The organism is Mycobacterium sp. 360MFTsu5.1 (assembly GCF_000383495.1).
GTDB classification, from domain to species: domain Bacteria; phylum Actinomycetota; class Actinomycetes; order Mycobacteriales; family Mycobacteriaceae; genus Mycobacterium; species Mycobacterium mucogenicum_B.
In genome coordinates this window covers 57,672-171,022 of sequence record NZ_KB911463.1, presented here as the reverse complement: position 1 = coordinate 171,022, position 113,351 = coordinate 57,672, and the positions used below count along the sequence as shown (strand labels likewise).

Genomic DNA, 113,351 nt, shown 5'->3' with positions numbered 1-113,351 from the left:
ATCCTCATGGGTGCCGGCACCAACCACTGGTTCCATTCGGATCAGATCTACCGTTCGTTCCTGTCTCTCGTGATGCTCACCGGCTGCCAGGGCGTCAACGGCGGTGGCTGGGCGCACTACGTAGGCCAGGAGAAGTGCCGTCCGGTAACGGGCTGGGGCACACTGGCATTCGGACTGGACTGGCAGCGCGCCCCGCGCCAGATGCAGGGCACCGTGTTCTGGTACCTGGCCACCGACCAGTGGCGCTACGACCGGTTCACCACCGAGCCGATGACCTCGCCGCTCGCCACCGGCACGCTGGCCTGCCGGACGGCGGCCGACAACATCGCTCTCGCGAGCCGGCTGGGGTGGATGCCGAGTTACCCCACGTTCAACCGCAATCCGCTGGACCTGGCCGACGAGGCCGAGCGGCAGGGCAAGGACGCGGCGCAGCACGTGCTCGACGGCCTGAAGTCCGGGCACCTGCAGTTCGCCTGCGAGGACCCGGACGCTCCGGAGAACTTCCCGCGCTGTCTGACGGTGTGGCGGTCGAACCTGTTGGGCTCGTCGGCGAAAGGCAACGAGTACTTCCTCAAGCACCTGCTGGGCGCGGACAACAACGTGGCGGCCAGCGACGAGGACGGGGTACACCCGCAGGACGTGCGTTGGCGCGACGAGGCCCCGGCCGGCAAGCTGGATCTGTTGCTGTCCTTGGACTTCCGCAACACCAGCACGACGTTGTACTCGGACATCGTGCTCCCGGCCGCGACGTGGTACGAGAAGCACGACCTGTCGAGCACCGACATGCATCCGTTCGTCCATGCGTTCTCGCCGGCCATCTCGCCGCCGTGGGAAACCAAGACCGACTTCGATGCCTTCCACCGCATCGCCCGTGGCTTTTCGTGGCTCGCCGAGAAGCATTTGGGTAAGCGCAAGGACATCGTCGCGATGCCGCTCGCACACGACAGCTCCGACGCCACCGCCCAGCCCGGCGGAAAAGTCCTGGACTGGAAAGCCGGTGAATGCGAACCGATCCCAGGCAAGACGATGCCGCGCCTGGTGACGGTGGAACGCGACTACCCGGCGCTGGCCGACAAGATGGCCGCCCTCGGCCCCCTCGTCGAGACCCTCGGCCTGACGGTCAAGGGCGTCACCACGCACCCCGACGCCGAGGTCGAGTACCTGGCCGGCGTCAACGGTGTGTCCGATCGCGGAGTCGCGGCGGGACGGCCGTCACTGGCCAAGGACACCCACGCGGCCGAAGCGATCCTGGCACTGTCCGGCACCACCAACGGCCGCCTGGCGGTCGAGGGTTTCGAGGCCCTGCAGCGCCGAACCGGGACGGAGCTCGTCGACCTGGCTGCCGAGAACGAGGGCAAACGAATCACCTTCGCGGACACGCAGTCCCGGCCGATGCCGGTGAACACCTCACCCGAGTGGTCGGGGTCCGAGACCGGTGGCCGGCGCTATTCACCGTTCACCATCAACACCGAGCGGCTCAAGCCGTGGCACACCCTCACCGGGCGCCAGCACTTCTATCTAGACCACGACTGGATGGACGAGATGGGGGAGCAGCTGCCGACGTTCCGTCCGCCGCTGGACATGACGGCGCTGTTCGACGAACCGGCGGTAGGTGACACCACTGGTGGCATCACCGTCCGTTACCTGACTCCGCACTCCAAGTGGTCCATCCACTCGGCGTACCAGGACAACCTGCACATGCTGACGCTTTCCCGTGGCGGACAGGCGATCTGGATGTCGGATGTCGATGCCGCCAAGATCGGGGTGAAGGACAACGACTGGATCGAGTGCACCAACCGCAACGGCGTGGTGAACGCCCGCGCGATCGTCAGTCACCGGATGCCCGAGGGCCTGGTCTTCATGTACCACGCCCAGGACAAGGCGGTCGACGTGCCGCGTACCGAGAAGACCGGTAAGCGCGGCGGTATCCACAACGCCCTGACCCGCATCATGATCAAGCCCACGCACTTGATCGGCGGTTATGCCCAGCAGTCCTTTGCGCTGAACTACCACGGTCCCACCGGAAATCAGCGCGACGAGGTGACGACGATCCGTCGCCGTTCGCAAGAAGTGGAGTACTGACCTATGAGAGTCATGGCGCAACTTGCGATGGTGATGAACCTCGACAAGTGCATCGGCTGTCACACCTGCAGCGTCACCTGCAAGCAGGCGTGGACCAACCGCAGTGGTGTCGAGTATGTCTGGTTCAACAACGTGGAAACCCGCCCCGGACAAGGCTATCCGCGGCAGTACCAGGACCAGGAACGCTGGAAGGGCGGCTGGACGCTCAACAAGCGCGGCAAGCTCACGCTGAAATCGGGCTCCCGGTTCAAGCGGCTGCTGAACATCTTCGCCAACCCGGACCTGCCCACGGTCAGTGACTATTACGACCCGTGGACCTACGACTATGACAACCTGCTGTCGTCGCCACTGATGGACACCACGCCCGTGGCGCGGCCCAAGTCGCTGATCACCGGGCAGGACACCAAGGTCACCTGGGGTGCCAACTGGGATGACGACCTCGGCGGCGGACCTGAACAGGTGGGCCGGGATCCGTTGCTGGCCAAGGTCGAAGAGGTCAGCCAGAAGGTCAAGCTCGAATTCGAGCAGACGTTCATGTTCTACCTGCCGCGGATCTGCGAGCACTGCCTGAACCCGGCCTGTGCTGCCGCCTGCCCGTCGGGCGCCATCTACAAACGTGCCGAGGACGGCATCGTCCTGGTCGACCAGGACAAGTGCCGCGGCTGGCGGCAATGCGTCACCGGCTGCCCGTACAAGAAGATCTACTTCAACCACAAGACCGGCAAGGCCGAAAAGTGCACCTTCTGCTACCCGCGCGTCGAGGTCGGCATCCCCACCGTCTGCTCGGAGACGTGTGTGGGCCGGCTGCGCTACATCGGCGTCATGCTGTACGACGCCGACAAGGTGCTCGAGGCGGCCTCGGTCACCGATGACCAGGACCTCTACCCGTCGCAGCTCGGGGTGTTCCTCAACCCGCACGACCCGCGGGTGGTCGCCGAAGCCGAGCGCGCCGGCATCTCGCCCGAATGGATTGAGGCTGCACAGAATTCACCGGTGTACCGGCTGATCGTCGATTACCAGGTGGCGCTGCCGCTGCACCCGGAATACCGCACCATGCCGATGGTCTGGTACGTCCCGCCGCTGTCCCCGGTGGTCGACATCCTCAAGGAGACCGGCCACGACGGTGAGAACAAGAACAACCTGTTCGGGGCCATCGACACGCTGCGCATCCCGATCGAGTACCTCGCCGAGCTCTTCACCGCGGGGGAGGTCGGGCCCGTCCGGGCGGCCTTGCAGCGCTTGGCCGCCATGCGCGCCTACATGCGGTCGGCCAACCTCGGCGAGGAGTTCGACGAGACCATCCCCGAGTCAGTGCGCCTGACCGGCGAGGAGATCGAGTCGATGTACCGGCTGCTGGCCATCGCCAAATACCAAGACCGATACGTCATTCCGAGCGGTGCGGGTTCCGACGCGCACCGACTCGACGCGATCGCGACCGGTTGTAGCCTCGACGGCGATGGTGGCCCGGGAATGACGGCCTTCGACGCCATGGCCGACAAGTTTCACCTCGTCGACACCAACAGCGCTGTGCCGAAGGATGATCCGACGCGGGTCAACCTGCTCAACTGGGACGGTCGCAGTCCCGACGGGCTGGTGCCGACCCGATGAAGCTCTTGTCCCTGGGGCGCCGGACGGCGACCGGTCCGGACCTGACCGATCATCAGCAACGGCTGGTGTGGCGCATCACGGCACTGTTGCTCGACTACCCGACCGCCGAAACATGCGCCCTCACTGACGAACTGGCTGCGGCCGCAGATGAACTACCGGAGCCGATCCGCACTTACGTGACCGACTTCATCCGGTACTTCCGCGAAACCAACGCCACCGATCGCGCCACGCGCTACGTCGAGACGTTCGACATGCGCCGGCGGGCCAGCTTGCATCTGACGTACTACGCCTACGGAGACACCCGTAAGCGCGGTATGGCGCTGTTGCGGTTCAAGCATGCCTACCGGCAGGCGGACATCACCATCGGCGACGAAGAACTGCCCGACTACCTGCCGCTGGTGCTCGAATTCGCCGCCACCGTCGACCAGGCGCGCGGCGAACGCCTGCTGGCCGAGCACGTTCCGGTTCTCGAACTGTTGCGGCTCTCGTTGCAGGACAGCAATTCTCCATACGTCGACCTGCTGGCCGCGGTCCTGGCGACCCTGCCGCCCATCAACACCGCCGATCGTCGGCGCATCACAGAACTCGCTGCCGACGGGCCGCCCGAGGAAGACGTGGGTCTAGACCCGTTCGGCATGGATCCGATGATGATGGATCCCGCCATGACTGGAGGCAGACGATGACCAACCTCTTGTGGATGACGTTGCCGTACATCGCCTTCACGTCGTTCGTTCTGGGCCACATCTGGCGCTACCGGACCGACCAATTCGGCTGGACCACAAGGTCATCGCAGATCTACGAAAGCCGCTTGCTGCGGCTGGGCAGCCCGCTGTTCCACTTCGGCATCCTCGGTGTGCTCGGCGGACACGTTGTCGGCCTGCTGATCCCGGAAGCGTGGACCTCGGCGATCGGCATCTCCGAGCACACCTACCACTTGATCGCGATCGGCATGGGCGCACCGGCCGGGTTCGCGGTGATCGCCGGTGCCGCCATCCTGCTGTACCGCCGGACCACAGTGCCCGCGGTGCGCGCTGCCACCACCAGCAGCGACAAGCTCATGTATCTGCTGCTGGTCGGTGCCCTTGTCACCGGCATGATCAACACCCTGGGCAATGCGGTGTCGGCTTACAACTACCGGGAGACGGTGTCTCCTTGGCTGCGTAGCCTTTTCACCCCGCACCCCATGCCCGAGTTGATGTCGACGGCGCCGCTGTCCTTCCAGGTGCACGTGCTCATCGTGTTGACGTTGTTCGGCATCTGGCCGTACACCCGGCTGGTGCATATGTTCAGCGCCCCGGTCGGCTACCTCGTGCGGCCATATGTCGTCTACCGGAGCCGGGATCCGCAGCGCGCCAGCAACAATCGCTACGCAAAGGCCTGGGTGACGCCGCAGGCGCCGCCGCCGCGCAGCCGTTGGGTCTAGGTCCTACTGCTGTGTCGTTCGGCGTTCGGGACGCCTCACACGATGACCAGCAGGCGGGTGAGTGAATTGTCACTGCCGGGTCATCGCTCGGAGCCTCGAGGAAACATGAAAATTCTATGGTTGCAACATGTTTCGATCACGAACCATCGCCGACTGGGACCCCGAAGACATCGTTGCCTGGGAGGCTGGTAACAAGAATATCGCCCGGCGGAACCTGATCTGGTCGGTGATCGCGGAGCACATCGGGCTGTCGGTCTGGACCATGTGGTCGGTCATGGTGCTGTTCATGCCGCAGTCCGTGTACGGCTTCACCGCCGGGGACAAGTTCCTGCTGGCCGCCACCGCGACGCTCGTCGGCGGCTGCCTGCGCATCCCGTACACCATGGCGACCGCAACCTTCGGTGGCCGTAACTGGACCGTCTTCTCTGCGCTCGTGCTCTTCATTCCGACGCTGGGCAGCATGTGGCTGCTGGCGCGTCCGGGGCTTCCGTTGTGGCCCTACCTGTTGTGTGCGGCACTCGCCGGCCTCGGTGGCGGTAACTTCGCGTCGTCGATGACCAACATCAACGCGTTCTACCCGCAGCGGCTCAAGGGTTGGGCGCTCGGAATCAACGCCGGCGGAGGTAATCTCGGCGTGCCGGCCATCCAGGTGGTGGGCCTGCTGGTGATCGCTGTCGCGGGTAATCGGGCGCCCTACTGGGTGTGCGCGATCTACCTGGTTCTGCTGGCCGTCGCGGCGGTCGGCGCCGCGCTGTTCATGAACAACCTCGCGCAGCATCGAATCGACGCCGGGGCAATGCGTTCCATCCTGACCGTGCCGGACACTTGGAGCGTCGCCTTCCTGTACATCGGGACCTTTGGCTCGTTCATCGGCTTCTCGTTCGCCTTCAGTCAGATTCTGCAGATCAACTTCGTCGCCGGTGGTCAGAGTGCCGCGCAGGCGGCACTGCACGCGGCGCAGATCGCCTTCGTGGGTCCACTGCTGGGCTCGCTGGCCCGGGTCTACGGTGGCAAGCTCGCCGACCGTATCGGCGGGGCCCGCGTGACCATGATGGCCTTCACCGGCATGATTCTCTTTGGCGCGCTGCTGATCTTGGCGTCGACCTATCACGACCACACCGGCGGTGCTGTCGATGCAGCGACCCTGACCTGCTTCATCGTCGGCTTCGTCGCGCTGTTCATCCTGTCGGGGATCGGCAACGGCTCGGTGTACAAGATGATCCCGTCGATCTTCGAGGCCCGCCGCCATTCAGTGGTGGGCAGCGAGACCGACCGGCAGAACTGGTCCCGCGGGATGTCCGGTGCCCTCATCGGCTTCGCCGGTGCCATCGGTGCGCTCGGAGGTGTGGGCATCAACCTGGCGCTGCGGCAGTCCTACCTGTCCAACGGCTCTGCCACTGCGGCGTTCTGGGTCTTTGTCACCTTCTATGTCGCCGCCCTGGCCCTGACCTGGACACGCTACATCCGGACCCCGCTGCCTGTGGTCGCACCCGCCCAGCCGGCCGAAGCGGTCGGCGTGGCCTGAGTCGGCCGTCTGGCTAGTTGCTGTGCGGGTCGGCCGAGTTCAGAACGGCCACCGCATGGTCGTACTCACCGCGCACCTCGGCATAGCGTAAGAACTTGACGTTCTCGACCTGAATCTCATCGGCAGCCGGCTGGTTCTCGAGGATCTCGACGACTTCACTCACGAACTGCTCGAGCGGCATGGCCCACTCGCTGTCGCGCTGCCCGGGGACCAGATCGGTCCGTACCGCGGGCGGCTGGAGTTCCTTGAATTCCACAGATGAACCGGCGAATTGCAGCCGTAGTGTCTCGGTCAGCAGGTGGACGGCAGCCTTGGAAGCGTTGTAGCTCGGAGTCACCTTGAGCGGGGTGAATCCCAGGCCTGATGACACGGTGATGACGGTGGCAGCGGGTTGGGTCTGCAGATGTTCGATGAATGCGGCGATGAGCCGGATCGTGCCCAGCACGTTGGTGGTGATGGTGGATTCTGCCGCGGCCAGGAAGCCCTGCGGAGCGTGCCAGTCTTCGATCTTCATCACCCCGGCCATGGTGATCACCACGTTCAGATCGGGATGCTCGGCCAGCACCTGCGCTGCGGCGGCCTGGATGCTGTCGGCGTCCGCGGTGTCGATACGGACGGCGTCGATCCCGGGATGTTCGGCGGTGATCTGTTGTAGCAACTGATCGCGACGGCCACCGATGATGACCTTATTTCCTTTGTCCTGCAGTGCGATTGCCAGTGCGAGGCCGATGCCGCTCGTAGCTCCCGGGATGAAAATGGTGTTGCCGGAGATCTTCATGGTTTCAAGCCTGCTCGCGCGCTGAGCATTTGTCACATGCATATTTAGGATGTCACATATGCTTACCACGCATATCGAGCGCGCAGATCTGAATCTGCTGACGCCGTTGGTCGCACTGCTCGAGGAACGACAGGTGTCGCGCGCAGCGTCCCGAGTCGGGCTGAGTCAACCCGCCATGAGCCGTGCCTTGCAGCGCCTGCGCAGACTGCTCGATGACCCGCTGCTGGTTCGTGATCCAGAAGGATTCCGACTATCGGCCCGCGCCGAGGACATTCATCGTCAGCTCGCCACGCTGATACCGCTGCTCGAAAACCTTCTGTCGCCTGCGGAGTTCGATCCTCGCGCATCGACGCAGCCTGTCAATGTTGCCGGGAGTGACTACGCTGTCCACACTTACGGTCCCGCCATTGCTCGGCTGATCCGGTCGCAGTCGCCTGACACGGCGGTACGTTTCCGCAGTTGGCGCCCCGATGGGATCGAGGATCAGATCCGCCGTGGCGCGGTCGATCTGGGCCTCTACGGGGGTCACACGCCGGATGACCTGAACGCCACGCAGCTCATCACCGAGCAGTTCAAGTGTGTTGTCTCAGAAGGGCATCCACTGGCCACGCGAGGCTCGGTAACCCTCGAGGATTATCTTGAATGCAGTCATGTGGTCGTGGATGTGGCGGATGGGAAGCAGCCTGATATCGACTACCGCCTCGCGGAGCTGGGCAGGGCCCGCCGGGCGGTGGTCACGGTGCCGTATCACACCGCGACGCTTCCGATGCTTCATGGAACCGATTTGGTGGCAACACTTCCCGGTCGATTCATCGACGCTTGGATCGCCGGCTCAGAACTACGCTTGTTGCCCGCGCCGGCCGAGATCGCGACGATGCCCTACCGGATGATCTGGCATCCTGCGTTCGAACTCGATCGTCGCCACCAATGGCTGCGGGAGTGCGTGCGCAGGGCCGTCATCGACCACGAGTGACGTCAGTGTTTCCCGGCGGTGTGGCGCAATTGCTATTCGCCGCTCGCAGCAGCCAGTTCGGCCCGCCGGGCCTCCCGGCGCTTCGATGTACTCAGGTTCCCGGCCGCGCGCGGATCTGAAATGCCCAGTGCGGAAAGACGTTCGGATTCAGATACCCCACCCCAGATGCCGTACGGCTCGCCGGACAGCAGCGCAAAGGCGGCGCACGGGGCCTTCACCGGGCATTGGCGACAGATCTCTTTGGCGCGTTGTTCACGCTGTCTACGCGCCCGGCCCCGTTCGTTGTCGGGGTGAAAGAAGATGCTGGAATCCATTGAACGGCAACGGGCAGACTCCTGCCATTCCCATTCGTCGGCCACCGGCCGGATCGCCGGTGCGGGCAGTGGCAACGCGGTTCGCTTCCCGATCATGTTCTACCTCGTGCTTCCTACTCGGTTGTTGGTCACTCGGTGACCCGTTGGCCTTTACCGACGACCGTCACCCCGCCGTCCGAGATGACGAAGCCGCGTGCCCGGTCGTGCTCTTTGTCGACGCCGACCTGGGCGCCGGGCGGAATCACGACGTTCTTGTCGACAATGGCGTTGCGTACCAGGGCATGTGCGCCGATCACGGTGTTGTCCAAGATCACCGAGCGGTCCACCGTGGCGTGCTCCTCGACGCGAACACCAGGTGATAGGACCGATTCGCGGACCAGCGCGCCGGAGATGATCACGCCGTTGGAGATGACGCTGTTGACGGCGCGGCCGACCCGGTCGCCGTCGTCGTGGACGAACTTCGCCGGCGGGTGGGGCGGAATGTGCGTGAGGATGGGCCACGCGCTGTTGTACAAGTCGAAAGCCGGGACCACGGCGCACAGGTCCATGTGGGAGTCGTAGTAGGAGTCCAGCGTTCCGACGTCGCGCCAGTAACCACTGTTCTCGGCATGGGAGCCTGGGACTTTGTTGCTCTGAAAGTCGTAGACCTGGGCGCGGCCCTGTTCGACCATCAGCGGCATGATGTCGCCACCCATGTCGTGCTTGCTGAACTCGTCGGCGGCGTCAGCGTGTAGCGCATCGATGAGCACCTCGGTCGAGAAGACATAGTTGCCCATCGAGACGAACGATTCGTCGGGAGCGTCGGGTAGGCCGGGCGGGTCGGCCGGCTTCTCCAGGAACGCCTCGACCTGGCGTCCGTCGGCTGCGGTCTTGATCACGCCGAAGGCGCTCGCCTCGCCACGCGGCACCCGGATCCCGGCGACGGTGGCGCCGGCGCCACCGTCGATGTGCTGCTTGATCATCTGCCGCGGGTCCATGCGGTACACGTGATCGGCGCCGAAAACCACAACCAGATCGGGCTTTTCGTCGTGAATGAGGTTCAGCGACTGGTGGATGGCGTTGGCTGAGCCGGTGTACCACTGCGGCCCCAGTCGCTGCTGGGCGGGCACCGGGGTGACGTAGTTGCCGAGCAGGCTGCTCATCCGCCACGTCGTGGTGATGTGGCGATCGAGGCTGTGGCTCTTGTACTGCGTGAGGACCGCGATCCGCAGCACTCCGGCGTTCACCAGATTCGACAAGGCGAAGTCGACCAATCGGTACAGCCCGGCGAACGGCACCGCGGGCTTGGCCCGGTCGAGTGTCAGTGGGGACAGTCGCTTGCCCTCGCCTCCGGCCAGGACCAGACCGAGGATTTTCGGATCGGCCATGTGGATTCTCCTTCTGGGCAGCGGGCGACGGCTGGTGAACTTATGGATGGGCGAAAGTTGTTGCGCTATCGGCAGATATCACGCCTGCTCCACGGTCACTCCGGCGGCGGCGAGCTCGGAGAGTTGCCGGTTGTCGACGCCGGTGTCGGTGATCAGCAGATGGATGTCATCCAGCCGGCCGTACTGGGCGCCGCTGATGGCCCCGAACTTGCTGTGGTCGGCGAGCAGGATGCGACGGTGCGCGCACGCGAGCATGCGCCGCTTCACGGCGGCTTCGGACGGGGCGGGGGTGGTGAGCCCGCGGTCGATGCTGACACCGTTGGCGCCCAGGAAGGCGACGTCGACGTTGATCTCGACGAGCGCGCGGACAGCCCAATCATCCACTTCGGCAAAGGTTTTCGACCGGACCCGGCCGCCCAGAGTGTAGACCGTCAGCAGTGGTCGGTTGAGCAGGGTCAGTGCCTGCGTCAACGAGTTCGTGTACACGGTGAGTTCGCGGTCGCCGGGAAACTGCTCGACCAGCTGCGCGGTGGTGGACCCGGCGTCGATCAGAACCGACCCACGTTCCGGAAGATGTGCCAGCGCGGCCTTGGCGATGCGGGCCTTTTCGGAGAGGAACTCGGTCCGGGTCTCGACGGCAGGCTCGTAGGAGAGGTAGTCGACGCGCACTGCGCCACCGTGCACCCGCCGCAACAAGCCTTGGCGCTCCAGGAGGATGAGGTCCTTGCGGATGGTCTCGCCCGTCACGCCGAGGTCAGCCGCCGTCCGGGCGGCGTCGATTCGACCATCGCGGCGAAGCATCTCGAGTAATTGCTGTTTGCGCTGGTCGGCATAGAGAGCGCCCGCGGCATCGCGGGACGCGGGTCCTGTGAATGCCACGACACCTCCCTTGGTATGTGATCCGCACCACTTGGATTTGATTGCTAATGATTGTGTTTTATTGGGAATCTGTCAAGGGCGCTTGCCGTCGCCTTCGTCATGGCGCCTGCCCTAGCGTGGAGACGGTGAACAGACGCGCAGGCCCCGCAGTGATCTGCGCGGCCGTGACGGTCGGCCTGGTCGGCTGCGGCATCGGGTCCATCAAGGGAACGCCGGTCACCGCTGAGTTCGTGCAACCGCCCGCACAGCTCGATGTCAGCCCAGCGTGCGCCAATGCGCCGGTGACAGTGGAGCAGTTCATCGGCAGCTGGATGACGGGCAGCAGCGGCGTCGTCGGCTTCGGTAGCGACGGCTCGGCCGTAGTGCAGGAACGGGCGGTGGGCCGGCGGGGAACCTGGAGCTACCAGCCGCGCGTGCCCGGTGGTCCGTGCTTGTTGCGGATGCGGTGGACGGTGGGCTTCGTGGCGGGCAGGTCAGACAAGCCCATCGAGCCGCCGTCGGAGTGGGTGCTGCAACCAGTGTCGGTGACGCCGACGGCGTTCACGCTCAAGTCGGTCGACAAGGCCGGTGAGCCTGACACCCACTGGTGGCGCGGGAAATGACCCTGAACGCCGAATGGCCTGGTGTCCCAGGCCATTCGGCGCAGTGAGCTAGGGCTTGATCCGCATCTTCCCCGGCGACCACAGCCCGCTGTGGACGGCGGTGCCCAGGTCCAGCTCGGCCGTCGTCGCATCCACGACGGTCGTGAATTGGCGCAGCGAGCCCCAGTCCCGGCCCCAGTCGTCGGACAGGTACGTCGACATCACGTGGGCCTTCAGCAGTACGTCGGTGATGCCCAGCAGGCCGCCGTTGATGCCGTCCTGCCAGGTGTCGGTGTCCTGCTTCTTGGCGGTGTAGTCCGGCGTGATGCGGAACTTCGGCACCTCGGTCACACCGTTGCGCACCAGCATCGGCTGCTGGCACGGGAACGCCAGGCCGACGGCCCAGTCCATCAGCACCGGCTGCGTCTTGCCGACGAATTCCTGGATGGTCTTGACCTCCGGTACGCGCGGCGGGGTGACGGCGATCCAGTCACCCTCGTTGAGCGAAAGGTTCACCGCCACAACGCGAACGTAGGTGGCGTCGGCCGGAATCTCGCGACGGTCGAAGCGCAGGTTGCGCCACGACGGCGTGGGGCCGATGTCGTAGGGCACGACGCGTCCGCCCGCGACGGGGCGACCGTCCGGGCCGGTGCGGCCGTACTCCAGCTCGACGGTCTGGCCCTCGGTGCGGCCCTTGAGCGAGCTGTAGCCGGTGATGGTCCCGGCGGCCGTGACGACGACCAGCGGATGCGCGGCATCAGCGGCGGGCAGCCCGTACCAGGCCGACGTCAGCTTGGCCTGCGAGTGCGGGCCGGTGGTGTACGTCCCGGCGACCGGCACCCGCGCGGGGTCGAGGCCGTAGGGTAACGGCACCGTCGACCCGTTGATGCCCGGCGTCTTGAGCTTCGCCGCGGCGTCCCAGTCCGCGTCGGTGCCCGACACCGGGAAGTCGAGCCGAATCGCCTCGGCGACAATGCGATCCGGGACTCCGTTGGGGGTGAAGCCGACCGGCTCGACGCCGCCCAGCGCGCCCAGCGGCCCGTAATCGCCCGCCTGCGGGGTCAGGAAGCCGGCGTTCGAATCGGGCTCGACGAGCACGTTGTCGGCCAGTCCGCAGCCGCCCTTGAGCGCGCGCAGGTTGCTCGCCAGGTTCGAGTACGTCGGGTATTCGCGCACCGCACCGATCGCCATGGATGCCACGCACACCACGACCATGAACGCGGCGGCCAGGGGAATCGGGGCCGCTGTGACCAGTCGGGTGAGGCGTCCTTCGGGGCGATCGCTGTTGAAGTGCAGCCAGAACGCCCACACCGCGGTGATGACGAACAGCGTCAAAAAGATTGTGCTGAGCTTGATTCCGCCGACGGCGACCATGTCGTTGTTGAACGGCACGCCGTAACTGGACACGTACCACCAGCCGTTGGTGGTGGCCGAAACCAACGCGAGCAGGAACAGCACCGCCGAGGTGACGGCCATGCGGTTGCGCGCCGACTTCAGTACCGACCGCGACACGAGCACGGTGGCCACCGCGGCCATCGCGGCGCCCACGGCCGCGAACAGGCCGAAGTGGTGCACCCACTTGGTCGGGGTGAACATCAGGCAGAACATGGTGGCGAAGATGATGCCCATCAGGCGCCACACCGGCCCGCGGGCGATGCCCGGAACCCGCTTGCGCCGCAGGATCATGAACATCGACGTGAACAGGCTCAGCGCCGTCAGCAGGAAGCCGAAGCGCCGGGTCATCGAGCCGTCTACCGTCGGCAGGAACAGGTAGTAGTACCGGAGGTTCTCGGTGTACCAGGCCTGGCTCGGGCCGATCGCGGTGCGAATCCTGGTGGCCTCCAACACACCTGCTGCGGTCTGGTTGACGAACACCACGGTGAGGACGACGAAACCGGCGGCCAGCAGCGGGAGGACCAACGGCCAGGTGCCCACCTCGCGGCGCCGCTTCACCAGGATGCGCAGGATCGGGCGACCACCGGCGAGCAGCGCTGCCACGGCGATCAGGCCGGTCGGCTGGATCCCGAGGGTGAACGCCGCACTGATGATGGCGAGCGCCGCCGGGGTCAGCCGGCTGGTGCCGATGGCGCGTTCGATCAGGACGTAGGTGATCAGGGCGCCGGTGGCGATCTGGCCTTCGGGGCGCAGGCCGTTGTCGAACGGCATCCAGGCGGCCATCAGGACCAGGCCCGCGGCCCACATGGCGGACTTGCTGCCGGCCACTGCGGGTCCGAGACGGGGCAGCACCTCGCGCGACAGCAGCAGCCAGCAGATCAGCGCACAGATCAAGTCCGGCAAGCGGATCCAGATGCTGGCGTCGCTGACGTGCGTCATCAGGGCCAGCACGTTGTAATACCAGCCGAACGGATCCTCGGGGCTGCCGAACCAACGGAAGTAGTTGATCATGTACTGGGCGTGCGGCGCGACGCGCGCCATGCCCAGGATGTAGCCGTCGTCAGATGAACCGGCGCCCAACACATGCCAGAGCAGGAACCCGCCGACCACGACGCCGTCGACCGTCGTGAACTTTCGCCAGCGCGACGGGATCAGCCGCTGCATGCGGCGCCCATCCATCCGGTCCAGCCGCCAAAGGGCCAGCAGCGCAACGATGGTCGCCGCGATGCCGCCGAACATGGCGGTGTACTTGATGACGGTCGGCCGGTTGATGAACCGGGTGTCGATGGTCGCGGACACCGAAAGCCCCTGCGGAGCAGCGCCCTTCAGGTCGGTGAAGATGCCGACGACGGTAGGCCGCAGGTTCGGGTCGGCGAAACCGGTGCGCAGTTCCTTGCCGTCGGTACCGGTCAGCCCGACGAACGTCGCGAACGTCCCGTTCTTGTCGGAGATGATCTCGATGCGCGAACAACCTGGATTACCAATGGCTTTCAGCCGTGGGACGCTGGCGATCACCACGTTGCGGTCGGTGATGTCGACGCGGCTGCTGGACACGTTGACCAGCAGGCCGTTCAGCGCGGCCTGCTTGCCGTCCTTGGGCACGGTGCCGAACACCAGCCCGCCCGAGGGTGGCAGCGTCCGGAGTACGTCGCACGGGATCGTCGCCTTCATCGTGACCGGCGTCTGCGAGATCAGCGGCGCCGTCACGTTGCCGAACTGGCCCTGCTGCGGCCAGTTCAGCTGCGCGGTCGTCTGCACCACCGGCAGCAGCGGCGTCAGCGCCGACAGCACGAAGCCGACCAGGCCCGCGACGATGGCCACCCACCGGGTGACCTTGACTTGCTGTGCGTTCATTCCCGTCCCGGTCATAGGAAGACCCTGATCGGGCTTCATGGCAGGGCCCTAATCGGGCCGCGGCGGCTCCAGCCGTTGACGGTCATGGTGCCTTGGTCAATCGCTGCGGGCGGCGCCACTGACGGCGGCACCACCGGGTCGTACCGTTCGATCGAGCCCCAATCTCGGTACCAGTCGTTGCGCAGGTACGTCGGGATGGTCGACGTCCGCAGCAGCGCCTGGATGAACAGGAACGGTCCACCCTTCTGCGCGGACTGCCACATGTTGGACGACACCACGACCTGCTTGGTGTTGGGCAGGATGCGGTACTGCGGCAGCTCCGCCACACCGAGATGCTCGGAGAACGGGCGCTGGCAGGGGAAGTTCGCGGCGGTGGCGATGTCCATCAGGATCGGCGTCTGCGACCCCAGGAACTGCTGCGCGGTCTGCAGCGTCGGCACCCGCGGCGGCGTGAACCCGAACCACTGGTCTTCCGAAAGGTTCGGATCATCGGCGACGATGCGGGCGACGTTGGCCTCCGGCGGTGCCCACGCGAGCGGGAATCGCAGGTTGCGCCAGGCATATTGGGCGAAGGTGTCGATCGGCTGCACCTCGGCGAGGGCCTGGTAGCTGCCGTCCGGCCGGTGCACGCCCCACTGCAGCTTGAGCGACTGGCCGTAGTGGAACTCGTGCTCTTCGTCGTAGTACCAGATGGCGCCGGCAGCGGCGACGGTGACGAGCGGCCGGTCCGCGCTGCGCGGCGGCAGCTGGTACCAGGCGGAGGTGGCCTTGGCGGCGACGCCGTTCTCCTTGAAGCTGCCCATCACCGGGGTGCGGGCCGGGTCCAGGCCGAACGGCAGGAACACGTTGGAGCCGTTGACGCCCGTCGGGCCGTAGCCGCCGCCGGTGCCGGCCGCGAAGGCGACGCCGACGTTGGGCTTGTTGGGCGACCCGTCGGAGTTGACGGTGCCGGGGTTCGCGACGACCGGGTGCGGCGGCGCGAGCGAGTCACTGATCCCGTTCGGCGTGAAGCCGACCGGGTTCTCGCCGCCCAGCGGTCCGTACTTGCCCCAGGTCTGGCCGGGCACGGGCTGCAGCGTGCCGGCATTGGTGTCGGCTTCGACCAGCACGTCGTTGGCCATGGCGCAGCTCTTGTCGGACAACCCGAGCGCGTCCAGGTTGGCCCGTGCGGTCGTGTACTGCGGGTAGCGCTGTACGAAGCCCTTGGCCATCGAGCCGACCTCGAGCACGACCATGATCACCGCGACGATCAGCAGCGGCGTCGACGCCAGCGCCCGGTTGCGGCGGGTCTCGGCGACCTCGGTGTGCCCGGCATAGTCGATGCGGAAGTGCAGCCAGCCGGCGAGCAGCGCGGAGATGATCGCCAGAACCAAAAACATCGAGGTGACGGGGTGGCCGGCCAGGACGGGTTGCCGGTCGAACCACGGCACGCCGTAGTTCCCGGTGTAGAACCAGCCGTTGATGCCGGACGTCGCCCACGCCAGCACGAACAGCAGCGCCGTCACGTACAGCGCGAGGTTCCGTCGGCTGTGCAGCCCGACGGTCGCGAACGCGAAGGCGATGATCGCGCCGAACGCGCCCGAGAGGCCCGCGAACGCACCGAACTGCACGGCCCACTTGGTCGGGGTGAAGTGCAGGAGCAGCAGGCCGAGCATGGTGCTGCCGAGCAGGCGCCACACCGGCCCGCTGGCCAGTCCGGGGACGCGGCCCTTGCGCAGCAGCAGGGCCAGCGTGGCGAACAGGCACAGCAGCAGGATCAGCACCGAGAACCGGCGGGTCATGGAGCTGTCGACGCTGTCCTCGACGGTGAGGAAGTAGTAGCGCAGGAATTCCTGATACCAGGAGATGGTCGGGCCGACGGTGTACTTGATGCGCGCCGATTCGGCCACGGTCGCGAGCGTCTGGTTCCGGAAGATCACCGTCAGGATCAGCGACGCCGACGCGGCCAGCGTCGCGATGGGCGCCAGCAGGCCCGTCCCGGCCCGGCGGCTGCGGACCGTGCGGACCAGGGCGCGGGCGCCGACGAGCAGCGGGGCCAGCGCGATGAGGCCCTGCGGCGCCGTCGTCGCGGTGAACGCCGCCACGATGATCGCCACGGCCGCGGGCGCCAGGCGCCGGGTGGCGATGGCGTATTCGATGAGCACCCAGGTCGCGATCACGCCGAAGGCGATCAGCGGCTCGGGGCGCAGGCCGTTGTTGAACGGGTACCAGGCCGCGAGGAATGTTGCAGCAGACGTCCATACCGCGATGGCGTTGGACGACGCCCCGCGGGCGCCGGGGCCGAGCCGCGGCAGCACCCAGCGGGACAGCAGCGTCCAGGTCGCGATGCCGGCCAGCAGCGCGGGCAGCCGCATCCACACGCCGGCGGTGCTGATGCCGGCCATATGCGCGAGCACCGACTGGTACCAGTCGAACGGCGCCTCGGAGGTGCCGAAGTACCTGTAGTAGTTGGCGACGTAACCGGCCTGGCTGGAGACCCGCGCGATGGTCAGGTTGTAGCCGTCGTCGGAGGAGATGGCGCCGATCAGGTGCCAGCCGGCGAGGCCGGCGAACACCGCGATGTCCGCGAGCCAGTGCCAGCGGTTGACCTTCCAGAAGCGCTGCCAGCCGTCGTGCACGCGGCGGCCGTCCAGGCGGTCCAGCAGTGCCAGCGTGGCGATCGAGACCAGCGTCAGCAGCACGCCGAGCGCCATGGCGGCCGACTTCACGAACGTCGGGACCACGATGAACCGGGTGTCGACGTCGACGCGCGCGGACAAGCCGGGCTGTGCGGGCACCTTGAGGCCGGTGAAGATGCCGGCCACCTGAGGCTTCTTCTCCACGCTGCCGGTGCCTGCGGCTCCGGGCAGGCCGATGAAGTCGGCGCCGACACCGCCGTTGGTCGCCCAGAGGTGCAGATTGCTGCACTTGCCGATGTCGGCGCGCTTGGCGACCGCGGCGACGGTGTCACGGAAAGCGACGACGACATCGGTGGCGTTGGCCCGCACGAACAGGCCGTTGCGGCTGGCGTCGATGCCGTCGGGCGGGATCGTCGAGAACACCAGACCACCGGCCGCCGGCAGGGTGGCGATGGCCGAGCACGGGATGGAGACATCCAGCGCCAGCGGCGCGCCCGACACGAGCGGGGCGGTGAGGTCAGAGACGTTTCCGCTGGCACCGGGGGCCTGGGGCCACAAGATGGTCGCGGTCGTCTGCTTGACGGGCAGCAGTGGGGTCAGCGCGCAGAGCAGCAGACCGGCAAGGCCCGCGATGATCGCGACGAGACGGGCAGTCCTGGCAGGCACGAGGCTCAAGACTAGGCGACAGTTATATGTGGCCTGGGCCACTGACAGGGAATGTCGAGGTAGTTGGCCGGAATGTGACCCTGACTCTTGCTTACGCTGCGTTTAATCCTTGTGGTCTGGACGCGCCGTCTGTCGGATGGACGCCATGCGTGCGAGCGGTGTGTCGTTTCACTGGCGGCGCCTTCCTACCCCTCCGACTCAGGCCAGTTCATGACAACCACCGTTGATCCACCCGAAACCGACAAGCCCGTCTCCGGCTCGTTGCCGCTGCCGCGATTGCCGCAGAGTTACCCGCCGCTGGTGCGAGCGCTGCTGATCCGGGCCGTCGCGCTCGGCGCCTTCCTGCTGGCGTGGTGGGCCGTCACCGCCGCCAAGCTGATCGACCCGCTGTTCCTGCCCAGCCCGGGTGCGGTGTGGGATGCCTTCGTCCGGGCGAATTCCTGGCACCAGATTGCGCCGGGCGTGCCGCGTGAGGTGCTGGGCGAACAGAACTACTTCCTGTGGGAGCACCTGATCGCCAGCTTGCAACGGATCCTGGCCGGGGTGGGTGTTGCGATTCTGGTCGGTCCGCCGCTGGGCTTTCTGATGGGCACGGTGCGGCCGATAGCGATCGCGCTGGAGCCGTACCTGAACTTTCTGCGGGCGCTGCCACCGCTGGGTTACATCGGTCTGCTGATCGTGTGGTTCGGCATCGGCGACACGTCCAAGATCTGGCTGCTGTTCCTGGCCGCATTTCCCGCGATCACGGTTTCGACGCTGGGTGGTGTGCAGTCGGTTCCGTCGGGGTGGGTCAATGCCGCCAGTTCGCTCGGGGCGACTCGCTGGCACACGGTGTGGCATGTGATCTTCCCGGCATCGCTGCCGTCGGTGGTCAATGGCATCCGGCTGGCGGTGGGCTTCGCCTGGACCACGGTGGTCGCGGCGGAGCTGAACAACGGCATCCCGGGTATCGGCGGCCTCGCGTTCTACGCGGGCCAACAGACCAACACACCGTTGACCATCGCCTGCATCATCGTCATCGGCATCACTGCCCTGGCGCTCGACGCGGCCATCAAGTATCTCGGCGAGCTTGCGACACCCTGGCAGGGGAAGGCATGAAAAGCGTTGCAGCAATAGCGGTTACCGCGCTGGTCGTCCTGGCAACCGCGGGTTGCGTGGAATCCGGCCGCGGCGAACAGGTCCGGTCGCTGGCAGAGAAGGTGGAGTGCCCGCTGCCGCCCAACCCGGACATCACCAGCACGGTGCGGATCGGCTATCAAGAGATCCCGAACGGGGACCTCATCGTCAAGGACACCTCGCTGCTTGCCACGTGCCTGCCGAAGGCGAATATCACGTGGAGCAAGTTCGCCTCCGGAGGCGACGTGCTGCAGGCGTTCCGGGCCCGCTCGCTGGACATCGCGCTGCTCGGCTCGGCGCCGGCGGCCCGCGCGCTGTCGCAGCCGCTCGACATCGATATGCGGGTGGTGTGGATCCACGACGTCATCGGCAAAGCCGAATCGCTGGTGGTGCATGACCCGGCAATCACCGATATTCAGGGCTTGAAGGGTAAGTCGATCGCGGTGCCATTCGCATCGACGTCGCACCTGTCCCTGCTGACCGCGCTGGACCGTGCCAAGATCACCGGCGACGTGCGGCTGATCAACACCCAGCCCGACGCCATGCTGGCGGCTTGGGGAAACGGCATCGATGCGGCATGGGTGTGGGATCCGGTGCTGTCCAAACTGGCCGCCAAGGGGCATGTGATTGCCGACTCGGCGCAAACCGCGGCTGACGGCTCGCCGACCTTTGACCTGGAAGGCGCGCGTAGTGAATTCGTCAACGCGAACGGCCCGTTCCTGAAGTACTGGACCGCGGCGCAGAACTGGGCCACCGAGCTCATCGCGTCGGACCCGCAGCGCGCCGCCAGGCATATCGCCGCACAGCTCGCGGTGCCGCCCGACCAGGTGGTGACGCAACTCGGCGGCTACATCTACCCGACGGCGCGCCAGCAGCTCGACGCGAAGTACTTCGGTGGCGGGCTGTCGGCAGCGTTGCTCGGCACCGCGACATTCCTGAACCGGAACAACGGCGACGTCGAGCGGGTATCGCCGGCCGAGCGGTATCGCGCAGCGCTGTATCCCAACGCGATAAAGGAAGTGGCGCAATGACATCGGAAACGACGGTGGCACCGGAAGCGACGGCAGCGCCCGAGGCCGAGGGCATCGAACTTGACGCCATCACCAAGGTCTACCCCTCCTCCGACGGTGAGGTGATCGCGCTGTCGGAGACCACGCTGAGCATCGAACCGGGGGAGTTTGTCGCGGTGGTCGGACCGTCGGGCTGCGGCAAGTCCACGCTGTTGCAGACGCTGGCCGGATTTGTCACACCGACGACGGGAACCGCCCGGGTGGGTGGACACCCCATCGACGGCCCCAACCCGGATCGCGGGGTGGTGTTCCAGTCGCCGACGCTGTATCCGTGGCTGACGGTGGCCGGGAACGTCGAGTTCGGTCTGCGCGCGCGAGGGGTACCCAGCGCGGAGCGGCGGGAGCGGTCCGCGTCGGTGCTGGAACTGGTCGGGCTGGCCGATTTCGCCGACAAACGGCCATACGAACTGTCCGGCGGCATGCAGCAGCGGGCGCAGATCGCACGAGTACTGGTCGGCGACCCCGGCATCGTGCTGATGGATGAACCGTTCAGCGCGTTGGACCCGTTCACCCGGCAGCGGCTTCAGGTGGAGTTGCTGTCGATCTGGGAGCGGGACCGCAAGACCGTGCTGTTCGTTACGCATTCAGTGGAAGAGGCGGTGTTCCTGGCGACGCGCGTGGTGGTGATGAGCGCGCGGCCCGGACGGGTGATCGCTGACCGGCCGGTGCGGCTACCGGGTGATGTTCCCGGCGCCGCCCGGACGGTGGATGTGCTGGGCACGGCCGAATTCGCCGCGCTGAAAGCCGAACTGGCCCGGCTCATCCTGGAAGCCCACGGCTGAATTTCTAGGAGTGCCGTAACGGCGCCGGGGCCCACAGCCCGCTGCGCGTGGCCTTCCCGAGGTCGATCTGGGCCGGCTGCGCATCCGGGTAGTACTGCGTGAACTGCTGCAGCGAGCCCCAGTCCCGGAACCAGTCGTCCTTCAGATACGTCGGCACCGGGGTGGCCTTGAACAGCAGCTCGGTGATGCCGAGCGGCCCGCCGCCGAGGTAGTCCATGACGGGCGAGTTGGCCTCGGCGCCGAAGCGGTCCGGCAGGATGCGCCACTTGGGCACCTCGGTGACGCCGTTGTTGTGGCCGAACGGGCGCTGGCACGGGAACGCCAGACCGACGAGCCAGTCCAGCATCACCGGATCCTTGGAGCCGACGACGTCCTGCAGCGTGCGCAGCTTCGGGATGCGCGGCGGGGTCAGGGCGATCCAGTGCTGCGGCGCGAGATCGTCGTCGGTGGCGACGATGCGGATCAGGGTGGCGTCGGGCGGGATGGCGGCCATCGGGGCGCGCAGGTTGCGCCAGGCGGGTGCGGCACCGACGTCGGCGAAGCCGACGGCCCCGGCGATCTTGCCGGCCGCGGCCTGGGCGTCGTTGGCGTACTCGACGCGGACCTCGCCCTGGTTGAAGCGGCCTGCGGCGGCGACGACGAGCAGCGGGCCGGCCTGATCGCGGGGCGGCAGTTTGTACCAGCCCGAGCGCATCCGCGCCGGGATCTGAACGCCGGGGCGCCAGCTGCCGAGCACCGGGGTGGTGGCCGGATCGAGGTTGTAGGGCAGTCGGGCCTTTGATCCGTTCACTCCCGCGGCAAAGGTGGTGCCGCCTTCGGTGCCGGGCTCCGCGCCGCTGACGGGGCCGCCGTCGTTGTCGGCGAAGTTGGTGCCGCCGGGCGGTTCCATGACGGGGTCCGCGGAAACGTCGGCGGGAATTCCGTTGGGGGTGAAGCCTTCTGCGCTGCCCGCGCCGAGGGCGTCGCCGACTGTCCCGGACTGCGGAACGAGCTTGCCGGCGTTCGTGTCCTGTTCGACCATGACGTCGTCGGCCAGGCCGCAGGTCTTACCGGTCAGCGCCTGCAGGTTCGAGCGGCCCACCGACCAGGCCGGCCACTGCTGCGTCATACCGAGGGTCAGTGACAGCACCTCGAAGAACACCACGATCCACGACGCAATTGCCAAGGGCGCCTGAGGAATCCGGCGACTGACCGGACGCTCGGGGTCGTGGTCGTAGAAGTGCAGCCACGCCGCCCACAGCAGCGTCAGGAACGACAGGCCGAACAGGAAGGTGGTGAAGCCGAAGTGCCACTCGGGGAACTGGTTCGACCACGGCACACCGAAGTTGGAGACGTACCACCAGCCGTTCACGGTGGCGAACGACAGCGCCAACACGAACAGAACCGTCGCGGCGAACATCGCCCGGTTGCGGCGGGAGCGCATCGCGACGGTGCCGACCGCGATGGCGGCCAGCGCGCCCAGCGAACCGGCCAGCCCGGCGAACACCCCGAAGTGGTGCGTCCACTTGGTCGGCGTGAACATCATGGCCAGGAACGAGATGATCGTGATGCCGACGATGCGCCGGGCCGGCCCGGCGGCGGTGCCCGGAATTCGCCCCTTGCGCAACGACATTGCGAGCGACACCGCCAGGGCAAGCAGCAGCGTGAGCACCGCGAACCGGCGGGCCACGGAGCCGTCGGGGCTGGTGGTGAACAGCCGCTCGTAGCGGATGTGCTCGTCGAACCAGCTCAGCGCGGGGCCGACGGTGGTCTTGAAGGAGCTGGCGTCGAGCTCGGCGGCCAGCGTCTGGTCGCGGAAGATCAGGATCGCCGTCACTGTGCCCGCGGCGAGGATCGGTGCCAGCAGAGCCAGATAACCGAAGCGCGAAGTATGCCGCGCCACAATCGTTTTCAGCGGGCCGACGGCGACCAGCAGAGCGCCGATCGCGGCGATGCCCGTCGGGCCGGAGAACAACGTCAGCGCACCGATGATGATGGCGATGGCCACCGGCAGCAGCCGGCTGGTGGCGACGCCGCGTTCCACCGAGCACCAGGTCAAGAGGATGCCGAGCGCGATGATGGGCTCCGGCCGGATGCCGTTGTTGAGCGGCAGCCAGAACGCCAGGAACATGCCGGCGGCCGTCCAGGCGGCGGCACGGCTGTTCTTGACGGCGTGGCCGAGCCGGGGGAGCACCTCGCGGCTGATCACCCACCAGCACGCCAGCGCCATCAGGAGCGTGGGCAGGCGCATCCAGATGCTCGACGTGGAGACGTGCGCCCACAGCGCCAGGAGGTCGTAGTACCAGCCGAACGGCGCCTCGGGGGTACCGAACCAGCGGTAGTAGTTGGCCATGTAGCCGGCGTGCTCGGAGACGCGGGCCATGGTCAGGATGTAGCCGTCGTCGGAGGTGTTGGCGCCGACGAAGTGCCACCACACCAGCGTCGTGATCACGACGCCGTCCAGCGGCTTCACCGACCACCACCGCGACGGCAGGAACCGCTTGTGCGGAACGCCGTCGGCGCGGTCCAGCACGTGCAGGGCACTGAGTGCGACGACGGTCAGCACCACGCCGAAGATCATCGCGAGCATCTTCAGCAGGGTCGGGGACGTGCTGTAGCGCGAGTCGACGGTCGCCGAGAACGTCAGCCCCGGCGGGGCCGCGCCGGACAGGTCGGTGAAGACGCCGACGATCTGCGGGCGGAAGTCATAGCCGCTGAGCTCGCCGCGCAGGGGCTTGCCGGGGTTCTTGTCCTTCGGTCCCTGCACGAGGCCGACGATCTCGCCGGTGACCTTGTCGGCGTGCGCGGTGAACTTCAGTTCCTTGCACGCGGGGCTGAGCACCTGGGTCAGCGGCGCGCTGACGACCGGGGTGTTGCGGACGATCACCAGCAGGTCGCCGCCGACACGCTCGATCAGCAGGCCACGGTCGACGGCCTTGGGCGCCTGCTTCGGCACGGTGGACAGCAGTGTGGTGGCAGGGCCGGTGAGGCCGGCCGCCGCCGAACACGGGATGGTGATGTTCAGGTCGGTGGCCACGTAGCCGATCAGCGGCGCGTCGACGCTCTTGAGGACGCCCGCCTGCGGCCAGTTCAGCTGCGCCGTGGTCTGGTTGACCGGCAGCAGCGGCGTCGCCATCGCCAAAAACGCGCCGAGCAGTCCGGCGACGATCGCGATCCACCGCGCTGTGCGGTGATTGCGCTCTACCTCAGGTTCCCCGGCCACGGGCCTAGATGTTAGTGGCCGCTACGGATGGCCAGCACAAACGGGCCGATATCGGTGACCTGCCAGTGCTTGCTGTCGAACAGCCGCTCGTCGAGTGGCACCTGGTAGCGCCGCACGTTGGGCTGGTTGGGGTAGACGTCCTCGGCCAGTCGCAGCGTGTAGGTGCCGGTGCCGCCGTGGCGCATCAGGAACACCGTCGGCGCCGGCCAGGGCAGCGTGTCGAGTGCCTTGGCGAAGGCGTCGGGGTTGGTCATGGTCGCCCAGCTCTCGATGGCGCCGGAGCGTTCCTTGAACTGCGCCAGCGGGTTGGCGTAGTGCGACGTCAGGCCCTGGAACCCGTAGTAGGGGTAGTAGGACAGGAAGCTGTAGTCCGCGGTCATCACGACGGTCTCGTTGCGGGGCTTGCCCGTCGCCGCGGTGATCTTGCGGTCGACTTCCTGATAGAAGCGTTCCGAGCCGGGGGGACGACGGTCGGCGCGCTGGCCGTAGCCGTCGGTGTCGGTGTACGCGACGGCGATGTCGGCCCGCAGGATGTCGGGGATCGCCTGGCTGAACGACACCGCGCCGATCGCACCGATGACCGCGGCCACCGCGATGATCCGGTTGGTGGTCGGCTGCGCGTACCGGTGCGCCAGGGCGCGGGCGGCCTCCAGGAAGCCGAAGGTGCCGGCCGCGACGAGCAGCACGAGCAGGGTGGGCTGCAGCCGGAACGACAGCAGCGTGGTGCGGGCGAGGGTGGCCAGCATGGACAGCAGCGACCACGCGTACACCGATACGACTGCCATCCCGAGGGCGGCGGCGCGCGTCGAGCTGCGGCCCTTGACCACCAGCCACAGCGTGCCGACGAGGCACATGACACCCAGCAGGGTGGCGTCGAGCATCGGGAAGGTCAGCTGCGCACCGGCCATCGGTAGGTAATGCTGCGCGGTGCCCTTGTCGGCGGGGTGGCCTTCGAGCACGGCGAGGTAGTACGGCGCCCAGTGGATGGCGGCAATGACGCCGGAGATGACGGCGATGACGGCCACCCGGATCAGCGGCTGGATTTGGCGCCGGGACACGGCGAGCAGCAGCGCCATCAGCGTGAGCGTGAACGCCGCGTAGCCGAACAACAAGGTGTAGAACAGCGCGGCGATGCCGAGGAAAATCCCGGTTCCGAGGATCGCGGCCCAGCCGCGGCCGGTGGCTTTGAGCCCCGACCACGCCAGCACGAACACCGGCGGCAGCAGGACGACGAGGACGGCCGAGTAGGGCTCGGTCGAGGAGTACGCCAGCGTGACGGCCGCGGTCGCGGTCGTCACCGCCAGGGCGGACTCGAAGCGAATCATGGCCGTCCACAACACGAATGCGGCGACGATCGCCGCGGTGATCGTGACAATCGCCCACGGCTTGAACATCTCCCACGCCGGCGTGCCGGTCAGCGCGGCCGCCCGGCCGCCGAGCCAGAACCAGCCCGACGGGTAGTACGGCGGCAGCCCCAGGTACGTCATGTCATGGGGGACAGCGGTATCCGTGAGGCGCGTCAGGTACTCGGTGCGGAACTGCTGGTCGACCGAGATGCCGAACAGGTACAGCTTGGTCGCGCCCAGCGGCATGCCGAGGGTGACGACCGAGAACGCCGCCAGTAGCGACGTGGCCGCGACCTTGGCGCTCTTGCGCCAGCCGCGACGCCACGCCCACCCCGCGAGCAGCAGCCCGATCAGCACGGCGCACTGGCCGGCGGTGGTCAGGGCATGCAACTGGTTCGACGAGTTGAACGCCGGCCACTGCACGCGGGCAATCGCTTGCAGCGCAACGACCGCGATGATCACCGCCAGCGCCATGGCGGCCAGCATCTGGCCGCTCACCCTGGCGCTCGCGGCCAGCGCGCTGCGCATCAGAGCGGGAGTTTGCGGAAGATCGACCGCGGGATGTGCCGGATGACGGCCATCAGGTAGCGCACCGGATTGGGCGCCCAGATGAGCTCCTTACCCTTGGCGGCGGCAGCGACGGCCTGGTTGGCGACGTCTTCCTTGTCGACCGTGAACGGCGCCTCCTTGGCGCCGGTGGCCTTCCAGTGCTCCAGCGTCGTGGTCGTGCGGACCTGGCCGGGGCGGATGACCAGAACCCGAACCCCGAACTCCCGCAGTGCCTCTCCGAGGCCCAGGTAGAAGCCGTCGAGGCCGGCCTTGGTGGAGCCGTACACGAAGTTGGAGCGGCGGACCCGCTCGCCGGCGACCGACGACATGGCGATGATCTGCCCGAAGCCCTGCGCCTTCATCTTGTCGCCGACCAGCACGCCGACGGAAACCGCTGCGGTGTAGTTGATCTGGGCGGTCAGCACGGCCTTGGACTGGTTCTGCCACAGTTCCTCGGCGTCACCCAGGATACCGAAGGCGACGATCGCGACGTCGACATCGCCCTGCTCCCAAGCGGATTCGATGACGGCCGGGTGACTTTTCGTGTCCAAGGCATCAAAATCCAGGTACACGACCTCCTTGGCGCCGGCCGCCTCGATCTGCGCGATGGCGGCGTCGCGCTTGGGGGCGTTCGGCAGGTCGGCGAGGATCACGCGGGCCTTGGCGTTCCTGAGGTAGCGCTCGACGATGGCCAGGCCGATCTCCGAGGTACCGCCGAACAGCAGAATCGTCTGCGGGTTGCCGGTTGCGTCAATCACTGAGTCTCCTAGAGAAGTTCGAGGCGGCGGGCCATGTCGGAGGCGAACACGCCGTTCGGGTCGGCTTTGCGGCGGGTGGCGATCCACTCGTCGATCCGCGGGTACATCTTGTGGAAGCTCTCGGCGCTGACGCGGGAGTCCTTGGCGGTGTACACGCGACCGCCGAATTCCATTGCGCGCTTGTCGAGTTCGTTGAGGAACTCGTTGACCCCCGGGCGGTTCGGGAAGTCGAGGGCGACGTTCCAGCCCTGCATCGGGAAGCTCAGCGGCGCCTTGTTGCCCGGGCCGAACAGCTTGAAGACGTTCAGCGCCGAGTACTGCTTCTGCGTGTGCATCCAGCGGATGATGCCCTTGAACTCTTCGAGTGCGTCGGGCGGAACCAGGAACTGGTGCTGCGCGAAACCCGCTGGGCCATAGGCATATTGCCAACCGGAGGTGATGTCGAGCATGTGGTAGAACTGCGTCAGGTTGACGATCTTGCCCTGGTAGTTGCCGCTCATGCGGTAGAACGCCTCGCCGATCATGGAGAGCGAGAGCTTGTTCATGAAGCTGACCGGGAACAGGTTCGGGATCGCCGGCAGCTGGGGCGCGGTGAACTTCAGCGGATCCTTGGCCAGCTTGGCGGGCAGCTGGTCCACCTTGGCCAGGCTGCCGCGGCTCACGGCGGCGCGGCCGAGCTTGGGCTCCGGGCTGATGAGGTCGAACCAGGCGCTGGAGTACGTGTAGTTGTCCTCGCTGCCGTCCTGGTGCACGGCCACGGTCTCTTCCAGATCGTGCGTGGCGATGCCGTCGGCGATGAAGTAGGCGCTCTCGGTGCGGGTCATCTTGATGCGCGCCCGGATCACGATGCCCGTCAGCCCGTTGCCGGCGACGGTGGCCCAGAACAGCTCGCTGTCCGGTCCGTCGGGGGTGATGGTGTGCACCTCGCCGTCGGCCATCAGCAGGTCCAGCGACAGCACGTGGTTGCCGAAGCTGCCCGCGCTGTGGTGGTTCTTGCCGTGGATGTCGGACGCGATCGCGCCGCCGACGGTGACCTGCCGGGTGCCCGGCAGCACCGGAACCCACAGCCCGAACGGCAGCGCGGCCTTCATCAGCTGATCGAGGCTGACCCCGGCGTCGACGTCGGCGATGGCGGTCTCGGAGCTGATCGAATGGATCCGGTTCAGCGCCGTCATGTCGACGACGATGCCGCCGCCGTTGCACGCCTGGTCGCCGTAGGACCGGCCGAGACCGCGGCCGAGGATGCCTCGCCGCAGGTGGGCGGGGCTGGAAGAGTTTGCGTCCGCGACCCGCTTGACCGCCTCGGCGATCACTGACACATCGGGTGTGGACAGCACGTTTGCCACGGACGGTGCCGTGCGGCCGAACCCGGTGAGGGCGCGGCGCGTCAGGGGCAGCGTGGCGTCAGGCTGGGTAGACATAACGGTCAAAGGGTACCGGCCAACGTCACTTCAGCCGGAAAATCACGGCTCGCTGCACCACGAAGTTGATGACAGTCGCCGTGCCCTGGGCGATGACGAACGCCACAGGTCGCCGCCAGGACTCGCCGGCGAATTGCAGATAGAACAGCTGATTGATGCCGACCTGCAGGCCGAAGGTGACTGCGTACAAGATCACAACCGCGATGAAGCGCGCCCGGTTCGGTTCCGCCTGGAAGGTCCAGCGCCGGTTGATCAGATAGGCCGTCGTCGTGCCGGCGATGAAGCTGAGCGTCTTCGCGATCAGCGTGGCGCGGGCGTCGGGCATGCCGTTGGCCACGAAAACGGCACTGAGCAGTGCGTACAGGCCGTAGTCGACGACCGCGGACAGACCGCCGGTCACCACGAAGCGCCACGCCTGCGTCACCAGTCCCAGAGACGCCTCGACGGCCTTCTCGGCGCTGTGTTCGGCGTCGTGTTCGGCGGGGATCTCCACTGGCTCGGCCACCCGGGCAGCTTACGTGCACCATGGACACGTGACCGATTTGCTCCAGGCATGGCGCACACTGCTGGCGCGGCATTCGTCGTCGCCGCGGGTCGACGACGTCGGGGCGGCGCTGCTGGGCCGGTGGGCCGAGCCGCACCGCAGTTACCACGACCTGAGTCACCTGCGCGGCATCCTGTCCGGAGTGGACGCCCTGGAGGAGTTCGCGGACGATCCTGATGCGGTCCGCCTGGCGGCCTGGTACCACGACGCGGTGTACGCGGGGCAGTCCGACGACGAGGAGAACAGCGCGCTGCTCGCGGAGGCGGACCTCACCGATCTGGGTGTGGCCCCGGCGTTCGTGGCGGAGGTGGGCCGCTTGGTGCGGGTGACCATCACGCACGATCCCGCTGCCGACGATCACAACGGCCAGGTGCTGTCCGATGCCGACCTGGCGGTGCTGGCGGTGCCGCCGGCCGACTATCAACACAACACCGCCCGGGTGCGGGCCGAGTACCGCCACGTCAGCGATGCGGATTTCGCCCTGTGGCGTGGCCGGATGATCGCGGCGATGCTGGCCGGGCCGTCGCTGTATCGAACGGATGAGGGACGGCGGCTGTGGGAGGACGCGGCTCGGACCAATCTGAAGGCGGAGCTGGCGGCGCTCAGCGGCTGACGGCCGTCAACACGTCGTGCAATGCGTCGAGCGCCGCGGTGAACTCGTGATCGGCGGGCGTACCGAAACTCACCACCACGCCGTCCTGGTGCGGGGTGTCCGGCGCCGCATCCGGGTGGCGTAGCAGCGCCAGCCCGGACAGCGCGAGCCCGGCGTCGGCCGCGCGGCGCATGACCTCGTGTTCGGTCCCGTCCGGCAGCCGGATCAGTGCATGCAGCCCGGCGGACAGTCCGCTGATCTCGACATCCAGCCCGGACAGCTTGGCCGCCAGCGCATCTCGCCGCCGGCGGTAGCTGTTGCGCATCCGGCGAATGTGCTTGTCGTACTGGCCGGATTCGATGAAGTCGGCCATGGTCAGCTGATCGATGGCGTTGACGTAGAACTGTTGCCCGCCCGCCGCAGCCAACACCGGGTCGATCAGGTTGTCGGGCAACACCATCCAGCCCAACCGCAGCACCGGTGACAGGCTCTTGCTGGCCGAGCCGAGATAGGCTACCCGGTCGGGATCCAGGCCCTGCATCGACCCGATCGGTTGCCGGTCGTAGCGGAACTCGCCGTCATAGTCGTCTTCCAGGACATAGCTTTTCGTGCGGACGGCCCACTCGAGGGCGCCGGTGCGCCGCGTGGGATGCAGTGGCACGCCGTGCGGGAAGTGATGCGCCGGTGTGAGCAGAACCGCTGCGGCGCTGGTCTTTTCGAGGTCGCCGACGACGGCGCCGTGATCATCGATCCGGATGGGCACGGTGGCGGCCCCGCTGGCGGCGATGGCGTCCCGGAACAGGAACAGGCCGTAGTTCTCGACCGCAATGGTATTGGGCGCGAACACTTTCGACAGCAATTCGACGGCGTGCCGGGTCCCGGCGCAGACGACGATCGATTCGGCCGTGGTGCGCACGCCGCGGGCTCGGGCCAGATAGGTGGCGAGTGCGGTGCGCAGTTCGTGGCGGCCACGGGCGTCGCCCGTTCGGAGCGCTTCGGTCGGGGCGTTGGTCAGGGCGCGTCGGGCCGACGCCAGCCAGGCCTGTCGTGGGAAGGCCGCGACGTTTCCCGAACCGGGCATGAGGTTGTTGGTAGGGGTGCCCGGTTGGGCGCGCTGGGTGGCCGGCGCCGATTCGGTGTGCGCGCCGATGACCCAGGTGCCCGCGCCCTGGCGGGAGCCCAGCCAGCCCTCGGCGACCAGTTCGGCGTAGGCCTCCGCGACGGTGTTGCGGGCCAATCCGAGGTCGGCCGCCAGTGATCGGGAGGGCGGCAATGTGGTCCCGGCGGATAACCGGCCTGACCGGACCGCGTCCCGCAGCGCTCGGATCAGCTGGTCACGGGTACCCCGCCGGCCCGGCCGGACGGTCTGACCGAGGTCCAGGTGCAGGTCCAGTCCAGCGCCGTTCGCCTCAGAATTGGCCCATGAAACCACGTAGAAATTGAACCATGTTCACGGGATTTTGGTGGCTAGCGTGGATGCCATGACCGAGACACTGAATGCACCCACCACCACCGCCCACACCAAGCGCATCGACATCTACGACGCCGCTCCCGAGCTGTACGCCGGGATGATGGCCTTCAGCAACGCCGCGTCCAAGGAGCTCGATTCGACCATCGGCGAGCTCATCAAGATTCGCGCCTCGCAGATCAACCACTGCGCCTTCTGCCTCGACATGCACGTCCACGACGCGCGTCGTTTCGGCGAGACCGAGCAGCGCCTGGCCCTGGTCGCGGCGTGGGAGGAAGCCGGCGACCTGTTCACCGAGCGAGAGCGGGCCGCGCTGGCCATCACCGAGGCCATCACCGATCTCAGCCGCGGCCCGGTTCCGGATGACGTTTACGCCCAGGCGGCCGCCGTGTTCACCGAGCGCGAGCTCGCGCACGTCGTCGGCATGGCCGCCGTCATCAACTCGTGGAACCGGCTGAACGCCGCTACGCGGAAGGCTGTCCCGCGCCGTCGCTGAATGTGCGGATCGCAGAAGCGAATTCCTCGGGGGCGTCGGACTCGACATAGGTTCCGGCGCCCTCGACGATGACGGTCGTGTGGTCGGGGAACGTCGCTTCCAGCCGCTCGCGTTCCTGGGCGCGGAAGGCGATGTCGGCGTCGCCCCAGATGATCAGGGTCGGCAGGTGGGCGAGGTCGGGCAGTCCGCGCTCGACCTCCGCGAAGAAGTCCCGGCTCGCCAGCACGCGGCCCGGAAGTACGGCCGACGCCTGGCGCCGGTCCGCGGTGTCCAGCGCCCGCCGGTAGTGGTCCATCTCGGCGTTGGTGAGCTTCCGCCTCCGGTGGCCGGTGGGGATGAACGCGTTGACCAGCAGATTGAACTGGCGGACCAGGAAGCGCGTCGGCAGCCCGCCCATGATGCGGCCGAATGCTTCGAAGTGCAGCTCTCCGTTGACCGGCCAGGCCCAGGTATTCGCAAGCACGAGCCGATGGAAGACCCCTGGCCGCCGCTGTGCCACCGCAAGGCCGATCATGCCGCCCCAATCCTGTCCGACCAGAGTGACGTCCTTCAGATCGAGGGCGTCGACGAACGCGGTGGTGACATCCGCGTGTTCCTCGGGCAGGTAGCGATAGCCGGGCCTCGGCGTCGACAGCCCGAAGCCGGGGTAGTCGAGGGCGATGCACCGAAAGTCTTTGCGCAGCAAGCTGATCACGTCGCGGAAGAGGAATGACCAGGTCGGATTGCCGTGCAGCATCAACAGTGTGGGGCCGGATCCCTCGTCCACGTAGTGCACGGTGTTGCCGTCGATCTCGATGAAGTGACTCTCGAACGGGAACAGTTCGTCGTCGACCCAGGCGGGCCGTGTGGTCTGAGCGGTGTTGGTCATGGCAACCCCTGTCGGATCGGCTTTCCCGGTATGCTTGAACATCTCACAGTCACTTGAGAAACTCAAGCAGAAGGATGGGCGATGCGGAGCTACGACCAATACTGTGGGCTCGCCCGTTCGCTCGAAATCGTCGGCGACAGATGGAATCTGCTGATCGTCCGCGAGCTCTTGATCGCACCCGCCCGCTATCGCGACCTGATCGACCATCTCCCGGGGATCGCAACCAACATGCTCGCCGACCGGCTCCGGGACCTCGAGGCCGCGGGCGTCGTCGAGCGGCGGCTGGCCGGCGAGGGGAGTGCGGTCGAGTACATCCTGACCCCGTGGGGCGCGCAGCTGCGCCAGCCGATCGAGAGCCTGCTCCGCTGGTCCACGCCGCTGATGATCAGTGGTCCCGCCGGCGGTGACTCCTTCCGGCCGGAGTGGCTGACCCTCGCCGTGCCGGCCCTGCTCAACGGCCGGGTGAAGGTCCGCTCCGCCGTGACGATCGGCCTCGTGATCGGCGACCAGACGCTCCAACTGCGGGCGACGCGCTCGGGCTTCGAGGTCGGCCCGCGCGACGGCCGCAAGCTCGATGCCTCGGTCACGGCCATCCCCGCTTGCATCCTCGGTCTCGCCGCGGGCGCACTCAGTCTCGGTGATGCGCGTGCGCTCGGGCTCGTCAACGTGGACGGGGATGAGGCCGCCGTCAGATCAGCCCTCGGTGCGTGATCGGACCCCTCGCGCCGCTGATCGGGGTTCAGTTCGCCGCTGATCCCGCAGCAACTCCCGGGCGCGGGTTTCGGCAGGGGTGACGCGATCAAAAGCGGCCGTTGTGCGGCGTGCGGGCTCCGAGCGCGGCTCGGCCGAGCGGGGCGAATCTGCGTCGCCTGTGAACGGTGCCGCGACCAGTAGCTTGAGCAATATTTCCATTTGTGTGGCAATCGTCCTCGAGCCTGCCGCCGCCCGAAATATCTGACGAAATAGTCAATTATGACTACATCTAACGCGCGTCGACTGTGGCTTTTACTGCGTCTGACCAGCTAATAATCTGGACGTAAATGGGCGCTCCGAGTGGCCATTTCGCGGAAAATGAAACACGTTCCACTCGCCGATTTCTGGCAACTGCGCGGCAATATGGATTTATGGTGCTGTGGTCAATATCACATCTACCTTCGGGGAAGCACCATGCAAATTGCAGTTCGCTCCAGCCTCACGACGGGCGTCGCACTGATGGGCGCCGGGGTCATCGCCCTGGCTCCGGTAACCCATCAGCCGGTGCCGGATCTGCACCTGCCGGCACTGCACGCAAGTGCCGTGCAACTTGCTGCGCAGGTGAACCCGATCACCCAGTGGGGGCAGATCATCACCGAGGCGCTGCAGAACACCAAGGGCATCGTCACCGACGTGATCGCAGACCCGGCCCCCGTCCTCGGCCAGGTGGTACGGAACCAGATCGCCAGTGCCGTCGCCGTCGGTGGATCCGTGCGGGATTACTTGGTTGCGGTCGGTCAGCAGTTGGGCTCTACGCCGGAATCCTTGAAGCAGGCCTTCCAGCAGCTCGCCGCCGGGCATGTCGCTGACGCGGTGCAGACGTTGTACAGCGCGGTGCTCACGCCCTTTGTCCTGCCGATCCTGACCACCAGCATCCTCACCGATGTGCAAGCGGCATTCCGCAAGCCGGTGCAGAACATGCTGAACGTGATCGACACCGCCATCACCTCACCGACCGGTATGGGTTGGGTTCTGACGGCCGGATTGCCGTTGCTCGCGGTGATGAGTGACGTCGTGACCGCCACCGGCGACGGACTGCAGAACGTGGTCAACGCGTTCAGCGCGAAGAATCTGGGTGCTGTCGTGAACGCGATCGTTGCGATGCCCGGGTCCATCACCGGTGCCTTGCTCAACGGTTACAACGGCGACGGTGCGGGGATTCTCGGGCCGAACGGCATCGTGCAAGGCCTGCGGAATGCGTTGGGCATCATCGCAACCGCGATCAAGCCGGTGACTCCGCCGCCCGCCGCCGCAGTCAGTGTTCCGTCGCCGGCGTCGGCGACGGTCTCCGTCTCGATTGACGCGAAGGTGGCGCTGACCGCCAAGCCGGCAGCGGCGGCGAGTCCGCTCGCGGTGGCTCCGACTGCGTCGCCGGACAAGACGGCCTCCGAGAAGACCGGTGCGGACAAGACCGCAGCCGACAAGACCGGGGCCGACAAGTCCGCGGTGGCCGCTGACGACAACGCTGCGGCACCCGCGACCGACGCCGGCGCCGACTCCACGTCCGCGACCAAGCCCGCCGCGTCCGACAAGGGCGAGGCTCCGGCGGCTGATGCGGGTACCGACTCCGCCGCGACCGCGCCGGTGGCGAAGCAGGATCGCCGGACGCGCGGTGCCAAGTCATCGAGCAGCGCTACCGGAGCGTCCACCGCAGACGGGACCAAGAGTGCCGATGACGGGACGACGACCCCGACTCGCAAGAGCACCCCGAAAACCAAGCGGGACCACGCGAAGGCGAAGGGCGCGGACAACGCCGCGTCGGGCTCCGGTGCCAACAGCGGTCACTCGAGCGATTCGGCCGGCAAGTCACAGGGTGCGGGCAAGAGTGATCGTCATTCGGCCAAGGCCGGCGGTGAGTAACAGCCAGGCGGTGAGTAACAGCCAGTTGGTGCCCTGAGTCTGGACGCGCTGGTGCTCGGGATCGGCCCGTACTCCGACCGATCCCGAGCGTCGCGGTCGATCAAGCAGTGGTGTCGAAAGCGTCCCGGATGCTTTCGCGAGAGGCCGAGACCTGCGCCTCGATGGCCTCGCGGGCCGACGTCGCGGTGGTGCGCAGCTCGCCCCACTCGCGGGTGGCGACCTCGCGCACATCCTCGACACCCTGGGCCGCGGTGCCGGCGACGGTGAACAGACCGTCCACGGCGGTCGCCGTCAGGGCGCCCTGGGCGCGGACCAGCGAGCCGGCCACCTGAGACGCACCGGCGATGATCGCGTTGGGTCCGACGGCATTGCGGCCGACGTATTCGCCGACGGCGCTGCGGATGTCGCGGCCCGACTCGGCCAGCACGTCCTGAACGGCCGAGCCGGTCTCGCTCACCGCATCCGGCAGGGTGGCGCCGTCGCGGATGGCGGAGATGACCTTGGCCGGCGACTCGACGACCGCTTCGGTGGCGGCGGAGGTCGCGCTGACCAGCTGGCGGGTGAGGCTGTGGCCGGCGTCGAGCTGACGCTCCAGCACGCCGCTCAGCACCTCGCGAATGGCCAGGCCGGTGTTGGTCGCCTCTTCGGCGGCGGCCTCGGCGGTCGCGACGAGCTCGGCCTCGATGACCTGCCCGTTCGCGGTGTCGTTGGTGGTGGGGGTTTCGGTGATGGTCATGGTTGCTCCTGTTGGAACGCGGAAAGCCGGTCGCCCCAATTGAACTCCGCGCCACCGAACCCGAGGTGACGCTGAGGTGACCGGCCGGAGCCCCGCAGACTACGAGCTAAGCCCGGCGCAGTGACCTACCCGACATTGCGCCGCCGAAACCCTCACGTCGCGTGCAACAGCCTTCGAGTTCTGGACTACACCCAGTACGGCACGCGGGCCCGGTACTGGCGCATCGCGATCGCCGCAACGACCCAGCCCGCAATGGTCAGCGTGATGACCACGAGCCAGTGCCTCAGCTCCTGGGGCTCGCCCAGCAGCGGCGCGCGGACGATGTCCACGTAGTGCAGAAGTGGGTTCAGCTCAATGATTTTCGACCAGGTGCCCGCGCCCTGGAGACGCAGCGTCTGGTCGTTCCAGATGATTGGCGTGATGTAGAACAGCAGCTGCACCAGACTCGCGAGCAGCGGGCTGATGTCCCGGTAGCGCGTGGCCAGGATGCCGAAACACAACGCGACCCAGACACAGTTGGCCACGATCAGCGCCAAGGCCGGGATCACCGACAGGTCGGCCCACGACCACGGCTTGGGGAAGATGATCGCGATGATCACGAAGATGATGATGTTGTGCGCGAACAGCAGCACCTGCCGCCACACCAACCGGTAGACGTGCACCGACAGGGGCGTCGGAAGTTGTTTGATGAGGCCCTCATTGGCGATGAACACGTCGGCGCCTTCGAGGATCGACGCGTTGATCAGATTCCAGATGATCAGGCCCAGCGTCACGTAGGGCAGATGCTCGGCCAGCGGCAGATGGAACAGCTGGGAGTACAGGCCGCCGAGCGCCACGGCCATGGTGCCGGTCGCGATGGTGATCCAGATGGGACCCAGCACCGAGCGGCGGTAGCGCTGCTTGATGTCCTGCCAGCCCAGGTGCAGCCAGAGCTCGCGCTTGCCGAAGCCGGTCACCAGATCGCCCCAGGCGCGGCGCAGCGTCTTGGACTGCGCGGCCGCGTCGGTGAACGTCATCGCTGTCCTCCTGTCGTGGGTCCGCCCGAACCGGGCCTGCTGAACTTCTCGTCTCGTCCCAAGCGGCGCAACCGCATCCACTCACGCAACCCGGCCGGATCGCGACGGGTGATCAGGAAATACCACCCGAACCGCACCCACTCCTGGGGGACCAGCTTCCGCAGACCCGGTTGGGACTGCAGGTATCCGCGGTTGCGGTACGTGAAATAGCGCTTGGTGGCGTCGTCGGGGTACTGCGTGTGCATGCGGCCGCCGAGGATCGGCTTGAATTCGTCGGACCCCTGCGGGTGCAGGTACACCGCGTTCAGGCAGGTGCCGAACGGCAGACCGGAGCGGACGAGCCGGCGGTGCACCTCGACTTCGTCGCCGCGGACGAACAGCCGGATGTCCGGCACACCAACGGCTTCCAGCGTCGCGGCCCGGAACAGCGCGCCGTTGAACAACGATGCGATGCCGGGTAATAAATCGTCCCCGGCGCCAGGGCCAGATCCGGCGTCGACCTGCAACTCGGACACATACCGCCGCCACACCAACCCACGGCGCAGCGGAAAGGCCAGGCGGGCAGGCTCATTCAGGTCGCACACCATGGGCGACACTTCGGCCAGGCCATGCTTGTCCGTGCAGTCCAGCAGTGTCGCGAGCACCAACGAATCGGCGGGGCGTCCGTCGTCATCGGCGAGCCACACCCACTCGGCGCCCAGAGCCAGGGCATGCAAGATGCCCAGCGCGAAACCGCCTGCGCCGCCCAGGTTCCGGGCCGAACCGAGGTACGTCGTCGCAACCGGCTGGGACTCCACGAGAGCCCGCACCGCCGGGTCGTTGTCATTGTCGACGACGACGACGTGGTCGGGCAGTCGCGTCTGGGAGCACACCACGGCAAGGGATTTCGCCAACAACTCCGGCCGCCGGTGGGTGACGATCACCGCGCACAACATGTCGGTCACGCCTGGCGCTCGCGCTCGTTCTCTTCGAGCACCTCGCGCACGTGCCGGGCCGCGTCCTCGCCCTCATAGGCGCGCACGACGTCCTCGATGCCGCCGGTCATGCGGATGGTGCCGTGGTCGACCCACATCGCGGTCTGGCACAGCCGGGCCAGGAATTCGTTGGAATGGCTTGCGAACACCAGGATTCCGGAGCGTTCCACCAGGGCTTGCAGCCGGGTGCGCGCCTTCTTCAGGAACTCCGCGTCGACGGCGCCGATGCCCTCGTCGAGCAGCAGGATCTCGGGGTCGATGCTGGTGACGACGCCCATGGCCAGGCGCACGCGCATACCCGTGGAGTACGTGCGCAGCGGCATCGACAGGTACTCGCCGAGTTCGGTGAACTCGGCGATCTCGTCGACCTTGGCCAGCATCTGCTTGCGGGTCTGCCCGAGGAACAGGCCACGGATGATGATGTTCTCGAAACCGGAGATCTCCGGATCCATGCCGACACCCAGATCGAAGACCGGGGCCACGCGGCCGCGGACGGTCGCCGAACCGCGCGTCGGTTCGTAGATGCCCGACAGCAGACGCAGCAGCGTCGACTTGCCGGCGCCGTTGTGCCCGACGAGTCCCACCCGGTCACCCATCTTGAGCGACATCGTGATGTCCCGAAGTGCTTCGATCACAACGACATTCGATTCGTTGCGGTTGATCCCGCCACCGGCCTTGCCTAGGAAGGCCTTCTTCAGCGAACGGGACTTGGCGTCGAAGATCGGGAATTCGACCCACGCGTTCTGCGTGGAGATATGCGGTTCGGACACGGTCTACAGGTACTGACCGGTGCCGGACTGGAACGGGCCGCGGCCACCGTCGGCGCCGGGCGGCAGGGCGCCCTGGCGCATCTGCTCGAGCTGTGCGCGGGCGGCCATCTGCTGCGCGAACAAGGCCGTCTGGATGCCGTGGAACAGGCCTTCGAGCCAGCCGACCAGCTGGGCCTGCGCGATGCGCAGCTCGGCCGCCGACGGCACCTTGTCCTCGGAGAACGGCAGCGACAGCCGCTCCAGCTCCTCGGTCAGCTCCGGGGCCAGGCCGTCTTCGAGCTCCTGGATGCTCGACCGGTGGATGTCGCGCAGGCGGTTCCGGCTGGCCTCGTCCAGCGGCGCGGAGCGCACTTCTTCCAGCAGCTGCTTGATCATGGTGCCGATGCGCATGACCTTGGCCGGCTGCTCGACCAGGTCGGTCAGCGACTTGCCTTCGTCGCCGTGGTCGGGGTCCTGTCCCGGTTCCCCGCCCAACGCCAGGTCCCCGCCGATGACCTCGATGTTGTCGTCGTCGTCTTCTGGTTTCAGCGTCATGCCTGCAGTGTTCCTATCTGTTCGCCGGTGCGGCGGTGTCGCCGCGCCACTCGTAGATACGGGACCGTCCGTTGTCGTAGATCTTCGCCCACGACTTCGACTTATCCAGCGACACTAGTCCGTCGGGCATGACGAACCCCTTGACGATGGTCGAGCTGGTGATCACGTACCGGATGTTCAGGGCGTGCACGGCCTCCGCGATGCGCCGATCGGTGTCGGCGTCGTCGGCGTAGGCCCAGAAGATGAAGCGGTGGTAGCCCGGGCCCTGCTGCTGCGGGTAGTCGTAGTGGGTCCACAGCGGGTGCAGCCCGGCCACCGCGTACATCCACGACGTGCCGTCGGTGTTCGCGTTGCCGATCAAGGTGTCCTTGGCGCCGGGCAGTGTCGCCAGGTAGGCGAAGGCCTCGAGGTTCTTGTCGTTGACCATGATCCGGTCGTACTTCTGGCCGATCAGGTAGCGGTGCCGCGGGAAGTAGTGCCAGGCCAGGCCGACGGTCGAGAAGGCGAGCAGGGCCACCGTCACCACGGCCCAGAACCGTTCGGTGCGGGGTGCCCGCTTCCGCAGCCAGTCGACGGCGAACTTGATGATCGCGAACAGCGCGATGCCGGCGAACGGCGTGATCAGCAGGGTGACCACGGCAGACAGCCGGCGCGGGTCGCTGTAGTAGAGGTCGGCGTACGACCCGATGAGGGCGCCGATCGGGCCGCCGAACGGCGCACCGGAATGCACGATCGCGACCATCAGCACCACCCACACGAACGCCGGCCACCAGACGCGTTTGAGCAGCAGGATCAGACCGCCGATGCCGCCGAGCGCGATCAGCATGTTCTGAATCGGGTAGTCGTTGAGGTGGCGCGTGTGCTGCACGATGGCGTTGAACAGCACCCGGAGCCGGGTCTGGTGCGTGACGAAGGCGTGTCCGACGATGATGTCGGCCTGCGCCAGCACCCCGATGAACTGGGGAAGCAACAGCAGCAGCGACGGCACGGCGACGGTGAGCAGGGTCAGGAAGTCGGCGAGCCGGCCGCGCACCGGATGCCGCAGGGTGTCGCACAGCCACCAGGCACCGACAAACGTGACGACGACGACGCCGCCCGTGATGTGGGTGGAGAACACGCCGATCAGGGCGATGACGGCCACCGGGATCCGGTCGCGGTGCCGTAGGCACGACATGATCAGCACGGTCGTCGGCCCGGCGAGACCGTAGGCCACCAGGTTGGGGACGGCGGCGACGTCGAATTCGACGTAGGGAACCGAGGTGAACGACGCCGCCAGCGCGCCCGCCGCGGCGGCGGCTCCGGCGCTCCAGCGCTGGCAGGCGTGGGGCCGGACCATGGCCCACGTCAGGCTCGCCGCGCTGACGGGGAACAGCCAGATCGAGGCCGCCAGGGAGTGCAGGGTGTAGGCCGTCGCGGGGGCGGCGCCGGTGAGTTGGCAGAAGACGGCGGCCAGGGCGTGGAAGGTCGACGGGTAGTACAGCAACGCGTGCGTCTCGACGTTACGAAGCTCACCCATATGGGTGGGCGAGGCCTGACCGACGTCGAGAATCCAGCGGATGGTGTTGCCGTGCCAGACCGAGTCCCAGGTGCTCGGAATGGATTGCCAATGTGGCATGCCGAGGATTGCTGAAATTGCGATTGCCGTCGCGCCGACGATGATGCCCGCCGCGACGAACAGGGCCGGGCCGCGGCTGATCGCGAGGGCCTCGGCCGCGGTGTCCCGATAGCGTCGCAGCGCACGACGAAGTCCGGCCACCACTGCGACCACGATGACGAATGACAGCAAAGCCGTCCAGCCGTTCCACGGAACGCCGACGGCACCGAGTGGGACGACGGCCAATGCGACGATGCCGTAGGTCACTGCGGGGCCGACTGCGATGGCAACGGGCCAGGTTAGCTGTGCTACACGTGCGGTGATTGCTCCAGGGACCACCATGATCAACAGGGCGACAAGGACGCCGGACGCCAAGCTCACTGCACTAGTATGGCTGTTCGGGTGGCCCGGCTTTCGCCGGCGTGCAGCGGGGCGCGCCCGCCGGAAAAATTTGGCTGGCAGGCCTGAATCGCTCGAAGGTTGGCATGGCATGGCATACGACGTCGCCCGGGTGCGCGGTCTGCACCCGTCACTGGGCGGCGGCTGGGTGCACTTCGACGCGCCGACCGGCATGCTGCTGCCGGACTCGGTAGCGACCACTGTTTCGACCGCCTTCCGCGGATCCATGTCGTCGGCCGCCGGGCCGCACCCGGCCGCGCAGCGCAGCGCCGCGGTCCTGACCGCCGCGCGACAGGCGGTCGCCGATCTCGTCGGTGGTGACCCGCGCGGCGTGGTGTTCGGCGCGGACCGCGCTGTCCTCCTGAACTCGCTGGCCGAGGCATCCGCGTCGCGGTCGGGCTTGGGTTACGAAGTGGTCGTCACCCGCCTGGACGACGAGGCCAACATCGCACCGTGGCTGCGGGCCGCGAATCGCTATGGCGCCAAGGTGAAGTGGGCCGAGGTCGACATCGAGACCGGCGAACTGCCCAGCTGGCAGTGGGAGACGCTCATCACCCGGCCGACCCGGTTGATCGCGATCACGTCGGCGTCGTCGAAGCTCGGCACCGTCACCGATCTGCGGCCCGTGACCAAGATGGCGCGCGAGAACGGCGGCATGGTCGTCGTCGACCACTCGGTGGCCGCGCCCTACCGCCTGCTGGACATCAATGACGTCGACGCCGATGTGGTGGCGCTCAACGCGATCGCGTGGGGCGGCCCGCCGATCGGTGCGCTGGTGTTCCGGGACCCCGCGATGATCGACACCTTGGCGACGGTGTCACTGGATCCGAACGCCACGGGCGCCGCGCGCCTGGAGGTCGGCGCGCACCAGTTCGGACTGCTCGGTGGCGTCGTCGCCAGCATCGAGTACCTGGCCAACCTCGACGACGCGGCCACCGGCACGCGCCGCGAACGGCTCGCGCGCTCCATGCAGTCGGCGGAGGCCTATCTCGGCCGGGTGTTCGGGTACCTGCGCAACTCGCTGCGGTCGTTGCCGTTGGTCATGGTGCTCGGCGCACCCGAGGCCGCCATTCCGGTGCTGAGCTTCGCGGTCCAGGGTGTGCCGGCCGACACCGTGATCAGCCGGCTCGCCGACAACGGCGTGCTGGCCGTGTCGGACGGCAACTCCCGGGTGCTGGAGGCCATCGGCGTCAATGACATCGGCGGCGCCGTGACGGTCGGTCTCGGTCACTACACGACGACCGCCGAAGTGGACCAGCTCGTCCGGGCGCTTGCGTCGCTCGGCTAGTTACGCGTAGTCCAGCGCGTCGAGCAGCAGCTGCGGAGGTTCGACCTTCCCGGAGCCGTCGGTCGCGATGCAGACGTAGACGGTCCGTGCGGTGACGATCGGGTGCGTGGAATCGCCTGCGTGGATGAGGAATTCGACGGTGAACGACGTGCGTCCCCGGGCCGGCACCGTGACGTCGACGTGAATCTGGTCGCCCCACTTCAGGGAGCCCGACCAGTCCAGTTCGGTGTGCACCACCTGGGCGTCGACGCCCACCTCGAAGATGTCGCGCCACGACGCTGTCTGCGCGATGAACGCGCCGAAGGCCTCGTCCATGTAAGCCAGGTACCACATGTTGAAGACCACGCCCTGCTGGTCGACCTCGAGATAGCGGACCGGCGCGGTGTACGTGAACGTCACAGCGCCAACTTATCTGTCTTGATTGATGCTGCGTTCAGGGCGTTGCGCTTTCGGCCTCTTGGCCGTGCCCGCTGAATCAGCGCGGGTATCGCCGCGTGCGTGACCTGGTGGCGGAAAACCGGCCTCGAAACTGCCCTGGGGTCAATTTCGGCAAGCTCAATCCCTGACTTGCAGAAGCACTTTCCCGGACACGGCGCCCGCCTGCAGAAGCTGATGGGCTGCCGCCGCCTGCTCGATGGGCAGCTCGGCGCCGATGATCGGCCGCACCCGGCCGTCGGCGATCATGGGCCAAACATGTTGCACGACTTCGGAAATCACCGCAGCCTTGCCGGACGGCCCGTCGAGCGGGCGGGAGCGCAACGCGGTGGCGATGACGCCGGCCCGTTTGCCCAGCAGCTTGGCGATGTTCAGTTCGCCCTTGACGCCGCCCTGCATGCCGATGATCACCACGCGGCCGTCGGGTGCGAGTGCGTCGATGTTCCGGTCCAGGTACGCCGCACCCATGATGTCGAAGATGACGTCGGCGCCGCCCGCCTCGGTGATCCGCTCGACGAAGTCCTCGTCGCGGTAGTTGATCAGGATGTCGGCGCCCAGTTCACGGCACAGCTCCAGCTTTTCGAGTGACGCGGTGACTGCGACGCGGGCGCCCAGTGCGTGCGTGACCTGGATCGCATGCGTGCCGATGCCGCTGGCGCCGCCGTGCAGCAGCACCAGCTGGCCGGACCGCAGATGCGCGGTCATGGACAGGTTGGACCACACTGTGGCGGCGACCTCCGGCAGACCGGCCGCATGCTGCAGGCTCACCCCCGCGGGGATCGGCATGACCTGGGCCGCGGGCACGGCCACCTTCTCGGCGTAGCCGCCGCCGGCCAGCAGGGCGCACACCTCGTCACCGACAGCCCAGTTCCCGACGCCTGCACCGACCTCGGAGACGACGCCGGAAACCTCCAGCCCGAGAATGTCGCTGGCGCCCGGCGGCGGGGGATAGAGGCCCGCGGCTTGCAGCAGGTCGGCCCGGTTCACTCCGGCGGCCGCGACGTCGATGACGACCTCGCCCGCTTTGGCCGTTACGTCCGGGACCTCGGACCATGCCAGCTGACCTGGGGATTCGACGACGATGGCGCGCATAGCCGCAACGCTACACACGGACCCTCTGAGCTTGTTCGGGCCCGGACCCCTTAGGCTGTTCGGCGGTGGCGTGGCAGAGCGGCCTAATGCACTCGCCTTGAAAGCGAGAGTTGGTTAAACCCAACCGGGGGTTCAAATCCCTCCGCCACCGCCAAATGTTCGACCTTCGAACCCAGCGTCAGTTGGGTTCGATTGTTTCTCGTTGAAACCGATCAGGACAGCATTCTGGCGTCGTTGTTGCGGTTGAGCGCTTCTCTCGCCGCGTGACAGCAACGCCCGGATCGTGATTGTGTCCACCGAAAAACAACCACGGCTTGACCAGGCCCTCTCAAACAGTTTGCGCCGCAACAACACTCAATCGGCGCCAGCCTCCCTGATGTCGAATCTATGCGGGCACGCAATCGCGCAGCTCAGGTGACATCCCGTACGGACCCCACATTTGCCGTTCGGCGTCAGCGCGTGCCGCACCCTCGTCGGGGCCCCGCCCGATAACGGTGCCCGCCCATTGCTTCATACCGAAACCCATGCCCATACCGGGCATGCCGCCCATCCCGAAGCCGTTGCTCGCCCACACCTGGCACTGCACCGCCACCAGCCCCGGTCCTTGGTCGCCGGGCGCCGCGGCCCCCACCGGCGCGGTCATCCCCGAGACGGCCACCCCCAACATCACCACACAAGCCCGCATCACGGTCCGCATATTTTCCTCCCCAGAAGTCTGCGATGAACCGAGTGTGACACAGGAGTCGAGTTAATCGATCTCCATTAGGTCGATTAACTGATTTGCTTCGTTTTGAGTACGCGTACGGGTTGACGCATCAGTCAGCTTATGCGATCGTTCGCCGTAGTACGTGAAAGGCCAAGCGAGCCGGGGGGCTTGAGGCTGGTCTTCACAGGGGGATTCGTGCATGGTCGTAGTTGGACGTTCGTCGCGGCGTGTGGCCGCGACGTCGATGGTGTTCGCTGTATCTGTTGCTGGATGTGTATCCGCGGCGGGTATGGCCGTCGCCGATCCGCAGCCGATGCCCGATCGGTGGACGCAGTTCGTTACCGATGACGGCTGGGTGGTGGATGTGAACACCACCAACGAGGTGATCAATCACATCGACAACCTGGCCGGCGCCAGCAACTCGTGGCAGGCCCGCGTCACCCTGCGTTCAGAGGCGCGCATCACCGGCACGGGGGGTGCGGTGATTCAGGACGCGCAGTTGGAGTCGGGCTATTTCGTGGGATGCCGTACCGATTCCTCGCCTGGTGTCGAGGTCGGTGTGGATGCCGGGATTGATCCGTATCAGCAGATCAACGGCCAGGTGTACGGCGGTGGCTACGGGCAGGGCCAAGGCGGTGCTGGTGGCGGAGGCGGCGGCGGTGGCGGGTTCGGCGGCGCGTCGGCCGGGGCCACCCTCGGCGTGCAGGAGCATTTGGGTGGGCATATCCGGGTCTTGCTCAAACCTGGTGGGCTGGCGCAAGTTCCGTTGGACCGTATCAGCTTGCGCAGCATGCACGCGGTGTCGAATCTGCGGGAGCAGAACATCGAAGCCGACGGCTGCGGCGGTCAGGTGAAAATCCAGTCCTACACCACGATCCGGGTGCGCACCGACAACGGCAACGACACTCAAACTCTCTACGGCGAACCGAAGGACCTGTGATCGTGGCACACCTACAACGTTCAGGACATCGGCTGCGCGGCGCCCGTCGTTGTGCGTCCATCACGGCAGCGATGACCCTGACGATGGTCAGCGCCGGTGGTGTATCTACCGGCATTGCCGGCGCGGACCCCGCGGCACCGGCACCGAGTCCCCCCGCACCAGGGTCGGTGTCGCGGCCGCCGGTTCCGCTGCCGATCCAGCGGCCGATGCCCGAAGATCCGGGCCGCGTGAATCCCATTGGCGGGGCGCGGGTTTCCTCCACCACTCCGCAAGGAGAGACTGCCGGGATGGAACGTCCGTTGGCGGCGCAGGGGGAGCGGGGCACGGTGACGGTGCCGATGTGGGCTAAGGACGGCATCTTCGCCCCGACCGCGCACCCGAACCGCCAGATCGCGATCCATCTCCCGGGCGAGGTGACCTTGGGTCCGGCGGCCTGGCTGCCCGGCGGTGGTGCCATCTACGGCTCGAACGATGTTGACTACCAAGTCATCCCATACGCCGGCGGCGGCGTCGACATCACCGTCACCCGCAAGACCGTGTTCGCCGCATCGACAATCCCATTCGGAATCAAACTCCCAGCGGCGACGCATCTGCGGCAAGGCAACAACGTCGTGCTGGTGGAAACCGATGCCGCACCGGGCAATCCGGCCCGCGTCATCGGCACTTTCAGCATTCCGGCTGCCACCGACGCCAGCCAGGCGCTGGTCGGCGTCACCCCCACACTGGGGCCGGGCTTCCCACCAGGACAGTCGAATCTGACTGTCGATCTGGGCCCGACAAGCGTTTTCGCGTTCCCGGTCACCATCAGCCTGTCCTATCGGGCATCCGACGCCGCGACCACCGGGGCGCCCGGCCAGAACTGGGCCGGCCTACCCGCCGGCACACCTACCGGATCGGTGACGCCACCGAACCCGGCGGGGTACGTGACCGACCCGCCCGGGGCGCACCGCCCCGACGGTGTCGACCCGACCGTGTATGCGCAGCGGCACTCCGGGCACTGCCAAGGCGGCCCCGACGCGTATACCTCCAGCGACGGCCGTTCAGCGAATTTCGTGGCCGCCTGCCAAACCCAACAACTCTGCCTCGCAAGCACTCCCACGAGCACGTCCGTGGATTCCTGCAACGATCGGCTGCTAGCGCATATGTCCATCTCGTGCGTGACGGTGTTCGGCCAAACCGGCGACGACTACGACGCCTGCACTCGCACCGCATCCGATGAAGTCGCTTGGGTCAAAGCGAACATGGCCGGCGGACCCGGCTGATTCCGACCTGGCAACCGCAGCAGACGTATTGAGAAGTGGTTCTCAGGGGAGGGACACCGCGATGACACCAATGAAACCGCCGGGGTTCGGCGTATACGGGTACCGAAGGGTACTGGTGATTGTGTCGATCGCGACGCTGCTATTGGCGGCGCTCGTCACGACAACCCGCGATGACCATGGTTCCACCATCGCGGCCCTGCCTGGGGCGACTGCCCAACCCAGTATTCCCGGCGGCGGATCGGGCGGCTCAGGTGGCGATGGCGGCGGACCACCGTTCCCGATGCAGCCGCCGGCGATGCCCGACGCGCCCGCGCCATACAACGGCGGCTCCTACCCGGCCCCGTACCAGGGCAACGGGATTGACATCAACAACCCGGCCGAGCAACCCGCTCAAGCGCCGCAACAACAGTCCAACTCCCAGCAGAGCAATTCCCAGCAACTGCAGCCGGCCAACGGCCAACAGCCACCCGACTACGACCAACCGCTTCAACAACCAAGCCAGCAGCCGCAGCCGAGCCAGCAATCGGAACAGCAACCGGCTGAACAAGAGCAGCAACAAGAACCGTCTTCCGACCAAGAGCAACGGAAGCAAAATGACTGCGAGCCGAACCCCATATTCGGTCCGCAGGACTACAGCAATCTCACGCCTGAGCAGCTCGAGCAGGAGCTCAAAGAGCAGCAAGACGCGTACGACAAGCTTGAGCCGGAAGCGCGGAGACTGATCGCAGGGATCCGGAAGCGGATGAAAAATGGAGAATTTGGTCCCGAAATCAGGGACGAAATCAACCGAATTGAAAGCGGGATTTATGGCAACGGCGGTACATATATCACTTGGGACGTGGACCACATTATCCCGTTGAGGGCTTTGGTAAAGCTGCCACAATTTAGGAGGCTGCCGTTGGAAGATCAGGTGGCGATCGCGGATATGCTGGCTAACTTGTATCCGAACCCGTCGGTATTCAACCGTTCCCGGAAAGACAAATTGCCCAGCCAGTGGACAACTGTCAAGGGTGAGCCGGTTCCGGATGATGTTTCCGGTGACTGGTGCAAGAAGGAGAAGGATGCGACCCAGGCAGTGCTGGACGAGGTTGCCCAGCGTCAGCGCGACACGCGAACGGCGCCGAAGCCGAGCCCCACAAACCAAGACCCGCAGAGACAACAGCACCCGACTGCACCGCCCAGTCAAGCACCCAACCAGGCGCCCAGCCAGGCGCCGGCTGAACCGGCGACGCCAGCTCCGCCAAGCAGCCCCGATCACACGGCTGTTCCGAGGATTCCAAACAGCCCTCGGACGAGTCCACCGGAGACGTCGGCTCCACGGCCTGCGCCTCCTGCGAGCGACCCATTCGAGGTGCCTATCATCGCGTCGACACCGATCGGTGATCCAGTCGGAGCGTTAGCTGGCATCGGAGCACTCGTTGTGGGCGGGGTACTGGGCCTTGCTGCACTGGTTGCCCAGGGGGCGCAGGCATGACCGGATACCGGGCTTCTGCCGCGTTGCTCGCCCCGCTGATCCTGTGCAGCACGATGTCATGCACAAACAAGTCAGAGCCGACATCGCACCCGGGTGGAGGCAAGTCTGCCTCGATCTCCGGTGTTCACCGGGTTTCGCACGAGTTCCCTTCTGGGTGGGCAGTTCGAACGAATCCACAAGCCGTCGTCACTCAGCAGGATGTAGACAAGAACCGGCACGCCGCCGCCGGGTTGACGGTCCGGCCACCGCAATGCGGCGCACGATTGCAGCGCCTTGGAGATGTAGTTGGGCAGTCGATCGAATCGATAACTGCGCGTTCGGGCGGGCAGACTATTGGCGTCTCGGCGGCAGAGTATCCGCAGTCGTACCAAGCACCGGACAACGCCGACTGCTCCTACGCCACGTTCAGTCGACCCGGTGACGTCAACGGAACCATCGTGCCGGCGCCGGCACTTACGATCGCCAACATGACGGTTGTCGGGACGCATATCGTCACCGACTTCGATGACCACAGTGGTCGTGTGGTGGATCAATACGTCTATCTTGGGCTGGTTGATGATCGACATATTGTGGCTGTGAGCGCAACCGCTGGACCGGCCGCGAGCGATCTTCCTAAGATCGATGTCGCGTTCGTCCAGCACATTTTTCAGAAAGCTGTCGAAGCCGTTCGCGCATGAAGGATGAACAAACGTGACACTCAGGGCGGATTATCAACTGTTCATCAGGGAAAGAATCGGTGGCCACCGTATCGACCTGCTCGAAAACGACGACGTCGCGTCCGGAAGTGTGCCTCAATGGTGGCTCGATGCAAATGCAGCCGACGGCCGGGACGCAGTCGAACGGGCCCTACGCGTATGGCAGCCCGTCATCGCGCGACGACTGCCACGACTGACTGAAAAAATGACGCAAGATGGCCTCGATGTATTTATTGCGCGCATGGTCTCCACAGGCGCAGCGGACGTGAGTGGACAGCGGCCACTTCTGCTGTACGTTCTACGCAATACAGATAATGGAAGTGTGTTCGATACCAGATTCGGGCCACTGCCGCTGGACCGGGACGACCGTCCGGTGTATTGGAACGGCATTCCATCAGAATTGCAGAGTTTCTATCTGGAAATCCATGACGGCTTTTACGATGACTGTGGCGGAGCTGGACTTAGCCCAAGTAGTAGCTTCTTGCTGCCAGCAGAGTTTGGCGATCCCTCAGAATTTAGATTTCGAGGAGAAGGTAGTCAGCCCGACATACGAAATTTGGTTGAAATCTGTCGTGACGGTGCCGGTGGTGGATTATGCCTCGACGTGAGCGATGGCCTCGGCAGGGCCTGGGACTGGTATCAAGGGACGCTTACACCCAAAGGCGATCTATGGGAAGCGCTCGACGAGCTGCTTGGTCAATTGTGAGCGTCTTGCTCAATTTGTGAGATGCGGCGGGACATTTATTTGGCGAACTTTCTATGCACGGGTCTATTTTGTGGGGGAGTGGCTGCCGTGGCATCGGCGTGGAACCTGGGTTTGAGGCGATGCCTTGCTTGCTCGACCGACGCGGAGTGTGATGATCAGCCGCCTAGCCATCCAGCTTTGACGCATGATTCAACGCCCTGTCACCGATCGCGACGCCCTCGAGAATTCGCACTAATGATGGCCTTCCAGACTAGTCACCCGATCACCGGATTGTCCGCTCGGCCCCGAACCGCGATGGTGGCGTGAAGCGTGGCGGGATCTGTTGTCGGACAACATGGGATTCAGCGATAGCGGCAGCTGTCACGCGAACGATCGCTGTTCGGCAGCCCCGGACCCCCGAGCCGGGGCTGCTTTCAGCGGCCTGCGTCGTTCGCGGTCGTGACGGCCAGGGCGGCGTCCTGCTCCGGTGTGCCACCGGAGACGCCCAGACCGCCGATCAGTTCGCCGGCTCCGTCGAACAGCGGTATGCCGCCGCCGACCAGAAGCAGCCCGCCGTGGTGGATGTGGTCGAAATGCAGCTGCGGTACCCCGAGTTGCAGTGGTGTGCTGAGGGTGTCGGTGGGCGCTTGGAACATCACCGCGGTGCGTGCCTTAGCGATGGCCAGCTCGTTGGATGCCAGCCAGGCGCCGTCCATGCGGGAGAAGGCCACCAGATTCGCACCCTTGTCCAGAACGGCGAAAACCGCCTGCATGCCTTTGGATTTCGCGGAGTTGGCGCCCCGGGCGATGAGGCGATGCGCGTATTCGAGGGTGAGCTCAGGCATTCTGGGTCCACTCCGATTCCTGCCACTGCTTCGCGACGTCGATCGTGGCCAGTGGGCGCATCGTGCGGTACAGGTGGTCCTCTGCGGGGATGATCTCGACCATCGCGTCGATCATCTCTTGCGGGTCGTACTGGTCGGCGAGGCTGTCGCCGAAGTCCGGCATCGGGATGACGGCCTTCTCTGCGTCGTACCACTGCACGTGGCTTTCAGCCCCGGTGTCGTTGAATCCGGTGCCGAAGACGCCTGGATTGACCGTGGCGACCTTGACGCCGTAGGGCTCCAGCTCGGCACGCATCGAGCCGGCGATGCCCTCGATGGCGTGCTTGGTGGCGCAGTAGACGCCGACGAACGGGATCACCAGGATTCCGCCCATCGATGAGGTCCATACCACTTTTCCGGACCCGCGCGCGACCATCTTCGGCACGATCTTCTGCGCCAGCGCCAGGTGCCCAAAGACGTTGATCTCAAACGACTCTCGCACTCGCTGCAGCGGAATGTCGATGACAGATCCGCTCTCCATCACCCCGGCATTGAGGACGAGTATGTCCGGGTCGAAGCTGCCCGCATGGTCGACGTCGATCTCATCGAGCAGATTGAGCTTGATCACCTCGAGCGTGACCCCGGCGGCGGCAGCGTCGGCCCGAAGGCTGCGAACCAGTGGCCAAGCCTCGGCGGTTGCGACGACTTGGTGCCCCAGGCGGGCGAGTTCGATCGCGGCTCCGCGACCGAATCCCGAACTGGCTCCGGTGATCAGAATCTTCTTCGACATCGTTTCCTATCTGTGTTGGGTGTGTGGTGGATGTGCGGGCGCGGACGCGGCGTCAGCCCACCTGTGCGGTCAGGCTTTCGGTGTTGTGCAGGTACCAGAGACCGTCGTCGTGCTGGAGGCAGTACCAGTACTTGAGGAAGGCGTCGTCAGCGCTGTTCTGGAGGTGCTGGTCGGGCCCGTCCTTGATGCACGACGCCTCGGTCGGCCAACTCCAGGGCACGCCGTTGGCGTCACGGACGATGACGTCATCGGCGTGTGCGACACCGGTCGTGGTGGCGAGTGCGGAACCGAACAGGACAACTCCGACGATGCGCGCAGCATGTTTGTTCACGAAAGTCCTCTTCCCGGTGATGAACTCAGTCCATCAGTTGCGTGACGGGTCGAACACTAGACGCGGCTGCGCGGGGCCGTCATTAGCGGAACACGTCAATCCGGTAGCGGATCACGCCATATCTGCATCGCTGAAAACTCTCGTACACTCGCCCGGATGGACGTCAGCTCACGCATGTTCGTGTTGACCCCGGCGGTGCGCTCACTGTTGACAGATCTGAACGTGTCGGTCGAGGCGGTCCTGCGGCGTGCCCACCTTCCGGACGACTTCTTCTCGCGCGGGACCGGAGAGCTCAGCAGCGCGCAGTACTTCGCCTTCTGGAGCGCCCTCGAGGTGGAGAGTGACCGCGACGCGCTACCGGTGGCGGTAGCCGGAGCGTTGAGCGCCGAGAGCTTCGACCCGCCGATCTTCGCGGCCCTGTGCAGCCCCAACCTGATCACCGCCGCGCAGCGCATCGCACAGTTCAAGCCCTTGATCGGACCCATCGCCATCACCGTCGACCGAACCGGTGACGGTACGACGGTCAGCTACACCTGGCAGACGTCGACACCTCCGCCACCGGTATTCGTCACGGTCGAGTTGCTGTTCTGGGTGGCCCTGGCACGACTGGGTACCCGTCGGGCCGTGACACCGCTACGGGTCCAGGCCACCCAGCCGCCACCGCCGAGTGCGACCATCCGCGGGTACCTCGGCGTCGACATCGAAGCCGGGACAAACGATGCGGTCGTCTTCAGCAATGCGGACGCCGATCTGCCGTTCGTCACCGAAAACGCTCAAATGTGGTCGTACTTCTCGCCACAACTGCATGCCCGGCTGTCCGAACTACCACGATCCTCGTCGATGACCGAACGGGTGCGCACAGTGCTTCTCGAAGCCCTGCCGGCCGGCCAAGGCGACATCGAGAGCGTGTCCCGCCGGCTGGCAGTGAGTCCGCGTACCCTGCAGCGCCAACTCCAAGCGGAAGACACCAGCTTCCAAGCCGCACTGAGCCGAACTCGGGAAAGCCTTGCCCGCCATTACCTCACCACCGGCGATACCAGCGTGGCCCAGATCGCACTGCTGGTCGGCTACAAGGACACCAGTTCCTTCTACCGCGCCTACCGCGGGTGGACCGGCACAACACCGGACGCCACGCGCCTGGGCGCGACGACAGGCGCTGCCCTCAGATAGTCATCCGATGGTCAGCTGTGTGTGCACCGGGGTTGTGGCGGTCGTCAGATCCAGCACCGGGCAGTGCGCATCCACCGCGTCCTGCAGTTCGCGGTACCGCTCGGCGGTCTCCGGGCCCGAGACGTTGACGGTCACCCGGATCTGCTGAAAGCCGGGGCGGACGTTGTCGTCCAGCCCGAAGAAGCCGCGCACATCGAGGTCACCTTCGGCGCTGGCGCTGAGGGCGTCGACCTGGATGCCGAGCCGCTCGGCCCAGAACCGGTAGGTCACCACCTGGCACGACAGCAGCGATGCCAGGTAGTACTCGACCGGGTTGGGTGCCGTGTTCTGCCCGCCGAGTGCCGGCGGCTCGTCGACGTGCACCTGGTACTTGCCGAGCGTGATCTCGCTGCCGACGGTGCCTTCCGGCTGCGCCGAGGCCTTGAACACCACGGCGGCCGCGGCGGGATTGTCGGAGACGGCCGCACGGGTGGCAGCGGTGATCGCGTTGAGGGAAGTCACGGAAGCAGTCACGCCGGAGACTTTATTTGCGTCGGCGTCGGGGTTCGACCGTTGGGCCCACGATGAATTCAATGTCCGGATTAGGCTTCGGTCATGACGGCTCAGTGGCTGCCGCGCTACCTGCTGATCTATTCGTCGACGGAGCAGGCACGCGCAAAGGTGCCCGAGCTGTTTCCGGCGCACCAGGCGCACGCCGATCGGTTCCGGAAAGAACAGCCGGGAGTCCTGCTCATGCTCGGGCCGGTTCAGGACGCCGCGCCGGGGGAGTTCGGGGCGCTGGGTGTGTTCACCGACAAGGACGCAGCCGAGCGGTTCGCGGCGGCTGACCCGTTCGTCGTCGGTGGCGCGGTGACCGACTGGACGGTGAAGACATGGTTGTTGTCAGAGTGATCGGACGAGAAGATGCCCAGTAGCGCGGTTTCGGCCATGAGCAAGTTGATGTTTCGAGGCATGGACAAACTGCGCCACCGGGAGGCCTTCGATATCGGGGAGCCGACGGCCACCGATTTCGCGGGCTTCGAGCGGGCGCGGCAGATCGTGCTCGTCACGTTCAAGCGGTCCGGTGAGGCCATGCCCAGTCCGATCAATCACGGTGTCGCCGACGGGAAGTTGTACGTCCGCACCGACGCGTCGACGGGCAAGGTGAAGCGGCTGCGCAACGATCCGCGCGTGGTGGTGGTGCCGTGCAATCTTCGCGGCAAGCCGACGGGGCAACCGGCGGCCGGCATCGCCCGCATCCTGCCGGAGACCGAGCATGCGCACGCCGACGCCGTGATCGCCGCCAACTGGTCGCCGGCAATGAAGCTGTTCGAGCGGACGCTCGACAAGAGCAGCTCCGCCTTCGATATTCCGATGGCCTACATCGAGATCGGCCCGGCGCCAACGATTGTCAGCTAATGTCCGTCCATGCGGGTGCTGCGGTTCATCTGGAGCGGGGTACTGGCGTTTGACCGTGTCGGCAAACGCATTCCGCAACTGATCCAAATCTGGCTCGGAGAGCTGTTTTTCGTCGTTCCGCTGATGTTCTTCATCGCCAAGATCATCGACATCCGTGGCGGATTCGGGGTACCGGGCACCGGCGGGCCGCTGCCCGCCGTGTTCTGGGGCGCGCTGGCCGTATCGCTGGTGGCGGGTTTCTTCTTTGTCAGGGGATTGGTCCGGCCCCGAATCGTGGACGGGAGTTGGACACCGGTCTCGACTGCGGACATCGGTGACTTCACCGTGGGCGTCGGGGTCAAGAGCTGGACCGTCGAGTACAAATACCTGACGAGCCATCCGTCGTATGCCCTGCTGCTGCTCCTCACCCTGCCGATTCCGTTGGTGATGGTGCTGGCGACCATCGACCACGGCGGCAGCACGTTCTACTTCCGGGTGGCCGGCATCGTCGGGTTGTGCATTCTGGCCGCGATGGCACTGGCGCGCGTATTGGCTTGGTATGTCTTCCGATTCGGCCGCAAGGACCTGGAGAAGCAGGGGCCGCGGCAGGCCTGGGAGATCGCGTGGAAGCCGGTGCTGATGCTGCTGGTGATGATCTACGCCATCATCGGTATCCCACTCGGCTGGATGTGGTTCCAGGAGCAGCGGACCATCGCCGCGCTACCGGTGGTCTCGGTGCAAGACGGTGTCGACAACGTCGGGCAGTATCGCCGTGTCGACGGCGAAGTCGCCTCCGACCCGGTCTACTGGGCGCCCCGGGGGACGGGTCGCGGGGGCGACAACTACGCGGGTTCCGGTGTGCTGGTGAAACTTTCGTCCGGTGGTGACGCGCTGCTGCTGGCCGAGTCGATGTCGGTTCCCGACTTCATCGGTGTGATGCGCGACGTCAAGGATGGCAAGCTCAAGGCGCAGGGCAAGGTCATCGACACGATCACCGACACCCAGTTGGAGTACTACGGCTTTCAGGTGGATGCGTTTCCTGAGCCATCACCGGATGGTCGGGTGATGGTCCTGCTGAGCTACCCATGACCGAGGACCTGCTGCGTCCCCTGGTTAAACAATATTGGTAAGACCACTAGACCTCTTACCTTTGGTGGGTTAGTGTCGTCGTCATGGAGTTGACGTCGATCAAGCGGCGCTCGGCCGCGGACGAGGTGCACGACCAGCTGCTCAAGCAGCTCGTCGCCGGTGCCCAGCCGCCGGGCTCACGCCTGCCGAGTGAGCGCAAACTTGCCGAGGTGCTGGGCGTATCGCGGCCGGTGGTGCGTGAGGCGATCCAGCGGCTGGTTGCGTCGGGGCATCTCGACGTCCGGCAGGGCGACGGTGCCGTCGTCAACGACATCACGCGTACGGGCGGCCTCGATCTGCTGCCCTACCTGCTGGTGGACGCGCCCGACGGGGCCATGGTGAACCCGTCGGTGGTGCGCAGCGTCCTGGAGGTGCGTGAGTACCTCGGTCCGTGGATCGCGGAACGGGCGGCAGCGCGGTCCGGAAGCAAGCTCGCCGAGCCACTGGCGCGGGCCCTCGCCGATATCGAGCGCGCGCAGAGCGGCCAGACGCAACAGCTGGCCGCGCTGGACTTCTGGGACTGCCTTGTGACCGGCGCGGATTCGATCGCGATGACGCTGATCTTCAACGGGATGCGCCGGGTGTACGAACCGATGCTCGCCGTGGTCGCCGACGCGGTGGCCGCCGCCGAACCCGTAGCCGGGTACCGCAAGCTCGCCGAAGCGGTGACTTCGGGCGCCGCGCTGAAAGCGCGCCGAGCCGCGTCGACAGTGCTTGGTGGCGCCACCACGGTGCTCACCGAATTTCTCGACCAGATGGAGGCGCAGTGACGACCACCAGCACCCGGGGCGTGACCCTCGGCCAGACGGTCCGTGAGTTCTGGCGCCATCCGACGCCGTGGATGATCCTGGCGCTCGTGGTCGGAGCGGTCGGAGCGCGGACCGTCGTCGGCGGTCTGGCGCTACGCGACCTGTGGGCGCCGCTGGTGCTGGCGCTGCTGTTCCCGTTCGTGGAGTGGGTGATTCACGTCTTCATCCTGCATTGGCGGCCGCGAAAACTGGGCCCGGTCACCGTGGACACTCTCGTCGCCCGCGACCATCGACGGCACCACGCGAATCCCCGCGACATCGACTTGGTGTTCATCCCCACCCCGACGCTGCCGTGGCTGATCGCGGCGATCGTGGCGCTGCCGCTGGGCATCGGCGCCCTGGTGGGGGCACCGGTGTCGGCCACGCTGTCGTTCATCGTGGTCGAGTCGCTGATCCTGATGGGCTATGAGTGGACGCACTACCTCGTCCACACCGACTACAAGCCGCGCCACCGCCTCTACAAGGCGGTGTGGCGCAATCACCGCCTGCACCATTTCAAGAACGAGCACTACTGGTTCTCGGTCACGACGTCGGGCACGTCCGACCGGGTGCTCGGCACCTATCCCGACCCGGCCACCGTCGAGACCAGCCCGACGGCGAAGAACCTGCACGGGTCACGGCTGTAGCTAGCCGCCTTTACACGAGATGTCCACCCACACAACGGTCATCTTCGTCCGGTCGATGATGGCGCCCGAGGAATCGACATTGTCGTTGTGCAGCCCCTCGATGCCGGTGACCTTGCATCCCGACAACGGATACACGACGGCGCCGTTGATCAGCACGGTGAACCCTTGTGCCTGAAGCGTATTGATGGTGTCCTGCGCGTTGCCGAAGCCGCCGGGCCCACCTACGGCATGGGCCGGTGCTGCCACGGCCGCTGACGAAGCGACGAGGACTCCCGCGGCAGTGACGATGACTGCATGGCTGATTTTGGGCATGCGAGTACTCCGATTGTGCTGCAGAGGATTTCAGGGCTGGACGAACTGCTTCACGAAGGCGATCAGGTCGTCCTTGGGCGGCGGTACGTTGTACTGCTTGGTCTGCGTGTCGTCGTCGAAGGACATGAACATCGGGCAGGTGTCGTCCGTACCGGACAGCTCGGTGGTGCCGAGCTCTTTACCGGTCGTGGCCACCCGGACGGTGACGGTGTAGGTGGTGGCGCGCAGGTCGACCTTGTTGGCGGTCGAGTGGCCGTTGTCCTGGTAGCCGGTGCATTCCTTGAGGGACTGCTCGTCTTTGGTTTCCACGCACACCACCGTGTCGATCGCGGCATAGGTGTTGCGGTCCGCATCGAACTGCACTGTCCAGTCCGACGGCAGAGTGCTGGTGTCCTCAACGAGTCCGTGCACCAGCGGAGTGAAGAGAATCGTCTTGTGGGACTTCGTGTCCGGCTGGTAATCGGTGGCGCGTGACTGTGTCGCGCCCTGGCACACGGCCATGAAGTCCGCACTCGTCAGCTTGGCCGGCGCGGGCGAGGTGGTCGGGTCGAGAGTGGGTGTCGGTTTCGCGGCGTCGACATGGGAACAGGCGGCGAGCAAGGCGAGGCCGGCTCCCGCAACCACGATGGTGGTGACGCGCGCGCGATTGAGTTGGGGCACTGCGGTTTTCTTTCACCTTGAGACGAATTGCCATGGGGCTGGCTGCCACTGACAGATAGGCAGCCGGGTTACAGCCCCAGGGCAAGTTCGTCTCGAGGTGGAGGTGCGGGACCTCGCTCAGTGCAGCGTCAGCCAGGCCAGACTGCCCAGACCGGCCACCACGCAGTAGATCGCGAACGGTGTCAGCGTGCGGGTCTCGAAGTACTTCACCAGGAACCGCACCGACAGGTACGCCGCGACGAACGCCGCCGCGCTGCCGGCCAGCACCTGGCCGCCGATGCCGTCGCCGGCGGGGCCGAACAGCTCCGGAATCTTCAGCGCCCCAGCGGCCAGGATCACCGGCGTCGCCAGCAGGAACGAGAACCGTGCGGCGTCCTCATGCGACAACCCGCGCAGCACGCCGGCGACCATGGTGGCGCCCGAGCGGCTGATGCCGGGAAGCAGGGCGAGAATCTGCGCCGCGCCGATGCCCATGGCCTCGGGGATCGGGAGGCGGGCCAGCCGCTCGTCGGAGTCGTTGAGGTTTTCTGAATGCGCGGCGGCAGGGACTGCCGACGCCGTCCGGTGCCGAAGTCGTTCGCCCACAAAGAGAACGACGCCGTTGATCGTCAGGAAAGCCGCGGCCGGCACCGGCTTGCCCAGTGACGTACGCAGCGCGTGGTCCAGCGCCAGCCCGGCGATACCGACCGGGATGGTTGACAGGATCAGCAGCCACGCCAGTCGCTCGGCGGAGGTGGTGATCTTCCGGTTCTTGATCGACGTGACCAGCCCGCCGATAACCGCGACCCAGTCCCGCCAGAAGAACACCAGCAGTGCCACCGCCGTCGCGACGTGCACGGCCACCAGGAACGCGAGGTACGGCGACTTCTCGGCCGTCATGCTCAGATCCTGGGCCCACTGCCCACCGACCAAGGCCGGCACCAGGATCGAGTGGCCCAGGCTCGACACCGGGAACAGCTCGGTGACACCCTGGAACGCGCCGACTACGATCGCTTCGATGTAGTTGAGGCTCAAGGTGATCGGCCTACTCGCCCTTGAATTCCGGAGCGCGCTTCTCGAACATCGCGGTGATGCCTTCGCTCAGATCCTTCGACGCGATGAACGCCGAGTTCCACGCCGCCACGTACCGCAGGCTGGCCGAAACCCGTTCCGTGCGTTGCTCATCGAGCACATCCTTGACGCCGCGCACCGTCAGCGGCGGGTTCGCGGCGATCTCACGTGCGGTTTCATGCGCGGCGGCCAGTGCGGCCTCGGCATCGGCGTAGACGTCGTTGACCAGGCCGATCTTCTCGGCGCGGGCGGCGTCGAAGTCCTTGCCCGTCAATGCCAGTTCGCGCAGATGACCGTCGTTCAGGATCAGCGGCAACCGGGCCAGCGAGCCCACGTCGGCGACGATGGCGAGCTTCACCTCACGCACCGAGAACTTGGCGTCGGCGCTGGCGTAGCGGATGTCCACCGCCGAGATCAGGTCGACACCGCCGCCGATGCACCAGCCCTGAATCGAGGCGATGGTGGGTGTGCGACAGTCGGCGACTGCGGTGATGGCGTGCTGCATGGCCCGCAGCGCGGTGTGGAAGTCGGCGCGTTCCTTGGCTAGCCCGCCCCCGAGCATGGGTGCCAGCATGCCGCCCATCGCGGGCAGATCCAGTCCGTAGCTGAAGTTGCGGCCCGACCCGGTGAGCACGATGGCCCGCACGTCGGGGTCGGCGTCCAGGGCGGCGAAGGCCACCGGCAGCTCGGCCCAGAAGGCCGGACCCATGGCATTGCCCTTTCCGGGGCCGATCAGCGTTACCTGCGCGACGTGGTCCTTGGTCTCAATGGAGAGCGATTCGAAGCTTCCCGAGGTTTCACCCATGATCGGCAGGCTAGCCGGTCAACCTGGGCGTAGCGTCTCGCCCATGACCATTCCGTCCGATGTGATCGAGGCCGGCGAGGCCAGTCTGGACGTGCTCGAGCGGGTGTTGGCCGGTATCGGGCCCGACGATGCGACGCGGCAGACGCCGTGCACCGAGTTCGATGTGGCGGCCCTCACCGATCACCTGATGAACTCGATCACCGTCATCGGCGGCATCGCCGGCGCACAGCTGCCCGAGCGGGACGCCACGGCACCGATCATCGATCAGGTGACCGCCGCGGCCCGGCCCGCTCTGACCGCGTGGCGCAGCAGGGGGTTGGAGGGCACCGTCCCGGCGGGGCCAGGGGAGATGTCCGCCGCCCAGATCGCCGGCATCCTGCCGCTCGAATTCCTCGTCCATGCCTGGGACTACGCCACCGCCGTCGGCCGTGAAGTGGACGCCCCGGACGACCTGGCCGAGTACGTCCTCGGTATGACCAGGGCTGTGATCAACCCCGCGGCGCGCGCTGCCGTCGGGTTCGACGACCCCGTCGAGGTACCGGCTGACGCGAGTGCGCTCGATCAGCTGATCGGCTTCACCGGCCGGCGCGCCACCTGACGGCGAAGTCCAGGAACAGATCGTTCTCGTACGGCACCGTGACGGTGACGCGGACGCCTTCGCCGCCGTAGGGCCGCACCAGCAGCTTGTTGTCGGCCGCGGCGTCGACGAAGTCGGCGGTGTCTTCCGGGCTCAGGGGCAGCCAGACGAAGTTGGCCTGCGAGTCGGGCAGCTCGAACCCTGCGTCACGCAGGGCGGCGCTGACCCGGGCCCGCTCGGCCACGACGGCGTCGGTGCGCGCCAGCAGTTCGTCGGCGGCATCCAGGCAGGCGATGGCCGCGGCCTGGCTGACGCTGGTCGCCGTGAACGGCACGTACACCTTGCCCAGGGCGGTGACGATGTCCTCGTGCGCGACGGCGTAGCCGATCCGCAGGCCGGCCAGCCCGTAGGCCTTCGAGAAAGTGCGCAGGACGACGACGTTCGGGTGCTTGCGCACCAGCGCCAGGCTGTCCGGCAGCAGGCCGTCGCGGATGTACTCGACGTAGGCCTCGTCCAGGACCACCAGGATGTGCGGCGGGACCTCGGCGACGAACTCGGCGAGCTTGACCGGGTCGACGACCGTCGAGGTGGGGTTGTTGGGGTTGCAGACGAAGATCAGCCGGGTGCGGTCGGTGATCGCGGCCAGCATGGCGTCCAGGTCGTGCGTGTAGTCCGTCAGCGGGACGGGCACGGGCGTCGCGCCGGCGGTGCGGACCTGCAGCGGGTAGATCTCGAAGCTGCGCCACGCGAACAGCACCTCGTCGCCGACCGAGGCGGTGATCTGGATGAGCTGCTGACACAGGCTCACCGACCCGCAGCCCACCGAAATCTGGTTGGGCGCGAACCCGACATGGGCCGCCAGTCGCTGACGCAGCGCCGCGTAGCCGTTGTCCGGGTAGCGGTTGATGTTGTCCATCGCTTTGACGATGGCGTCCCGGACGCTGGGCAGCGGTCCGTCGACGGTCTCGTTGCTGGCGATCTTGATGGCGCCGGGAACCGTACGGCCGGGGGTGTAGGCGGGTAGCGCGGCCATCTCGGGGCGCAGGCGGGCGGTCACCCGGGACAGTCTAGGTGGACGGCAGGTGGCGCTCTGGCGTCGCGCTTTGCCTTTGTGGGCGTTGACTGTGTACCGTATGCCCTCGGCGGTTCCGGGGTGCAAGAGTCCGGTACCCTCGGATCGTTCAGGAGGCGTGCCAGAGCGGCCGAATGGGACTCACTGCTAATGAGTTGTCCCCCTTACAGGGGACCGGAGGTTCAAATCCTCTCGCCTCCGCCACATAACTGAATAGTTGTACCCAATGCGCCCGTAGCTCAACGGATAGAGCATCTGACTACGGATCAGAAGGTTAGGGGTTCGAATCCCTTCGGGCGCACCACAAACAACAGGCCAGAAGCGCAAGCTTCTGGCCTGTTGTCGTTGATACGCAAACCCTCAGCGCGAGGCCTGCAGTACCGGAATCAAGTAGCGGCGCGCGAATTCGCGGGTGCTGTCGTCATCGTCGGTGGGCAGTAGTTCTGACGGCGCGATCAGGATCGTCGCGGTGACGCGCAGCGAGAAGTCGAGTGCGCGTTCGATGGCAGCAGGCGGATAGTCGCCATCGGCGAGGAACATCGCGAGCATGCCGAGCATGCTGCGGTAGTCGGGCTCGTCGAGCTTGAACAGCCGGCTGGTGAACGCCTCGTTCTCGAAGTCTCTGAGCGCCCGCACGAGCGGATGCTCACGGCATTCCCGCATGCCCATGACGAAGATCTCCACCATCTTGTCTTCGGCCGTCTTCTGACTCGCCAGGGCAGCGACACCGCGGGTGAAGAAGTCGAGCACTTCCCGCTGCGTGACGGCCGCCACGATCTGGTCCTTGTCGCCGCACTGCCGGTAGAGCGTCGGTCGGGAGACCCCGGCCCTGGCCGCGATGGTGGCGACGGAAGTGCGTGCGATGCCGTGGTTGATGAATTCGGTGCGCGCCGCATCCAGCATCCGGTCGCGGGCGCTGTTCGCCTCGCCGTGACTGCCGCTCAGCACCGCGGCCGCGAGTGACGGCAGGTCAACCATGCGTCAGAGGGTAGCCCATCAATGAGCTATTGAATCAATGAACGATCTTTGATTCACTGATTCGCACGCGCGGCGCCGAGTGCGACCGATGTGCGTCACCGATAGGAGTTCGAGTGGTTGCAGCAGCGGTAGATGGGTCAGTCGACTCGGCCACGGGAGCGCGGCCGCCCGATCCGCCGGCGTTGTCCAAATGGGACGCGGTCAAACTGGCGGCGTCGTGCGCGGGTGATCCGCTGCGCCTGCCCTACACACTGCTGCCCAAGATCGCGGCGAAATACGGCGATGTGGTGCGGTTGCACACCTCTCGCCGGCCGGAGTTCACGGTCACGCTGATCAACCACCCGGACTACGTCGATCACGTCTTCACGCGGCATCACGACCGGTACGTCAAGCACGAGGCCGCGCACGAGCTGGTATCGGGAGAGCCGGCGGCCCTGCCGCTACTCGAAGGCACGGAGTGGAAGCGGGTGCGTACCACCTTCAATCCATTCTTCGGGGAGAAAGCACTGGCTGCCGCGACCCCGCTGATGATGGCGGGAATCGCCGAACGCGTCGACGCGTGGGCCGGATATGCAGCGCAGGGGCGCGAGGTCAACCTCGAGCACGAACTGGGTGCCGTCGTGATGGACGGTCTCATGCGTTCGATGTTCAAGGTGGAACTCACTCCGGAGGAAATCGACGTCGCGGTCGACGGTGCTCGGCAGTACGGCGTGTATGTGATCAGCCGCGTCGGCTTTCACTACCTACCCAACTGGGTGCCAAACCCATTGCAGCGCAGCGGAGAAGCGGCGAAAGACGAGCTCTTCGGCATGCTCGACCGCTTCGTGGACGAACGACGGGGCTGTCCCATATCCGCTGCGCCCGACCTGGTCGACACCTTGATCGGCATGGAGTTCGAGGGGTGTCCGGAACAGCAAGACCGGCGGCGGCGATCAGAGGCCGCAGGCCTGGTGTTCGCCGGATTCGAAACCACCGCAGCGGCGTTGGCGTGGACCATTGCGTTGTTGTGCCGCAACCCAAACGCTCTGGGCCGGGCCTACGCCGAGGTGGACGCGCTGGGCGGCGAGCCTCTGACCTACGACGACCTGCCGAACCTCACATATCTACGCGCCTGTTTCGATGAGTCGCAGCGGTTCCAGGCCGCGCCGGCGAACATTCGCACGGCCGCCGTGGACGACGAGATCGGTGGGTATCACATTCCCAAAGGGTCGCAGGTCGTGATCACGCCCTATGCGCTGCACCGTGATTCGCGATTCTGGACGAGGCCGGTGGACTTCTGGCCGGACCGCTTTCTCACCGAGAAGATCAACAGGAACGCTTTCGTGCCTTTCAGCATCGGGCCGCGCAAGTGCATGGGCACCCGAATGGCCTACATCGAGGGCACCCTGGTTCTGGGAACCATCTTGCAGCGCTTCACTTTCCAGGTACGTGACGGTTGGACGCCGCGCCATCTGGTGCGGGTCTCGACCGGCCTCGCGGGCGGTCTACCCGTGCGGCTGCACACGCGCTGAATGCGCCCATCACATCAAAACCATTGAAAGGCAGCACCTTCATGACCAAGATCAGTGAGCTCGGACCGTCTCCTGAGCACGCCCAACACCAGGCGCTCATGCCCAAGTTCTGGGAGCGCGTCGCGAACCAGGAGGCATTGGCGGTCGAGCGTGGCCTGCCCGCCGAAGGAATGTTCGACTTCGCGCAGGTCTGGTTCTCCGCATGGGCCGAGCAGGACATCAAGAAGATCGACTACTGCCTCGCCGACGAGTGCAGCTACATCGACAGTTCGACATTCCAGGTGAACAAGGAAGGTCGGCAGTTCACGATCGACAACTGCCAGGCCAGCTTTGACGTGTTCCCGGACTTCGCGTTCTACCCGCAGGACGGCACCGTTCGATCGCTGCCGTACGCCGACTATTTCGAAGGGCAGTGGCGCATCACCATCCCGTGGCGCGGAATCGGCCGGATGACTGGTGAGACCACCGTGCCCGGTCTGGACGTGAAGTTGCGGGGCACGGGCCGTTGCCTCAACTTCATCGGCATCGACCGCTATACACTCACCGATGACTTCAAGATCAGTCATATCGACACCGATTGGGACATGCTTTATGGCGCAGCGCAACTCGCCGGGCTTGGTGCTCTGGTGCACAACGAGCGGCTGCAGAAGATCGGCCTTCGCGCCGCGTCGGCGGCGTCACCGATCGTACGGGCGCTCACCCGGCTGACAACCCGATGACATCAGAGCTTGATCAGCGCTCGCTGCTGTGGCGGTGGGCCGGAGACATGCGCATCGCGTTCGAAGGTGGTGCGGCCGGGCTGCTGCAGACGATGCATCCGGCGATCGGTTATGCACTGATCGAGCATTCCAACTTCTTCGACGACCCCGTGGACCGGGTATTTCGTTCCCTGCCAGGAATTCTCGGCACGGTTTACCACGCCGACGGTGCCGCCACCGGGGTGGGAGTCCGCGATTACCATCGCGACATCAAAGGCGAAATGCCCGGCGGACAGCCATATCACGCACTGAATCCGAGAACATACTGGTGGGCGCACGCGACCTTTCAGCGGATGGTCGACCGGGTGGCGACCTATTGGGACAGCTACCCGCTGACCGAGGCCGATTCGGAACAGCTCTATACCGAAGGCTGCATCTGGTACCGGCGATACGGTGTCAGCGACGCACCATTGCCCGCGGACCGCCAGGCGTTCGAGGCGGAGGTCGAGCGCTATTGCACCCAAGTGCTCGAACCGAATCCGGCGTCGGACTATCTGATCGCCTTCATCAAGCGCGACGCGATACCCGATATGAGCGCGTCGCCGTATTTCCCTGCGCTGCCCGGCTTGAATCCGATCACCGACCGGCTCCTGCCGATGCGAGCGACGCGAATGGCGTTGGCACCACCGATGCGGTTGACGATATTCGGTGGGTTGCCCGAGGTCGTGCGGGACCGATTCGAGATTCGATGGACCCGCACCGATGAGCGGGCGTACCGTGCCATCCGGGCGACCATTCGGCGCGCCTGGCCGATGGTGCCTTGGTCGTGGCGGTGGCATCAAGAAGCGCGAACCGGTTGGACGCGGGCCAGACAAACACATTAGGAGCATGGCGTGCCCACAGTTGAACACAATGTCGAGCTCTCGGTGCCCGCTGACGTGTGCTTCGAGTACATCGACGCCGCCGGCAACGTTCCGCGGTTTGTCTTCGGTGCGAAATCATTTGAGTACGTGACGCCCGAAGAACCCCGGCTGGGCGCTCGCTTTGTTCTCCATATGCAACTCGGGCCCATCAAGCTCGCGCTGAACGGTCACATCTCCGACTACGTCGCCGGCCGGGTCATCGGCCTGTCACTCGACGACGGGCTCATCACCGGGACCGTGGTGTGGGGCGTGACTGCGGTTGACTCCGAACAATGTTCGACCTCAGCGGAGATCAGATACCGCGTCGGCAGCGGTTTGACCGGCCGCGCGTTGTCGAAGGTCATCGATTCCATCCTCGAGCCCGGTATCAAGTACACCGAGTCGAAACTGCGTGAACAGGTCACCGCGCACTATCGAGCCCTGGCGGCCGACTGACTCAGCGGGTCGTTTCGCGACGGAACTGGCAGCTGACGTGCGCCGTCAGCGATACGCTGCCGGACATGTCGCCGAGGGCTGCGTCCGCCGAGAGTCTGGCGCGTCGCCGACGCGTGCTCACGGTGGCCGCCAGGATCGGCTCCGTCGTCGCGGCATTCCTCGGCCTGTTGTCGATGCTCGCCGGCGAGGCGGGCCTCTGGATCGGAGGGCTCGCCGTCGTGTGCGCGCCGGTCTATCTCGTGATTCCCCGGCTGTACCGGTACGGGGAACTCGTCGCGCCATTGACCTTCATCGGCATCGCCTATTCCTTGACGACGCTCGTAACCGCTTATGTGGGAAGAGGATCCGGCCAGCAGTTGTACTTTCTGGTCGCCGCCTCACTGGTGGTGCTGGTCCTGGGGATCGAGCACATCGTGCTGGCGTCTGCGGTGGCGGCTGTGGGTGCGGGCCTCATCATTGCGCTGCAGTACCTCGTGCCCGTGGACACCGGAGTGCAACCGCAGTGGGTCACGACCGTCGGCTTCGTCGTCGCGGTGATTTCTTCATGGGTCCTGGTGGTCGCGACCATCTGGTACGCGATGCACGAAATCAATCGTGCGGAAACCGCTTTGGCGGCCGAGTACGCTCGCTCCGAGTCGCTGCTGGCCAACATCCTGCCGGCGAAGGTTGCCCAGCGGTTGAAGGATCCGCACCGGGATGTCATCGCCGACCGGTACGACGACGCGTCGGTGCTGTTCGCCGATATCGCCGGATTCACCCAGCGCGCAAGCGATACCACGCCAACCGAGCTGGTCAGGTTCCTCGACGGCCTCTACACCGACCTGGACACCCTGGTGGATCGCCACGGCTTGGAGAAGATCAAGACGAGCGGCGACTCCTACATGATCGTCAGCGGTGTCCCCGAACCACGGCCGGACCACCTCGAGGCGTTGGCTGACCTCGCCCTCGACATGGTCGACGCGGTGGCAGAGCTTAAAGATCCCAACGGCCAACCGGTTCCGCTGCGGATCGGGCTGGCTGCCGGGCCGGTGGTCGCCGGCATCGTTGGCGCGCGGAAGTTCTTCTATGACGTGTGGGGCGACGCCGTCAACATCGCGGCGCGGATGGAGACCACCGACGTCGTAGGGCGAATTCAGGTGCCGCAGAACGTCTATGAGCGGCTCAAGGACTTGTTCGTGCTGGAGGAGCGTGGGCCCGTCGACGTCAAAGGTAAGGGCGTGATGCACACCTGGTACCTGGTCGGTCGCCGGTCTCAGGCGGCGGCTTGCTCCAATTCATCGAGCGCCTCGCGCGAATAGACCGCCAGGCGCTGCAGGTGTGGCATGGTGTCGCGGCAGCCGACGAACCCGAGGATGACCTTGTCGGTGTACCCGACCAGGGTGATGTTCAGTCCGTAGCCGTCGCAGAGGAACGAGACCGGAGCGATCAACTCCAGCTGCGCGCCACCGAGGTACAGCGGTTCCCTGGTCAGGACGACGTTGGACACCGTGAGGTTGAACAACGGCGGAATCTTGGTCAGCGCACCGGTTTTCTGGCCGATCGTCAGTGGCAGCAGCCCCATCAACGTGTAGTGATTCAGGGCGTTCGGTGACATCGCGAGCAGTTCCTTCTTGCCGCGAGTGGTCGAGGCGTTGATCACCGCCAGCCGCTGCAACGGGTCCGATTCTGTTGTCGCCAAAGGACAGACGAAGCCCGCGGCCGCATTCAGGGTGTCCTCGTCACGCTCCCAGCCCACCGGCACCGAGGCGGTCAGCGTCTGGTCGGGCAGCTCGCCCTGCTCATCGAGGTAGCGGCGCAGCGCCGCGCCGCAGACGGCGAGCGTGACGTCGTTGACGGTGGTCTCGGTGGCCTTGGCGATCGCCTTGAGGCGGCCCAGTTCGAGCACCTCGACGGCGAGCCGGCGCTGTGGCGTCAGGGTCGCGTTGAACGGCGCCCGCGGCGTACCCAGCGTGGCGCCGACGTGGCTGTTGTCGCCGCCGATCATGCCGACCAGGCTCTTCACCAGCTCGGCGGAACCCGAGACGCCGTCCGTCGTCCGGTTCCACAGCTCGTAGGCGACCGACGCGACCCGGTTGCGGTCGGGCACCTCGGCCTTCGGTCCGGCTTCGGACAGCGGCACGTAGCGGTCCGGTTCAGTGCTCAACCATTTCTTGATGGTGTTGATCGCGCCCATGCCGTCCACCGCACAGTGGTGGGCTTTGAAGTACATGGCGAAGCGGCCGTCGGACAGTCCTTCGATGAAGTGCGCTTCCCACAGCGGCCGGCGCATATCGAGCGGGTGCGCGTGCAGCCGGGCGACGAGGGTGCCCAGGTCGGCCTCGCTCCCCGGATACGGCAGCGCCGACAGTCGGACGTGGTACTCCGGGTCCGGGCGGACCGCACGCCACTCGGGCAGTAGGCCGTCGACGACGGCACTGTCGAACGGGAACGGCAGGAACGACAGTTCGGCGAATGCGTTGTACAGGGTGCGGACGTAGTCCGGCCCGGCTCCGTCTGGCAGCCGGAATGTCAGCAGGGCGCCGATGTGCATGGGCGTCCGGTCGGACTCCATTCGGTAGAACATCGTGTCGACAGCACTCAGCAACCGCATGGCAGCACTATGTCAGGCTCACCAGCTGGAATGCGGCGAAATCCGCGAGCAAGTCCACGCCCGACGCGAATTCCTGGTCCCGGTCGAACCGGGCGAGAAAAGGTGCGCACGCAACCACTTCCGGGAGCGCGGAATCTTCGAGTTCGGCCTGCCGGGCGGCGATGTCGGCGGGCTTTCCACTGCCGAAGGTGGGGCCGGCGGAGACCTCGCGCAGCAGCATCCCGACGACGGCGGCGACCAGGACGCGGGTGAGTCGCACGGCGAGCTCGGGGCCGGCGCCGGCCTGATGCAGGATCGACAGGAGGACCTCGACGGGCGCGAGTCCGGCGAGGGTCGACATCTGCCGGGTCAGCACGAGAGTCGCGGCCTCCGGGTGGGCGAGCGTCACGCGCCGGAACTCGTAGGCCAGGGCGCGCAGGTCGGTCCGCAGCTCGCCGGTGGGTGCCGGTGGCCGCAGCTGCCCGAGGAGATGTTCGGCGACCGCGTCCAGCAGATCGTCCTTGTCGGCGACGTGGTGGTACAGGCTCTTGGCGTCGACGCCGAGCAGGCGGCTGACGGACCGCATGCTGACCGCGGCGATGCCGTCCTGGTCGATGACGGTCAGCGCCGCTTCCCGAATCGTGGATCGCGTGAGCTGTGCCAGCGCCTTCGGTGGCCGTCCGCGGCGGGGAGTCGGGGTGGCCGCGTTCATGGCCTCATTGTTGCCCAGAGCCTTGCAAATTTCCACACCGTGGGATTATCGTCGAATTAATTCCACGGTGTGGAAATAGTTTGCAGTTCGAGGAGGACGCCATGACGCACCGCTTCGCCATCCCTTCCGTCGAGGTGTTGCAGGCCCGCGAGAAGCTCGTGCTCGATCACTTCCACGACGAGGTCCGCCAGGACTGGGACGACGTGCTCGCGACCTTTCCGCATCCGCACTACGAGATCATCCCGACGCTCACCGTCCACGACGGTGACGCCGATGTGCGTGGCTACTACCACGACACCCGCGTCGCGTTTCCCGATCAGGACCACGAGATCATCGCGCTGCGACACAGCGCCGATGCCGTGATCGTCGAATTCTGGCTCCTCGGAACGCATCTCGGCCCGCTCGGCGGCATCCCGGCCACGGGTTCGCGGCACCGCACCCGGATGACGGCCTATTTCGTGTTCGACGAGAACGAGAATCTGGTCGCCGAACGCATCTACTTCGACACGCTGACGATGCTGAAACAGCTTGTGGGAGGCCTGAATCTGCGCGATCCGCGAAACTGGCCCACCGTCATCCGCGGGCTGCGGGGGCTGCTGGCCATGTCCAGCCAACCCGATGCCCGGCTCATCGAGACGGCCCCGGCAGACCTGACATGAGGATCCACCACCTGAACTGCGGCACCATGCACCCGCATTTCGTGCCCGACGGATTGGTCTGCCACGTACTGCTTGTCGAAACGCCGGACGGTCTCGTGCTCGTCGACTCCGGGCTGGGGCTGCGGGATGCCGAGTCGCCGGGTAGTCGCTTCGGCCCGGCCCGCTTCTACGTCCGCCCGGTCTTCGATCCGAACGAAGCCGCCATCAACCAAATTCGCCGCCTCGGCTTCGAGCCCCGCGACGTGCGGCATATCGTCGTGACGCACTTCGACGCCGACCACGTGGGAGGTCTGGCGGACTTCCCTTGGGCGCAAGTGCATCTCACTGACGCCGAGGCGTTCGCCGCGTTACATCCGAAGACGCTCGTCGAGAAGCAGCGGTACCTGCCGGCCGGCTATTCGCACGGCCCGATCCTGGTCGAGCACTCACCGTCGAGCGCCGAGTCGTGGCGCGGCTTCCCCGGCGCGAAAGAGCTCACCGAGATCGCCGACGGCATCGTCCTGATCAACCTGCCGGGGCATACCCGCGGGCACGCCGCGGTGGCCGTCGACGCCGGGGACCGGTGGGTCCTACACGTCGGTGACAGCTTCTACCATCGCGGCCAGCTCGACGGCAGCGACACCGCGCCGCGGGCCCTGCGTCTGATGGAACGCTCAGTTGCCTTCGACTGGAAGCAGGTCCAGGCCAATCATCAACGGCTGAGCGAACTTTGGGCCGCAGGCCAACCGGATCTACTACTGGTCAATGCCCATGATCCGCAGCTGCTGTGGCAAGCGGCCAACTAGGCTTGTACGGCGGCAGCGGCCGCTGCCGGACAAATGTCGGCCACCAGAACCACGGGCCCAGCAGCCGCACCAGGCACGGCACGATGAACGACCGCACCACCAGGGTGTCGAGCAGCAGGCCGATGCAGACCGTCGACCCCATCTGGCCGATGGTCCGCAGGTCACTGGAGAGCATGGCCAGCATGGTGAACGCGAACACCAGGCCCGCGGAGGTCACGACGCCGCCGGTGCTGCCGAGCGCGCGGATGAGGCCGGTGTTCAGGCCCGCGTGGATTTCTTCCTTGAGCCGGGCGACCAGCAACAGGTTGTAGTCCGAGCCGACGGCCACCAGCACGATGAAGGTCAGCGGCAGGATCAGCCAGTGCAGGGGTAGTCCGATCAGGTGCTGCCAGATCAGCACCGACAACCCGAACGCGCCGGCATAGGAGAACGCCACCGTGCCGGGAATCACCAAGGCGGCCACCAGCGATCGGGTGATGATCATCATGATCAGGAAGATCAGCACGAAGGCGGCGATGGCGGCGATCATGAGGTCGTTCTTGGCGTACAGCTGGATGTCCTTGTTATTGGACCCCGATCCACCGATGTAGATCTTCGACCCGGCCAGCGACGTCTCCTTCAGCGCGATCTTGATCGCGTCGGGGAATTGTTCGACGTGCTCGATGCCCTCGGGTCCCATCGCGTTGCCCTCGTGCGTGACGATGAAGCGCGCGGCATGTCCGTCGGGCGACATCATCAGCGCCATACCGGTTTTGATGTCGTCGTTGTCGAACGCTTCGCGCGGGATGTAGAAGAAGTCGTCACTGCGCGACGCGTCGAAGTCGTTGCCGACGTTGATCATGTCGTCGAACGTCTGGTCGGTGTTCTTGTTCTGAATGTCGGTCGGGCCGTAGTTGTTGACGATCAACGCCAGCAGCGCCTGATTGTCGGCCACGGTCTGCCGCAGCAGCGACACCATCTGCGGCATGAGGCTGTCGATCACCTCGAAGGATCCGACGGCCTTGCCGATGTCGGCGGCGAGGTTGTCGACCTTGTCGATCACGTCGAACAGCGACCGGAACGACCAGCACACCGGGATGTCGAAACAGTGTGGTTCCCAATAGAAATAGGCGCGGAGCGGGCGCATGAAGTCGTCGAGGTTGGCGACGGCGTCGCGCATGTCGTTGGTGACCTGCTCCATGTCCTCCAGGGTCAGCACCGTGTTGTGCAGCTCGTCGGCGAGTGTCTGCGTGAGGTCGGCGGTCTTCTTCAGCACCTCGATGCTGTGCGCGGTGATCTTGGCCTGCTTCGCGGTGTTCTCGTTGTTGTGCTGGGTGAACGGCAGCTGCTGGCCGTTGCCGCTGCCCTGGGTAGTGAAAAGGTAAGGGATGGAGGCATGTTCGAGCGCGCGGCCCATGGGGCGGGTGATGCTCTGGACCATCGCCACGCCGGGCAGGCGGATCAGGGCCTTGGCCACGCGGTCCAGCGAGATGAAGTCGGCTGAATTGCGCATGTCGTGGTCGGACTGGACCATCAACATCTCGCTGAACAGCTTGCTCTTGGGGAAGTGCCGGTCGGCGGCCTGGAAGCCCTGGTTGGCCGGGGCATCTGACGGCTGGTAGGTGCGGTCGTCGTAGCTGACCCGGTAGGTCGGCACGAACACCGCGCCCACCGAGACGACCGCGACACTGGCGACGAGGATCGGCTTGGGCCAGCGCACCACGGCGGTGCCGATACGCCGGTACAACTTCGCCTTGACTTCCTGTTTCGGGTCGAAGAGCCCGAAGAGGCTGCCGACGCTGAGCAGGGCGGGTCCGATGGTCAGGGCGCCGGCGATGGTGATCAGCATGCTCACCGCGACGGCGGGGCCCATGGTGTGGAAGTAGTTCAGCCGCGCGAACGTCAGGCACGCGCAGGCGCCCGCAATGGTCAGGCCCGAGCCGACGATGACATGCGAAACACCCTTGTAGGCGGTGTAATACGCGTCCTCACGACTTTGTCCGGCCAGGCGGGCTTCGTGATATCGGCCGATGAGGAAGATGCCGTAGTCGGTACCCGCGCCGAGGGTCAGCGAGATGACCATGTTGGTGGCGAACGACGACAGCGGGATGAAGCCGTAGTGCCCGAACGCCGAGATGACGCCCTTGACCGACAGCATCAGCAGGATGACCCCGAAGAACGGCACCAGCATCGTCACGACGGAGCGGTAGACCAGCAACAGCATGAAGATGATCAGGAACATCGTCGCGATGGTGATGTTGTTCAGGCTGGAGTTGGCGATCTCGACGGTGTCGGCCGCCAGCGGTGCGGCGCCACTGACGTAAACCTTCAGGCCGGCAGGCGGATTGGAGTTCTTGACGATCTTCCGGACGGCGTCGACCGAGTTGTTGGCCTCCATCTGACCGATGTCGCCGGCGAGTCGGAGCAGGACGTAGGCGGATTTGCCGTCGAGGCTTTGTGCACCGGCGGCGGTGATGGGCTTGCCCCAGGTGTCCATGACGTACTGCACGTGCGTGGTGTCGGCGTTGAGCGTGCGGACCAGGCCCGCGTAGTAGTCGCGGTCCTGCTCGGTCAGGCCGCGATCGGCTTCCAGCACCAGCATCGTCAGGCTGGTGGAGGTGGACTCGTGGAATTCCTTGCCGATGGCCAGCATGGCCACCTGGGACGGCGCGTAGGTCGGCACCATCGGGCCGGCGAGTTCCTCGGCGACATCTTCGATCTTCGGCACGAAGGTATTGGTGACCACCGCGAGCAGAGCCCAGAAGACGATGATCGGAATCGCCAGCAGGCGAACCATTCTCGGGACGAAGGGGCGCTTGGCCGCGCTGTGCGCCGGGCGGGCGATCGGGGCGGTGTCGGTGTCGGTCACGCGGACTTCACCCGGCAGGCGACGTCGGCGTTGCCGTGCTCGTCGGACTGTTCGTCGCGGACAACGTCGTTCACCTTCATCCGGCAGCCAACGGTGCCGCCGTGCACCTGGACCGAGATGCTGCCGGAGACGACGGTGAGGGTGGTGGTCTCGGTATGCGACCACGGCAGTTCGGTGAGGTCGACCTTGTGCGGGTGTCCGCTGATGTCGACGTACGACAGCAGGCCGCCCGAGCCAAGGGTGCCGAACACCTCATAGGTGAGGGTCTTGGGGGTGAACTCCGGTGGCGCCTGCGGCGGATTGACCGCCAGCACCGGTCCCGGCTCCGAGAATTCGTGGACCTTCACCATGCAGAGCACGCCGACGCCGATCGCGATGAGGGCGACCAATGGCATCCAGGCGCGGGCGAGGAATCGTCGGGCGTTGGAGCGCTGGCTCACTCGATCACCTTTCGACGTCAGCGAGTTGTATATCAATTAACTTGAGATTGATCGGCGTAAACACTATCAGTGATTGGACGCCTGCGGCTTTCCGCATATTCCGTGGAAAAGAAAGGCGAGGTGAGAGCGTCCAGCTAATTCTCAGAATCCACCAAGGTCACGTTTCCGAGTCGCTTTTTCAGCTTGATCACACGGAAGATCTGAGTGGTCACATTGATGGACGAGAACATGGCGATGATCCCGAGAAAGGTTCGCTCCGAAGGGGTTGCGCCGTGCAGTTGTTCGAGGCTGCCGAGCACGTAGAAACACCCCAGCGAAAAGATCGTGAGGGGAATTGCGAACGTCATCAACGTCCGCTGGTTGTCGACCACCTGCGTGGCGTATTGGAGCTCTTCGGCGGTCATCGGCTGACGCTTGCGGACCTTCGTCAGCACCGTCTGCTTGGCCCGGACGTTTTCGGCGATCGGCAACTGCGGTTGTTTCCGGAGGCGCTGGATGTAGAAGAACATCACCGTCGCGGCGAACAGCAGGGTCAGCAGGGCGACGTCGGCCAGCTTGCCGAACAGGTGCCAGTCGGTGCCGAGGAAGTTCCAATCCATGTGGGCACTCCTTTGCGGTTCGCAGATGGGCGGGACGTTACTCCAGCTAACTGGCAACCCGCCGTCCGTGTCAACTCGATTGATATAGGGTCTTGATGCTCGACCGCTCATGACACAGACTGACCGTGATGACGCACGTGCAGACCGTCAGGGGCCCGGTGCCCGTCGACCGCCTCGGGGCCACGCTCATGCATGAGCACGTGTTCATCCTGGGCGACGAGATCCGGCAGAACTTCCCGGACTATCCGTCGCAGTGGGACGAGGACGCCCGCGTCGCCGACGCGATAGACCAACTGCGCCAATGCAAGTCACGCGGCATCGACACCATCGTCGACCCGACGGTGATCGGGCTGGGCCGGTACCTGCCCCGGATCCAGCGGGTCAACGAGCAGGTCGACATCAACATCGTCGTCGCGACAGGCATCTACACCTACAACGACGTGCCGTTCCAGTTCCTGCACACCGGCCCGGGCCTGCTGTTCGACACCCCGGAGCCGATGGTCGAGCTGTTCGTCAGGGATATCCGGGAGGGCATCGGCGGTACCCGCGTACGCGCGGCGTTCCTGAAGTGCGCCATCGAGCATCAGGGCCTGACGCCGGGAGTCGAGCGGGTGATGCGCGCCGTCGGCCAGGCCCACGTGCAGACCGGCGCGCCGATCACCGTGCACACCGACGTGCACAGCCGCTCCGGACTCGTCGCGCAGAAGGTTTTCGCGGCGGAAGGCGTCGACCTCACCAAGGTGGTGATCGGGCACTCCGGCGACAGCACCGATCTCGACTACCTGTGCGCGCTCGCCGACGCCGGTTCGTACCTCGGCATGGACCGCTTCGGGCTCGACATCCTGCTGCCGTTCGAGCAGCGGGTCGACACCGTGGCAGAGCTCGCCAGACGCGGATACGCCGAGAAGATGGTGCTGGCGCATGACAGTTCGTGTTTCATCGACTGGTTCTCGCATGAGGGCAAACTGGCCGCGGTGCCCAACTGGAACCTGACCCACATCAGTGACGACGTCCTGCCCGCGCTGCGCGAACGCGGCGTCACCGACCAACAGATCACCACCATGCTGGTCGACAATCCCCGCCGGTACTTCAGCGGCGAGATCAGTTGAGCCGCAGCGGGATGCGTCTACTGCTGATCTCCGACACCCACGTGCCCAAACGAGCCCGTGACATGCCGGCGCGGGTCTGGGACGAGGTGGGCCGCGCCGACGTCGTGCTGCACGCCGGCGACTGGGTGGACGTGGCGCTGCTCGACGAACTCGAGCGGCGAGCGACGCGGCTGGTCGCCTGCTGGGGCAACAACGACGGCGCGGACCTGCGGGCCCGTCTGCCGGAGCGGGCCGACGTGACGCTCGAGGGCGTCCGGTTCACCGTCACGCACGAGACCGGCGCGTCCGCGGGACGTGACGCGCGCATGGCCCGGCTGTACCCCGACACCGACGTACTGGTGTTCGGGCACAGCCACATTCCGTGGGACAGCACTGCGACAACCGGGCTGCGGCTACTCAACCCCGGCTCGCCGACAGACCGCCGGCGTCAGCCGCACTGCACGTACATGACGGCCGCCGTCGGTGGCGGCACCTTGTCGGATGTGGTGCTGCATAAGCTCTAGCCCGCGGGGTAATTGACGCTAGGTTGGTCGGCATGGAGCAGAAGCCGCCCACCGATGCCATTGCCGCCGCCAACCGCGCCCACACCGCGACGCTCCCGTTCGCGGACACCCGGGACTTCGAGGACGCCGACCGCGGCTTCATCGCCGCCATGGAACCGTGCGTCGTCACCGCGGCCGACGGAAGAGTGGTGTGGGACAACGACTCCTACTCGTTCCTATTCGGGCCAGGAGCGACCAACGCACCGGACAGCGTGCACCCGAGCCTGTGGCGGCAGTCCCAGTTGTGTGCGAAGCAGGGCCTCTACGAGGTGGTGCCGGGCATCTACCAGGTCCGTGGCCTGGATCTGTCGAACATCAGCTTCATCGAGAGTGACACCGGCATCATCGTCATCGACCCGCTGATCTCCACGGAGACCGCCGCGGCGGCGCTGGCGCTGTACCGCGCGCACCGCGGTGACCGTGCGGTCCGGGCCGTCATCTACACGCACAGCCACGCCGACCACTTCGGCGGCGTGCTGGGCGTGACGTCGCAGGGCGAGGTTGATGCGGGTGACGTCGTGATCATTGCGCCGGAGGGTTTCACCGAGCACGCGGTGCAGGAAAACGTCTATGCCGGAACGGCAATGGCACGCCGCGCGGGTTACATGTACGGCGCGGCGCTCGACCGTGGTCCACAGGGGCAGGTCGGCTGCGGCCTGGGGCAGGTCGGGTCGACGGGTGAGGTGGCACTGATCGTGCCGACGCTCGACATCAAGGTGACGGGCGAAACCCACACCATCGACGGCGTCGAGATCGAGTTTCAGATGGCGCCCGGCACCGAGGCACCCGCCGAGATGCATTTCTACTTCCCGCAATTCCGCGCGCTGTGCATGGCCGAGAACGCCACCCACAACCTGCACAACCTGCTGACGCTGCGCGGCGCGCTGGTCCGTGACCCGCACGGCTGGGCGGGCTACCTGACCGAGGCCATCGACACCTTCTCCGGCCGCGCCGACGTGGTCTTCGCGTCACACCACTGGCCGACGTGGGGGCAGGACAACATCGTCGAATACCTGTCACTGCAACGGGATCTGTACGCCTACCTGCACGACCAGACGCTGCGCCAGCTCAACCAGGGCTACACCGGCATCGAGATCGCCGAGACCTTCCAGATGCCGCCGGCGTTGGAGAAGGCCTGGCACACGCACGGTTACTACGGCTCGGTCAGCCACAACGTCAAGGCCGTCTACCAGCGCTACATGGGTTGGTTCGACGGCAATCCGGGGCGGCTCTGGCAGCACCCGCCGGCCGCCGCGGCGCCGCGCTACGTCGCGGCCATGGGTGGCATCGACCGGGTCGTCGAGTTGGCGCAGGCCGCGTTCGACGAGGGTGACTTCCGTTGGGCGGTAACCTTGTTGGACCACGCGATCTTCACCGACGAGCACCATGCCGCGGCCCGGACGCTGTACGCGGACACCCTGGAGCAGATGGCCTACGGCGCCGAGAACGCCGTGTGGCGCAACTTCTTCCTGTCGGGCGCCACGGAGTTGCGGGTCGGCAACTTCGGCACCCCGACGCAGAGTTCCTCTCCGACACTGCTCGCGCAGCTGACCCCGGAGCAGATGTTCGACACCTTCGCAATCAACATCAACGGTCCGCGGGCGTGGGACCTGAATCTGGCCATCGACGTGACGTTCCAGGACGTCGCGACCAACTACCGGCTGAGCCTGCGCAACGGTGTGCTGGTGTACCGCAAGGTCGCCGCCGACCCGGATACCGCGCAGGCCACCGTCACGCTGGCGAACAAGTTGCGGCTCTTGGCATTTGCGGCGGGCGACACCAGCTCGCCGGGTGTCGAGGTGACCGGTGACGCCACCGCCCTGCCCACGCTGCTGGGCGCGATCGACCGGCCCGACCCGGCGTTCAACATCATCACGCCGTAGCCGGGCCGGCCGGCCAGTCAGACGGTCGGCACCCAGTTGCCGTGGAAGCCGGCCGGCACGCGGTGCGGCAGTTTGATGCTCGCGACGTCCTGCAGTGTCTGGGCGTCGAGGATCGCCAGCTCGCTGCGGTCGGTCGGGGCGTCGTAGACAAAGCCCATCAGCACGCCGTCGTCTTCCGCGGCGGTTGCCGACGACGGGTGAAAGACGAACTCGCCCAGCTCTTTCCCGGCACCGAAATGACGGGTCGCGGTGTTGCCGCCGACGAAGTCGTGCTTGAGCAACGTGTCGCTCCCGGCGGCGCCCTCGCTGATCGTCGGCGCGTAGCCGTAACGGTGACGCTTGCCGACCAGGCGTTCGTCGACGCGCGGGAATTCCTGGGGGTGGTCGTCCACGCGGTCCTCGAGCACCTTGCCGGCGCTGAGGTCGATGGTCCACCGGTCCAGCGTCGGCGGCCCTTCGTTGGGGCCGATGCGGTCCGTGTCGAACATCTTCGGGTGCCGCACCACGTCCAGGACGATCGTGTTGTCGTCGGGGGAGTCGTAGGCGTTCATCGGGTGGAAGACGTAGCACGGTTCGACGTCGAACCAGCGCACGTCGGCGTTCCCGCCGTCGCGGGGCATCACGCCGATGCGCGCCGGGTACTTGGGGTTCCACGAGTACGGGAAGCGCCGGTCATTCGATCGGAAGCTCGACTGGCGTGCGATGACCGGATCGGGAATCTTGACCCGGCCGATCACCGAGGACAACAAGAGTCGCGCCGGCAGTCGCAGTGCCTTCGGTACCGCCATTTCCGCGATGGTTTTCGTATCGAAGCTCACGGGCAGGTCGTAGAAGATGACATGCCGCTCGGTGAGCGAGAAATCGTGCATCATCGGGCTGCCGTGGACCTCGATGTCGACGGTGCGCCGGGCCCGGCCGTCGGTACCGATCACCGAGTACTGCACGGTGTTGCCGCGCGTGAAGCTGTACGAAACCGCATGCAGTTCACCGGTTTCCGGATCACGCTTCGGGTGTGCGGTGTAGCCGCCGCTGAGGGTGCCGTCGAAATCGCATGCGCCCACGGTGTCCAACTCGTCGGTCAGCTCGTAGCTCGCCCCGCCGCCTTCGACCAGCGCCAGGGTCTTGCCGCCGTGGCCCAGCACGTTGGTGTTGGCACCGATGCCGAACGGGCTGCCGTGCCCGTCCGGCGTGCCCTCGCCGAGCGCGGCCGTCGTCAACGGCCCACGCACCCAACGATTGCGATACCACTCGGCCTTGCCGTCGCGGAGGCGGATGCCGTGCACCATGCCGTCACCGAGGAACCAGTTGTAGAGCTCGGGGTCGATTTCGCCAATCGGGTTGGGGCCGTTGCGTAGATAGCGGCCGTCCAGGTAGTCCGGGATCGTGCCGGTGACGGACAGGTCGGTCAGGGTGTACTCGTCGTGCAGTGGCGCGAACGCGCCTTCCAGGTAGCGGTTGGTCATCCCAGAACCTCCATAACAGTGTTATTGGCTGCGGTTACTGGTATAACACTGTTATGAGAGGACTGCAAGGGTGAGCGAAGAAATCCGCCGGCAATTGATCGAAGCCGGCATCGTGATCCTCGAACGCGATGGTCTCCAGGCGCTGACGGTGCGCAAGCTCGCCGCCGAGGTGGGCACGTCGACCATGGTTGTGTACACCCACTTCGGCTCGATGACCGGAGTGGTCGACGCCCTGTCGGCCGAGATCTTCGCGCGGTTCGGCGCAGCGCTGGCGGCCATCCCGCACACAGAGGATCCGGTGGCGGACTTCTTCTCGATGGGCGCCGCCTACCGCCGGTTCGCCCTGAAGAATCCCCAGCACTATCAGTTGATGTTCGGCACGACGGTTCCGGCATCGTTGTCGAGCGTCCGCAGTGATCTGACGGTGACCGGTCATGCCACGTCGCGCGACGCGTCCTTCCAGACGCTCTGTGATTCGGTCCGCCGGATGGCCGAGGCCGGGCGCATCCGTGACGACGGCGAAGCCGCTGTCGCAGGCCGCATCTGGAGCATGTGCCACGGTGCGGTGATGCTCGAGATGGCCGGGTTCTTCGGCGCGGAAGGCCACGGGCTGCGGGACATCCTCACCCCGATGATCGTCGATTTCCTCGTCGGAATGGGTGACGAACGAGAGCGCGTCAACGAATCACTCGCCACCGCGACCGCCGCGCTCGTGGCGAGCGGTCACCTGTGAGCTAGGCGAAACCGCCGTCGGCCCGCAGGATCGAACCCGTGGTGAAGCTGGATGCGTCAGACATCAAAAACAGTGCGGCGCCGACGATTTCGCGGGGATCACCGGCGCGCTGCAGCGGCAACGAGCGGAAGGCGCTCGACGGATCCGCACGCCACGCCTTGCTGATGTCGGTGAGGAACGGCCCCGCCATCAGGGTGTTGACCCGCACTGTCGGGCCGAACGCTTTCGCGAAACCCTCTGTGAGCGTGTTCAATCCGGCCTTGGCGGCGGCGTACGGCAGCATGTAGGCGTCCGGCCGTAGTGAGCCCGACGAGCTGATGTTGATGATCGACCCGCCGCCGTCGGCCACCATCCGCTCGCCGACCAGCGCCGACAATCGGAACGGTCCCTTGAAGTTCAGGTTCACCACGGCGTCGAACAGCTTCTCCGGCACCGAGCCCAGCGACTCGTACAGCGGCGACATCCCGGCGTTGTTCACCAGGACATCGACCTTGCCGAACCGCGCGTACGCGGCGTCGACCAGGCCGTCGAGCTCGTCCCAGCGGCCGACGTGCACCTGGTGGGCGAGCGCGGCCCGCCCGGTTGCTTCCACGATCTCGTCGGCGGTGGCCTGACACGACTCCAGGTTCCGGCTGGCGATGACGACGTCGGCGCCGCAGTGGGCTGCGGCGAACGCCATCTCCCGGCCGAGGCCGCGACTGCCCCCGGTGATCAGGACTGTCCGGTCCGTGAGGTCGAACAGTTCGTCGGCGTACCCCATGGCGGCTCCTTTGATGCTGGGGTGGCGTGCTGGTGCCCATGTTGTCATGGCGGCCGTCCCGTGCTGCGTAGTGCGCCATCGGCATTGTTTCCCGCACGTTCACACACCGTTACACTTATATATACGAGTACTGAATTAGGCCATAACTTGTATTGACAACTATGGCGGCGTGCCGCACTGTTATGCCATGCCAAATCAACTGAGCTACGACGTCGTGGTCGTAGGAGCTGGAATCGTCGGCCTTGCGCACGCCTATCACGCCCACAGGCGCGGACTGGCGGTCGCCGTCGTCGATCACGCCGCCGGTGTGGCCGGGGCGTCGGTGCAGAACTTCGGCCACGCGTGCATCACCGCGCAGAACGGTGTCGCGCTGGACTACGCCCGGGCTGGCCGGCAGCACTGGCTGGACCTCTCGCGGCAAGCCGGGTTCTGGTCGAAGCAGGCGGGCACCTACTGCGTAGCCCGCCACGAGGACGAACTCGCCGTCATGCGTGAATTCGTCGACATCCGCCCCAGTGGTGACGTGCACCTGCTCAACCATCAGCAGATGGTCGACCGCGTACCGGTGCGTGATCCCCGCGTCGTCGGAGGCATGTACCTGCCGGGCGACCTTCAGGTCGACCCGCGAACCGCGGTGCCGGCCATCGCGCGGTGGCTGGAATCGCAAGGCGTCGACTTCCATTGGCGTACAGCCGCTTCCGGCTTCGAACCGGGTGTCGTGCATACCTCGCGCGGGCCGATACGCACCGAGACCACCTTCATCGCCGTCAACTACGACATCGACCGGCTCTTCCCCGAACTGGCTGAGCGCGACGGGTTGCTCCGGTGCCGGCTGCACATGATCAGGGCCAGGCTGCCGCTGGCGTTCACGCTCCCGGCGCCGCTGTTCACCGGTTGGTCGTTGTTGCGGTACGCGGGTTTCGAGGACCTGCCCGGCGTCGGTGCCGTCGCGCGACGACTGCGGGACGAGCACCCCGATGCGGTGGACATCGACCTGCACCTGATGTTCACGCCGCAGCCCGACGGCTCGCTACTGATCGGCGACACCCATATCCGGGAAGTCACGGCCGCGCCGTTCCAGTCCGAGCAGGGCTTCGACATCCTGCTCGACCAAACCCGAAAACTGTTCGGCGTCAGCGACATCGAAGTCAGCGAACGTTGGCAGGGCGTCTACTGCTCGGCGCCGGGGCAGGAGTTCCTCATCGAGGAGCCGGTGGCACGCACCCACGTCGTGACGGTCACCACCGGGATCGGCATGACCACCGGCCTGGGCCTGGCGGCTGCCGCCGTCGAGCGGGCGCTGTCGTCGACGAGCATACCCGCAACTGTTTGAGCCACACCAAAACCCAACCACCACAACGGAAGAGGACGCAAAAGTGGAAAGTCAATCAGCTCCCGGAATCGGCCTGGTCGTGTTCGACATGGCCGGTACGACGGTCGAGGACACCGGCCTGGTACAGCAATCGTTCCTGGCCGCCGACAGTCACGCCGGTCTGTCGAAGACCGATGCGGACCGCGCGGAGATGCTGCGCTACGTCGCCGACACCATGGGGCAGTCGAAGATCGTCGTGTTCCGCCACCTGAGCCGCGGCAACGAGGAGCAGGCACAAGCGGCCAACAAGGAGTTCGAGCGCTGTTACGCCCAGCTGGTCGCAGACGGCCAGTGCAGCCCCATCCCGCAGGCCGAACATGTCATTACATCTTTCCGATCGCGCGGTATCAAGGTCGCGCTGACCACGGGCTTCGCCCGGGAAACCCAGCAGGCCATCATCGAGGCGCTGGGTTGGCAGGACCTCGCCGACGCAGTGCTCTGCCCCGCGCCCGGCGTCCGCGGACGGCCCTACCCCGACATGGCGCTCGCGGCCCTCATGCAGACCGAGACCGAGTCGGTGCAATCGATGGTGGTCGTCGGTGACACCTCGTCGGACGTCATCACCGGCCTGCGTGCCGGAGCGCGCGCTTCGGTCGGCGTGCTGACCGGCGCGCACAACGCTGCGCAGCTTTCCGCTGCCGGCGCCACCCACATCCTGGACAGCGTGGCCGACCTGCCCGGTTTGGTGGCAACCCTGGGCTGATTCGACGACGCACTCCGCGGCGGTCGGGTGCCGCACCCTCGGCCCCGACCACCCCCGCGCTTCTCACTCTAACCTCTCGCGGCCTCGCGCCAAACCCCTTGCCTTGCCGACGATCTCGATGGCGTTTCCGCGCCTCTGGTCGGCCCATCTTCGCTCCGCGCTCCCTTACCCCGCACCCAGTGGAAGTGAACAGCCATGTCGCACACCCTGCTGTCCAAGTCGCGCACCACCAATCCGAAGTATGAACGCTGGCGTATCCGCATCTTCGCCATCACTTGGATCGCTTATGCCGGTTTCTATTTCACCCGTCAGACGTTCTCCGTTGCCAAGCTCGGCATTCTCGAAGACCCCATCCTGCACCTGCACCTGACCAAGAGCGTCCTGGCCAACCTCGACGCCGCGTATCTCACCGCCTACGCCGTCGGCCAATTCGTCTGGGGCCAGGTCTCCGACCGGTTCGGCCCACGGGTCGTCGTGCTCGGCGGCCTGGCCATCTCGGCGATCGCGACCCTGTTCATGGGTCTACTGCCGGCCGTGGTCTTCCTGCTGCCCTTGATGATCGTGCAAGGCCTGGCTCAGTCGACGGGCTGGTCGGGCACATTGAGCAACATGTCGCAGTTCTTCTCCGTCGGGGAACGTGGCCACGTCCTGGGGCTGTGGAGCACCAACTACGCCTTCGGCGGCCTCGTCGCCGCACCGGTGGTCGGGTGGTTCGCCTACGACCTGTTCGGCAGTTGGCGCGCGGCGTTCTTCAGCGGTGCGGCCATCGTCGCCGTTGTGTTCGTGCTGTTCTTCATCTTCCAGCGCAACAGCCCCGCGGACGTCGGCCTGCCGCCGATCGAGGAGTACCGGGCGGCGCAGGACTCCGTGGAGGGCGTCGAGCTCGACGCCGCCGCCGCGGACGAGGCCATCGCCGAGCCCACTTCGTCATGGCGCGAGTCCCTGGCCGTGGTGCTGAGGGATCAGATGGTGAGAACCCTTGGGGCATCGTATTTTCTGCTCAAGCCGGCCCGCTACGCCATCCTCCTGTGGGGCCCGGTGATCGTCGCCGAACAGCTGCACGACGGTGACAAGTTCACCGCGGTGACCGTCCCGGTCGCGTTCGGCATCGCCGGTGTCATCGCCCCGATCCTGCTTGGTCGCGTCTCGGACAAAGTGTTCAAGGCGCGCCGGATACCGGCGAGTGTGATCAGCCTGGCCGTGCTGGTTGTGGTGCTCATGCTGTTCGGGCCGCTGACCGCGACGGGCAACGTGTGGGTCATGGTCGGCGTCCTGGCCCTGATCGGCCTGACCGTCTACGGCGCCGATGCCATGATCTCGTGTATCGCGGCCGTCGACTTCGGTACGTCCAAGCACGCCGGCACGGCGACGGGAATCATCAACGGCTGCGGCTCGGTCGGCGCCATCCTCGGTGGTCTGCTGCCGGGCTACCTCGGTACCTCAGCACTGTTCTACGGCTTCGCCGGGGCCGCGTTCATCGCCATGCTGCTGTTGATTCCCTACTGGAATCGGATGCCGGTGGCCGACTAGCCACCTGCGCGCGATCCCCCGTGAGTTTGCTTGCGGGGGATCGTGCGTCAGGCGCGGACGTCGATGGTGCGAGCGTTGACGATGCTGAAGGCCACCACGTCGGGCCGGTAACGGTCGTCGGAATATTCGAACGCCACCCCGAACTGATCACGTGAGGTACGACGCTCGCGCAACAGGGGACTGCCCCGCTCGAGGTGCATGTTCTCGGCGTCGATGTCGTCCGCGGCGACAGCATCCAGCACGTGCTCCATGGCGTCCCACTGCACGCCACGGTCGGTCAGATAGTCGGTGATCGATCCGGAGTCGGTGTCGAATTCGAACAGCAGCGAACCCACCGCGTCGGTGAAACTGCTTCGCTCGATCATCACCGGCTCACCGTCGAGCAGTCGCACGCGCAGCACCTCGACGACGAAGTCGTCGGTGGTCAGGCTCAGCGCGGTGGCCGCGGTCTCGCTGGCGCGTCTGCGCGAGATCTCCAGGGTCCGGCTCCCCGCGGTGCGGCCATTACGTTCGGCCCATTGGGTGAACGGCGTGAACGTGTCCAGCGTCTGGCGGACGTCGTGGCTGCGGACGGTGGCCGGCTTTCCCCGCGAAATGCGGATCAGGCCTTCATTTTTCAGCGTCGCGAGGGCCTGACGGACCGGACCCCGAGATACGTCGAACTCTGCGCACAGCGCGCTCTCGGCGGGCAGTGACTCACCGATCTGGTACTCGTGCCGCGTGATCCGCTGCCGCAGCACCGCCGCGACATGCTCATGGCGCGACCGGGAGCCGACCATCGGTGTACCGCCTCTCGGTGTCTTGTCATGACAACTTAGCTGCATAGTATTGCCCGTCAGCGCACAACCGCTGTGGAGGAAACCGCTATGCAATTGCTTCTGATCCGTCATGCCCTGCCGCTGCGCAACGAGCCCGGTGAGGGCGCCGACCCCGACCTCTCCGAGGAAGGCATCGCGCAGGCCAACCGGCTGCCGGACGCGCTCAAGCGGTTCCCGATCACGCGGCTGCTCAGCAGCCCGCAGAAGCGCGCCATCCAGACCGGCCAGCCGGTGGCCGACGCGCTCGGGCTGCCCATCGAGATCGACGACCGGCTCGCCGAATACGACCGCGACATGGCGCAGTACATCCCCATCGAGCAGATCGCGGCCGAGCATCCCGAGGAGATGGCCCGGCTCATGACCGGCCACCTGCCCAGCAGCGTCGACGAAGAGGCATTCCTCGCCCGCATCACCGAGGCCGTCACCGACATCGCGAGCGAGGCCGAGGCCGAGGACACCGTCGTGATCTTCAGCCACGGCGGCGTGATCAACGGACTGCTGCACGACATCGTGCCGACCGAGCGCATCCTGTCGTTCCAGGTCGACTACACCGGCATCACCCGGCTGCTGGCCTCACGCAGCGGCCGGCTGGCGGTCGCCGGCGTCAACAGCGTCGAACACGTGTGGGATCTGCTGCCGCGAAATCAGCGGTGGTAGACAGATCGGGTGGCATCTCTCGACGGCTTGGATCTGACGGCGCTCGACGCACACCTACGCGACATCGGAGTGACCCGCAGCGGTGAGCTGCGAGCTGAATTGATCGCCGGGGGCCGGTCGAATCTGACGTTCCTGGTGTTCGACGACGCCGCCAAGTGGGTACTGCGCCGGCCGCCGCTGCACGGGCTCACGCCGTCGGCGCACGACATGGCGCGGGAGTACAAAGTCGTTGCGGCACTTGAGGGTACAACGGTGCCGGTGGCGCATCCGGTGACGATGCGCAATGACGACTCGGTGCTGGGTGCGCCGTTCCAGATGGTCGAATTCGTGCCCGGCCGGGTCGTGCGCTACTCGGCGGAGCTCGACGCGCTGGGCGATCAGCAGACCATCGACGCCTGTGTGGACGCGCTGATCAAGGTGCTCGCCGACCTGCACGCCCTGGACCCGGAAGCCGTCGGGCTGGGGGACTTCGGGAAGGCCAACGGGTACCTCGAGCGGCAGGTGCGGCGGTGGGGTTCGCAGTGGGATCTGGTGCGGTTAAAGGACGACGGCCGGGATTCTGACGTACGCCGGCTGCACGCCCTGCTGACCGAGAAGCTGCCGCCGCAGAGCCGCAGCGCCATCGTCCACGGCGACTACCGCATCGACAACACCATGCTCGACGCCGTCGACGCGACCAAGGTGCTGGCGGTACTGGACTGGGAGATGTCGACCCTCGGTGACCCGCTGTCCGACGCCGCGCTGATGTGCGTCTACCGGCACCCGATGTTCTCGATGGTGCATTCGGACGCGGCGTGGTCCTCGGACAAGATTCCGTCGATGGACCAGCTGGCCCAGAAGTACGCGGTGGCGGCCGGGCAGCCTTTGAATCATTGGGAGTTCTATCTGGCGCTGGCGTACTTCAAGCTCGCGATCATCGCCGCCGGCATCGACTTCCGCGCCCGGATGGCCGCCGGCGAAGCCGGCCACGACGACCCCGTCGGGGAGGCCGTCGCGCCGCTCATCGCCGCCGGCCTCGCGGTAATTTAAAGTCCGGCCTTCAAGTTCTTCCGTGCGGCGAGCCGCAACTGCAGAATCCGAATGCTCGCCACTGCGAAGGTCAGCAGACCGCCTGCGACGGCTGCGAGCAGGATCGCCACACCCTTTTGAATGGTCAGCTGCCACCCGAAAAGCCGCAGCGTGACGTCGTCGCCGTTCTGGATGACAAACACCAACAGCAGGATCAGGATCAGGAAACCGAGGACCAGCGCCGTCCAGAGTGCCGCGGTGCGGGTGAACTTCACTGCCGATGCCGGTGTCTTCGGTTTCTTGTCAGGAGAGCCCGGCTTGGGGGACTTGGGTGCCGGCGGTTCGGCGTGCGTAGGCGCCGCTTCGTGGGCTGACCCGGTCGGCTCGGGGGTAGACGCGTGATCGCTACTCATACCGACCATCTTGACGGTTCTGCGGGCCGGATGCCGGGAACTCCGACACCAATTTTCGAATAACGCTAGGGTCGGCCTGAGTGCACGACGCCGGAAGGATGTTCGGGTGGCGCGAATTCTGACCGCTCTGGGCCTGCTGCTCGCTGTCCTGTTGACGGGCTGCGGCAGTGCGAATCCCCTCGGTGGGGGCAGTATCTCGGGTGATCTCAAGTCGATCGTGGTGGGGTCCGCCGACTTCCCCGAGTCGAAGATCATCGCCGAGATCTATGCGCAGGCGTTGGCGGCCAACGGCTTTACCGTCGGCCGTCAGTTCGGTATCGGCAGCCGCGAGACGTACGTCCCTGCGGTGAAGGACCATTCGATCGACCTGATCCCCGAGTACACCGGCAACCTGCTGCAGTACTTCGATCCGAAGACCAAGGCCACCGCCGCCGGTGACGTCGAATTGGCGCTCGCGCGAGCGCTTCCGGGCGACCTGTCGATCCTGACTCCCTCCCCGGCCGAGGACACCGACACGGTCGCGGTGTCGGCGGAAACCGCCAAGAAATGGAATCTCAAGACCATCGGTGACCTGGCCCAGCACTCGGCCCAGGTGAAATTCGGTGCGCCGTCGGAGTTCCTGCAGCGGGCCGAGGGACTGCCCGGATTGAAAGCCAAGTACGGCCTCGATATCGCGCCGTCCAACTTCATCGCCATCAGCGATGGCGGGGGACCGGCCACCGTGCGGGCGCTGGTCGACGGAACCGTCACCGCGGCAGATATTTTCAGCACGTCGCCGGCCATCGTGCAGAACAACCTGGTGGTGCTCGAGGATCCGAAGCACAACTTCCTGGCCGCCAACGTGGTGCCGCTGGTGGCGTCGCAGAAGAAGTCCGACCTGCTCAAGACGGTGCTCGACGCTGTCAGCGCAAAACTCACCACGAAGGCACTCATTGACATGAACACCGCGGTCTCCGGCAACAGCGGCGTCGACGCCGACCAGGCCGCGAGAAAATGGGTCCAGGACAACGGATTCGACAAGCCGGTGAGCCGATGATCACGTTCGACAAGGTCACCAAGAGCTACGGCAGCGCGGTCGCTGTCGATGAACTGAGCCTCGAGATCGCCGAGGGGACGCTGTCGGTGTTCGTCGGGCCGTCCGGGTGCGGCAAGACCACCTCCATGCGAATGATCAACCGGATGATCGACCCCACCTCCGGAACCCTGACCGTCGACGGTGCCAACGTTGCCACCGTCGACCCGGTGCGGCTGCGCCTCGGTATCGGCTACGTGCTGCAGAGCGCCGGCCTCATGCCGCACCTCAAAGTGGTGGACAACGTCGCCACCGTGCCGGTCCTCAAGGGCGAATCACGCCGCAGTGCAAGGAAAAAGGCACTGGGCGTGTTGGAGCGTGTCGGGCTCGACGTCAAGCTCGCCGATCGCTACCCGGCCCAACTGTCGGGCGGGCAGCAGCAGCGGGTCGGGGTGGCCCGGGCGCTGGCCGCCGACCCGCCGATCCTGCTGATGGACGAACCGTTCAGCGCCGTGGACCCCGTCGTCCGCGAAGACCTGCAGACCGAAATTCTGCGGCTGCAAAGCGATCTGCGTAAGACCATCGTCTTCGTCACGCACGACATCGATGAGGCCGTCAAACTGGGTGACCGCGTCGCGGTGTTCGGACCCGGCGGCACCTTGCAGCAGTACGACGCACCGCAACGGCTGCTGTCCAACCCGGCCAACGAGTTCGTCGCGGGCTTCGTCGGCGCCGACCGCGGTTACCGTGGCCTGCAGTTCCGTGACACCGACGGACTGCGGCTCCGCGACATCCGCACCGTCACCGAACCGGCGGTCGACGCACTGGATCTGACCGACGGCCAGTGGGCCCTGGTCGTCAATGCCGACGGCACCCCCTACGCCTGGATCAACGCCGACGGCGTCGGTCTGCACCGGCACGGAAAGTCCTTGTACGACAGCACCATCGCCGGTGGTTCGCTGTTCCGGCCGGACGGCACGCTGCGGCTGGCGCTGGATTCGGCGTTGTCGTCCCCGTCCGGACTGGGCGTGGCGGTCGATGAGCGAGGCCACGTGATCGGCGGGGTGGGCCTGGACGATGTGCTGGCAATCATCAAGAGTCGCAAGGGCGCACAGTGAAATACCTGCTGACCCACCTGGAAGGGGCGTGGCTGCTCACGCAGATTCACCTGCGGCTGGCCCTGCTGCCGTTGCTCATCGGCGTGCTCATCGCCGTGCCGCTCGGCGCGTACGTGCGACCGCGGCCGCGGCTGCGCCGATTCAGCACCATCACCGCCAGCATCGTCTTCACCATCCCGTCGCTGGCACTGTTCGTGGTGCTGCCGTTGATCATCCCGACGCGCATTCTCGACGAAGCCAACGTCCTGGTCGCCCTGACGTTGTACACCGTCGCGCTGCTGATGCGGACGGTGCCCGAGGCGCTCGACGCCGTCCCTTCGGACACCCGCGAAGCGGCTACCGCCATGGGTTATCGGCCACGCACCCGATTCTTGAGAGTCGAACTCCCGCTGGCGATTCCGGTCCTCACCGCCGGGATGCGGGTGGTCGCCGTCACCAACATCTCGATGGTGTCGGTCGGTTCGGTGATCGGCATCGGCGGGCTGGGCACCTGGTTCACCGAGGGATATCAGGCCGACAAGAGCGACCAGATCATCGCCGGCATCATCGCCATCTTCGTGCTGGCGGTGGTTGTCGACCTCCTCATCCTGAGTGCGGGCCGCCTGGCCACCCCGTGGACCCGGGCGAAGGCGCCGGCATGAATTTCCTGCACCAGGCAATCGCCTACATCTTCACCGCGGCCAACTGGACCGGCCCGGCGGGCCTCGGCATGCGGATGCTCGAGCACCTGGAGTACACCGGCATCGCGGTGCTGTGCAGTGCGCTCGTCGCCGTTCCCGTGGGCATGTACGTCGGGCACACCGGTCGCGGCACGGCCCTGGTGGTCGGCGGCGTCAACGCCCTGCGCGCCCTGCCCACCCTCGGCGTCCTGCTCCTCGGCGTCCTGCTGTGGGGACTGGGACTGGTACCGCCGACCGTCGCGCTGATGCTGCTGGGCATTCCGCCACTGCTGGCCGGGACGTATGCCGGGATCGCCAACGTCGATCCGGTGGTGGTCGACGCCGCCCGCGCCATGGGCATGACCGGGCGCCAGGTGCTGCTACGCGCCGAGGTACCCAACGCCATGCCGCTGATCGTCGGCGGGCTGCGGACAGCGACGCTCCAGGTGGTCGCCACCGCGACCGTCGCGGCGTACGCCAGCCTGGGCGGGCTGGGCCGGTTCCTCATCGACGGCATCAAAGTGCGCCAGTTCTATCTCGCGTTGGTCGGCGCGCTACTCGTGGCGGCGCTCGCGCTGGCTCTGGACGCCGCCTTGGCGTTGGCTGTGCGGGCGTCGCGGCCCGGTCCGTCCGGAGTTTCAATCGTGACTACGAAGGCGGGCCTCCGTCGCCTACGGTAGACGGGTGAGCGCAGACCAGTCCGATGTCACCGAACCTGCCTGGCCCGCGATTCTGACCTGGCGCGCGCCGGATGTGTCGCGCATGGAGTCGGTCCGGGTCCAGTTGTCCGGCAACAGGATCAAGGCATACGGCCGGATCGTGGCCGCTGCCACCGAGATTCATCCCGCGTTCAGCGCGTCGTATGACCTGGTCACCGACGAGAGCGGCGCCACCAAACGCCTGTCTCTCACCGTCACCCTCGCGCAGCGCGAACGGCAGCTGTCCATCGCGCGCGACGAAGAGAACATGTGGCTGGTGCAGGACCATCAGAACCAGGCGCGGCGCGCCGCCTACAACGGCGCCCTGGACGTCGACGTCGTCTTCAGCCCGTTCTTCAACGCCCTGCCCATCCGGCGTACCGGCCTGCACAACCGCACCGCGTCGGTGTCGCTGCCCGTCGTCTACGTCCGGGTGCCGGACCTGACGGTGGAAGCCGTCACCATCGGCTACACCAGCGCCGGCCCGGGCAAGCCGATCAAGCTGGACTCGCCCGTCGCAGACACCTCGATCACCGTCGACGACGACGGCTTCATCCTCGGCTACCCCGGACTGGCAGAGCGGATCTGATCACGCCGCCGGCGCGGCCCTGCGCGGCGAGTTCTTCGCGCCAGCCGTCGGCGCCGATGGTCGTCGCGATGATCTGCGGGCGGCGGAAGCTGTCGTAACGGACCCGTGCCGCATGGCCGCTCTCCACGAGTTCGGCCACCGATTGCGCCTCGACCAGTGACGATCGGGCCTGGCTCAGCAGTTCCATGGCCCGGTCCAGCATCGTCGTCAGCTCCGTGGCGTTGGCCTCGCACATGGCCCGGACCAGGTCAGGCGCGGTGGCCGCGACCCGGGTGCCGTCCCGGAACGAGCCCGCGGCCAGGGCGAATGCCAGCGGAACCTCACCGGCCGTCGCGGCCAGCGCCTCGGCCAGCAGGTGCGGCAGGTGCGAGATCGCGGCGGCCGCGGCGTCGTGTTCATCGGAGCGCGCGGGCACGATCACGGCGCGGCAGTCCAGCGCCAGATGCATCACCTGTGCCCATACCTGGGGGTCGACGTGGTCGTCCACGCTCACCACCCACGGTGCCCCGGCGAACAGATCCGGGGTGCCGGCCGCCCAACCGGAATGCGCGGTGCCGGCCATCGGGTGTCCGCCGACGAACCGGTCGAGCAGGCCGAATTCCTGAACCTGTTGCAGCACATTGCCTTTGACGCTCACCACGTCGGTGAGCGGGCAATCCGGGGCAGTATCGCGGATGCGTTCGAGCATGATCGGCAGTGCCGGGACCGGTACCGCCAGGACGATGAGCGCCTCGGTGTCGGCGGCGCGTTTGAGAGCGGCGGTGAGGTCCTCGCTCGCATCGAAGCCGTCGGCCGTCGCCGACCGGACCGCGTCGATCGACCGGTTGTATCCGAACACCTCGCGGCCCGCGGCCTGCCCGGCCCTCATCAGCGAACCGCCGATGAGTCCCATGCCGAGCACACACACCGGAGTTGTCACCTTCCAAGGTTTGCACACGGCGCCGGTGGGGTACATACGGGACCGCTGGTCAAGTGACAGAGTGCGGACTAGCGTTATCCGCATGGGAGTACAGCGCGCGCAGGCACAGCAGCAGGTTGCCGATCTCCCCGACGGTTTCGGGGTCGCGGTCGTCCGGGAGGACGGCGCATGGCGTTGCGCCCCGCTGAAGCGTGCGGCGCTGGTGGACCTGGCCGCCGCCGAGACCGAACTTCGTGAACTGCGTTCTGCCGGCGCGGTTTTCGGTCTCCTCAACGTCGACGATGAGTTCTTCGTGATCGTCCGCCCGGCGCCGTCCGGGGCCCGGTTGTTGCTGTCGGACGCCACTGCGGCGCTGGACTACGACATCGCGGCCGACGTACTGGAGAAGCTGGATGCCGACCTGAGCCTCGAAGAGCTCGAGGAAGACGACCCGTTCGAGGAAGGCGACCTCGGGCTGCTGGCCGACCTGGGCCTGCCCGAGGCGGTGCTTGGCGTGATCCTCGCCGACGACGAGTACGCCGACGAACAACTCAGCCGCATCGCCCAGGAGATGGGCTTCAACGACGAACTCGTGGCGGTATTGGACAAGCTGGGGCGGTGAGCGCAGCCGACTGCAACCCGATTGTCAGCTCCAGTGACGAACGGCTGATCCGGCTGGCGCTGGAGGCCGCCGAACTCGCCGGGGCCGATGATGTGCCGATCGGCGCGGTGGTCGTCTCAGCCGACGGGGTGGAGCTGGCTCGGGCCGCCAATGCCCGCGAATCGCTGGGCGACCCGACCGCGCACGCGGAAATCCTGGCGCTGCGCGCGGCTGCCGCGGTCCACGGCGACGGCTGGCGGCTGGAAGGTGCGACGCTGGCCGTCACCGTCGAGCCGTGCACCATGTGCGCCGGCGCGCTGGTGATGTCCCGGGTGGCCCGCGTGGTGTTCGGGGCGTGGGAACCCAAGACCGGCGCCGTCGGCTCGCTGTGGGATGTGGTCCGTGACCGGCGGCTGACCCACCGGCCCGAGGTCCGTGGTGGGGTGCTGGAGGCCGAGTGCGCGGCGCTCATGGAGGGGTTCTTCGCCCGGCAGCGGTAGGACGGCCTGGTCAGAGCCCGATTAGGGCGAGACGCCATGTGGCCGGTAAGCTGCCACACGGTGGCGTGTCCGAGCGGCCTAAGGAGCACGCCTCGAAAGCGTGTGTGGGGTAACCCCCCACCGAGGGTTCAAATCCCTCCGCCACCGCCATAGAGCCCCTCACCTGTCACCGCAGGTGAGGGGCTTTTTTGCGACCGCTCGAATAGGCCCCGGAGACCACAAAGGCCAGGCACCCATCTCGGGTGCCTGGCCTATGTGATCAGGAACTTAGCGGCCGAAGGTGAAGGCCGAGCCGCCGTTGAAGTTGGAGCCGCCGACCGGGGTCGCGACGCCGGCACCGGAGTTGGTGCCGGCCTGGACGCCGTCGGGGCCGATCTCACCGGAGGTGCCGGTGTTGAAGCCGCTGCCGCCGACCGGGGTGTTGACGGCCGCACCGCCGCCGGTACCGCCGCCGAACGTCGGGATGAAGTCGGCCGGGGCGGGCGCGGCGAACTCGTTGGAGGCGCCGGCGTTGAAGCCGCTGCCACCGAACGGCGTGTTCACACCCGCGCCACCGCCGGCATTGGCGCTGCCGCCGAAGTTCGGGATGAAGTCAGCCGGGTTGGGCACGTTGAAATCGGTGGACGCACCGGTGTTGAAGTTGCTGCCACCCAGCGGGGTGTTGATCGCCGCGCCGGTGTTGGTGTCGAAGCCCGCGCCACCGAAGCCGGCGTCGGTGCCCGTGGCGGTGTTGAACTCACCGCCGCCGAGCGGGGTGTTCACACCGGCGCCGCCGCCCGCGTTGCTCGATGCGTCGAAGGGATGCCAGAAGGGGTTCTCCATGCCGAAGCCGGCGCCGCCACCGGCGTTGCCGTTGCCGATCGGGGTAGCGACCGCGGCGCCGGTTTCACCGGAAACCTCGTCGTCGGCCCAAGCCGGAGCCGCGACGGCGAGCGGGACCAGCGCCAGGGCCGATGCCGCAGCAAATCCGATCAAACGTCCTGAGTTGCGCATTAGTGATACTCCAATCATGGTTCTCTCGCGTGTGGCCAGGTGAACCTACTGGGTCGTACTCGGTTCATCCGACCACTACCCTGGTATCGCCGGCCGCGGCGCATCCGTTACAGCAGTGAACCAGCTGGTTAACACGCCTCGATTTGCTATCAGTCTCGGTTTGATCACTGATGCTGGGAATATGCTGGCAATTTTCGTTGTCGGCGACCTTGCTGGCGAGCTGGTCGCTATTCCTCGGCCAGGACCGCTGCTTCGTACCAGTGGCACAGCAGCAGTGCCATCTCGACGTCCAGCCGGTCGTCGCCAAGGGGCCGTCCCCGCCGCTCCAGCGCGCGTCCGACGCGGTACTTGACGGTGTTGAAGTGCACCACCAGCTCATCGGCCGCGGCTGTGTAGCTACCACCGTGCCGCAGGAACACCTGCAAGGTCTCGCGTAGTCGGGCGTCATTGGCGCCGGCCCCGGCCAGCGGCCCGAGAACCGTGTGGACGAACTCCCGTGCGTCGTCCCGGTTCTCGCCCAGCAGCGCGGCCGCGGCGAAGCCCGGGGCGTCGGCCGCGGTGACACCGGTCAGGTCTGCCGTCACGGCGACGCTGTGCGCGCGCAGGGCCTGCCGGTGTGACCGGCGGAAGCCGTCGACGCCCGGGAGTGGGGTGCCGACGGCGACGGCAGGTGCGCCGGGATGGGCGTCCGTGAACTGCCGCAGCTGTGCGGACGCTCCGGGCGCGGTGGCGCCGGACAACGGCAGCCAGCCCCAGCCGGTCCGCTGGTCGGCGGCCAGGAACAGCGGACTGCCCTGGGTGCCGACATGATCGGCGGCCGCGCGCAGGAACTGTTCGAGTCTGGCCAGCGCGTCGTCGTGCCCGGTGACCTGGCCGCTACCCGTCGGCCACCACAGCACCACGGCCAGATGGTGGCGGCGCATCGGATAGCGGATCGCGGCGGTGACGGCTTCGGGGTCGGAGTCGTTGCCGGACAACACTTCCCGCACCCGCAGCGCCTGTGTGCTGTTGCGGTTGGCGAGCCAGCGGTCGCGCTCGTCTTCATAGACCGTGACGACCTGCTGCGAAATCCAGTCGATGTAGCGGAACGTCACCGACGTCATCCGCTCGTAAATGGCCAGGCAGGTCTGCGGCTCGAACCCGGCGCGGTTGATCTCCTCGGCCGCGACGTCGAGCACCAGCGCGTGGCCGATGCGGTAGGCGCGCGTGAGGGCGTTCATCGGCACCCCGCGCTGCGCGAGCCGGCGCGCGTACTCGAGGGCAGCGGTGGGCGCTTCGATGTTTTCCAGAGATATGTCGTAGCGCAGCGCGTGGAAGATGGTCTCGACGTTGCCGCCGACACTGGCGCGGAGCAGTTCGATGATCTCGGGATCGCCGCGCAGCTCGGTGATATCGCTGGCCAGACGGTGCCCGACGGAGCGCGCGACCTCGGCCTGACGGGCGATGAGGCGGGTCATGATCGTGGTGTTGGCCTCGCTGACCGCCGGATCCATGTGCCGACTGTAGAGCCAAAGTTTGTGTCGAACGTACAAATCTTCGGACAAAGTTGATCGGCGCACGACGGAGTGGCGCACACCACAAACTTCTACTTTTATGACATGAACCTCGCCACCCTGCCCGACCGCCGCGCTGCTGCGGCGCCCCACGCACCGGCCGTCGCCGACGACGAGACCGACCTCGACAACGCCGCATTTCTCGATGCCGTCCAGCGCGCCGCCGGGGCTCTGCATCAGCGCGGTGTGCGCGCCGGCGACGTCGTCGGCATCATGCTCCCGAACCGCGCGGCATTCGTCGTCGCGCTGTTCGCCACGTGGCGGCTCGGCGCCGTCGCGACGCCTATCAGCCCGACCCTGGTGCCCGCCGAAGTCGCCTACCAGGTGGCCGACGCCGGCGCCGTCGTGCTCGTCGTCGATCGTGACGTCGACTCCGACGTCACGGTGCTGCACGTCGACGACATGGGTGGCGAGCCCCGCACGGCCGATCCCGTGGCCGGCAACGACGACGATCTGGCCCTGCTGATCTACACCAGCGGCACCACCGGCCGGCCCAAGGGCGTCATGCTCGACAACACCAACCTGAATGCCATGTGCGCCATGGTGATCGAAGGCTTCGAGTTGACCGACGCCGACCACAGCCTGCTCATCCTGCCGCTGTTCCACGTGAACGGCATTGTCGTCAGCGTGCTGTCGCCGCTGCTCGCCGGCGGCCACACCACCATCGCCGGCCGGTTCAATCCGGCGACCTTCTTCACCCGCCTGGAATCCAGCCGCGCCACCTATTTCTCCGCGGTGCCAACCATTTACACCATGCTGCTGGGCCTGCCGCCCGAGGTTCAGCCCGACACCTCCGCGGTCCGGTTCGCCGTGTGCGGCGCCGCACCGGCCAGCATCGAACTGCTGGAGGGCTTCGAAAAGCGCTACGGCATTCCCCTCGTCGAAGGCTATGGACTGTCCGAGGGATCGTGCGCCAGCACCGGCAACCCGCTGAACGGGCCGCGCAAGGTCGGCACCGTCGGAATCCCGTTGCCGGGTCAGGAAATTCGCATCGTCGACCTGGCCGGCGCCGAAGTGCCCCAGGGTGAACTCGGCGAGGTGATCATCAAGGGACCCAACGTGATGCGCGGTTACCTGAACCGGCCCGAGGAGACCGAGAAGACCCTGAAGGACGGCTGGCTGCACACCGGCGACGTCGGTCGGTTCGACGAGGACGGGTATCTGGTCCTGGTCGACCGAGCCAAGGACATGATCATCCGCGGCGGCGAGAACATCTACCCCAAGGAGATCGAGACCGTCGTGCACCAGGTTGCCGGCGTCGCCGAGGCCGCCGTGGTCGGACGCGCGAGCGGGCTCTACGGCGAAGAGCCGGTGCTGTTCGTCTCCGCGCATCAAGGAGCCGAACTCGACGTCGACAACATCGCCGCGCACCTGCAGGCGTCACTGTCGAAATACAAACTGCCCGTGGACATCACGGTTCTGGAGACGCTGCCGAAGAACCCTGTCGGCAAGATCGACAAGCCGTCCCTGCGCAAAACCCTCACCGCCACCGATCCGCGAATCTAGCCTGATACCAGCAAAGGAGCTCACATCATGGGATTCATCAAACCGACCTTGCCGAAGGTCGACCTGGAAGAGTTTCTCCGCATGCCGCTGCAGGAGCGGCTCCGCATCATGTGCCTCAAGTGGGTGGACGAAGGGTACGGCGCACCGCGCATGATCCACGTCCTCTACATCCTCAAACTCACGGTCTTCTACGCGATCGGCGGAGTCACGATCGCGACCGCGACATCGCACCTGCCGGCGTTCTGGCACGTCTCGCAGTGGTGGGACCAGCCGATCGTGTACCAGAAGGTGATCCTGTGGACGGTCCTGCTGGAACTCGTCGGATTCGCCGGCTCCTGGGGACCGCTGGCCGGCAAGACCAAGCCGATGACGGGCGGGTTCCGATTCTGGGCCAAGCCCAACACCATTCGGCTGCGGCCGTGGAAGGCGGTGCCGTTCACGAACGGCGACCGGCGGACCTGGTTCGACATCGTCGTCTACCTCGCCCTGATGGCCACGGTGCTCGTCGCCCTGGTGCTGCCCGGCGTGCCCAGTGAATCGCTGTCGAAAGCATTGCCGGACAACACCTCCGGACTGGTCAACCCGGCGCTGTTCGTCGCGCCCATCATCCTGTTCGTGCTGATCGGCCTGCGGGACAAGACGATCTTCCTGGCAGGCCGCGGCGAGCAGTACCTGCCGGCGCTGATCTTCTTCGCCACGCTGCCGTTCGTCGACATGATCATCGCCGGCAAGCTGCTGATCGGCACGGTCTGGATCTGGGCCGGCGTCTCGAAGTTCGGCCTGCACTTCACCAACGTCATTCCGCCGATGGTCAGCAACAGCCCGGCGATCCCGTTCAAGTGGCTCAAGCGGGCCCACTACCGCAACTTCCCCGAGGACCTGCGTCCCTCGCACCTGGCCACCTTCATGGCTCACGGGCCGGGCAGCATCGTGGAAATCGCTGCGCCACTGGCACTTCTGTTCTCGCCGTGGCCGTGGCTGTCCATCGCGGCCGCCGCCATCATGGTCAGCTTCCACCTGTTCATCATCTCGACGTTCCCGCTGGCGGTGCCGGTGGAATGGAACGTGCTGTTCGCGTACGCCACGATCTTCCTGTTCCTGGGCTTCCCCAACGGGGACGGCTACGCGGTGTGGGACATGAACCCGGGTTGGCTGGCCATCGTGCTCGCCGCGGCGCTGTCGTTCTTCCCGATCCTCGGCAACCTGCGCCCCGACCTCGTGTCGTTCCTGCCGGCCATGCGCCAGTACGCCGGCAACTGGGCCTCGGCGGTCTGGACCTTCACGCCCGGCGCCGAGCAGAAGCTGAACCGCGTCACCCGGTCCTCGCCCAACTCGGCCGACCAGTACGTCGCCTTCGGCTGGGATCCGCTCACTGCCGAAGTGTTCACGCAGCAGGTGACGGCGTGGCGGGCCATGCACAGCCAGGGCCGCGGTTTGTACTCTGTGCTGCTGAAATGCCTGCCCGACATCGACACCCGCACGGTGCGCGAAGGTGAGATGTCCTGCAACACCATCATCGGCTTCAACTTCGGCGACGGGCACCTGCACAATGAAGACCTGATCCGGGCCATCCAGTCAGAGGCGCAGTTCGAGCCGGGCGAGTTCGTCATCGCCTGGGTGGAGTCGCAGCCTATCCACAAGATGACGCAGGAGTACAAGGTGATCGATGCGGCACTGGGCGTCATCGAGCGTGGCACGTGGAACGTGAAGGACCTGGTCGACGAGCAGCCGTGGCTGCCCAACGGCCCGATCCCGCTCAACGTCACGTGGCAGCGGGCGGGAGTCCTTCACCGATGAGTACCGCGGTTGTGGTCGGCGCCGGGCCCAACGGGCTCGCCGCCGCCATCACCCTGGCCGCCAAGGGAATCGACGTCACGGTGCTGGAGGCCGCCGACCGCATCGGCGGCGGCATCCGCTCCAGCGAGTACGTCCTACCGGGCCTGGTGTTCGACGACTGCGCCGCCATCCACGTGATGCCGGCGGGCTCCAAGTTCATCAAAGACCTCGGCCTGGATCGCTATGGCCTGCAGTGGAAGTGGACCGACATCGACTGCGTCCACCCCCTCGACGACGGCACCGCCGGCGCCCTCTACCGCTCGGTCGAGACCACAGCCGCCGGGCTCGGGACCGACGGACCACGGTGGAAAATGCTGTTCGGCGGACCGTCGCGCCGGTTCGACGCCCTGTCCGAGGACATCATGGGCCCGCTGCTGCGGATACCGCGACATCCCTTGGGGCTGGCCAGATTCGGGGCGCCGACGGTGCTGCCCGCGGCGGCGCTGGCGCGGGTCTTCCGGACGCCGCAGGCCCGCGCGCTGTTCGGAGGTGTTGCCGCACATACCTTTCAGCCGCTGCACCATCCACTCACGTCAGCGATCGGGCTGGGCATCATCACCGCCGGGCACGCCAACGGCTGGCCGGTGGCCGCCGGGGGATCGCAGGCGATCACCAACGCGTTCGAGGCCGTGCTGACCGAGTTGGGCGGCAAGATCGAGACGGGTGTGCGGATCACCGCGGCATCGCAGTTACCGCCCGCTGACATCACCGTCTTCGACCTGTCACCCACCGCGATCGCAGGCATTCTCGGAGACCGGCTGCCCACGCGGGTGCGCCGCGCTTTCGACCGGTTCCGTTACGGCCCAGGCGCTTTCAAGGTCGACTTCGCGGTGGAGGGCGACGTGCCGTGGACCAACGCGGCCGCGCGCCGGGCCGGCACCGTGCACCTGGGCGGTGATTTCGCCGAGATCGCCACGACCGAACGGGACATCCACGCGGGCCGGATGCCGCAGCGTCCCTTCGTGTTGGCGTTCCAGCAGTACCTGGCCGACCTCGAGCGCTCTGTCGGCGCCGTCAATCCGGTGTCGGCGTATGCGCATGTGCCCAATGGCTACAGCGGCGACGCCACCGAGGCGATCATCGCGCAGATCGAGCGGTTCGCCCCCGGATTCCGAGAACGCATCGTCGGACAGGCCGTGCGATCCACCACCGAAATGTCGGTCTACAACCCGAATTACGTCGGCGGCGACATCAACACCGGCGCCAAGGACATCCGGCAACTCGCCTTCGGGCCGCGAACCACCCTGTCGCCGTACACCATCGGCGTCCCGGGTATGTACATCTGCTCGGCGGCCACGCCTCCCGGACCGGGTGGGCACGGCATGTGCGGAGCCAATGCCGCGGCCGTCGCACTGGCCCGGTTGGGGCGCTAGCTACACGTTCACCGCGATGGTGTGCATCTCCCAGACGAGAACTTCGGCGCCCTCGTCGGCCGCGGTGATGCGTTGGCCGCCGGTGCCGGTGAGTCGCACGGCATCACCGGTATGCAGCGGACCGGAGCCTTCGAACTCGGCCTGGCCGCGGGTGACGAAGACGTGGCCGTACGGTGCGTCCGGTACCTGCACCGCGCTACCGGCGTCCAACCGTGCGACGTGCAGCGCGGCGTAGCTGTTGCCGAAGGTGATGGCGGCATCGTCCCGGTACTTGCGCATGCCGGATGCCATGGGAATCAATGTATTTCCGGCGAGTGCGACGGAGATGTCGGCCTCCTGATAACCGGGAGCACCGCCGAGTTCCTCGGGCGGAATCCACATCTGGACCACCCGCAGGGGTCGGCGTTCCTGCCGCCCGGCGCCGTTGCGCTCCGAGTGCCGCAGTCCGGTGCCGGCGCTCATCCGCTGGGCCAGCCCCGGATAGATGGTGCTCTCGTTGCCCAATGAATCCTTGTGTACCAGTGTGCCTTCGAGCACCCAGGTGATGATTTCCATGTCGCGGTGGTCGTGCGCGTCGAAGCCCTCGCCGGGGGTGACGGTGTCCTCGTTGTTGATCATCAACAGGCCGTGGGCGTTGGCCGCCAGATCGAAGTTGCCGGTCGCCGGGAACGACTGCCACGATTCCAGCCACTCGTTGCGCCAGTGCCAGCGTTCGTCGGCGCGGATGACGCGAATACCGGAAGTCACCGCACGATTCTGGCAGGCGGGCGCACGGTGCACTATGGAGGCATGAGCCGCCGGCTGCTGCGGGCACTGAGTGCCGTGGTGATCGTCCTTGCGCTGCCGGCGCTCGCTGGTTGCGGTGGGCACCGGGCCGCCGGCGCCCCGCCGGCGGCGTCGAGTCAATCGGTGCAGTCCGGCGGCGTGACCCGCACCTTCCACCTCTACCGGCCCGACGGGCTCACCGGCCCAGCGCCGCTGGTCGTCATGCTGCACGGCGGGTACGGCGACGGGGCGCAGGCCGAGCGCGCCTACAACTGGGATGCCGAGGCCGATGCCGGCCGATTCGTCGTCGCGTATCCCGACGGCATGGATCGCGCTTGGAACGCCGGAACCTGTTGCGGCATACCGAAGAACCGCAACATCGATGACGTCGGGTTCATCACCGCCATGGTCGGCGCGATCGAAGGGCAGCTGCCCATCGATCCGGCGCGCGTCTACGTCACCGGAATGTCCAACGGCGCCATGATGGCGCTACGGCTCGCGTGCCAGACGGATCTGTTCGCCGCGGTCGCCCCTGTCGCCGGGACGCTGTTGACCGACTGTGCCCACGCCGCGCCGACCTCGGTGCTGCAGATCCACGGCACCGCCGACGACCGCGTCCCTTTCGACGGCGGGGCGGGTAAGGCCACCACCCTCAGCGGCGCACCCAGTGTCGACGGTCCGTCGGTGCCCGCGGTGAACGCGACGTGGCGAGGTATCGACGCGTGCGGAGCTCCGGTGACCTCGACCGCCGGCGCCGTGACGACACAGACGGCCGACTGCCCCGGCGGCCGCACTGTCGAATTGATCAGCGTCGCGGGCGCCGGCCACCAGTGGCCCGGCGGTGTCCCGAGTCCGCTGGCACAACGACTCGGCGACCTGCCGCCGCCGTCGACTGCGCTGAACGCGACCGACGTCATCTGGCGGTTCTTCAGCGCGCACCGTGGCTGAGAACTGCGCGAATGTACGGAATGTCGAATAATCACACGGAAAATCCCCGGATTGTCTGAGCATGGCGGATGTGTCCTGGCGCACACTGGGGCCGTGACCGCCGGCAGTGAGGTGAGATGAGTCGACAATGGCGAGTGGCCCTCGTCCAGGCCAGTCCCCTGCAAGGCGACGATCCAGTAGCCGAGCTGGCTGCTGAGTTCGCCGCGATCCTCGCCGAGCGGCCGGACACCCAGATGGTGGTGTTCCCCGAGATTCACCTGCTGGGTGCGAGCGACGGCGCTGCCGACACCCGGTCCTACTTCGACGCCGTGGCCGAGCCGCTCACCGGGCCGCTCGTTCAGCGGCTCGGCGCCGTGGCCGCCGACGCCGGCGTGTGGCTGGTGCCCGGTTCGATCGCCGAGCGCGGTGACGACGGTCGGGTGTACAACACGGCTCTCGTCTTCGATCCCGCCGGCCGTCTGGTCTCGTCGTACCGCAAGGTGTTCCCGTGGCGTCCCCACGAACCGTGGGCGTCCGGCTCCGGTTTCACGACCTTCGATGTACCCGGCGTCGGCCGGATGGGCGTCAACATCTGTTACGACAGCTGGTTCCCCGAGGCGACCCGGCAGATCGCGTGGCTCGGCGCGGAGGTCGTGTTGAACATCGTCAAGACGACGTCCGACGACCGCGCGCAGGAACTCGTCCTCGCCCGCGCCAACGCGATCACGAACCAGATCTACTACCTGAGCGTCAACGCCGCCGGGCCGCTCGGGCGCGGGCAGAGCATCTACGTCGGACCGGAGGGCGAGGTACTTGCTGAGGCGGCCCACGCCGAGCCGGAGGTCACGTATCTGACGATCGACCTCGACCGGGTGACGGCGGTGCGGACCCACGGCACCGCCGGCGTCAACCGGGTGTGGGAGCAGCTGTACGCCGAGGACGACCCCATCGATCTGCCGGTCTACGGCGGTCAACTGATGCACCAGCGGTGGCAGCCGCAGACCGCCGACCCCGAAGGACGCTCATGACCGAAACCGCCCAGCAGACCGGCGAAGCCGGCCACCTCAACGCCACCCTCGGCTTGGGTGGCGTGACGCTGTTCGGCCTCGCGTACATGGCGCCGATCATCGTCCTGGGCATCTTCGGCGTCATCGCCGAGGCGTCCGCGGGCGCCAGCGCGGGTTCGTATCTGCTGGCCACGGTGGCCATGCTGTTCACGGCCGCGAGCTACGCGAAGATGTCGGTGCACTATCCGGTCGCGGGCTCGTCGTACACCTACGTCCGCAAGGCGCTGGATTCGCGGCTCGGATTCCTGGTCGGCTGGACGATCCTGCTCGACTACCTGTTCCTGCCACTGGTCATCTGGTTGATCGGCGCCGCGTACCTGACCGGCGAGTTTCCGTCGGTACCGGCGTGGGTGTGGATCGTGCTCTTCATCGTTCTGACGACTGCGCTGAACATCCTCGGGCTCAAGGTGGCGGACAAGGCCAACCTGGTCCTGATGGCCTTGCAGTTCCTCGTGATCGCCCTGTTCGTCGGTTTCGCGGTGGCCCACATGGTGTCCCACCACGGTGGTGGATCGCTGCTGTCCGCCACTCCGTTCACCGGTACCGGTGGTTTCCCGGCGATCGCCGCGGGCGCGGCCATCGCCGCGTACTCGTTTCTCGGGTTCGACGCCGTCAGCACGCTCACGGAGGACACCAAGAATCCGCAGCGCAACATCCCGCGCGCCATCATGCTCGTCGCGCTCATCGGCGGGGTGGTCTTCGTGGCGGTCGCCTACATCCTCACGCTGGTCCAGCCCGGCGGCACATTCGCGAACGCCGATTCACTGGCCGCCGACACGGCGCGGACCATCGGTGGGGCGCTGTTCGCCGCGTTCTTCGTGACCGGTCTGATCATCGGCCAGTTCACCTCGGGCCTGGCCGCGCAGGCGAGCGTGTCCCGGTTGCTGTATGCGATGGGCCGAGACTCGGTGTTGCCCAAGAGATTTTTCGGCAAGGTGTCGCCCCGGTTCTTCACGCCCGTCTTCAACATCGTGCTGTGCGGCTTGATCGGGCTGGGTGCGGTGTTCCTCAGCGTCGCCACGTCGACGTCGTTCATCAACTTCGGCGCCTTCACCGCCTTCACGCTGGTGAACCTGTCGGTGATCGGCTACTTCGTCCGGCATCGCCACGAGAAGCGGCTGAATCCGCTGACGTACGTGGTGATTCCGTTGATCGGCGCGGTCGTCGACGTCTACCTGCTCACCCAACTCGGCAGTGCCGCACTGACTCTCGGGGTGATCTGGATGGCGATCGGCGTGGTGTACCTGCTGGTCCTCACCCGCGGCCTGCGCGTCCCGCCGCCGGAGCTGTCACTGGCTGAGTAGGCGCGCCACTGGTGCTGAGCGGAGCGCAGTGGACGTCGAAACGCCGCGCGACGGTGTCCAGGGTGCGCTGCAGGTGCGGACGCCGGCGGTGATGGGTCGCCAGGAACTGGACCGTCCCGAGCAGCTGACGCGGCATCGGATACCACCGTGCGATGTCCAGCCCGCAATCTCGAAACACCTTGGTGGGCAGGACATCTGTCATGAGGCTGAGGTTGTGCAGCGCCAGCGTCATCAAGGTGTGAGGGAACGCCGCGTTGCACTTCTGGCGCAAGTCGATCATGTCGAGCTCGTACAGCGGCAGTTGGGTGAGTTGACCGGTGAACATCAGATGGGGCAGGAAGTAGCCCATGTACGTCGTCAGATGCAGCGTCGCCGCGCGAGCGTTCAACGACAGCACCCGGCCGCTGGGCGAGGTGTAGGGCTCGTACGGCCCCGAGCGCTTCAGCAGGTACCCGGTGCAGTTGACGATCCAGCTGTCCGGCGCGATCTCCTGGACCGCGCCACTGCGCAGCTGCAGTTCGGTCCGCCCGTCGTGGTCGACGGCATCTACGAAATGGTCCATCACGATGTCGTTGAGGCCGGCGGCGATGGCGTCGCGCTCCGCCGTCGACAGCAGCCCGAGCAGGAAGTTGTTGGTCTTGGGCGTCACCCAGACCCCGCACCGCTCACGCCAGTGGCGGGCCACTTCGTCTTCGTTGGTGCCGTCGAACAGTTGCGTCACCTCGTCGACGAACGGGTTGAAGGTCACCCCGCCCCACCACCGCTTGGCACCGGTGGGGAACAGGCGGTCCCGGTGGGCGAAGTAGGTTCCCGAACCCGCCAGCAGATTCACCTCGCGCCCGGGGTGACGGGTGATCAGCGCGTACGCGGTGTCCATCGCGGTCTTGCCGCTGCCGATGATCCACACCGGAGCGTTGCTGTCATCGATGTCACCGGCGCGCATGTCGCAGTAGTTCGGCGACACTGAGCGGACGGTCGTGCTGGACACCGGCAGTGGGTCGTTCGGTTCGACATCGGAGGCGCTGGCCTTGATCAGATGCTTGGCTTCGATCACCATGGTGCGCCCGTCGTCGGACACACATTGGATGCGGACCACGCCGTCGGCCTCAGCGTCGGATTGCATTGTCCAGCCGTAGTATTCGTCGATCGCGATACGCTCTCGCAGCACGTCGAGACAATGGTCGAACTGTGCGAGCACCTCGTGCTTGGTGGCCAGGTGTGACGGTTCGGCGCCCAGCGTCCAGCCGATGTTCCCGACGGTGAAGAACGGGTGTGGCTGGTGCAGGCGCACGTAGTCGTAGGTGTCGACCCACATGCCGCCCGCGCGGTGCCGCCGGTCCAGCAGGATCACCCGCTGGCCTGCCGACAGGTACTGGGAGGTCGTGAAGAGCGCGTTGAGGCCGGCGATCCCGGCCCCGACGATGCAGACGTCGCAGCGCTGGATCCCGGGTCCGGTGGTGTCGTTGCCCATGGGGCCTCCTTGTCCTTGGAAAAAGGTTCCGGCATCGGCCCCGCCGGTGCATCAGCCGATTGGCGTATTTGGTTGGCGCACTACAGGGATATGGCGAGCAGTGTGCGAACGAGTTCGGCCTGGCGGTGGGTGCCCGTCTTGTCGAAGATGTGTTGCACGTGGGTTCTGACGGTGCCGGCGGACAGGCACATGCTCTCGGCGATGGGTTTGATGCCGTCGCCCTGTATCAGCCTGATGGCCACTGCTGCTTCGGCCGTCGTCAGCCCGTACAGGCGGCGCAGCATTTCGGTGTCCGGTTCCGGGTGCCGCTCGGGATCGAGGATGAGCACCAGTGCCCGTGATTCGGCGAGCGGAGCCGTCACGTGCTGGAACGGCAGTACGTGAATGACGTACGGGCGCAGGCCGGATGGGCGCGGGCACAACAGGGACGTGCCACCGCGCACCACCGACCCGGTCTGGCCGAGTGCGGCGTTGATGCCGTGGCGCAGCGTCGCGTCGGCGGGCGGGTGCGCGAACTCGAACGATCCATCCCGGATGGTCAATCCGTCGTGCCGGCGGACGATGTTCTCCGCTGCGGTGTTCAGGTAGCGCACCGACAACGCGCAGTCCACGACGGCCATCCCGATGCGCGTGACGTTGTCCATCGCTGACGAGATGTTGCGGATCTGATGGGTCGCCGCGCTGAGATCGTGCTGGATGCGCAGCGCGCGCTGGAAGTGGGGGACCAGCGCCTCGGTCAGTTGGACCCGTTCAGCGGTGTCGAAAGGATCGGAACGCTTCTCGGTGGCCACCAGCCAGGTGGCGGGTGTGGGCCCGTCCGTCAGCCGGACGAACAGCCCGTCGTCGAGTCGGTGCGGCCGCATCCAGTCCATGCGGAACTCTGCCTTCGGCTGCAGCTCGGCTAGTCCCTGGCAACTGTGCACATATCCGACGGGCCCGTTCTCGACCGCTTCGAGGAGGTAATCGATGTGGCGGTAGTACTCCGCGTACTCGGCCAGGGCGTCGGTCGGGATGGTGACGCTCTGGGGTGCCCGGCTCACGCCATCGGCCAACACCAGGGCTGCGCCGCCGGTTGCCCCGAACATGGTGTGGAGATCGACCATGGTCGCGGTCCAGTGCTCTGGCTGGACCGCGGAATCGTAGATCGAGGAGACTACGCGTGAGAAGTCCTCGACCGTGACCACGGCCGACGCTCCCTGAGATGTGTTGCGGTCACGTCTGGCGCCTTTCGCGACGTGATCCCCCCATAAATGGACAGGTGCTGCGGAAATCGTAATTCAAGACCAATGGTATGTAAAGTGTTCCCTTGGTGGTTGCTGTGCGTCGGATCAGCGTCGCCACGAGTGCGGACAGATCGCGATTAGCGGGGGATCGCGATCTGTGCGCACCATCGATCTCGAGGCGCTGTCAGGCCGCGGACTGCTCGGAATGAGTGCCAGTCTTGGCGTCGTTCTTGGACCCGCCTTTCGTCTTCGGGTTGTCCTTGGCGTCGCTGTCGGATGACGAAGACTTCGGGGTGTCCGCATCCGTGTCCGTGGTGGGCGCGTTCTTCTTTTTCTTCGGTTTGGTGACCTTCACCGGCGGTGCGTCGGGATCGGTCTTCGGGTTCGTCGACTTGGCCGGTGGTGTGTCCGGATCTGCTTGGGGCTTGGTCGATTTCGGCTCCGGCTCGGTGGCGTCGGCCCGCTTCTGATCGGTGTCGGTGGCCGGCGTCGCGGCGGGCGATTGCGCCGGCTCGTTCTTGACGTCGGACTTGGTGTCGCTCTTCACGTCGGTCTTGGTGTCCGGCTCGTCGGCCTTCGTGTTCACCGCAGGTTTGTCCTCGACGGTCGCCGCCACCGGCGCCGGATCCGCGGTCCTCTTGGCGGAGGCGTCCAGAGTGGTGACGGGCGGAGTGACCGTCGGTGTGGCCGCCAGGGGAGGCAGGTGCAGTTGGGACCTGATGTCGTCGACGAAGTTGTTGGCGCCTTCCTGTAGGGCACCGGGTATCGCGTTCAGCGTCTCGACGATCTTCGACAGCGGAGTGAACAACGAGAACGGTGTCTTCTTGGCCGGATTCAGGTTCTCGCGGTCGGTGTAGCCCATGTCGACCAACACCCGCAGCAGCGGCTCGACAGCGTCCAGCAGCGGTTTGACCAACGGCGTCAATCCGATGGCACCGGCACCGATGCGCAGCGGCACCAGCAGCGGCAGGTCGGGAGTCTTGATGAATACGTAGGTGTCCGTCCCGCCCGCGCCGTTGTCGGGTACGACGGTGATGATGGCGGGCGTGGTGCCGGGGATGTACGAGTCGTAGTACGCGTCGGGGTGCGCGTACATCACGCCGAGCAGGCTGTTCGCCAACGACAGCGGATTGAAATACGCCGGGAAGTCGGCGTAGGGGTCGTACTCACGCGTGTAGAACGTGGTGTCGTAGGGCGACGGCGCGGACGGGCCCTGGTTGTTGACGATGAAGGGCACATTCATGCCGGGGAACCGCTCGAAGATGCCGCCGTTGCCGGCGAAGGGCGAGCCGATCATCACGAACGACAGTTGCGAGGGTGCGGGGCCGGTGCCATTGGCCAGGAGCCGGCGTTTGGCCCACTCGGCGCCGAGACTGCCCTCCGAGTAGCCGGCGACGATCAGCTGCTCGCCGGGCCGGGACGTGATGGCGTTGTAGACCTTCGGCCCGGAGACGGTCGTGCTCGCCGACAGCTGGATCGACGCCGGGTAGTTGATGGGCAGGTAGGCGTAGCCGGGCGGCACCACGGTGTGGTTGAGCTTGGCCGGAATATTGGCGGAGGTGGGGTCGCCGCGCCCGCCTATGCCGATCACCGTGTTCATCAGGCCGACGACGAAGCTCGACGTGATGTTGGTGGCGGGACTCACCAGCAGTGCACAGCACAGCGCCACCAACAGGAAGACGCGCGGCACACCGCGAACGGCGGGACTTCTGGTTGGCCACATCTGCACTGACATCGGCGCTCCCCCGGCTAGGCGTGAACCGGACGGTACTCCCGCGACCAGGCCTTTAGACGGGAATTTGCAACTTCTCCGCCGAACACAGAACGGGTGGTGCTCCGGCATCCGGAACACCACCCGTGTCGGTGTGTGGGACCCGCTAGGGGCAGGTCACCTCGATCTCGAAGGGCTTCTTGGTGGGCTCCATCGGGTTGGCCATGTCGACCCCGGTGGCGGTGCCGCTGATTTTGTAGGTCTTGCCGTCCTTGGTGGCCTTGGCTTCGCCGCCCGGGACACCGTCGGTGTAGCCCAGGGTGACGCCGTTGACGGCGCCCAGGCCGACGGTCTTGACGACCGGCGGGTCGGCGTCGGTCAGGGTGACGCCCAGGCCGCCCGAAGCGTTGCCGATGGCGATGACCACGTTGCCGGCTGCCGTGGTGCAGCCGATCTGGCCCTGGACGTCCTGGGCCTTGCCGTCGATGCTGACCTTCGCAGTGCCCGATCCGGCAGAAGAGTTACCCGCAGCCGACGACGCCGAGGCCGATGCGGTGGCCGACGAGCCGGACGACTTCTTGTCGTCCTTGGAACAGCCGGTCAGGCCGGCGGCCAGAACCGCGGCACCTGCGACCGCGACAACCAAACCACGCTTCATAACTTGTGCTCCTAATTTGTGCGAACCGTCCGGGCGGCGGGTCATCCAGTGCATTATGGGGTTCGCCAACCGCCTGTTCACCGAATTCACAGAAAATCCCTGTAACCGTCCTGACCTGTTTGTTTCCGCGTAGTTAGCCGGCATTCGGGTGTCGGGGCGGGGAATTGATTGAATACAGCGGTGAGTCAGCAGTTCTTCGAAGTCACCGCGCAGCTGCCGGATCGGCGTGGCCGGGCCGGCGTGATCCATACGCCGCACGGTGACATCCAGACGCCGGCGTTCATCGCCGTCGGTACCGCGGCGACGGTCAAGGGCGTTCTGCCGGAGACCATGAAATCACTTGGGGCGCAGGCACTTCTGTCCAATGCCTACCACCTGTACCTGCAACCGGGGCCCGATGTGGTGGACGAAGCGGGCGGGCTCGGCGCCTTCATGAACTGGCCCGGGCCGACGTTCACCGACAGCGGCGGCTTTCAGGTGATGTCGCTCGGGGTGGGCTTCAAGAAGGTGCTGGCCATGGACACGGCTCGGCTGCAGGCCGACGACATCATTGCCGAAGGAAAAGAGCGGCTGGCCCACGTCGACGAAGACGGGGTGACGTTCCGCTCGCACCTCAACGGTGACAAGCATCGGTTCACGCCGGAGGTGTCGATCGGCATTCAGCACCAGCTCGGCGCTGACATCATCTTCGCCTTCGACGAGTTGACCACCCTGGTGAACACCCGTGCCTATCAAGAACGTTCGGTGGAACGGACCCACCGGTGGGCGGTGCGGTGCCTGGCCGAACACCGTCGGCTCACCATCGAACGCGCGGGCAAGCCGGCGCAGGCGCTGTTCGGGGTGGTGCAGGGGGCGCAGTACGAGGACCTGCGGCGACAGGCCACCAAGGGGCTCGTCGGCATCGTCGACGAGGACGGGCACGGCTTTGACGGCTACGGCATCGGTGGCGCGCTCGAGAAACAGAACCTGGCGACCATCGTCGGCTGGGTCACCGACGAACTGCCCGACGACAAGCCGCGGCACCTGCTCGGTATCAGTGAGCCCGATGATCTGTTCGCCGCCATCGAAGCCGGCGCCGACACCTTCGACTGCGTCTCGCCATCGCGGGTCGCCCGCAACGCCGCGATGTACTCGGCGACCGGCCGCTTCAACGTCACCAACGCGCGGTTCAAGCGGGATTTCAATCCCATTGACGCCGAATGTGATTGCTACACGTGCGCCAACTACACCCGGGCGTACATGCACCATCTGTTCAAGGCCAAGGAGATCCTGGCGTCCACGCTGGGCACCATCCACAACGAGCGGTTCATCATCCGGCTCGTCGACCAGATCCGCGCCGCCATCATCGCCGGTGAGTTCGACGAACTGCGGGACCACGTGCTGGGGCGCTACTACGGGTCCCGATAGCGGGCCACCTGCGACGATCCCGGGCTGTGCACAATTGGCGGTATGACTGGAGCGCCCGGAGTGATCGACCCGCAAACGCTGCTTCTCGGGTTGATGGATCCGGGCAACCGGGCCGACCCGTACCCGCTGTACGAGCGATTCCTCGAGGTCGGGCCGCTGGCGCTGCCCGATGCGAACCTGGTCGTGTTTCCCGGCTTCGCCGAGTGCGACGAGGTGCTGCGGCACCCGGCATCGGCCAACGACCGGCTGAAGTCGACGGTGACGCAAAAGCAGATCGCTGCGGGCCAGCGGCCGGCCCGCCCGTTCGGTGAGCCGGGCTTCCTTTTCCTCGATCCGCCGGATCACACCCGGCTCCGCGGGCTGGCGCAGAAGGCGTTCGCGCCCAAGGTGATCAAGGCCCTCGAGGCCGACATCGTGACCATGGTCGACGGGCTGCTCGAGGGCGTGACGGGCACGATGGACGTGGTGGCCGACCTGGCCTATCCGCTGCCGGTCGCGGTGATCTGCCGGCTGCTCGGCGTGCCGATGGCCGACGAGCCGCTGTTCAGCCGGGCGTCGGCGCTGCTGGCCGGTGGGCTGGATCCCTTCGTGGCAGCGGGCGACGAGGCGGCCGAGGACAACACCGACCTGATGGAGGCCGGTCTCTGGCTGCGCGGATATCTGCGGGACCTCATCGAGCAGCGACGCAGTTCGCCGGGGGAGGACCTGATCTCCGCGCTGATCGCCGCCGAAGAAGACGGCGACCAACTGACCTCCGAAGAGATCGTGGCGACCTGCAATCTGCTGCTGATCGCCGGGCACGAGACGACGGTGAACCTGATCGCCAACGCGGCGCTGGCGATGCTGCGGAACCCGCGGCACTGGGCGGCGCTGGCGGCGGATCCGTCGCGGGCGTCGTCGATCGTGGAGGAGACGTTGCGGTTCGATCCGCCGGTGCAGCTGACCAGCCGCGTCGCCGTCGAGGACATCGAGATCGGTGGCGTGGCGGTGCCCAAGGGCGACATCATGATGCTGCTTCTGGCTGCCGCGCAACGGGATCCGCGCATGTACGACCGGCCCGGCGAATTCGACCCCGACCGCGGTGCGATCAAGCACCTGGCCTTCGGCAAGGGTCCGCACTTCTGCCTCGGCGCGCCACTGGCCCGGTTGGAGGCGTCCGTTGCGCTTTCGGCGCTGGCGGCGCGATTCCCGAACGCGCAGTTGGCGGGTGAACCTGTCTATAAGCCCAACCTGACGCTGCGGGGCCTGGCGACCCTGCCCGTCACCGTTTGATCCCGGCCATTACTCTCGCGAACATGCCTTCAGTTCTCGTCACCGGTGCCGGCCGCGGTATCGGGCTGGCCATCACCCAGCACCTCGCCGCCACTGGGTGGGATGTCATCGCCGGAGTGCGCAGCAAGGCCGACGCTGCCGCGGTCGTGGCGCTGGCTCCGCAACGGATTTCGGCGGTGATCCTCGATGTCACCTCTGAAGATGATGTCGCGGCGCTGTCGGCGGCGTTGCCGGACCGGCTCGACGCTGTGGTGAACAACGCCGGCATCGTCGTCGCCGGTCCCGTCGAGACGCTGACCCCCGCGGACTGGCGGAAGCAGTTGGACGTCAACGTGGTCGGTCAGTTCGCCGTGACTGCGGCAGTGCTGCCCAAGTTGCGGGAGTCCCGAGGCCGTGTGGTGTTCATCTCCAGCGTCAACGGTCAGCTGTCGACGCCGATGATCGGTGCCTATGCGGCATCGAAGTTCGCGCTGGAGGCCGGCGCCGAGGCGCTCCGAATCGAACTGCGGCCCTGGGGCGTTCCGGTGGTGGTCGTGGAGCCCGCGCAGACCGATACGGACATGTGGCGCAAGGCCGACGACATGGTCACCGAGCTCGAGGCCGGCGTCTCGCCCGCGCACCAGGCCCTGTACAGCAAGCACATCGCCGGCATGAAGAAGATGGTGCCGCTGTCGCAGAAGATGGCCGTCGACCCGGCGAAAGTCGTTGCGGTGGTGGAGGAAGCGCTCACCGCGCGCCGGCCCAGGGCGCGGTACATCGTCGGGCTGGGGCCCAAGCTGCAAGCCGCCCTGATGACGAACATCCCGGCGTCCGTGCGCGGTTTCATCCTGGCCAAGGTCTTCGGAGTGCCGCGGCGGGTGTAGGACCTGCTGAAGTACCTGATTGCAATCGTGGTTGCGATCTGTCGGCGGTTGTTGCAGTCAGGGACCTCTGACGTCCGCGAGAAGTACTTGGTCTACCCACCCATGCGCTGAGCATTTGACTAGCAATTCCCCTGCGGCAGTTGAGATTGCGCTGACGCAGCAAAAGTTCGAGTAGCGATG

Annotated in this window: 108 protein-coding genes and 4 tRNA genes (1 of these 112 only partly in view); 63 read left to right on the top strand and 49 right to left on the bottom strand. The window is 66.4% G+C overall.

All coding sequences use genetic code 11. The features are described from left to right. The 5 genes from H289_RS0104380 to H289_RS0104360 form a co-directional block, all read left to right on the top strand. Positions 1-2,082, top strand: partial view of a nitrate reductase subunit alpha gene (locus tag H289_RS0104380; RefSeq protein ID WP_020099534.1) — the 3' portion only. 1,566 nt of this gene lie to the left of the window's left edge; the window shows 2,082 of its 3,648 coding nt (coding positions 1,567-3,648); its start codon lies off the left edge, out of view; it ends in the stop codon at positions 2,080-2,082. Positions 2,083-2,094: 12 nt separating this feature from the next. Next, positions 2,095-3,690, top strand: coding sequence for a nitrate reductase subunit beta (gene narH, locus H289_RS0104375; protein ID WP_020099533.1), 1,596 nt, complete (start codon positions 2,095-2,097; stop codon positions 3,688-3,690). Next, a complete protein-coding gene (narJ, locus tag H289_RS0104370; RefSeq protein WP_020099532.1) occupies positions 3,687-4,373 on the top strand; it encodes a nitrate reductase molybdenum cofactor assembly chaperone in 687 nt (228 codons plus the stop codon). The genes narH and narJ overlap by 4 nt, the downstream gene beginning before the upstream one ends. Then, complete coding sequence (gene narI, locus H289_RS0104365) at positions 4,370-5,113, top strand: respiratory nitrate reductase subunit gamma (protein ID WP_020099531.1); 744 nt, start codon at positions 4,370-4,372, stop codon at positions 5,111-5,113. Before narJ ends, narI begins: the two co-directional genes overlap by 4 nt. 127 nt (positions 5,114-5,240) lie before the next feature. Then, the gene (locus H289_RS0104360) at positions 5,241-6,638 is read left to right on the top strand and encodes a nitrate/nitrite transporter (protein WP_020099530.1); all 1,398 of its coding nucleotides are present in this window, start codon (positions 5,241-5,243) and stop codon (positions 6,636-6,638) included. Between the two features lie 13 nt (positions 6,639-6,651). Here H289_RS0104360 and H289_RS0104355 read toward each other — a convergent pair whose 3' ends face one another. Beyond that, on the bottom strand, positions 6,652-7,416 hold the full coding sequence (locus tag H289_RS0104355; protein ID WP_020099529.1) for an SDR family oxidoreductase: 765 nt from the start codon (positions 7,414-7,416) through the stop codon (positions 6,652-6,654). A gap of 58 nt (positions 7,417-7,474) precedes the next feature. On the opposite strand from H289_RS0104355, the gene H289_RS0104350 reads away from it, so the two are divergent. Next, positions 7,475-8,389 (top strand): LysR substrate-binding domain-containing protein, encoded by a 915-nt coding sequence (locus tag H289_RS0104350; RefSeq protein ID WP_020099528.1) that lies wholly within the window; start codon positions 7,475-7,477, stop codon positions 8,387-8,389. 32 nt (positions 8,390-8,421) lie between these two features. Here the strand turns inward: H289_RS0104350 and H289_RS32220 are convergent, their stop codons facing one another. From H289_RS32220 to H289_RS0104335, 3 genes are all read right to left on the bottom strand, one after another. Next, complete coding sequence (locus tag H289_RS32220) at positions 8,422-8,778, bottom strand: WhiB family transcriptional regulator (protein WP_404822241.1); 357 nt, start codon at positions 8,776-8,778, stop codon at positions 8,422-8,424. A 53-nt stretch (positions 8,779-8,831) separates the two neighbouring features. Further along, positions 8,832-10,070 carry a glucose-1-phosphate adenylyltransferase gene (glgC, locus tag H289_RS0104340; protein WP_020099526.1) on the bottom strand — a complete coding sequence of 413 codons (1,239 nt, stop codon included), beginning with the start codon at positions 10,068-10,070 and terminating at the stop codon, positions 8,832-8,834. A gap of 78 nt (positions 10,071-10,148) precedes the next feature. Then, positions 10,149-10,949, bottom strand: coding sequence for a DeoR/GlpR family DNA-binding transcription regulator (locus H289_RS0104335; RefSeq protein ID WP_029104780.1), 801 nt, complete (start codon positions 10,947-10,949; stop codon positions 10,149-10,151). Between the two features lie 125 nt (positions 10,950-11,074). On the opposite strand from H289_RS0104335, the gene H289_RS0104330 reads away from it, so the two are divergent. Then, on the top strand, positions 11,075-11,551 hold the full coding sequence (locus H289_RS0104330; protein WP_155944027.1) for a hypothetical protein: 477 nt from the start codon (positions 11,075-11,077) through the stop codon (positions 11,549-11,551). 48 nt (positions 11,552-11,599) lie between these two features. Here H289_RS0104330 and H289_RS0104325 read toward each other — a convergent pair whose 3' ends face one another. Beyond that, the gene (locus H289_RS0104325) at positions 11,600-14,794 is read right to left on the bottom strand and encodes an arabinosyltransferase domain-containing protein (protein ID WP_029104779.1); all 3,195 of its coding nucleotides are present in this window, start codon (positions 14,792-14,794) and stop codon (positions 11,600-11,602) included. A 20-nt stretch (positions 14,795-14,814) separates the two neighbouring features. Further along, a complete protein-coding gene (locus tag H289_RS0104320; protein ID WP_020099522.1) occupies positions 14,815-18,063 on the bottom strand; it encodes an arabinosyltransferase domain-containing protein in 3,249 nt (1,082 codons plus the stop codon). Positions 18,064-18,273: 210 nt separating this feature from the next. Here H289_RS0104320 and H289_RS0104315 point away from each other — a divergent pair, with 210 nt between their 5' ends. Genes H289_RS0104315 through H289_RS0104305 form a run of 3 tightly spaced genes read left to right on the top strand, consistent with a single transcriptional unit; the run spans position 18,274 to position 21,031 of the window. Then, entirely contained in the window at positions 18,274-19,161 is an 888-nt protein-coding gene (locus tag H289_RS0104315) for an ABC transporter permease (protein WP_020099521.1), read from the top strand. Further along, complete coding sequence (locus H289_RS0104310) at positions 19,158-20,210, top strand: taurine ABC transporter substrate-binding protein (protein WP_036420119.1); 1,053 nt, start codon at positions 19,158-19,160, stop codon at positions 20,208-20,210. Before H289_RS0104315 ends, H289_RS0104310 begins: the two co-directional genes overlap by 4 nt. Next, a complete protein-coding gene (locus H289_RS0104305; protein ID WP_020099519.1) occupies positions 20,207-21,031 on the top strand; it encodes an ABC transporter ATP-binding protein in 825 nt (274 codons plus the stop codon). Before H289_RS0104310 ends, H289_RS0104305 begins: the two co-directional genes overlap by 4 nt. A 4-nt stretch (positions 21,032-21,035) precedes the next feature. Here H289_RS0104305 and H289_RS0104300 read toward each other — a convergent pair whose 3' ends face one another. Genes H289_RS0104300 through H289_RS0104280 form a run of 5 tightly spaced genes read right to left on the bottom strand, consistent with a single transcriptional unit; the run spans position 21,036 to position 28,794 of the window. Further along, on the bottom strand, positions 21,036-24,233 hold the full coding sequence (locus H289_RS0104300) for an arabinosyltransferase domain-containing protein (protein WP_020099518.1): 3,198 nt from the start codon (positions 24,231-24,233) through the stop codon (positions 21,036-21,038). Between the two features lie 11 nt (positions 24,234-24,244). After that, a complete protein-coding gene (locus H289_RS0104295; RefSeq protein ID WP_020099517.1) occupies positions 24,245-26,107 on the bottom strand; it encodes a galactan 5-O-arabinofuranosyltransferase in 1,863 nt (620 codons plus the stop codon). Continuing rightward, positions 26,107-26,886: a decaprenylphospho-beta-D-erythro-pentofuranosid-2-ulose 2-reductase gene (dprE2, locus tag H289_RS0104290; protein ID WP_020099516.1), complete on the bottom strand. Its 780-nt coding sequence runs from the start codon at positions 26,884-26,886 to the stop codon at positions 26,107-26,109. Before dprE2 ends, H289_RS0104295 begins: the two co-directional genes overlap by 1 nt. Positions 26,887-26,894: 8 nt before the next feature. Further along, positions 26,895-28,307, bottom strand: a complete 1,413-nt coding sequence (dprE1, locus tag H289_RS0104285) for a decaprenylphosphoryl-beta-D-ribose oxidase (protein WP_020099515.1) — start codon at positions 28,305-28,307, stop codon at positions 26,895-26,897. A gap of 25 nt (positions 28,308-28,332) precedes the next feature. After that, a complete protein-coding gene (locus tag H289_RS0104280) occupies positions 28,333-28,794 on the bottom strand; it encodes a GtrA family protein (protein WP_155944054.1) in 462 nt (153 codons plus the stop codon). A gap of 46 nt (positions 28,795-28,840) precedes the next feature. On the opposite strand from H289_RS0104280, the gene H289_RS0104275 reads away from it, so the two are divergent. Beyond that, a complete protein-coding gene (locus tag H289_RS0104275; protein WP_020099513.1) occupies positions 28,841-29,464 on the top strand; it encodes an HD domain-containing protein in 624 nt (207 codons plus the stop codon). Here H289_RS0104275 and pdxR read toward each other — a convergent pair. Beyond that, on the bottom strand, positions 29,454-30,875 hold the full coding sequence (pdxR, locus tag H289_RS0104270; RefSeq protein ID WP_020099512.1) for a MocR-like pyridoxine biosynthesis transcription factor PdxR: 1,422 nt from the start codon (positions 30,873-30,875) through the stop codon (positions 29,454-29,456). The two genes, H289_RS0104275 and pdxR, sit on opposite strands and share 11 nt — an antisense overlap. A gap of 49 nt (positions 30,876-30,924) precedes the next feature. On the opposite strand from pdxR, the gene H289_RS0104265 reads away from it, so the two are divergent. Next, positions 30,925-31,407 (top strand): carboxymuconolactone decarboxylase family protein, encoded by a 483-nt coding sequence (locus H289_RS0104265; protein ID WP_029104774.1) that lies wholly within the window; start codon positions 30,925-30,927, stop codon positions 31,405-31,407. Here H289_RS0104265 and H289_RS0104260 read toward each other — a convergent pair. Further along, positions 31,376-32,275, bottom strand: a complete 900-nt coding sequence (locus H289_RS0104260; protein WP_020099510.1) for an alpha/beta fold hydrolase — start codon at positions 32,273-32,275, stop codon at positions 31,376-31,378. The genes H289_RS0104265 and H289_RS0104260 overlap by 32 nt on opposite strands. A gap of 81 nt (positions 32,276-32,356) precedes the next feature. Between H289_RS0104260 and H289_RS0104255 the strand changes: the two genes are divergently transcribed. Further along, positions 32,357-32,986 carry a winged helix-turn-helix transcriptional regulator gene (locus H289_RS0104255; protein ID WP_020099509.1) on the top strand — a complete coding sequence of 210 codons (630 nt, stop codon included), beginning with the start codon at positions 32,357-32,359 and terminating at the stop codon, positions 32,984-32,986. Between the two features lie 456 nt (positions 32,987-33,442). Beyond that, the gene (locus tag H289_RS0104250; protein WP_155944026.1) at positions 33,443-34,888 is read left to right on the top strand and encodes a hypothetical protein; all 1,446 of its coding nucleotides are present in this window, start codon (positions 33,443-33,445) and stop codon (positions 34,886-34,888) included. Positions 34,889-34,988: 100 nt separating this feature from the next. Here the strand turns inward: H289_RS0104250 and H289_RS0104245 are convergent, their stop codons facing one another. From H289_RS0104245 to H289_RS0104220, 6 genes are all read right to left on the bottom strand, one after another. After that, on the bottom strand, positions 34,989-35,624 hold the full coding sequence (locus H289_RS0104245) for a hypothetical protein (protein WP_020099507.1): 636 nt from the start codon (positions 35,622-35,624) through the stop codon (positions 34,989-34,991). A 185-nt stretch (positions 35,625-35,809) separates the two neighbouring features. Beyond that, positions 35,810-36,640 (bottom strand): galactan export ABC transporter permease subunit Wzm/RfbD, encoded by an 831-nt coding sequence (gene wzm, locus H289_RS0104240; protein ID WP_020099506.1) that lies wholly within the window; start codon positions 36,638-36,640, stop codon positions 35,810-35,812. Beyond that, entirely contained in the window at positions 36,637-37,575 is a 939-nt protein-coding gene (gene glfT1 / locus H289_RS29695) for a galactofuranosyltransferase GlfT1 (protein WP_051128403.1), read from the bottom strand. The genes wzm and glfT1 overlap by 4 nt, the downstream gene beginning before the upstream one ends. 5 nt (positions 37,576-37,580) lie before the next feature. Next, positions 37,581-38,384 carry a galactan export ABC transporter ATP-binding subunit Wzt/RfbE gene (wzt, locus tag H289_RS0104230; RefSeq protein ID WP_020099504.1) on the bottom strand — a complete coding sequence of 268 codons (804 nt, stop codon included), beginning with the start codon at positions 38,382-38,384 and terminating at the stop codon, positions 37,581-37,583. A 3-nt stretch (positions 38,385-38,387) separates the two neighbouring features. Then, positions 38,388-38,918 (bottom strand): bacterial proteasome activator family protein, encoded by a 531-nt coding sequence (locus H289_RS0104225; RefSeq protein WP_020099503.1) that lies wholly within the window; start codon positions 38,916-38,918, stop codon positions 38,388-38,390. 13 nt (positions 38,919-38,931) lie between these two features. Beyond that, positions 38,932-40,893, bottom strand: a complete 1,962-nt coding sequence (locus H289_RS0104220; RefSeq protein WP_029104773.1) for a DUF6541 family protein — start codon at positions 40,891-40,893, stop codon at positions 38,932-38,934. A gap of 109 nt (positions 40,894-41,002) precedes the next feature. On the opposite strand from H289_RS0104220, the gene H289_RS0104215 reads away from it, so the two are divergent. Then, complete coding sequence (locus H289_RS0104215; RefSeq protein ID WP_020099501.1) at positions 41,003-42,199, top strand: cysteine desulfurase-like protein; 1,197 nt, start codon at positions 41,003-41,005, stop codon at positions 42,197-42,199. Here the strand turns inward: H289_RS0104215 and H289_RS0104210 are convergent, their stop codons facing one another. Together H289_RS0104210 and H289_RS0104205 are read right to left on the bottom strand one after the other, a co-directional pair. Beyond that, the gene (locus H289_RS0104210) at positions 42,200-42,598 is read right to left on the bottom strand and encodes an acyl-CoA thioesterase (RefSeq protein ID WP_020099500.1); all 399 of its coding nucleotides are present in this window, start codon (positions 42,596-42,598) and stop codon (positions 42,200-42,202) included. Between the two features lie 156 nt (positions 42,599-42,754). Beyond that, positions 42,755-43,726 carry an NAD(P)H-quinone oxidoreductase gene (locus H289_RS0104205; RefSeq protein ID WP_020099499.1) on the bottom strand — a complete coding sequence of 324 codons (972 nt, stop codon included), beginning with the start codon at positions 43,724-43,726 and terminating at the stop codon, positions 42,755-42,757. Between the two features lie 64 nt (positions 43,727-43,790). On the opposite strand from H289_RS0104205, the gene H289_RS0104200 reads away from it, so the two are divergent. Further along, a tRNA-Ser gene (locus H289_RS0104200) sits at positions 43,791-43,880 on the top strand. Between the two features lie 231 nt (positions 43,881-44,111). On the opposite strand, the gene H289_RS0104195 is transcribed toward H289_RS0104200, so the two are convergent. Further along, a complete protein-coding gene (locus H289_RS0104195) occupies positions 44,112-44,423 on the bottom strand; it encodes a hypothetical protein (RefSeq protein ID WP_020099498.1) in 312 nt (103 codons plus the stop codon). 208 nt (positions 44,424-44,631) lie between these two features. Between H289_RS0104195 and H289_RS0104190 the strand changes: the two genes are divergently transcribed. The 5 genes from H289_RS0104190 to H289_RS32810 all read left to right on the top strand — a co-directional run bounded on the left by H289_RS0104190 (position 44,632) and on the right by H289_RS32810 (position 49,509). Then, positions 44,632-45,372 carry an MspA family porin gene (locus tag H289_RS0104190; protein ID WP_036420116.1) on the top strand — a complete coding sequence of 247 codons (741 nt, stop codon included), beginning with the start codon at positions 44,632-44,634 and terminating at the stop codon, positions 45,370-45,372. Between the two features lie 287 nt (positions 45,373-45,659). Beyond that, complete coding sequence (locus H289_RS29690) at positions 45,660-46,634, top strand: hypothetical protein (RefSeq protein WP_020099496.1); 975 nt, start codon at positions 45,660-45,662, stop codon at positions 46,632-46,634. A gap of 61 nt (positions 46,635-46,695) precedes the next feature. Beyond that, the gene (locus H289_RS32820; protein ID WP_155944025.1) at positions 46,696-48,108 is read left to right on the top strand and encodes a hypothetical protein; all 1,413 of its coding nucleotides are present in this window, start codon (positions 46,696-46,698) and stop codon (positions 48,106-48,108) included. Further along, positions 48,105-48,785, top strand: coding sequence for a DUF5642 family protein (locus H289_RS32815; RefSeq protein ID WP_155944024.1), 681 nt, complete (start codon positions 48,105-48,107; stop codon positions 48,783-48,785). The genes H289_RS32820 and H289_RS32815 overlap by 4 nt, the downstream gene beginning before the upstream one ends. Positions 48,786-48,798: 13 nt before the next feature. Next, entirely contained in the window at positions 48,799-49,509 is a 711-nt protein-coding gene (locus H289_RS32810) for a hypothetical protein (protein WP_138158612.1), read from the top strand. A 413-nt stretch (positions 49,510-49,922) separates the two neighbouring features. Here H289_RS32810 and H289_RS0104160 read toward each other — a convergent pair whose 3' ends face one another. The 3 genes from H289_RS0104160 to H289_RS0104150 are packed head-to-tail and all read right to left on the bottom strand — an operon-like array spanning position 49,923 to position 51,412. Then, on the bottom strand, positions 49,923-50,333 hold the full coding sequence (locus H289_RS0104160) for a GlcG/HbpS family heme-binding protein (protein ID WP_020099492.1): 411 nt from the start codon (positions 50,331-50,333) through the stop codon (positions 49,923-49,925). After that, positions 50,326-51,102, bottom strand: coding sequence for an SDR family oxidoreductase (locus tag H289_RS0104155; protein ID WP_020099491.1), 777 nt, complete (start codon positions 51,100-51,102; stop codon positions 50,326-50,328). The genes H289_RS0104160 and H289_RS0104155 overlap by 8 nt, the downstream gene beginning before the upstream one ends. A gap of 52 nt (positions 51,103-51,154) precedes the next feature. Beyond that, entirely contained in the window at positions 51,155-51,412 is a 258-nt protein-coding gene (locus tag H289_RS0104150; RefSeq protein WP_110772325.1) for a hypothetical protein, read from the bottom strand. A 177-nt stretch (positions 51,413-51,589) separates the two neighbouring features. Between H289_RS0104150 and H289_RS0104145 the strand changes: the two genes are divergently transcribed. Continuing rightward, positions 51,590-52,603: an AraC family transcriptional regulator gene (locus H289_RS0104145; RefSeq protein ID WP_020099489.1), complete on the top strand. Its 1,014-nt coding sequence runs from the start codon at positions 51,590-51,592 to the stop codon at positions 52,601-52,603. Here the strand turns inward: H289_RS0104145 and H289_RS0104140 are convergent, their stop codons facing one another. Beyond that, entirely contained in the window at positions 52,604-53,116 is a 513-nt protein-coding gene (locus H289_RS0104140; protein WP_020099488.1) for an OsmC family protein, read from the bottom strand. It abuts the gene before it with no gap. A gap of 81 nt (positions 53,117-53,197) precedes the next feature. Here H289_RS0104140 and H289_RS29680 point away from each other — a divergent pair, with 81 nt between their 5' ends. The 5 genes from H289_RS29680 to H289_RS0104115 all read left to right on the top strand — a co-directional run bounded on the left by H289_RS29680 (position 53,198) and on the right by H289_RS0104115 (position 56,543). Beyond that, the gene (locus tag H289_RS29680; protein WP_020099487.1) at positions 53,198-53,494 is read left to right on the top strand and encodes a YciI family protein; all 297 of its coding nucleotides are present in this window, start codon (positions 53,198-53,200) and stop codon (positions 53,492-53,494) included. A 36-nt stretch (positions 53,495-53,530) separates the two neighbouring features. Further along, positions 53,531-54,001 carry a PPOX class F420-dependent oxidoreductase gene (locus H289_RS0104130; protein WP_020099486.1) on the top strand — a complete coding sequence of 157 codons (471 nt, stop codon included), beginning with the start codon at positions 53,531-53,533 and terminating at the stop codon, positions 53,999-54,001. Between the two features lie 9 nt (positions 54,002-54,010). Next, complete coding sequence (locus H289_RS0104125) at positions 54,011-55,069, top strand: hypothetical protein (RefSeq protein WP_020099485.1); 1,059 nt, start codon at positions 54,011-54,013, stop codon at positions 55,067-55,069. An 83-nt stretch (positions 55,070-55,152) separates the two neighbouring features. After that, entirely contained in the window at positions 55,153-55,878 is a 726-nt protein-coding gene (locus tag H289_RS0104120) for a FadR/GntR family transcriptional regulator (RefSeq protein ID WP_020099484.1), read from the top strand. Next, positions 55,875-56,543, top strand: a complete 669-nt coding sequence (locus H289_RS0104115) for a sterol desaturase family protein (protein WP_020099483.1) — start codon at positions 55,875-55,877, stop codon at positions 56,541-56,543. Before H289_RS0104120 ends, H289_RS0104115 begins: the two co-directional genes overlap by 4 nt. Here H289_RS0104115 and H289_RS0104110 read toward each other — a convergent pair whose 3' ends face one another. From H289_RS0104110 to H289_RS0104095, 4 genes are all read right to left on the bottom strand, one after another. Then, positions 56,544-56,855 carry a hypothetical protein gene (locus H289_RS0104110; RefSeq protein WP_020099482.1) on the bottom strand — a complete coding sequence of 104 codons (312 nt, stop codon included), beginning with the start codon at positions 56,853-56,855 and terminating at the stop codon, positions 56,544-56,546. It lies immediately after the preceding gene. Positions 56,856-56,885: 30 nt separating this feature from the next. Next, positions 56,886-57,515, bottom strand: a complete 630-nt coding sequence (locus H289_RS0104105) for a hypothetical protein (protein ID WP_020099481.1) — start codon at positions 57,513-57,515, stop codon at positions 56,886-56,888. A 117-nt stretch (positions 57,516-57,632) separates the two neighbouring features. Further along, positions 57,633-58,535, bottom strand: coding sequence for an undecaprenyl-diphosphate phosphatase (locus tag H289_RS0104100; RefSeq protein ID WP_029104769.1), 903 nt, complete (start codon positions 58,533-58,535; stop codon positions 57,633-57,635). Between the two features lie 4 nt (positions 58,536-58,539). Continuing rightward, on the bottom strand, positions 58,540-59,370 hold the full coding sequence (locus tag H289_RS0104095) for a crotonase/enoyl-CoA hydratase family protein (protein WP_020099479.1): 831 nt from the start codon (positions 59,368-59,370) through the stop codon (positions 58,540-58,542). Between the two features lie 43 nt (positions 59,371-59,413). On the opposite strand from H289_RS0104095, the gene H289_RS0104090 reads away from it, so the two are divergent. Beyond that, complete coding sequence (locus H289_RS0104090; RefSeq protein ID WP_020099478.1) at positions 59,414-59,968, top strand: TIGR03086 family metal-binding protein; 555 nt, start codon at positions 59,414-59,416, stop codon at positions 59,966-59,968. On the opposite strand, the gene H289_RS0104085 is transcribed toward H289_RS0104090, so the two are convergent. After that, positions 59,946-61,004, bottom strand: a complete 1,059-nt coding sequence (locus H289_RS0104085; protein WP_020099477.1) for a pyridoxal phosphate-dependent aminotransferase — start codon at positions 61,002-61,004, stop codon at positions 59,946-59,948. The two genes, H289_RS0104090 and H289_RS0104085, sit on opposite strands and share 23 nt — an antisense overlap. 127 nt (positions 61,005-61,131) lie before the next feature. On the opposite strand from H289_RS0104085, the gene H289_RS0104080 reads away from it, so the two are divergent. Together H289_RS0104080 and H289_RS0104075 are read left to right on the top strand one after the other, a co-directional pair. Continuing rightward, positions 61,132-61,223 (top strand) — tRNA-Ser (locus H289_RS0104080). A 24-nt stretch (positions 61,224-61,247) separates the two neighbouring features. Then, positions 61,248-61,323: transfer RNA gene (locus H289_RS0104075), tRNA-Arg, on the top strand. 56 nt (positions 61,324-61,379) lie between these two features. On the opposite strand, the gene H289_RS0104070 is transcribed toward H289_RS0104075, so the two are convergent. Further along, entirely contained in the window at positions 61,380-61,997 is a 618-nt protein-coding gene (locus tag H289_RS0104070) for a TetR/AcrR family transcriptional regulator (protein WP_020099476.1), read from the bottom strand. A 182-nt stretch (positions 61,998-62,179) separates the two neighbouring features. On the opposite strand from H289_RS0104070, the gene H289_RS0104065 reads away from it, so the two are divergent. The 5 genes from H289_RS0104065 to H289_RS0104045 all read left to right on the top strand — a co-directional run bounded on the left by H289_RS0104065 (position 62,180) and on the right by H289_RS0104045 (position 66,862). Next, positions 62,180-63,508, top strand: a complete 1,329-nt coding sequence (locus H289_RS0104065) for a cytochrome P450 (protein ID WP_020099475.1) — start codon at positions 62,180-62,182, stop codon at positions 63,506-63,508. Between the two features lie 98 nt (positions 63,509-63,606). Next, the gene (locus H289_RS0104060; protein WP_155944051.1) at positions 63,607-64,227 is read left to right on the top strand and encodes a nuclear transport factor 2 family protein; all 621 of its coding nucleotides are present in this window, start codon (positions 63,607-63,609) and stop codon (positions 64,225-64,227) included. Then, positions 64,224-65,090 (top strand): oxygenase MpaB family protein, encoded by an 867-nt coding sequence (locus H289_RS0104055; protein ID WP_020099473.1) that lies wholly within the window; start codon positions 64,224-64,226, stop codon positions 65,088-65,090. The genes H289_RS0104060 and H289_RS0104055 overlap by 4 nt, the downstream gene beginning before the upstream one ends. A gap of 9 nt (positions 65,091-65,099) precedes the next feature. Continuing rightward, positions 65,100-65,564, top strand: a complete 465-nt coding sequence (locus H289_RS0104050) for an SRPBCC family protein (protein ID WP_036420112.1) — start codon at positions 65,100-65,102, stop codon at positions 65,562-65,564. A gap of 65 nt (positions 65,565-65,629) precedes the next feature. Next, positions 65,630-66,862, top strand: coding sequence for an adenylate/guanylate cyclase domain-containing protein (locus H289_RS0104045; RefSeq protein ID WP_051128387.1), 1,233 nt, complete (start codon positions 65,630-65,632; stop codon positions 66,860-66,862). Here the strand turns inward: H289_RS0104045 and H289_RS0104040 are convergent. Both H289_RS0104040 and H289_RS0104035 read right to left on the bottom strand, forming a co-directional pair. Continuing rightward, a complete protein-coding gene (locus H289_RS0104040) occupies positions 66,817-68,154 on the bottom strand; it encodes a WS/DGAT/MGAT family O-acyltransferase (protein WP_020099470.1) in 1,338 nt (445 codons plus the stop codon). The two genes, H289_RS0104045 and H289_RS0104040, sit on opposite strands and share 46 nt — an antisense overlap. Before the next feature lie 7 nt (positions 68,155-68,161). Next, on the bottom strand, positions 68,162-68,845 hold the full coding sequence (locus H289_RS0104035; RefSeq protein ID WP_036420204.1) for a TetR/AcrR family transcriptional regulator: 684 nt from the start codon (positions 68,843-68,845) through the stop codon (positions 68,162-68,164). A gap of 101 nt (positions 68,846-68,946) precedes the next feature. Between H289_RS0104035 and H289_RS0104030 the strand changes: the two genes are divergently transcribed. Beyond that, positions 68,947-69,504: an ester cyclase gene (locus tag H289_RS0104030; RefSeq protein ID WP_029104767.1), complete on the top strand. Its 558-nt coding sequence runs from the start codon at positions 68,947-68,949 to the stop codon at positions 69,502-69,504. Then, a complete protein-coding gene (locus tag H289_RS0104025; protein ID WP_020099467.1) occupies positions 69,501-70,289 on the top strand; it encodes an MBL fold metallo-hydrolase in 789 nt (262 codons plus the stop codon). Before H289_RS0104030 ends, H289_RS0104025 begins: the two co-directional genes overlap by 4 nt. On the opposite strand, the gene H289_RS29675 is transcribed toward H289_RS0104025, so the two are convergent. From H289_RS29675 to H289_RS0104010, 3 genes are all read right to left on the bottom strand, one after another. Further along, positions 70,246-73,065 carry an MMPL/RND family transporter gene (locus tag H289_RS29675; RefSeq protein WP_036420202.1) on the bottom strand — a complete coding sequence of 940 codons (2,820 nt, stop codon included), beginning with the start codon at positions 73,063-73,065 and terminating at the stop codon, positions 70,246-70,248. The two genes, H289_RS0104025 and H289_RS29675, sit on opposite strands and share 44 nt — an antisense overlap. Positions 73,066-73,133: 68 nt before the next feature. After that, entirely contained in the window at positions 73,134-73,532 is a 399-nt protein-coding gene (locus tag H289_RS0104015) for an MmpS family transport accessory protein (protein WP_036420201.1), read from the bottom strand. Between the two features lie 179 nt (positions 73,533-73,711). Continuing rightward, the gene (locus H289_RS0104010; protein ID WP_020099464.1) at positions 73,712-74,176 is read right to left on the bottom strand and encodes a hypothetical protein; all 465 of its coding nucleotides are present in this window, start codon (positions 74,174-74,176) and stop codon (positions 73,712-73,714) included. 128 nt (positions 74,177-74,304) lie between these two features. On the opposite strand from H289_RS0104010, the gene H289_RS0104005 reads away from it, so the two are divergent. The 3 genes from H289_RS0104005 to H289_RS0103995 are packed head-to-tail and all read left to right on the top strand — an operon-like array spanning position 74,305 to position 77,710. After that, positions 74,305-75,285, top strand: coding sequence for a phosphotriesterase family protein (locus H289_RS0104005; protein ID WP_020099463.1), 981 nt, complete (start codon positions 74,305-74,307; stop codon positions 75,283-75,285). Positions 75,286-75,296: 11 nt separating this feature from the next. Then, positions 75,297-75,788: a metallophosphoesterase family protein gene (locus tag H289_RS0104000; RefSeq protein ID WP_020099462.1), complete on the top strand. Its 492-nt coding sequence runs from the start codon at positions 75,297-75,299 to the stop codon at positions 75,786-75,788. A gap of 32 nt (positions 75,789-75,820) precedes the next feature. Further along, positions 75,821-77,710 carry an alkyl/aryl-sulfatase gene (locus tag H289_RS0103995; protein ID WP_020099461.1) on the top strand — a complete coding sequence of 630 codons (1,890 nt, stop codon included), beginning with the start codon at positions 75,821-75,823 and terminating at the stop codon, positions 77,708-77,710. Positions 77,711-77,727: 17 nt separating this feature from the next. Here the strand turns inward: H289_RS0103995 and H289_RS0103990 are convergent, their stop codons facing one another. Further along, positions 77,728-79,173, bottom strand: a complete 1,446-nt coding sequence (locus tag H289_RS0103990; RefSeq protein ID WP_020099460.1) for a carotenoid oxygenase family protein — start codon at positions 79,171-79,173, stop codon at positions 77,728-77,730. A gap of 70 nt (positions 79,174-79,243) precedes the next feature. Between H289_RS0103990 and H289_RS0103985 the strand changes: the two genes are divergently transcribed. Beyond that, positions 79,244-79,906 (top strand): TetR/AcrR family transcriptional regulator, encoded by a 663-nt coding sequence (locus H289_RS0103985; RefSeq protein ID WP_020099459.1) that lies wholly within the window; start codon positions 79,244-79,246, stop codon positions 79,904-79,906. Between the two features lies 1 nt (position 79,907). Here H289_RS0103985 and H289_RS0103980 read toward each other — a convergent pair whose 3' ends face one another. Continuing rightward, on the bottom strand, positions 79,908-80,666 hold the full coding sequence (locus H289_RS0103980) for an SDR family NAD(P)-dependent oxidoreductase (protein ID WP_020099458.1): 759 nt from the start codon (positions 80,664-80,666) through the stop codon (positions 79,908-79,910). A gap of 187 nt (positions 80,667-80,853) precedes the next feature. Here H289_RS0103980 and H289_RS0103975 point away from each other — a divergent pair, with 187 nt between their 5' ends. The 3 genes from H289_RS0103975 (at position 80,854) to H289_RS0103965 (ending at position 84,271) form a co-directional block, all read left to right on the top strand. Further along, positions 80,854-81,999 carry a TIGR03364 family FAD-dependent oxidoreductase gene (locus H289_RS0103975; RefSeq protein WP_020099457.1) on the top strand — a complete coding sequence of 382 codons (1,146 nt, stop codon included), beginning with the start codon at positions 80,854-80,856 and terminating at the stop codon, positions 81,997-81,999. A gap of 88 nt (positions 82,000-82,087) precedes the next feature. Beyond that, on the top strand, positions 82,088-82,741 hold the full coding sequence (locus tag H289_RS0103970; RefSeq protein WP_051128401.1) for a phosphonatase-like hydrolase: 654 nt from the start codon (positions 82,088-82,090) through the stop codon (positions 82,739-82,741). Positions 82,742-82,936: 195 nt separating this feature from the next. Next, positions 82,937-84,271, top strand: coding sequence for an MFS transporter (locus tag H289_RS0103965; RefSeq protein ID WP_020099455.1), 1,335 nt, complete (start codon positions 82,937-82,939; stop codon positions 84,269-84,271). A gap of 47 nt (positions 84,272-84,318) precedes the next feature. Here H289_RS0103965 and H289_RS0103960 read toward each other — a convergent pair whose 3' ends face one another. Next, the gene (locus H289_RS0103960) at positions 84,319-85,050 is read right to left on the bottom strand and encodes a GntR family transcriptional regulator (RefSeq protein ID WP_020099454.1); all 732 of its coding nucleotides are present in this window, start codon (positions 85,048-85,050) and stop codon (positions 84,319-84,321) included. An 87-nt stretch (positions 85,051-85,137) separates the two neighbouring features. Here H289_RS0103960 and H289_RS0103955 point away from each other — a divergent pair, with 87 nt between their 5' ends. Both H289_RS0103955 and H289_RS0103950 read left to right on the top strand, forming a co-directional pair. Continuing rightward, entirely contained in the window at positions 85,138-85,746 is a 609-nt protein-coding gene (locus H289_RS0103955) for a histidine phosphatase family protein (protein WP_020099453.1), read from the top strand. Between the two features lie 9 nt (positions 85,747-85,755). Continuing rightward, positions 85,756-86,775, top strand: coding sequence for a phosphotransferase family protein (locus H289_RS0103950; protein ID WP_020099452.1), 1,020 nt, complete (start codon positions 85,756-85,758; stop codon positions 86,773-86,775). On the opposite strand, the gene H289_RS29670 is transcribed toward H289_RS0103950, so the two are convergent. Further along, positions 86,772-87,167, bottom strand: coding sequence for a LapA family protein (locus tag H289_RS29670; RefSeq protein ID WP_029104765.1), 396 nt, complete (start codon positions 87,165-87,167; stop codon positions 86,772-86,774). The genes H289_RS0103950 and H289_RS29670 overlap by 4 nt on opposite strands. A gap of 106 nt (positions 87,168-87,273) precedes the next feature. Here H289_RS29670 and H289_RS0103940 point away from each other — a divergent pair, with 106 nt between their 5' ends. From H289_RS0103940 to H289_RS0103920, 5 genes are read left to right on the top strand one after another with little or no spacing between them, the layout of a single operon-like run. Then, entirely contained in the window at positions 87,274-88,203 is a 930-nt protein-coding gene (locus H289_RS0103940) for an ABC transporter substrate-binding protein (protein WP_020099450.1), read from the top strand. Continuing rightward, on the top strand, positions 88,200-89,297 hold the full coding sequence (locus tag H289_RS0103935) for an ABC transporter ATP-binding protein (protein ID WP_020099449.1): 1,098 nt from the start codon (positions 88,200-88,202) through the stop codon (positions 89,295-89,297). Before H289_RS0103940 ends, H289_RS0103935 begins: the two co-directional genes overlap by 4 nt. Then, positions 89,294-89,938 (top strand): ABC transporter permease, encoded by a 645-nt coding sequence (locus H289_RS0103930; protein ID WP_020099448.1) that lies wholly within the window; start codon positions 89,294-89,296, stop codon positions 89,936-89,938. Before H289_RS0103935 ends, H289_RS0103930 begins: the two co-directional genes overlap by 4 nt. After that, positions 89,935-90,636, top strand: coding sequence for an ABC transporter permease (locus H289_RS29665; protein ID WP_036420196.1), 702 nt, complete (start codon positions 89,935-89,937; stop codon positions 90,634-90,636). The genes H289_RS0103930 and H289_RS29665 overlap by 4 nt, the downstream gene beginning before the upstream one ends. 4 nt (positions 90,637-90,640) lie before the next feature. Continuing rightward, positions 90,641-91,243, top strand: coding sequence for a putative glycolipid-binding domain-containing protein (locus tag H289_RS0103920; protein ID WP_020099446.1), 603 nt, complete (start codon positions 90,641-90,643; stop codon positions 91,241-91,243). Here H289_RS0103920 and H289_RS0103915 read toward each other — a convergent pair. Further along, on the bottom strand, positions 91,206-92,150 hold the full coding sequence (locus H289_RS0103915) for a prephenate dehydrogenase (RefSeq protein WP_029119077.1): 945 nt from the start codon (positions 92,148-92,150) through the stop codon (positions 91,206-91,208). The two genes, H289_RS0103920 and H289_RS0103915, sit on opposite strands and share 38 nt — an antisense overlap. Positions 92,151-92,244: 94 nt before the next feature. Between H289_RS0103915 and H289_RS0103910 the strand changes: the two genes are divergently transcribed. The 3 genes from H289_RS0103910 to H289_RS0103900 all read left to right on the top strand — a co-directional run bounded on the left by H289_RS0103910 (position 92,245) and on the right by H289_RS0103900 (position 93,392). Next, a complete protein-coding gene (locus H289_RS0103910; protein WP_020099444.1) occupies positions 92,245-92,763 on the top strand; it encodes a tRNA adenosine deaminase-associated protein in 519 nt (172 codons plus the stop codon). Between the two features lie 20 nt (positions 92,764-92,783). After that, positions 92,784-93,242, top strand: coding sequence for a nucleoside deaminase (locus tag H289_RS0103905; protein ID WP_029104763.1), 459 nt, complete (start codon positions 92,784-92,786; stop codon positions 93,240-93,242). Positions 93,243-93,301: 59 nt separating this feature from the next. Further along, positions 93,302-93,392: transfer RNA gene (locus H289_RS0103900), tRNA-Ser, on the top strand. A 117-nt stretch (positions 93,393-93,509) separates the two neighbouring features. Here the strand turns inward: H289_RS0103900 and H289_RS0103895 are convergent. Both H289_RS0103895 and H289_RS0103890 read right to left on the bottom strand, forming a co-directional pair. Next, the gene (locus tag H289_RS0103895) at positions 93,510-94,235 is read right to left on the bottom strand and encodes a hypothetical protein (protein ID WP_029104762.1); all 726 of its coding nucleotides are present in this window, start codon (positions 94,233-94,235) and stop codon (positions 93,510-93,512) included. Between the two features lie 227 nt (positions 94,236-94,462). Further along, positions 94,463-95,728 carry a PucR family transcriptional regulator gene (locus H289_RS0103890; protein WP_020099441.1) on the bottom strand — a complete coding sequence of 422 codons (1,266 nt, stop codon included), beginning with the start codon at positions 95,726-95,728 and terminating at the stop codon, positions 94,463-94,465. Between the two features lie 105 nt (positions 95,729-95,833). Here H289_RS0103890 and H289_RS0103885 point away from each other — a divergent pair, with 105 nt between their 5' ends. From H289_RS0103885 to H289_RS0103875, 3 genes are read left to right on the top strand one after another with little or no spacing between them, the layout of a single operon-like run. Further along, positions 95,834-97,294 carry a class I adenylate-forming enzyme family protein gene (locus tag H289_RS0103885; protein ID WP_036420192.1) on the top strand — a complete coding sequence of 487 codons (1,461 nt, stop codon included), beginning with the start codon at positions 95,834-95,836 and terminating at the stop codon, positions 97,292-97,294. A 27-nt stretch (positions 97,295-97,321) separates the two neighbouring features. Next, positions 97,322-99,091 (top strand): DUF3556 domain-containing protein, encoded by a 1,770-nt coding sequence (locus H289_RS0103880; protein WP_020099439.1) that lies wholly within the window; start codon positions 97,322-97,324, stop codon positions 99,089-99,091. After that, complete coding sequence (locus tag H289_RS0103875) at positions 99,088-100,503, top strand: phytoene desaturase family protein (protein WP_029104761.1); 1,416 nt, start codon at positions 99,088-99,090, stop codon at positions 100,501-100,503. The genes H289_RS0103880 and H289_RS0103875 overlap by 4 nt, the downstream gene beginning before the upstream one ends. Here H289_RS0103875 and H289_RS0103870 read toward each other — a convergent pair whose 3' ends face one another. Further along, entirely contained in the window at positions 100,504-101,250 is a 747-nt protein-coding gene (locus H289_RS0103870) for a pirin family protein (protein WP_020099437.1), read from the bottom strand. A gap of 42 nt (positions 101,251-101,292) precedes the next feature. Here H289_RS0103870 and H289_RS0103865 point away from each other — a divergent pair, with 42 nt between their 5' ends. From H289_RS0103865 to H289_RS0103855, 3 genes are all read left to right on the top strand, one after another. Beyond that, positions 101,293-102,216 carry a CE1 family esterase gene (locus tag H289_RS0103865; protein WP_020099436.1) on the top strand — a complete coding sequence of 308 codons (924 nt, stop codon included), beginning with the start codon at positions 101,293-101,295 and terminating at the stop codon, positions 102,214-102,216. A gap of 116 nt (positions 102,217-102,332) precedes the next feature. Continuing rightward, positions 102,333-103,223, top strand: coding sequence for a carbon-nitrogen hydrolase family protein (locus H289_RS0103860; RefSeq protein WP_029104759.1), 891 nt, complete (start codon positions 102,333-102,335; stop codon positions 103,221-103,223). Continuing rightward, positions 103,220-104,566, top strand: coding sequence for an APC family permease (locus H289_RS0103855; protein WP_020099434.1), 1,347 nt, complete (start codon positions 103,220-103,222; stop codon positions 104,564-104,566). The genes H289_RS0103860 and H289_RS0103855 overlap by 4 nt, the downstream gene beginning before the upstream one ends. Here H289_RS0103855 and H289_RS0103850 read toward each other — a convergent pair. The 4 genes from H289_RS0103850 to H289_RS0103835 form a co-directional block, all read right to left on the bottom strand. Further along, positions 104,517-106,037: an FAD-dependent oxidoreductase gene (locus H289_RS0103850; protein ID WP_020099433.1), complete on the bottom strand. Its 1,521-nt coding sequence runs from the start codon at positions 106,035-106,037 to the stop codon at positions 104,517-104,519. The genes H289_RS0103855 and H289_RS0103850 overlap by 50 nt on opposite strands. Before the next feature lie 80 nt (positions 106,038-106,117). Continuing rightward, positions 106,118-107,221, bottom strand: coding sequence for a helix-turn-helix transcriptional regulator (locus H289_RS0103845; RefSeq protein ID WP_020099432.1), 1,104 nt, complete (start codon positions 107,219-107,221; stop codon positions 106,118-106,120). A 223-nt stretch (positions 107,222-107,444) separates the two neighbouring features. Beyond that, the gene (locus tag H289_RS29660; RefSeq protein ID WP_196809978.1) at positions 107,445-108,995 is read right to left on the bottom strand and encodes a PE-PPE domain-containing protein; all 1,551 of its coding nucleotides are present in this window, start codon (positions 108,993-108,995) and stop codon (positions 107,445-107,447) included. Positions 108,996-109,137: 142 nt separating this feature from the next. Beyond that, on the bottom strand, positions 109,138-109,629 hold the full coding sequence (locus H289_RS0103835; protein WP_020099430.1) for a lipoprotein LpqH: 492 nt from the start codon (positions 109,627-109,629) through the stop codon (positions 109,138-109,140). A gap of 180 nt (positions 109,630-109,809) precedes the next feature. Between H289_RS0103835 and tgt the strand changes: the two genes are divergently transcribed. From tgt to H289_RS0103820, 3 genes are read left to right on the top strand one after another with little or no spacing between them, the layout of a single operon-like run. Then, positions 109,810-111,036 carry a tRNA guanosine(34) transglycosylase Tgt gene (tgt, locus tag H289_RS0103830; protein WP_020099429.1) on the top strand — a complete coding sequence of 409 codons (1,227 nt, stop codon included), beginning with the start codon at positions 109,810-109,812 and terminating at the stop codon, positions 111,034-111,036. Between the two features lie 42 nt (positions 111,037-111,078). Further along, complete coding sequence (locus H289_RS0103825) at positions 111,079-112,308, top strand: cytochrome P450 (protein ID WP_029104757.1); 1,230 nt, start codon at positions 111,079-111,081, stop codon at positions 112,306-112,308. A 23-nt stretch (positions 112,309-112,331) separates the two neighbouring features. Next, a complete protein-coding gene (locus H289_RS0103820; RefSeq protein WP_020099427.1) occupies positions 112,332-113,171 on the top strand; it encodes an SDR family NAD(P)-dependent oxidoreductase in 840 nt (279 codons plus the stop codon). The last annotated feature ends 180 nt before the right edge of the window (positions 113,172-113,351 follow it).

What these genes read in the sequence shown, in the direction of transcription:
- H289_RS0104045 (WP_051128387.1), top strand. Translation starts at nt 65,630, where the DNA reads ATGTCGCCGAGGGCTGCGTCCGCCGAGAGTCTGGCGCGTCGCCGACGC.
- H289_RS0104120 (WP_020099484.1), top strand. Translation starts at nt 55,153, where the DNA reads ATGGAGTTGACGTCGATCAAGCGGCGCTCGGCCGCGGACGAGGTGCAC.
- narI (WP_020099531.1), top strand. Translation starts at nt 4,370, where the DNA reads ATGACCAACCTCTTGTGGATGACGTTGCCGTACATCGCCTTCACGTCG.
- H289_RS0104245 (WP_020099507.1), bottom strand. Translation starts at nt 35,624, where the DNA reads ATGACCATCACCGAAACCCCCACCACCAACGACACCGCGAACGGGCAG.
- H289_RS0104265 (WP_029104774.1), top strand. Translation starts at nt 30,925, where the DNA reads ATGACCGAGACACTGAATGCACCCACCACCACCGCCCACACCAAGCGC.
- H289_RS0104315 (WP_020099521.1), top strand. Translation starts at nt 18,274, where the DNA reads ATGACAACCACCGTTGATCCACCCGAAACCGACAAGCCCGTCTCCGGC.
- narH (WP_020099533.1), top strand. Translation starts at nt 2,095, where the DNA reads ATGGCGCAACTTGCGATGGTGATGAACCTCGACAAGTGCATCGGCTGT.
- H289_RS0103910 (WP_020099444.1), top strand. Translation starts at nt 92,245, where the DNA reads ATGGGAGTACAGCGCGCGCAGGCACAGCAGCAGGTTGCCGATCTCCCC.
- H289_RS29670 (WP_029104765.1), bottom strand. Translation starts at nt 87,167, where the DNA reads ATGAGTAGCGATCACGCGTCTACCCCCGAGCCGACCGGGTCAGCCCAC.
- H289_RS0104250 (WP_155944026.1), top strand. Translation starts at nt 33,443, where the DNA reads ATGCAAATTGCAGTTCGCTCCAGCCTCACGACGGGCGTCGCACTGATG.
- narJ (WP_020099532.1), top strand. Translation starts at nt 3,687, where the DNA reads ATGAAGCTCTTGTCCCTGGGGCGCCGGACGGCGACCGGTCCGGACCTG.
- H289_RS0103990 (WP_020099460.1), bottom strand. Translation starts at nt 79,173, where the DNA reads ATGACCAACCGCTACCTGGAAGGCGCGTTCGCGCCACTGCACGACGAG.
- H289_RS0103850 (WP_020099433.1), bottom strand. Translation starts at nt 106,037, where the DNA reads ATGGGCAACGACACCACCGGACCCGGGATCCAGCGCTGCGACGTCTGC.
- H289_RS29665 (WP_036420196.1), top strand. Translation starts at nt 89,935, where the DNA reads ATGAATTTCCTGCACCAGGCAATCGCCTACATCTTCACCGCGGCCAAC.
- H289_RS0104130 (WP_020099486.1), top strand. Translation starts at nt 53,531, where the DNA reads ATGAGCAAGTTGATGTTTCGAGGCATGGACAAACTGCGCCACCGGGAG.
- H289_RS0103885 (WP_036420192.1), top strand. Translation starts at nt 95,834, where the DNA reads ATGAACCTCGCCACCCTGCCCGACCGCCGCGCTGCTGCGGCGCCCCAC.
- H289_RS0104110 (WP_020099482.1), bottom strand. Translation starts at nt 56,855, where the DNA reads ATGCCCAAAATCAGCCATGCAGTCATCGTCACTGCCGCGGGAGTCCTC.
- H289_RS0103960 (WP_020099454.1), bottom strand. Translation starts at nt 85,050, where the DNA reads ATGGTCGGCTCCCGGTCGCGCCATGAGCATGTCGCGGCGGTGCTGCGG.
- H289_RS29660 (WP_196809978.1), bottom strand. Translation starts at nt 108,995, where the DNA reads ATGTCAGTGCAGATGTGGCCAACCAGAAGTCCCGCCGTTCGCGGTGTG.
- H289_RS0104070 (WP_020099476.1), bottom strand. Translation starts at nt 61,997, where the DNA reads ATGGTTGACCTGCCGTCACTCGCGGCCGCGGTGCTGAGCGGCAGTCAC.
- H289_RS0104195 (WP_020099498.1), bottom strand. Translation starts at nt 44,423, where the DNA reads ATGCGGACCGTGATGCGGGCTTGTGTGGTGATGTTGGGGGTGGCCGTC.
- H289_RS0104015 (WP_036420201.1), bottom strand. Translation starts at nt 73,532, where the DNA reads ATGCCATTGGTCGCCCTCATCGCGATCGGCGTCGGCGTGCTCTGCATG.
- H289_RS32815 (WP_155944024.1), top strand. Translation starts at nt 48,105, where the DNA reads ATGACCGGATACCGGGCTTCTGCCGCGTTGCTCGCCCCGCTGATCCTG.
- H289_RS0104215 (WP_020099501.1), top strand. Translation starts at nt 41,003, where the DNA reads ATGGCATACGACGTCGCCCGGGTGCGCGGTCTGCACCCGTCACTGGGC.
- H289_RS0104000 (WP_020099462.1), top strand. Translation starts at nt 75,297, where the DNA reads ATGCGTCTACTGCTGATCTCCGACACCCACGTGCCCAAACGAGCCCGT.
- H289_RS0104205 (WP_020099499.1), bottom strand. Translation starts at nt 43,726, where the DNA reads ATGCGCGCCATCGTCGTCGAATCCCCAGGTCAGCTGGCATGGTCCGAG.
- glfT1 (WP_051128403.1), bottom strand. Translation starts at nt 37,575, where the DNA reads ATGTTGTGCGCGGTGATCGTCACCCACCGGCGGCCGGAGTTGTTGGCG.
- H289_RS0104125 (WP_020099485.1), top strand. Translation starts at nt 54,011, where the DNA reads ATGCGGGTGCTGCGGTTCATCTGGAGCGGGGTACTGGCGTTTGACCGT.
- H289_RS0104310 (WP_036420119.1), top strand. Translation starts at nt 19,158, where the DNA reads ATGAAAAGCGTTGCAGCAATAGCGGTTACCGCGCTGGTCGTCCTGGCA.
- H289_RS32820 (WP_155944025.1), top strand. Translation starts at nt 46,696, where the DNA reads ATGACACCAATGAAACCGCCGGGGTTCGGCGTATACGGGTACCGAAGG.
- H289_RS0103875 (WP_029104761.1), top strand. Translation starts at nt 99,088, where the DNA reads ATGAGTACCGCGGTTGTGGTCGGCGCCGGGCCCAACGGGCTCGCCGCC.
- H289_RS0103825 (WP_029104757.1), top strand. Translation starts at nt 111,079, where the DNA reads ATGACTGGAGCGCCCGGAGTGATCGACCCGCAAACGCTGCTTCTCGGG.
- H289_RS0103980 (WP_020099458.1), bottom strand. Translation starts at nt 80,666, where the DNA reads ATGGGGTACGCCGACGAACTGTTCGACCTCACGGACCGGACAGTCCTG.
- wzm (WP_020099506.1), bottom strand. Translation starts at nt 36,640, where the DNA reads ATGACGTTCACCGACGCGGCCGCGCAGTCCAAGACGCTGCGCCGCGCC.
- H289_RS0104155 (WP_020099491.1), bottom strand. Translation starts at nt 51,102, where the DNA reads ATGTCGAAGAAGATTCTGATCACCGGAGCCAGTTCGGGATTCGGTCGC.
- H289_RS0103975 (WP_020099457.1), top strand. Translation starts at nt 80,854, where the DNA reads ATGCCAAATCAACTGAGCTACGACGTCGTGGTCGTAGGAGCTGGAATC.
- H289_RS0104010 (WP_020099464.1), bottom strand. Translation starts at nt 74,176, where the DNA reads ATGGATTGGAACTTCCTCGGCACCGACTGGCACCTGTTCGGCAAGCTG.
- H289_RS0104060 (WP_155944051.1), top strand. Translation starts at nt 63,607, where the DNA reads ATGCCCAAGTTCTGGGAGCGCGTCGCGAACCAGGAGGCATTGGCGGTC.
- H289_RS0104090 (WP_020099478.1), top strand. Translation starts at nt 59,414, where the DNA reads ATGACCATTCCGTCCGATGTGATCGAGGCCGGCGAGGCCAGTCTGGAC.
- H289_RS0104030 (WP_029104767.1), top strand. Translation starts at nt 68,947, where the DNA reads ATGACGCACCGCTTCGCCATCCCTTCCGTCGAGGTGTTGCAGGCCCGC.
- H289_RS29675 (WP_036420202.1), bottom strand. Translation starts at nt 73,065, where the DNA reads ATGGTTCGCCTGCTGGCGATTCCGATCATCGTCTTCTGGGCTCTGCTC.
- H289_RS0103855 (WP_020099434.1), top strand. Translation starts at nt 103,220, where the DNA reads ATGACCGAAACCGCCCAGCAGACCGGCGAAGCCGGCCACCTCAACGCC.
- H289_RS0103860 (WP_029104759.1), top strand. Translation starts at nt 102,333, where the DNA reads ATGAGTCGACAATGGCGAGTGGCCCTCGTCCAGGCCAGTCCCCTGCAA.
- H289_RS0103970 (WP_051128401.1), top strand. Translation starts at nt 82,088, where the DNA reads ATGGCCGGTACGACGGTCGAGGACACCGGCCTGGTACAGCAATCGTTC.
- H289_RS0103865 (WP_020099436.1), top strand. Translation starts at nt 101,293, where the DNA reads ATGAGCCGCCGGCTGCTGCGGGCACTGAGTGCCGTGGTGATCGTCCTT.
- H289_RS0104355 (WP_020099529.1), bottom strand. Translation starts at nt 7,416, where the DNA reads ATGAAGATCTCCGGCAACACCATTTTCATCCCGGGAGCTACGAGCGGC.
- H289_RS0104145 (WP_020099489.1), top strand. Translation starts at nt 51,590, where the DNA reads ATGGACGTCAGCTCACGCATGTTCGTGTTGACCCCGGCGGTGCGCTCA.
- glgC (WP_020099526.1), bottom strand. Translation starts at nt 10,070, where the DNA reads ATGGCCGATCCGAAAATCCTCGGTCTGGTCCTGGCCGGAGGCGAGGGC.
- H289_RS0104295 (WP_020099517.1), bottom strand. Translation starts at nt 26,107, where the DNA reads ATGCGCAGCGCGCTGGCCGCGAGCGCCAGGGTGAGCGGCCAGATGCTG.
- H289_RS0103835 (WP_020099430.1), bottom strand. Translation starts at nt 109,629, where the DNA reads ATGAAGCGTGGTTTGGTTGTCGCGGTCGCAGGTGCCGCGGTTCTGGCC.
- H289_RS0104350 (WP_020099528.1), top strand. Translation starts at nt 7,475, where the DNA reads ATGCTTACCACGCATATCGAGCGCGCAGATCTGAATCTGCTGACGCCG.
- H289_RS0104095 (WP_020099479.1), bottom strand. Translation starts at nt 59,370, where the DNA reads ATGGGTGAAACCTCGGGAAGCTTCGAATCGCTCTCCATTGAGACCAAG.
- H289_RS0103935 (WP_020099449.1), top strand. Translation starts at nt 88,200, where the DNA reads ATGATCACGTTCGACAAGGTCACCAAGAGCTACGGCAGCGCGGTCGCT.
- H289_RS0104260 (WP_020099510.1), bottom strand. Translation starts at nt 32,275, where the DNA reads ATGACCAACACCGCTCAGACCACACGGCCCGCCTGGGTCGACGACGAA.
- H289_RS0103955 (WP_020099453.1), top strand. Translation starts at nt 85,138, where the DNA reads ATGCAATTGCTTCTGATCCGTCATGCCCTGCCGCTGCGCAACGAGCCC.
- H289_RS0103820 (WP_020099427.1), top strand. Translation starts at nt 112,332, where the DNA reads ATGCCTTCAGTTCTCGTCACCGGTGCCGGCCGCGGTATCGGGCTGGCC.
- H289_RS0104305 (WP_020099519.1), top strand. Translation starts at nt 20,207, where the DNA reads ATGACATCGGAAACGACGGTGGCACCGGAAGCGACGGCAGCGCCCGAG.
- H289_RS0104255 (WP_020099509.1), top strand. Translation starts at nt 32,357, where the DNA reads ATGCGGAGCTACGACCAATACTGTGGGCTCGCCCGTTCGCTCGAAATC.
- H289_RS0104035 (WP_036420204.1), bottom strand. Translation starts at nt 68,845, where the DNA reads ATGAACGCGGCCACCCCGACTCCCCGCCGCGGACGGCCACCGAAGGCG.
- H289_RS0104325 (WP_029104779.1), bottom strand. Translation starts at nt 14,794, where the DNA reads ATGACCGGGACGGGAATGAACGCACAGCAAGTCAAGGTCACCCGGTGG.
- H289_RS0104055 (WP_020099473.1), top strand. Translation starts at nt 64,224, where the DNA reads ATGACATCAGAGCTTGATCAGCGCTCGCTGCTGTGGCGGTGGGCCGGA.
- H289_RS29690 (WP_020099496.1), top strand. Translation starts at nt 45,660, where the DNA reads ATGGAACGTCCGTTGGCGGCGCAGGGGGAGCGGGGCACGGTGACGGTG.
- H289_RS0104025 (WP_020099467.1), top strand. Translation starts at nt 69,501, where the DNA reads ATGAGGATCCACCACCTGAACTGCGGCACCATGCACCCGCATTTCGTG.
- H289_RS0104160 (WP_020099492.1), bottom strand. Translation starts at nt 50,333, where the DNA reads ATGCCTGAGCTCACCCTCGAATACGCGCATCGCCTCATCGCCCGGGGC.
- H289_RS0104040 (WP_020099470.1), bottom strand. Translation starts at nt 68,154, where the DNA reads ATGCGGTTGCTGAGTGCTGTCGACACGATGTTCTACCGAATGGAGTCC.
- H289_RS0103965 (WP_020099455.1), top strand. Translation starts at nt 82,937, where the DNA reads ATGTCGCACACCCTGCTGTCCAAGTCGCGCACCACCAATCCGAAGTAT.
- dprE1 (WP_020099515.1), bottom strand. Translation starts at nt 28,307, where the DNA reads ATGTCTACCCAGCCTGACGCCACGCTGCCCCTGACGCGCCGCGCCCTC.
- H289_RS0103895 (WP_029104762.1), bottom strand. Translation starts at nt 94,235, where the DNA reads ATGCGCAACTCAGGACGTTTGATCGGATTTGCTGCGGCATCGGCCCTG.
- H289_RS0103880 (WP_020099439.1), top strand. Translation starts at nt 97,322, where the DNA reads ATGGGATTCATCAAACCGACCTTGCCGAAGGTCGACCTGGAAGAGTTT.
- H289_RS0103995 (WP_020099461.1), top strand. Translation starts at nt 75,821, where the DNA reads ATGGAGCAGAAGCCGCCCACCGATGCCATTGCCGCCGCCAACCGCGCC.
- H289_RS0104360 (WP_020099530.1), top strand. Translation starts at nt 5,241, where the DNA reads ATGTTTCGATCACGAACCATCGCCGACTGGGACCCCGAAGACATCGTT.
- H289_RS0103890 (WP_020099441.1), bottom strand. Translation starts at nt 95,728, where the DNA reads ATGGATCCGGCGGTCAGCGAGGCCAACACCACGATCATGACCCGCCTC.
- H289_RS0104005 (WP_020099463.1), top strand. Translation starts at nt 74,305, where the DNA reads ATGACGCACGTGCAGACCGTCAGGGGCCCGGTGCCCGTCGACCGCCTC.
- H289_RS0104225 (WP_020099503.1), bottom strand. Translation starts at nt 38,918, where the DNA reads ATGACGCTGAAACCAGAAGACGACGACGACAACATCGAGGTCATCGGC.
- H289_RS29680 (WP_020099487.1), top strand. Translation starts at nt 53,198, where the DNA reads ATGACGGCTCAGTGGCTGCCGCGCTACCTGCTGATCTATTCGTCGACG.
- H289_RS0104190 (WP_036420116.1), top strand. Translation starts at nt 44,632, where the DNA reads ATGGTCGTAGTTGGACGTTCGTCGCGGCGTGTGGCCGCGACGTCGATG.